Source organism: Arthrobacter sp. MYb213, assembly GCF_002979915.1.
Lineage (GTDB): Bacteria > Actinomycetota > Actinomycetes > Actinomycetales > Micrococcaceae > Glutamicibacter.
This window is the reverse complement of sequence record NZ_PCQA01000003.1, coordinates 1-115343: the sequence shown is the minus strand read 5'-3', so window position 1 is coordinate 115343 and position 115343 is coordinate 1. Positions and strand designations below refer to the sequence as shown.

The following is a 115343-nucleotide window of genomic DNA, read 5'->3' as shown; positions in this document are numbered from 1 at the left end:
AGTGGATTGGAGTCAAAACCTACATGGCAAGATCCAGGTTTTCACCAAAATAGATTTCAACTCGCTGCAGCTGTCAGGTGCCATCATTTCAAGGTCACCCTCTAACTGCTCTTCGTGTTCAGGCCATGATGCCTTGGGCGCTGACCTGTGACCAACAGCCAAGAAAATCTAGGGAACAGCCTGGATATTTTCCTGGTCGGGGGCCAATGACATTACCGTCGTAGGGCACCACCTGAAAACCGGATTATATTCGCTGGGCTCTACGCGGAGCGTTCTTGGGAACCATATACAACTCCCCTTTCACAGGTACATGGCACACATCGAGATAGCAGTTGCGAGCTACTGCCCATCTTCGAGCTCCACCTAATGCTCGTGGAACACTTGGAACCTCGCAATGCATCGATGGACAGCACAATCGTGCGCGCAGTATTCACGTCTGGGCCTAGACCCCTGCGGACTGGTCCCAATCGCCACGCCGACACAACATGCTCACAACCACTCACAAAAGATCTGTATCGAGAGCGAAAACCAGCGCCTAAATGCAAATACCAAAGTCGTTGAACAGTGACTGAACCGTTGACGGCAAATGGTAGGCTGCAATCCTGTTCCAATCCTTGATGTCTCACTGGCTGCGCTAGGACACTTCGATGAAAGCGACGGAGTACCGATTATTTCTAGGGGTAAGTTTCACCCCTGTGGTAACTTCGACGGCTTCAGCCCTGACACGGTTCCAAGCTATGCTGCTCGCGATTATCAAATCTATCGACTCTTCTACGCGCGTTAATACAGTGCTGCAGTCATAACACCAGCCGAAGACAGACCCAATGCCCGGTTACCCTGTATCTTCGACTGCACGGCTTCTCAGAGCTCACCAGTGACCTTTTGGGCGGGCGTACTGATCTCGGGAGTAAATAGGCCGCAGGAGAATTGTTCAGCGTTCACCTCAGGAACGTCAGAAAATTATGCCGACGCAGTTCTGTAGTATTCCCTTTGGTTCTTAGTACTGTCGTTAGTCTTCAACACGATGACCACTTATCTATTAGCACATGCCAATCCCCCCTGGCGTTGAGTCTCTGAGGTTGAGACTCTGTGAACTCACAATCTTGATTTCCAACATTCAAGTATTGTCGTACCCCAACAGAGTGGTCCCTTGTTCAGTGAATATTCGAAGGTTTCATAGCCACCCAGTATTCTCGTTCAGCGCCACGGGGCAGCTGCCTTTTCAGCCGACGACTCTGAACATGCATTTCACCCTGATGATAATCTGCTCTTCCTTCATGGAAGTTGCGCACGCAGCACGCATAGTATTCCCATCGGTGGCTAACCAAGACGCGTTACGGACGATTATGTCTATGCATATGCCGGCCACCGCAACTGCGCCGTGGTTTCCAGTGCATCTTTTCGGCCGGGCCGATGGCCGAAACTTTAGGTTCTTGTTTGATTTGACCTATACGTCTAGCATTTTGGATCCCAGCCCGGATACCCCCGTACAGCTGTCCACGGTTTGCTTGTTGTCTGTGAACGCTGGACTCTACGCTGTCTCATCATTGAAGACTTGGAGATATTCTCAACTCGCCGAATGGGATTGAAGCGTCCGGCAGAGGGTGAAGACCAATGAGAGCTGCGCGTTCGTGCCGGTGAAACGTCTCGCTTCTTTCGTCACGTGAGTTCTCGGATGCTGGGAGGAGTTCATACTACGCGCCGCTGGACGAGAAGACTGAGTGGCTCTCAGTGTCGGTAACGTCGTTTCTGGCCGGTGGCTCTGAGCCACAATATTGACGGTTCCCAAAGTGTCAAAAATTCATACAGAGCTTTCCAGACGTTATTACACGCGGAATGGTAAGTATGAATGGACAGGGTTTTGTTATTCCCGTCTGTATGAAGGCCAAACAGGTTCCAATCTCGTCGTTCAAGATTTTTGATTTTGAAGGGCTCTCACCAACGATTAGTAGTTCCTTACGTAAACCTCCTCCTCAGTCAACATCAACTACGGATCCAGCTGCCAAGTACCGAGACGTCCAAACACCTCCACAGGCTAGGCAAGACATTGAGTAGTACGTATTTAAGTATTTCCGAGCTTTTCTGCTGCTAATTCCATGTTCCGTGTAGAACTGATCTGATCCATAATTGAACAGATTTCCCGCCACCCACAAAAGGACTGAGACTACGTCGAAGATATGTTTCACGTGAAACAGAGACAAACACAGTCGGTATGGGGCCACGAGAATGACAGGGACTCTACTAGTAGCGCTAAGCAGCTCCCGTTCACGAAGGAAGATTTATTATGTGAATGACACTCCTCCCCCAGTGAACCTTCATCCTGCACTTTTCTCCATTGATTCCCGCAGAGGGTTGACCAGTAGCGAACAAGTAGAAAATACAAAGGAGCAAATCCACAGTGGTTCTTTGCTGAACATATGATCAGTGGGGATCGTCCCCCTTCTCTTTGGAATCATCACCCAACTACTTGATCACAAGAACAGAGATGGAGCTGACACTGCACCAGGCTAGTAGTGATTAGTCGGCGGATTAATAGCCAGCTGGTACGGCATAGAGCGTCACCCAATAGTCTCAGTTTTATCCTTCGGGTCTTCCGGGCATGATGTTCGGTAGCCCTGGGCAGGGACCCTGCCGGGGTAGCGCTTCAAGCGAGAGGATGCCTGCTCCGAATGTTCACGCGTTTAGTCCTCTGATGGTTCCAGAGCAGAACTGGTTCACAGCGATATGAAGCATACCCGTCAGTTATATCGTCACTGCCACGAACGGGTAAGCTGGTCCGATTGTTCGGGTTATTGCATTACGATGTTCAAGGACTCTGATCATTTGCCTCTTTGAGAGCGACCAATATTTCAATTTTGAGCCATTCGCTGAGTACAGCGATATCCAGTCTCAGAACCGCTTGATACTCACCGGTGGAGCCACCTTACAATCTGTTACGGTCGTTCCACGGCACAAGAGCCTGCCCAGATCACAGTTGTTCGTTCTTCGCGTCGAATTCATTCGGAAGGCTGTACAGAACATCGCACTGAAAAGATGGCATCGGCCCAAAGCTCATACAGACTCTAGTCCGTCGACCCGACGTCGCAGGAACCACAGGACATTTGGCAACAACCTCAGTATCGGCCATACTCATTTAATAGGCCATCATTATTCTGGTCAATATCCTCAGGGTGCCTGTTCACGCAATCACGAACGGATTCGCGTGATGAGATTTTGTCAGAAACCAAGACGCCAACGATGTCCCTGCAACACACGTCACTGAATATTCGAAGGTTTCAGAGCCACCCAATATTCTCGTTCAGAACCAGGGGTCACCTTTCCTTGTAGTCAGCGGTCTTGAACATACATTTCATCTTGATGATAATCCGCTCTTCCTTTTCGGAAGTCGCGCACGCAGCTCGAATATTATTACCATCGGTGTCCATTCAGCGTGCGTTGTGGACGAATAGGTCCATGCATATGACGGCAACCGCAGGTGCCTCATGTTGTCCCGTGCGTCTTTTCGGCTGGACTGCTGGCCGAAGCTTCAGGTTCGTGTTGGCATAGACCTATTCGTCTAGCTCTCTGGTTCCAAGCTCAGATACCTTCGTACAACGCTCCACGGTTTGTTTGCTGCTGCCTGGGAACGCTGATCTCTACATCGTCTCTTCATTGAATACCCTGAGATATTCTCACCGCGCTGAATAGAGTTAAAGCTTCCTACAGAAAGATTGGAAGTCCAATGAGAGCTACGCATTCGTGCCGGTGAGTATGTCTCGGTTCTTTCGTCATGTGAGTTCTGGCGTGGTGTTAGGAGTTCATACAGAGTGGCGCTGAACGAGAATATTGTGTGGCTCTCGAAGTCAATAATTCCGTTTTTGGCGGGTGGCTCTGAACCACAATATTAATGGCTGCCGCACAGTCCCATTAGTAGATGGTCGCCGGACACCAAATAGACAATCGTCCAAGGCAAGGATGCAATCTGGCGCGGCCTAGATGGAATGCCAGGGCAGTTAGGATATCCCGTGCCAAGCATCTTTTCCCATGACGCTGTTATTTCAAGGGGTTCGACACGGTTGTTCAGGGATCTGATGCCTTCTGAGTGCTGTCGTTGAATCGCGAAAGTATGGGATGAGAGGCGGTAGGTCATCCTCGGAACGCAGTACGATCTACCGGACTAGCCTGCTGGCGCCCGGACACGTTAGCAATGTCGATACCGTTGCAATACTTTCGGCCTGAATGTGCGGTGAGGCCGGCAGATGCGCCATACGACTGAATTTTTGTGCATGAGCCTTTATTGCGGAAACATCGCCGTGGAAAGTTCTTGCTTCCAAACTACGACCATCATGTCCGTCATAATGATCCCCTGAACGAGAATTGTGGCGGCTCTGGTATGCCATAGCAACTGGCTCTGAAGCGTTTGAGGATTTCGTCAACGACAAGAAACAGTGCAGTTAAGAGAAGTCGCAGTTTCTGGTGCACCCATTCATATCATTGCAACTAGCATCTTCTTATATCCATTTACTCTGTAGGGGGCATACGTTTATTCAGACTAGAACAGAAAGAAAAACATCGGCACACGACAGACTCCACGAGAGAACCTCAGTGAAAAGTCTTGAAACGGTAAATCTGTCAGTAAGAGCTACCCGAAGCCGGTCTCAGCGGATAGCCCGATCAAGGTACATTCCACCCACGACTCATGCATTATGGATTAGAGCAGCCGTATCGCGCTACAGCGGGCCTACAGGCTGTCAGAGAAGCCAGAGAAGGTGTGAAGGTCTCCCCCTCGCTTAGAAAGGCCTCAATGTCCCCCTGGGGGCATTTCTATGAGCTTTCCTGTTCGTTATCAGACTCTAGGAAGCCCTCGAGCAATTGGTGCCGTCTCGAACTTGCTCCAGTCGTCTTTGCTGGTGTCTAGCTCCGTATTAAATAATGATGGTCATGTTTCACGTGAAACATGACCATCATTATTAGCTGAACCCTAAGACTTTTTAAGGTCCGGATCTAGAACTTCCATGATTCTATTGAGGTCCTCAACCGAGGCAAATTCGATGCTGACTTTACCTTTTCGTGAGCCCAACTGGATCTTTACACTAGTGTCCAGTCGATCCGCGAGAGAAGTAGCTAGGAAATCCAGCCGTTCATTCCGCTGAGTTTCACGTGGTTTGGCATTCTTCTTGACCGGCTTGTCCCCACTGAGCGCTACAGCCTCTTCCGTAGCGCGAACCGACAGGCCCTCATTAACGATGCGTTGAGCTAGCTGTTCTATGGCTTCCCCATTGGACAGGCCTAGCAAAGCTCTCGCGTGACCCGCGGAGAGCACTCCCGCCGCAACTCGCCGCTGAACCAAAGCTGGTAGCTTCATGAGCCGAATGGTGTTCGAAATCTGAGACCGCGAACGACCGATACGGTCAGATAAAACCTCTTGTGTGCAGTTAAACTCTTCGAGTAACTGCTGGTATGCAGCCGCTTCTTCTAGCGGGTTAAGTTCCGAACGATGTAGATTCTCCAGCAGTGCGTCACGTAAAAGATCGTTATCTTGAGTGTCGCGAATAATGGCTGGAATCGTAGACAAGCCGGCGGCTTGAGTAGCGCGCCAACGACGCTCACCCATAACCAGTTCGTATGGAGCCTCATTTTCTTCTCTCGAAGGCCGAACAACGATCGGCTGAAGCAATCCAATTTCACGGATCGAGTGGATGAGTTCATCCAGCTGTTCCTGATCGAAGTTAGTTCTAGGCTGCTTACGATTCGGATGAATATCGTTAACATTGAGCTCTGCAAAACTTGCGCCAGGAACTTCAACTAAACCTGAAGAAGATTCCTCAATATTAGGAGTAGTCGCCTTCGTCGCGACAGCTGGTTCGGTTTCTCTTGGAGCCACAGACGAAGTTAAACCTGGCATCGCCGCACGAGTCTTTTTACCGTTTTTTGCAGGGGTAACTTTAGTCGCAGAAGACGAAGATTTTCGTCCTGGTTCAAAGAACATATCCACAGGACGTGCAGATTTAGTCTTACTTATCTGCGGTTCGGGAGAGGATGTTTCACGTGAAACATCCTCGACAGTCTCAGGTACAGCGCCTGTCGGCGAACTGGAAATCAGTGCACCTAGTCCCCTGCCTAAGCCACGCTTTTTCTCAGCCATTTGCCGGCACTCCTTCTCATCCAAATACTCAGCCACGACTAGTCTACTGTTTACTCGACAAACAAGGGGGATGTTGCTTGCCTTGATTGCAAGAAGTTCCGAAGACTATAAATGGAAAATTTCCTTGTTAAACAACAATAAGCGGGTTATTTCCCGCTTAAGTTGGCTCAGAGGCTTCCGGTTAGGCTCGAACGGCTCTTTCCGCAATCTCTATGGCTGCTTCCATGTAAGACAGAGCACCCGTAGAGCTTGGATCGTAAGTAATAACCGTTTGTTGGTAACTAGGTGCTTCAGAGATACGCACGGAGCGTGGAATCACGGCCCCTAAAACTTGCTCAGGAAAATGTTCTCGGACTTCGTTAGCAACTTGAGCCGCAAGGTTCGTTCGTCCGTCATACATAGTCAGCAGTATCGTAGATACAGTCAACTTTGAATTCAAGTGTTTCTGAATCATCTCGATGTTCTTCAACAACTGGCTAAGACCTTCCAACGCGTAGTATTCGCACTGGATCGGAATCAGAACCTCTCTGGCAGCAACAAACGCATTAACCGTCAACAGGCCAAGGCTCGGTGGACAGTCAATGAAAACATAATCCAACCGAGGGAGGCCCTCACGCTGCCGGGTTCGCGCGTAGTCGTCCAATGCTCGCTGCAACCGCTGTTCACGGGCAACCAGAGAAACCAACTCAATCTCAGCGCCGGCCAGGTGAATCGTTGCAGGTGCAACTTGCAATAAAGGTAGTTCGGGGCATGTCGCAATGACGTCAGCCAACGGAAGATCGTTGATTAGAACATCGTAGATGCTATCCACTTCCGAATGATGCTCGATGCCGAGCGCAGTTGACGCATTACCCTGTGGATCAATATCGATCACAAGAACGTTCAAACCACTCTTTGCCAACGCAGCTGCCAAGTTGACCGTAGTCGTCGTTTTACCGACGCCACCCTTCTGATTCGAAATCGTCAAGTAACGAGTCTTCGGAGGAGTGGGGACCTTACGCTCAGAAATTGCTTCGCGTCGGCGGTGCTCGCTAGCCAATTGACTAGCAAGGGGCGAAGAAGAGTCATTGAAGTCAAAAATGTTACTCGACGAACCTTTAGCCTTGGACAAAGGTGAAACTCCTCCTCGTAATTTGATGCGTGCAATTTTCACGAATACTTTGCTCGTGTTTCACGTGAAACATTCGAAAACAAACGTCTTAGCGTGTGTTCAATTTAGATGTCAACAGACTTCAGAATTTTGCATTATGCCGCATCGAAAGCTACCTAAAGACTAACGCCTAAGCCTTAGCCAACCTTGATTCGAACCACCGTGGTGACTTCTTCAAGAATGTCTTCACCCACAGTCAAGACCTCGGTTTTGGTGCCACCAAGCTTACGAATAACTTTTTGGGCCTTGTCGATTTCTTCTGCAGCCGAACGGCCCTTGATCGCGATCAAGTCACCCTTGCCATGCAGTAGCGGAATGGTCAAGCCTGCCAAGTTGCTCAGGGCAGATACAGCACGAGCAGTAACGTATCGAGCGTTGATCGTCTCGACCATCTGCTCCGCGCGCCCACGCATCACGGTAACGTTATCTAGCCCAAGATCATCAATGACCTCTGTCAGCCAGATGCAGCGACGCTCTAGTGGCTCAATCAGCGTTAGCTTCAAGTCTGGACGTGCGATGGCAAGGCAAAGCCCTGGAAGGCCGGCTCCGCTGCCTACGTCGGCCACTTCAGCGTCCTGCTCCATAAGCGATTCGATGACCGCGCAGTTCAATACGTGGCGTGACCAAAGGCGTGGAACTTCACGTGGGCCAAGTAAGCCACGTTCAATTCCGGAGGTCGCTAGGTGCGTTACATAACGCTTGGCAAGATCCAGTCGGTCGCCGAAAATCTTCTCGGCGGCTACGGTCTCCGCAGCTGTCAGGCTGAGGTCCTCAGTCATTGCATTGGTCCTTAGAACGTTCGAAACCGCGAATAGCGATGTACTTAGTTAGCTAGCGTCGAGACGACGATGTGGCGACGAGCGGACTCGCCCTCGGATTCCGAGTGCAACCCAGCATCGGCAATCACGTCATGAACAAGCTTGCGCTCGTATGCGCTCATCGGTTCAAGATGTACTGCTTCTCCACTTTTACGAGCTTGCTCGATGGCCTGTACGGCAATCTCCTGCAGTTCCTCAGCACGGTTAGCGCGGTAGCCAGCGATGTCCAAGACAAGCCGTGAGCGCTCACCTGTAGCGGTCAGCACGGCCAGGCGGGTAAGTTCCTGAAGTGCGTCAAGGACTTCACCGTCCTTGCCTACCAGGCTGTTCAGGTCAGTGGCTGCTTCTTCGGCAACGATTGAAATGTAGGTACGTCCACCACGAATTTCAATGTCAATGTCACCGTCAAGATCGGCAATATCGAGCAGCTCTTCGAGGTAATCCGCGGCAACATCGCCTTCGTCAATTACCTCGTCTGCTTGCTTATGCTGATCCTCGAGCTCTGTTGCTTCAGGATTTTCAGTTGCAGTCATGACTACCTCTTCTTGCGGTTCTTGCGCTTAGGCTGCTCGCGCTGGCCTTTAGGCTCTTCAATGGCTGGGGTCTCGGACTCGTCGACCTTCTTCTGCCCCACAGGAGGCAGCCCCTTCTCCGCACGGCGAGCGTTTAGTTCACGTTCTGCCTGGGAGCCCGGGGTTGGGTTGTTACGAATAACCCAGAACTGCTGTCCCAGGGTCCACAAGTTCGATGCGGTCCAGTAGATCAGAACACCGATTGGGAAGTTGATGCCACCGATACCGAAGACCAAAGGCAGGATGTAGAGCATCATCTTCTGCTGCTGCATGAATGGGCCCTGAAGAGCTTCTGCGCTCATGTTCTTCGTCATCAGCTGACGCTGGGTGAAGAACTGCGAGGCGGTCATTGCAAGGATCATGATGACAGCAACAACGATTACGGCCCAGTTGATAGCGCCGGAGTTAATGGTGCCCAAGAACGTCTCGGACAGTGGTGCTCCGAGAATTGAGGACTGGTCGAAGCTGCGGATGTGGTCAGCGGACAAGGCGCCGATTGAACGGCCGTCATCGCTGGCACGGGATGCTTCGTTGAGCACGCGGAACAGTGCAAAGAAGAACGGCATCTGCACGAGTAGTGGCAAGCACGAGGAAAGTGGGTTGGTCTTGTGCTTTTTGAACAGCGCCTGCTGCTCTTGCACCATGGCCTGACGCGACATTTGGTCGGTCTTGCCCTTGTACTTTGCCTGGAGCTTACGAAGGTCAGGCTGTAGCGCCTGCATCGCTCGCTGACTCTTGATCTGCTTGACGAAGACCGGGATCAACAAGGTACGAATAAGCAGCACAAGGAAGATGATGGACAAGGTCCAGGTCACACCCGAGCCTTCATCCATACCAAGAATTGTGAACAGTTCGTGGAAGGCCCACAGGACCCACGACACGGCATACGTGAACGGAGTCAATATCGTGTCTAGAAAGTTCATTAGCGGTCAAGCTCCTTGTGGCCGCTATCCGCGGCGTCTTCATCGTCGGGAATCACAGGATGATTCAGAACTATGATCCTCGGCAGTTTACCTTCAGGCCAAATCCTTGGTCCTTCAGGCACTTGGTCTACACCGCCGTGGGAAAATGGATTGCACCTCAGAACCCGCCAAGCGGTCAAGACGATGCCTTTGATAGCGCCGTGTTGAGTCACCGCTTCGAGCCCATAGGCAGAACAGCTAGGAAAGTATCGGCATACATCGCCGTAAATTGGCGAGATGATTTTGCGGTAGGTCTTAAGAAATCCAATTAGCAGGTTGCGTGGAATATCAATGATGAACCACAGCACCCCAGTACGCGGAGTTAAGTCCTTACGCATCAGCGAACTTCTGCTTTACGTTGTACGGATGCAAAGGCGGCAGTAACCTGGGTCCGTAGTTCGTCCCAAGTGAGCTCTGCAGCTCCGGGTAAAGCACGAACAACGATGTCCAGGTTCCCATCCACGCGCCTGAGCTCGTGGGCAACTTCGCGCATACGGCGTTTAGTCAGATTTCGTTTAACTGCAATTCCCACTGCCTTGGAAACAATAAATCCAAACCGGTCCCCCGCGGCCCCTTCGGGACGAGGACGTGCATATAGCACGACGTTCCGGCGTCCGCTTCGGGCGCCGGAACGTACAGTGACTGTAAGGTCTTGCGCTAAGCGCAATCGCTGATTCTTTGGCAACATTTTTGTTCTAGCCAGATCTAGTAGATTCCGCCAGAACTACGCAGCCAAAAGCTGTTTCGCAAATTTATGCGGAAAGCTCGGTACGGCTCTTGCCGCGACGTGCGGACAAGATTGCGCGACCTGCACGGGTACGCATACGAAGACGGAAACCGTGCTTCTTGGCACGACGACGGTTATTAGGCTGAAAAGTCCGCTTGCTCACGGTGACACTCCAAGAAATTTAAGTGATGCGCCGGACCCGCTACTAGCTAGCTGGATAACAACAGGCTGACGCTCGTTCTTTAAAAAATGTGTAATTTTGCGGGCTCTTCTAAAAACTGAGCAGGTCACAAAACGCACACATAGGACTAAATAACGATAGGAAAAATTCCGCCATAGGTCAAATTGGCGCGATTTTCAAGGACCCCTGTGCATATCAGAGCCCTACCTGTGAATAATCTACCCCAAAGTTGTGGATTACTTCATCGTTTAACGAAAGACAACTCACAATCTGGGATGAAAATCCATGTCACAACGCCCATAAAAACGGTATATTTCAAGGGGAAAGGCGTTTTCCACAGGCAAACAGCTAACTTTTTCCACCTGACTGTGCATAACCATGTGGATAGTGGTTAGAATCAGTGGAGATAACATCGCCAAAACGGCGAAAATGGGGCCCGAAACAGGGCTTTGTGTGATCAACATTGCATTAAATGATGGAAGTGGGGCGCCCTTAGTGAGCAGCGACGAGACCAATAGTATTGGGAGCTCCTGGCGTCAGGTCATTCGTAAGATCGAAGATGATGATCGAGTCAAGGCCCGTCATCGTCCATTTGTGTCCCTTGCTAAACCCCAGGGACTCATTGGTAGTACCCTGCTTGTTGCCGTACCTAACGACCTCACCCGCGATATTTTGCAAACTCAGCTACGCGAACCTCTCGATCAGGCGTTGCGTGAGGTCTTCCAAGACGATATCCGCTGCGCCGTCAGCGTCGATCTGTCCTTGGCTGAGGATGTCGAACAGCCAGCCGAACAAAAGGTCTCTCCAGCTCCGGTCCCAGCTCCAGTTCCAGAAACCCCTGGACCGCGACCGCAGCCTGCACCACAACCGACGCCACCATCAAACTCCCAAGAGTTTGGCCGGCTCAATCCAAAATACATTTTTGACACTTTTGTCATTGGGTCATCGAACCGATTCGCTCACGCGGCCGCGGTTGCCGTCGCTGAAGCGCCGGCCAAAGCCTACAACCCGCTATTTATCTATGGCGATTCCGGGCTAGGTAAAACTCACCTGCTTCACGCCATTGGACACTACGCGCGTCATCTCTACAAGGGGATCCGAGTGCGTTATGTGAACTCCGAAGAGTTCACCAATGACTTCATCAACTCAATCCGCGATGACGAAGGTGCCAGCTTCAAGCAGACCTACCGTAATGTCGATATTTTGCTCATCGACGATATTCAATTCTTGGCCAATAAAGATGCAACGCAGGAAGAGTTCTTCCATACCTTCAATGCATTGCACAATCACAACAAGCAGGTAGTGATTACCTCTGACTTGCCGCCTAAACAGCTGCAAGGATTTGAAGATCGCATGCGTTCGCGCTTTGAGTGGGGTTTGCTCACCGATATTCAGCCCCCTGAATTGGAAACGCGTATTGCGATCCTGCGCAAGAAAGCTGACGCCGAGAATCTTTCAGCTCCAGGCGATGTCATGGAATATATCGCCTCTAGAATCTCGACGAATATCCGTGAACTTGAGGGTGCACTCATCCGAGTGACCGCTTTTGCCTCATTGAATAACCAACACGTTGATCTGGCCCTGGCAGAAACCGTGCTCAAGGATCTGATCAGTGCTGACGGTGCTCAGGAAATCACGCCTTCAACCATCATCAAGCAAACTGCTGAGTACTTTGGGCTGTCTATTGACGAGCTCAACAGTAAATCTCGCACTCGAACCCTGGTGACGGCACGTCAGATCGCGATGTATCTGCTGCGTGAGCTGACGGATATGTCATTGCCGAAGATCGGCGCAGAACTTGGCGGGCGAGACCACACCACGGTTATCCATGCGGATCGAAAGATCCGTGAGTTGATGGCCGAGCGTCGCGCAATCTTCAACCAAGTGACAGAACTGACAAACCGGATTAAACAGAGTCAGCGCGAGCATTAAACCGGTAAATCACAGCTGTGGATAAGGCTGTGGATTACATGAAGACAACCTGAGCATAACTAGCACCTCGCGTGTGGACTCAGAAAAGCGTGACACTGAGTATCAACAGGACCATGGAACTCAGTGTCACTGCCAGTCACAGTTTGTTCACATGCACAATTGGTTCAAACTATGGGCTCGAGGGGCTTATCCACAGTATCCACAGGGGTTATTAACACTACTTCCTTTAAACACTTATTCATCCAAATAACGAGACCTCTCCCCCAACGCTGGTTTTGAACTGCTTTTTGTTCATCAGCTCGTGGTTACACACACTTGGAAAGTTCCATGAGGGCTATCTGAAGAAGACGTGGCAAGATTAAGTGGAGATATCGTGTAGCTACCTGCTCTATGCTTAAGAACTTGGCGGGAAACAACCTTCTTGGCCTCACTTAAGACTTATGGGTTCCGAAAGGCGGATTTTTCGTGAAGTTCAGCGTTGAAAAGGATGTATTGGCAGATGCCGTTTCTTGGACCGCAAGGTCTCTAGCGCAGCGTCCACCATCTCCAGTACTTGCTGGCATTTTGATCACTACCCATGAAGGCATCGTTCGCCTTGAGGGATTTGATTACGAAATTTCATCCCACATCGAGATTCCTGCTGATATTGGAGAACAAGGCAAGGTCTTAATTTCTGGCAAGCTGCTTGCGGAAATTACACGTTCATTGCCAAATTCAACGGTGACCCTCGAAACTGATGGAACAAAGATCACCGTCTCCTGCGGTCGTTCACGATTCCACTTAGCGACCATGCCAGTTGAGGAATACCCTTCCTTGCCAGCACTTCCAGAAGTTGCAGGCACCATCAACGGCCAGGCCTTCTCTGAAGCCGTATCCCAGGTCATTGTTGCGGCATCGAAGGATGACACTCTGCCAGTGTTGACTGGTATCAAGGTTGAAATTGAAAATGACCTGATCACTTTCCTTGCCACGGACCGCTACCGTTTGGCGATGCGTGAACTGAATTGGACTCCAAACCAGCCAGAAATTTCTACGTCCTTCTTGGTCAAGGCCAAAACCTTAAACGAAGTAGCTAAAACACTTTCCAGTTCTGGCGACCTGAAGCTTGCAATCAGCCCTACCGGGGAAATGATCGGTTTCGAAAGCGCTAACCGTCGGACAACCTCGTTGCTTATCAATGGCGATTACCCAAAGATTCGTTCGTTGTTCCCGGATAACACTCCAATTCACGCAACTGTCCGCTCTAGCGATCTAATCGAAGCGGTACGTCGCGTTTCTGTTGTTGCTGAACGAAACACGCCAGTACGTATGGCATTCACCGATGGACAACTGACCCTTGACGCAGGCACCGGTGAGGACGCTCAGGCCGAAGAATCAATTGTTGCTTCATTGCGCGGAGAAGACATTACGGTTGCATTCAACCCAACGTTCCTCAGTGAAGGATTGAGCTCGTTCAATACTGATTTTGTTCGTTTTTCCTTCACCAGCGCTCCAAAGCCAGCAATGGTCACTGGTCAGAAGAAAATTGATGAAGACGACCAGGACCAATACCGGTACCTCGTTATGCCAGTTCGACTTCCAAACTCGAACTAGCAACAAGTTAGCGGTGGAATACTAAATATTCCACCGCTTCGTAGCTTTCAGGATTCTCGGTGTATATCTCGCAGCTTTCCCTCACGAGCTTTCGCTCGTACGTGCAGGCCGACGTACAACTAGCCCCGGGCATCAACGTACTGGTTGGACCCAACGGCGTCGGTAAAACGAACATCGTTGAAGCCATCGGATATCTAGCGAACCTCTCCTCGCACCGAGTCAGCAACGATGCTCCGCTGCTTCACTTCGGTTCCGAACGTGCGCTGATCCGCGGCACGTTACACCGTGGAGCTCAATCCACCTCCCTCGAGGTGGAAATTACCAGCGGAAAAATCAATAGAGCGCGGATTAACCGGGCTAATCCGGTACGCGCACGAGAAATTCTTGGACTCGTGCGAACGGTACTCTTCGCTCCCGAAGATCTGTCCTTGATCAAGGGCGATCCATCTAATCGACGTCGTTTCCTCGATGAAATGCTGATCTCCTTAAGACCTATCGAAGCCGGCACCAAAAACGACTACGAGCGAATCGTGAAGCAACGAAATGCGTTGTTGAAATCGATCAGAGGCAAATCAAAACTTAATCCTTCACAAGAGAACACCTTGCAGGCATGGGACATGCAACTGGCCACCTGCGGGGCCCGCCTCATTCGTGGCCGATTGATGGTACTTGCCCTACTGCGGCCCTATATGGAAGCGGCCTACGCAGATCTTGCTGATGGTAAGAAGCATGCCGATGCGGTTTATCGCTCATCGCTTGAAGGTGAGATTGACGAAAATTCTTTGCCGGTGAAAAATCTGGAGGGGTTGAACCAAGACGAAATTCGCGATTTGCTGCTCAGCGCCATCGAGGCAAACCGGGCACGCGAACTAGATCGCGGAATTTCACTATTTGGTCCACATCGCGATGATTTGACCCTGACATTAGGGGCAACTCCTGCAAAAGGCTACGCCTCGCATGGAGAAACCTGGTCCTTTGCGCTCGCATTACGCCTGGCTGCTTACCGCGTCTTTGGTGATGACGATCCGCGAACTGGGTCCGGACCGATTTTGATCCTCGATGATGTTTTTGCAGAACTTGACGCTACTCGGCGGGACCGATTGGCGCATATTGTTGCCGGCGCAGAACAAGTATTGGTGACCGCGGCGGTGGCTGCCGATGTGCCCGAGGCCTTAAAAGGACATTTTTTCATGGTGAGCCCTGGTCAGGTCAGCGATGTCTGAGGAAGAACTCGACTCGGCCAAGGCGTTGCTCAATCGCATGCGCAAACTTGCCGAAGAGCGTGGTGAAACCAGAATTGACGCTGCCCGCATGGACCGCGTCAAAAAGCGTCAAGCAACGCGTCGCGGATTCGCTGCGCCGCAGGGTAAACCCGTTGAAGGATCCGCACGCGACCCACATGCTATCGGTGAAATCGTATCGAGAATGTCCAAATCTCGTGGCTGGAATACTCAAGTTGCGGTCGGATCCGTATTGGGCCGCTGGACAGAATTGGTCGGCGAAGACGTGGCCGCACATTGCAAGCCCGAATCTTTTGAAGACACCGTCGTGGTTGTACGCTGCGATTCAACTTCCTGGGCTACACAATTACGCCTACTCAGCCATCAAATTTTGAAGAAAATTGATGCAGAGTTAGGTTCGGGAATCGTCACGGTTATCAAGGTGTTGGGCCCTAATGCACCCTCCTGGCGCCACGGCCTGCGTTCGGTTGCCGGACGAGGCCCTCGAGATACCTACGGATAAAATTGCTGGCACGGCATATGGCGCTGTAACGGAGCCGCTGGCTGGATCCCCCCTTACTGCTCCGCCAGTAACCGCTCTAAGTGATGATTCTGTGCCTACTACAGCCGATTTGATGCTCAGGATCCCTATATATTTCGCTAAACGCGGTAGAATTAGAGGCAGTGAGTGCGCGTCGCGTAGGTATCCCCCACGTACGTTGCACCAGACCATGGTTTTTTTGTTGGCCCGCACGCAGGGGCGGCAGGGAATCGCGCACCAAATTCGAGGAGTTCGTAGCACAAGTGTCTACCGAAAATGCTTCACCGCAGGAGCCGGCCGAAAGCCAAGTACCCGCGGAATCGATGACTTCAAAAGTCGAACACACCTATGGCGCCCAGGACATTACCGTCCTCGAAGGACTCGAAGCGGTACGCAAACGCCCGGGCATGTATATCGGTTCAACCGGACCGCGCGGCCTGCACCACCTGGTCTATGAAGTAGTTGATAACTCCGTTGATGAGGCTCTCGCAGGCTACTGCGACACTATCGACATCACCTTGCAGAATGACGGCGCTGTCCGAGTTCAGGACAACGGCCGTGGCATCCCCACAGATATGCACCCGACAGAGGGCAAGCCAGCGGTAGAGGTCGTCATGACGATCCTGCACGCCGGCGGTAAGTTCGGCGGCGGCGGTTATGCGGTCTCCGGCGGTCTGCACGGCGTAGGTATTTCGGTAGTTAACGCGCTATCTAGCCGCGTGGACACCATCGTTCGCCAAAAGGGCTACGCCTGGCGGATCTCCTTCGGCAATGGCGGCATGACTACCTCCCCATTAGCCCGTGGCGAAGAAACCGAAGAAACCGGCACCACCCAGACGTTCTACCCGGACGCCGGAATCTTTGAAACCACAGTATTTGATTTCGAAACCCTGCGTGCGCGTTTCCAGCAGATGGCCTTCCTGAACAAGGGCCTGCGCATCCGTTTGACCGACGAGCGTGTGGTTGAAGAGGTTGAGGCTGAGGTCGAAGACGAGCGCGAAAATCAGGTTGTTAAACCACGCGTGGTCGACTACCTGTACAAGGACGGACTGCTCGATTACGTCAAGCACCTGAACTCCGCGAAAAAAGTGGAATTGGTACATGACGAGGTCATTGCCTTCGAGGCCGAGGACACCACTCGCGGTATCAGCGTTGAAGTTGCTATGCAGTGGACCAATGCATACTCGGAGTCTGTGCACACCTACGCAAACACCATCAACACCCACGAGGGTGGTACCCACGAAGAGGGGTTCCGCGCCGCATTGACCGGCTTGCTTAACCGCTACGCCCGCGATAACAAGATCCTGCGCGAAAAGGATGACAACCTCTCCGGTGATGACGTCCGTGAGGGGCTGACCGCAGTTCTTTCGGTCAAGCTCTCCGAACCACAGTTTGAAGGGCAGACTAAAACCAAGCTGGGTAACTCGATGGCCCGTGGTTTCGTGCACGGTGTGGTCAACGAGGAACTTGGCGACTGGTTCGAGCGCAACCCGAACGTCGCTAAAGACATTATTCGCAAGGCGATGCTTGCCTCGCAGGCCCGTTTGGCGGCCCGCAAGGCGCGTGACAACGCACGCCGTAAGTCGCCGATGGAATCCTTCGGCATGCCGGGTAAGCTTTCGGATTGCTCCTCGAAGAACCCTGCCGAGTGTGAGGTTTTCATCGTCGAGGGTGACTCCGCAGGCGGCTCGGCCAAGCGCGGACGCGACCCACACACGCAGGCGATCCTGCCGCTACGCGGAAAGATCCTGAACGTGGAACGTGCGCGTTTGGACCGTGCGCTGGGCAATGCCGAAGTACAGGCGATGATCACCGCCTTCGGCACCGGCATCGGTGAAGAATTCGACATGGCTAAGCTGCGCTATCACAAGATCGTGTTGATGGCCGACGCCGACGTGGACGGCCAGCACATCACCACGCTATTGCTCACGCTGATCTTCCGCTTCATGCGTCCACTGATCGAGCAGGGCTATGTGTACCTTGCAAGCCCGCCGCTGTACCGCATCAAGTGGACCAACGCCGCCCACGAGTACGTCTTCACAGACCGTGAACGCGACGAAGCGCTGGTCAAGGGCGCCGCGTCGAACAAGCGTATTCCTAAGGAAAACGGCATTCAGCGTTACAAGGGTCTGGGCGAGATGGACTACTCGGAACTGTGGGACACCACCATGGATCCGGCTCACCGCATCCTGCGCCAGGTGGCCATGGATGACGCGGCCGCCGCCGATGAGGTCTTCTCCGTGCTGATGGGCGAGGACGTTGAGTCACGCCGAACCTTCATTCAGCAAAACGCCAAGGACGTGCGCTTCCTGGATATCTAACGCGCAACTGCAGCGAAACGATAACCAGCAACGAATTTTAGACTTGTAAGGGATGAAATGAGCGACGAGCAAACCCCGGGGAACGAACCGTTGGACGGGGAGATCGTGCCCGCACTTGAGGGACACGACAAGATCGACCAGATCGATCTACAGACCGAAATGCAGCGGTCCTACCTTGACTACGCCATGGCGGTCATCGTGGGCCGTGCACTACCTGACGTGCGCGATGGACTGAAGCCAGTGCACCGCCGCGTGCTGTACGCGATGTACGACGGTGGCTACCGTCCGGAGCGCTCCTACAATAAGTGTGCCCGCGTCGTCGGCGAAGTGATGGGTCAGTACCACCCACACGGCGACACCGCGATTTATGATGCACTGGTCCGCCTGATTCAGGACTGGGTCATGCGTTATCCGCTGGCGCTAGGCCAGGGTAACTTCGGTTCCCCAGGTAATGATGGCGCTGCCGCCCAGCGTTACACGGAAACCAAGATGGCCCCGTTGGCCATGGAAATGGTCCGTGACATCAACGAGGATACCGTTGATTTTAAGGACAACTACGACGGCAAAAACCAAGAACCAACGGTGTTGCCGGCGCGTTTCCCGAACCTGTTGGTCAATGGTTCCTCGGGTATCGCGGTGGGTATGGCTACCAACATTCCGCCACATAACCTGCGCGAAGTCGCCGAGGGTGTGCAGTGGTACCTAGAGAACCCAGAAGTTACCCGCGAGGAACTACTTGCCGCGTTAATGCAGCGCGTCAAGGGCCCAGATTTCCCTTCCGGTGCCATGATTCTTGGCACCAAGGGCATCTCCGATGCCTACCGCACCGGCCGTGGCTCAATCACCATGCGCGCGGTAGTGAATGTGGAAGAAATTCAGGGCCGCTCCTGCCTGGTAGTCACCGAGCTGCCATATATGGCTAACCCGGATAACCTCGCGGTGAAGATCGCCGAGCTGGTCCGCGATGGCAAGGTCGCCGGTATCGCCGACATGCGCGATGAGACCTCGGGCCGTACCGGCCAGCGCCTGGTGATCGTGCTTAAGCGCGACGCCGTGGCCAAGGTGGTACTGAACAACCTCTACAAGCACACCGAACTGCAGTCCAACTTCTCCGCGAATATGCTCGCGATCGTTGATGGAGTGCCGCGCACCCTGCCACTGGATGGTTTCATCCGGCACTGGGTGACCCACCAGATCGAAGTGATTGTTCGCCGCACCAAGTTCCGTCTGAAGAAGGCCGAAGCCGAGGCTCACATCTTGCGCGGCCTGCTCAAGGCCTTGGATGCTTTGGACGAGGTCATCGCGTTGATCCGCCGTTCTTCGACCACCGAAGCGGCCCGCGACGGGTTGATGGAACTGCTCGATATTGACGAGGATCAGGCACGCGCCATCCTCGATATGCAGCTACGTCGACTTGCCGCCCTGGAACGCCAGAAGATTCAGGATCGTCACGCGGAATTGGCGGTGATGATTGCCGAGTTTAAGGAGATCATCGCCGACCCGCAGCGCCAGCGCACCATCGTCTCGGAAGAACTCGCCGAGATCGTGGAAAAGCATGGAGATGACCGTCGCACCAATATCCTCATGGGCTTTGATGGCGACATGAACGTCGAAGATCTCATTCCCGAAGAGGAAATGGTCGTCACCATCACCCGTGGCGGCTACGTCAAGCGCACCCGTATTGATAACTACCGTTCGCAGCAGCGCGGCGGTAAGGGTATCAAGGGAGCCAACTTGCGCGGAGACGATGTGGTGGAACACTTCTTCGTCACCTCCACACACAACTACCTGCTGTTCTTCACCAACCACGGCCGCGTCTACCGCACCAAGTGCTACGAATTGGCCGAGGCCGGACGCGATGCCAAGGGACAACACGTAGCCAACGTGATGGCTTTCCAGCCAGATGAGCACATCGCTCAGGTGCTAGATCTGCGCACCTACCAGGACGCGCAGTACCTAATGCTTGCTACTCGCAATGGTTTGGTCAAGAAAACGCGCTTGGAAGACTATGACACCAACCGCACCGCCGGAGTGATCGCGATCAACCTGCGCGAAGACGACGAGCTGGTCTCCGCGCAGCTGGTCAGTGAATCCGATGATGTGATGCTGGTCTCGCGCAAGGGGCAATCGGTACGCTTCACCGCGACCGACACCGCCTTGCGTCCGATGGGTCGCGCTACCAGTGGCGTGACCGGCATGAAGTTCCGCGAGGGTGACGAACTGTTGGCCGCCGAGGCGGTACGTCCCGAAGCGTTCGTTTTCACCGTGACAAATGAGGGTTACGCGAAGCGCACTACGGTTGATGAATACCGTGTGCAATCCCGTGGTGGCTTGGGCATTAAGGTTGCCAAGCTCAACGAGGAACGTGGCGAACTGGTGGGTGCGCTAATCGTTGATGAAACCGACGAGGTACTCGTGGTGATGGCCTCGGGCAAGGTTGTTCGTTCTGCCGTCTCGCAGGTTCCTTCCAAGGGCCGTGACACCATGGGTGTCATCTTCGCAAAGCCGGATAAGAAGGACCATATTATTGCGGTGGCCAAGAACTCGGAGACCGAGCTCGAAGAGAATTCGGAGGAAGATGGCGTAACGTTGGACGCAGAAAACATGACAGATGAGTCATCTGCTGCGCCGGAAATCGCTTCGGACGTCCAAAACGATGACACCAATAACGGAGGTAACGCATGAGCACGCCCTCGACGCCTCGCCCAAGTGGCAGCGCCCCGAAGAGCGCAGCGCCGCGACCTACCCAGGTAAAGCGCCCAGCGCCAACCTCGAATGGTAACCGCCCAACTGGTGCCCGACCGGCGCCAACCGGACAGCCACGTCCTACCGGCGGGCCTGCCCGGCCTAGTGCAGGTGCACCGCGTCCCACCGGACAGCGGCCGCCACAGTCACAGGATCGCCTGGTTCGCCCGGCACCTAAGGCTAAGGTCCGTAAAGCTCGACTGTTAGCGTCGAAGGTAGAGCCGTTCTCAGTCTTGAAGCTTGCCTTCTTGCTGTCGGTCGCCTTTGGTGTCATTACCGTGGTGGCTTCGGTAGCTATCTGGGCCCTGTTGGACCTGACTGGCACCTTTGACTCCTTCAACCAGCTGATGCGTGACGCGATTGGTGCCGAAGGCACTTTTGACCTGCGTGATGTGCTCTCGCTGGGCCAGGTTGCCTCGTACGCGACAATCATTGCGGTAGTCAACGTCGTGGTAATTTCGGTACTCTCGATGCTCGGAGCGGTGTTGTATAACATTGCCGCTTCGCTCGTCGGTGGCGTCGGAGTGACCCTCACAGACGACTAAGAACGTGCTAGTCGAGCCCGGGATTCATGCTGTGATGCATGACACCCGGGCTCGATTTGTATCTTCTTGCAAACCCCGGTAAAGTTTTATTTCGTTCCGAAGGGAACAAAAAAGGTAAGGGCGTATAGCTCAGGCGGTTAGAGCGCTTCGCTGATAACGAAGAGGTCCCTGGTTCAAGTCCAGGTACGCCCACTGAATCCTTACCAATGAGAAAGAGGGTAGAATGAAAAAGCTCCTGATTCTCGGGACTGTTGTGGCTGCTGCAGTAGTCATGATCAAGAAGGTAAAGGGTTCAACGGAAATCAAGGAAACCTGGCAACAGGTTACCGATAAAGTTTCCTAACGCTTTTCGGGGCCTTAGCTCAGTTGGTAGAGCGCCTGCTTTGCAAGCAGGATGTCAGGAGTTCGAATCTCCTAGGCTCCACAGAATAGATTGGCGGAAAGCAGCAGCTTTCCGCCTATTCTTTTCCAAAGGGTGAGCGTTGCTCATTATCGGAAGTGAAAGTCTTCCACAATTGAATACGGGGCCTTAGCTCAGTTGGTAGAGCGCCTGCTTTGCAAGCAGGATGTCAGGAGTTCGAATCTCCTAGGCTCCACATTTGAAGCAGTTCTAAGAGCGGTGATCGACTCAATGAGTCAGATCGCCGCTCTTTTTTATTTACGCTGTTGCGCCCATAATCCGCAAAATCGCATCTGTCACGCCGTCAATAAATTGTTGTACTTCCGAAAGCTCGGATCAGGCTAACCAATCCCCAGTGCGCCAACTCGATCCGGCCTGCGACTTGGAGCACCCGAAGATAGCGTCAATCGCCGCGGCAACTGCGCGGTATGCGGTGCGGCGTTCACGGTCCAAAGGCTGACAGGCTCCGACCGACTCCGCCTCGAGCACACGTGCTTCGCGCTGATCAGACAGAATCGGCTCCAGAGCTGCCATGACCATCCTTTGCACACTCTGTCTGACGAATGTCAACGGATCAATGTCGAAGCCCTGCAGCGCCTGGAGTGGCTCAGATTTGTCGGCATAGAGTTCATAGAATGACCTCGTTGAGACGTGCGCCTGACGGCGCACTTCCTGCACCGTCGCAGCGCTGTAGCCCGTCGTTGCATAAGCCTGAAGCGCAGCATTCAATAGTTGACGCCGACGCTGTTTATCGCGTTCGCTTTGGTCGCTACCGCGCCACAGTGGAACCTCGTCAGTTAAGTTCTCCATTCGGCAATCGTTTCAATGCAATACTCTTCGCATGGCTTACTTCGTGAAACCCGTGCACCGCAGCGCCGCGGTCATGGCACCCATCGCGTGCGATGAATCTTTGCCCAAAACGTGCGTGATTGGAGCCGGCTCTTCCGGCCTTGCGGCCGCCAAAGCCCTTTACCTTGCAGGTATTCCCTTCGACTGCTTTGAAAAGGGTAGTGAGATCGGTGGCAACTGGCTCTTGGATAATCCCAACGGTCAGTCTGCTTGCTATCAAAGCCTGGAGATCAATACCTCCTGTCCACGTATGGCATTCTCCGATTTTCCGATGCCAGCGGACTATCCCGCCTACGCCCGGCATGATCAGGTCCACGCCTACTTCGAGCAGTATGCGGCGCATTTTGGTTTCCGGCATACGATCACTTTCCGCACGAACGTAGTTGCGGTAACTAGGACTGAGGATGGACGCTGGAAGGTCGACATTGAGGGGCCCGAAGGCGCCCAGAGTCGTATCTACGAAGCGATACTCGTGGCAAATGGCCACCATTGGGACCCGCACTGGCCAGAACCCTCCTACCCCGGAACATTTACCGGCGAGGAGATCCATGCCCATGACTACCGCAGCGGCGATCAGCTCGAGGGCCGTGACCTACTTGTTGTCGGCGCAGGTAACTCGGCGATGGATATCGCCGTTGCAGGGGCAGACCGGGCCAAGAGTGCCACACTGTCGATTCGCCGTGGTCAGTGGGTGATGCGTAAATTCTTGTTTGGCAAGGCAACTGATCAGATTGCGTTTCCGGGATGGATGCCTTGGTGGGCAACGAGATTACGTCTGCGTTTTGGGGCGCTGGCTTCAGGTGGACTGAAAAAGTATGGGCTGCCGAAACCGGCGCATGCCCCAGGCCAATCCCACCCCGTGCAATCCGAACAAATCCGCACGCAGATTGCCGCCGGGAAGATTACGGTGCGCCCCGGCATCCGCCGCTTCGATGCGGATCACGTTGAGTTCACCGATGGCACGCGCACACGAGCGGATCTGATCGTTTGGGCCACCGGCTATAAGGTCACTTTCCCATTCCTTGATTCCACGCTGATTAACCCCGAAGAAAATGAGCTTGCGCTGTGGAAACGTACGGTGCATCCGGACCTGCCAGGACTTTACTTCATTGGGCTGTTACAGCCGGTGGGCGCGGTCATGCCGCTAGCCGAGGCGCAGTCCGCGTGGATTGCCGATCTGCTCAGTGGCGGATATATCCCGCCCACTGAGGCACAGATCCGTAAACAGATGATGACCGATCATGAGCGCAACAAATCCCGATTCTATGAGTCACCGCGGCACACCATGGAAGTCGACTTTGATCACTTCTTGTGGGATTTAGCCCGCGAGCGTAAGGCAGGCGCGAAGCGTGCGGAAGATAGGAGCGAACACCATGAGTTCGTTTCAACTAAATAACCGCATTGTCGCAATCACCGGGGGCGCAAACGGCATCGGCCGGGCGACCGCGAAACTTCTCGCCGAGGCAGGAGCGCGGATTGCCATCGGAGACTATGACGTCGAAGCCGCGCGCGCAACGGCCAAGGAGCTCGGTGGAGCCGGTTTCTTTCTAGACGTCACCGATGCGCAATCCTTCACCGCATTCCTAGCCGATGTGCAAGGACAGTACGGACCAATCGACATCCTGATCAACAGTGCCGGAGTCATGTGGGTCGGAGAGTTTGAGCAAGAGCCAGAGTCGGCGTCCAGGCGTCAACTCGAGGTGAACCTATTGGGAGTCATCCACGGCATCAAGCTGGCCACCCCAGGCATGCGTGCGCGCGGATCCGGTCACCTCGTTACCATCGCTTCGGCGGCCTCACTGCTGCCGACCCCCGGAGAGGCGACCTATGCGGCGAGCAAACACGGCGTGCTCGGCTACCTGAAGGCCGTACGTGCAGAGCTACGCGGCAGCGGTATCCATGTTTCGGTGATCATGCCTACCGTCGTTGATACGGCACTGGCCGCTGGCACAAGTACCGGATCAGCAGCGATGCTTCAATCTAGCGATATCGCACGAGCTGTCGCTCAAGTCATTGCCCGCCCACGATTTGAGGTCACTGTACCCGGGTACGTCGGTATCCTCCATCGCCTCTTAAGCCTGTTGCCACAGAGAATGCGAGACCTAATCTTAGGAAAGATGGTCCCTGATCAGGTTGCCTCGGTGGACCGCAAGGCTCGCTCGGACTACGAAGAGATTTTCCGACCGGGCCAACCGCCAGTCTGATGGCCACTGCGGACGCGTTCAGAACGCACCGTCCAGTAGCTCTGCAGTAGTTCCTCGCCGATCCGAAACCATGATCGGTCTTGAACCTGAGCATGTGCCGCGGAGGCAAAGGCTAGACGCTTGGCGTCATCGTAGATCAGGTCACTGACTCGATCACGAAGCTCGTTGAGGTCGCCCGGGGCATACAGCCAGCCTGTGCGCGAGGAATCCACCAGATCTAGCGGTCCTCCCCTGCCAACTGCAACGACCGGCACAGCGCAAGCCATGGCTTCCTGAATGGTTTGGCAGAACGTTTCCGAGGCGCCTGGATGAACAAAAACATCAAACGAGGCAATGACTTCCGCCAACCGGGTTCCGGAAAGGAAGCCGGTGAAGTGTGCGGTGGGCAAAATGCTACGCAATTCGTCTTCCAGCGGGCCCGAACCCACGATCACAAGTCTTGTATTCGGCAGTGAGCTCAAGACTCGTAGGTCAGCGACCTGCTTTTCGGCAGCAAGTCGGCCCACATATCCAATAATGCGTTCACCGGTGGGGGCAATAGCCTCGCGGAACTTTGCGTCACGCCGTTGTGGGGTGAATTGCACGGTGTCCACTCCCCTGCCGCTCAAAACAAGGCGCGTAACGCCCAGAGATTCGAGCTGGCGGCGCGAAAACGTACTTGGCACCAACGTTAGGTCTGCAGTCGTGTGAATGGCTCTCACGTGATCCCAAAGCTTTTCGGTAAGCCACGGCATTTTATAGCGCGCGGCATAGGTCGGAACCTCGGTTTGATACATGGCAACGGACGGTATGTTCAGTTCTTGAGCCGCACGTAGGGCACGCCAGCCTAATAAGAATGGGCTAGCCAGGTGCACCACGTCGGGTGCCTCTCTGGCCAAGATTCTTTTGAGACGGCCAACCCCTCCGGCAGCCAAGCGAACCTCCGGGTAATTAACCATTGCCACAGAGGGAACGGTAATGATCAGAAATCCCTTATATGAGCGGGGTACGCTGTGGCCCTTGAGCTCACCAGCCAGCGAGGCTGCGGGAGTGATGACCACGGCGCTATGGCCGGTCAGCTCAAGATGATCAAGGGTCCTTAGGACCGAATTTGTAACCCCATTTACGTGGGGTAGGAACGATTCAGCAACGATGGCAACCTTCACAACTTCATGATGCGTGCCGCGGGTAACGCCGAGCTTAACAAGGCATACTGCGTTCATTAACTTCTCACAACGGAATCGACAAGTCCGTCGAAGAATGAACCGAACCTGGGATCAGATGTTTTGTTCTCGAAGGATTCTCGGGAAGGCAATGTTAATTCCTTAGGAGGCATAGAATTAATACATATACTTCTTTTAAACTGAATTTGACCAGTATGTATGCCAGTAAACGAATGTATATCTATAACTTGAGCTTACGCGCTCAGAGGCCCAGTTCAGGCAAGTCACGTAGAGCTTGTAAACTTAGCCGGTGACGTTCTTGTTAGCCGCGTTGGGAATACTCGGCATTTCAGCTTCTGGACCAATTATTGCGGCGTTTCCCGGCGTCCCGGTGATGTCCATGGCGTTTTGGCGCAATGGCGCAGCGGCCTTGCTCCTCGCAGGCCCGGCGATTAAGGAAAACCCGCGGCAGTACTTACGCTTCACTCGGCGAGAATGGTTTTACATTCTGGTTGCCGGTGGGGCGCTCGCCTTGCACTTCGTCTGTTTCATGTTTGCGGTCCGAATGACCAGTGTTGCGGCGGCTACCGCCTTGGTTTGTATCCAAGGCGTGTGGATTGCATTGTTTCAAGCGCTGCGCGGGGTGAGATATCGGCCCCCCGTGATAATCGGAATGAGCACCGCTATCGTTGGCGTTGTACTCATTACGGGTTTTGATTTGGGCCAAGGACTTACGGCGTTTATGGGTGACTTGTTAGCCCTTGCCGGAGGGGTACTCGCCGCGATTTATACGTTCGCAGGATCTGCGGCCCGGCGCACCATGAGCACCTCTCGATATACCTCGATCTGCTATGCCGTTACCGCGGTACTGTTGCTAATTATTTGCCTAGCTACAGGACAGCCCCTGTGGGGATTTGATGCCTGGGGTTGGGTTGGAATTATTCTGCTGACCGTCTGCGCGCAACTATTCGGGCACACTGCGATGAACCATCTACTCAGTGTGCTGGGGCCATTGACCGTTTCGACCTTGATCCTGCTTGAAATTCCCGGTGCTGCGTTGCTCGCCGCATTGCTCTTAGAGCAGGTGGTCCCGGTGGGCACATATATAGGTTTGGGAATCATCTTGCTTGGACTCGTATTTGTCGTCCGAGGCCAAGCGGCACCAAAACTTAGGGCTTAGCTTTCCTCGACCAAGGTTCGTACCTCAGCAATATCAGCTTCGCGAGATTCGACAGGCTGCTGTGGTTCGGAAATTTTTGGTTCATTTTCCCAAGGGTCTTCCACCGGACGGGAAGCTTTCCACATGGCCACGATGAGAGCCACAATTCCTACGAACACGCCGAATGCTAAAAATTTTCCTGCTGCACTTTTCTTGCTCATGATTTCTCCCTTGTGAATCAATTTTTGTTACCAGATACCTCCAGACTAGGCAGTTAGCCGATGTGAGACCAGTGTCCGCGAGTCTGACACCGGTGATGACGTAATTGTTTCACTCAGCGCGTAGTTCAGCTTTGGCGGCCTTGGCCCTACTCATGGGAGAATGAAGCCATGACCGCAAACGCAACGCATAAAGCCACGATTCACACTACTTTGGGCGACATCGTCGTCGATCTTTTCGGCAACCACGCCCCGAAGACCGTAAAGAACTTCGTTGGCTTGTCGACCGGTGAGCAGGAATGGGTACACCCAGAGTCCGGTGACAAGAAGACCAACACCCCGCTGTACAGCGGCACCATCTTCCACCGCATCATTTCTGACTTCATGATTCAGGGTGGCGACCCACTGGGTCAGGGCTTTGGCGGCCCAGGCTACCAGTTCGACGATGAGATCCACCCAGAACTGAACTTCAACGATCCTTACAAGCTTGCCATGGCAAATGCCGGCATCCGCATGGGTCGTGGAACCAACGGTTCGCAGTTCTTCATCACCACCGTCGCAACCTCATGGTTGCAGGGCAAGCACACCATCTTCGGTGACGTAACCGATGCAGAATCCCGCAAGGTTGTTGACGCCTTGAACGCCGTTGCAACCGATGGCCGTGACAAGCCATTGGAAGATGTTGTTATCACCTCGGTAGATATCGAGACGCTGTAACTTTCAGTAGTAATAACTGCGGCTCCGGTGATTCCCTTGGGGAGTCGCCGGAGCCGCAGTTTTTTAAACCACCACGATGAGATCAAGGTAGAAACAGATGTCTTACGGTCAAGTGACTCCCGCGGGGCAGTCGGCTCCAAGCTGCTATAGACACCCAGGAACGGTCTCATATGTGTCCTGCAATCGATGTGGCCGTCCGGTATGCCCGCAATGTCAGGTGCCGGCTCCCGTGGGAGTGCAGTGCGTCGAATGCGTCCATGAAGCGAATAAGAAAATCCCTGCTCAGCGGACCGAATTTGGTGCGCGGGCGCGCCAAGGTGTCCCGATAATTACTTATTCACTGATTGCGGTGAACGTTCTCGCCTACATTCTTCAATGGGTGGTCCCGGTGGCCACTCAGAATATGGTGTTGGTCCCTGCCCTGGCTGCTTGGGAACCATGGCGTTTGATCACCAGTGCGTTCGCGCACTCCACGGGCTCTATCTTTCATCTAGCGATGAATATGTACGGCATTTATCTCTGTGGAGTGTTCCTCGAGCCGCGATTGGGTCGTGCACGCTTTAGCTGGCTTTATCTTCTGAGCACCTTGGGTGGATCCTTGGGTATTCTCCTGCTGAGTCCCCCACTGAGCGCTACTCTGGGTGCCTCGGGCGCTCTCGCAGGGCTCTTCTTATCCCTCTTCGTAGTTTTCCGCACCAACAAGCAAGTCCTACGTCAGATGGCCATTGTTCTAGTACTCAATGTGGTGCTCGGATTTGTGGTTTCGGGTATTTCTTGGCAGGGACACCTCGGCGGTGCTGTCGCTGGCGCACTGGCGGCCGCTTGCATTGTGTTGGTGCCACGTAATCCACAACGTACGAAGATTCAATTCTCTTTGTTGGGTGTCTTGACGATAGTTGTGGCAGTAGCGATATATCTTGCGGCTGTGGCCGTGAAGTGGCCGCTAAGTTAATTCGAACTCTTCTGCGTCTAGTTATCCACAAGTATTATCCACACTGTTAATAACTTACAACCATGTAACTCTCTTCTGGGTAGCGACAGGACACCCCTCGGATGCCCTTGATTTCGTGGATATGCCACTTCCGGCATCGAATACTCACAGCTTTACCCACAATTGTGGATAACTTTTAAACAGGCCCTGTAGATAGCTCTATTCCGAGGCTCTGCGTCGATCCATTTAGTTGTTCGAATTTTTAAACGAATCTCCGATATCTGTCGACTGAGTCACCATAAAGAAGATGTCCACACGCGTAATCCACAGTGTTAATAACTTACAACCATGTCATTCAACAACATGCAATCGACACTGACTTGGGTTAATGAATAGTTTGTACAGTCCCCACTCACCTTATCCCCACCTGTGGATAAAGTTGTGAACAAGTAAATAAGAACGTTCTCCACAAGGTGTGTGGATAACCTGTTAATACTGTGGATATCTCACACTCTTTACAAAAAGAGCGGTCGTATCAGCAACACCGCAAAAATGGCCATAAACATGCAAATGATCGCATCCAGAATGCGCCAGGACGTGGCGCTTGCGAAAATGCGGGATAAGAATCTGGAAGCATAACCAAGTGCCGTGAACCAACAGATGCTGGCCGCAATTGCACCGAGTGCGAAATACCATTTACCGTCGTGCTGTGCGACTGCTACGGAACCGAGCAGAATAACCGTATCTACGTAAACATGCGGATTAAGCCAAGTCAGAGATAAAGCGGTCAGCGCAACCGTCCATTTGACGGTCGGTGCTGGAGAATTTGAAGTGCTTAGAATGCCAGGGGAGACCGCACGCTTTAGCGCAAGGATGGCGTAGCTGAGCAGGAAAATAAAGCCACCAATCCGTGCATAAGTGAGGATCCACGGAGCATGCTCAACGAGGGTGCCGATACCCATAACCCCGGCCAGAATTAGTACTACGTCTGATGCCGCGCAAATTACGACGGTGAGCAACACATGTTCTCGTCTAATCCCTTGACGTAGCAGGAACGCGTTCTGGGATCCAATGGCGATGATGAGCGAAAGTCCTGTGGAGAATCCAAGGAATATTGGTGCGGGGATCATAGGGTAACGGTAAAAGAAGGCACTAACCGGTGTCTAACTTAATATACTTACGCTACATTAGTCTTGCTAATGTGAACTTAGATCTTGAACACCTCGAAACCCTGCTAGCGGTCATCGATGCGGGCAGCTTTGACGATGCTTCCATTGATCTAGGGGTCAGCCCCTCGGCTATTAGCCAACGGATTAAATCCTTGGAAAGCAGGTTGGGAGCAATCTTGCTGGTACGAAGCCGGCCGGTTAAGCCCACTGAGCAAGGAGCGCGGGTGTTGCGCTACGCGCGACAGATTTCTCTATTGGGCACCGAATTCAGCGAAGAGCTCATGCGTCACGAAGGCCGCGAAGGCAAGATATCACTCACTATCGGAGTTAACGCCGACTCTTTGGCTACCTGGTTCGCTCCGGTCTTCACCGCTCTGGCAAAGTGGCCACAGCTAAGTTGCGAGATTTTACGTACGGATGAAAATCTCACGGTCGGACTGCTTCGTTCAGGCAGGGTCAGCGCGGTGGTGACAAATAGCCAAGAAGCTGCGCAGGGGTGCACCATTCGACGTTTGGGGAGTATGCGTTACTACGCCGTAGCTGCCCCGGGCGTGGTGAGTGGGGCAAGTAAGGACGAGCTCTCCTCGGCACCAATAGTACTTTTTGATAGAGAAGATCCGTTACAGCATCAAATGCTCGAGCGAATTGATCCCACGAAGCCGCGCCCAGTGGGAACCATCTCTTATGTTCCAGACTCGCTGCTCTTTGTACAGGCGATTCGCGCGGGTATGGGGTGGGGTATGGTTCCCGAACAACAATTAGCTAGCGCACCCGAGCTCATGGTTCTCAACGAGCAATGGTTTATTGATGTGCCATTATTCTGGCAACTCTGGTCCGGTGACTCTCCAGCACTTGATCGTCTGGGGAATATTCTGTACACGGCGGCGCAAGAAAGCGGTATTGGTTTGCTACCCTAAGGGGGAGTCGGCGGTAGGCCGATTCCCGGACGAGGGAGCCGTACCCGGAACGATAGCTAAGACGGCCAGTAAGGTATCTGGCGTGTATTGGCTAATTCTCGTAATTTCCGGTCTTTTTGAAGCAGTTTGGGCTACCGCACTAGGCATGAGTTCTGGGTTATCGAAGCTCGTTCCCAGCATCATATTTTTCGCCGCACTTATTGTTTCTATGGGTGGGCTGGCGTACGCAATGAAAGAAATCCCCACCGGAACCGCATATGCGGTCTGGGTGGGGATTGGTGCTTCTGTCACGGTGATCTACGCAATTGCGACAGGTCAAGAAGCATTTTCTGTACTGAAAATGGTATTCATTGTGGGCCTGATTGGTTGCGTTATCGGCCTCAAAGCAGTCAGTGAATAACTACTATTTCCAGCCAGTTGTCATGAAGAAACCAACCATGGCAATACCAAAGCCAATGACAATGTTCCATCCGCCAATATTTGGGATCGGGAACAGGGTCTGCGAAATGTAATAAACGATAATCCAGACCAGACCCAGTAGCATCAATCCAAACATCACTGGTTTGTACCAGCTTGGCATTGGCTTATCCGCGGCATGTGTGCCCGGTGCGACCTGCTGGGTCTGTGGTTTGTTCTTGCGTCGTGGCTTAGACTCCGGCACTAGAATTCTCCCTCGGCTTCATCCGCATGTTGTAGTAAAAGGGGGAGACTCTCAGGTCTTCCCGGTAGTGTTAGGACAAGTAATGAACGAAATTTCGCATCATTTTCCTGCGTAGATTCCATACTAGCGGTAATGTGCTTAGTCCTTGATTTAGGGTTCATGGAAAATTCGAAAGTTGAGTCCGTAGTGAATGCCAAACCGTCCAAAGGAGCACCACCTAAGTGAACCGTGTAGCGTCTGCACCCGGGCGAAGGATGGCCCGTGAAAAGCAAACATTTGGCAACCGGATTACCGGTTTCCTTGGTGAATTGCTGATTACCCTTGGCATTGTCCTCATGCTTTACGTTGTCTGGGAACTTTGGTGGACGAACATAGATTCCGCGAACGCACAGAAAGAAGTGACGCAGAATCTAGTTCAAGATCTGGGCGACGTGGTGATTCCCCACGAAGAAGTGGAAGAAGACATCGATTACGGTCCGGCACCGGTCAGTGAGGCCGGGCCAGGTGAAACTTTCGGGATCATGTACTTCCCAACATTCGGTAAAAAGGGCACGCATCACCCGGTGAGCTACGGCGTGCAGAGCTCGGTAATCGACAATCTCGGGATTGGCTATTATCCGAACACCCAGTTGCCCGGCGAAAAAGGAAACTTTGCAGTTGCAGCGCATCGGCAGACCCACGGTCAAGTTTTTTGGGACATCGACAAATTAGACGATGGCGATCATATCTACCTGCAAACCAAGGAAGGGTATTACACCTACACCTGGTTTGATACCGAAATTGTCGCACCATCTAATGGCGACGTGTTGCTTCCAACACCACACAAATGGGGTGTGGAACCCAAAAAATCGATTCTCACGATGACAAGTTGCCACCCGCCGTTTAGCACTCGAGAGCGCATCATTGCCTACTCTGAACTCACCGATTGGCAGCCGTTAGATGCTGGGCCGCCTAAGGAAATTCGGAAACTCGTTGTCGACGCCACAAGCTAGGGAGTAATAATGTACGCATGGATTTTTCGGAATCTGCCAGGACCAATCTGGTTACGCATTATTGAGGCATTAATATTGCTGGCCGCTGTCGTGCTATTACTAATGATGTACGTCTTCCCGTGGCTGTCGCAGTTCAGCCCATTTACCGACTCAACGATTGGCCAGAGTAACCCGTGAGCACCACCAAGATCCTCGTAATCGACAACTACGATAGCTTCGTTTACACCCTCGTTGGTTACCTCCAAGAGCTCGGTGCCCAGACTACGGTTCACCGTAACGATCAGATAAGTCTCGAGCAGGCCCAAGAGCTTGCAGCAGAATATGACGGTGTTCTTATTTCTCCGGGGCCAGGTGATCCCGCCGGGGCTGGCGTGAGCGTCGACTTGATCAAGTGGTGCGCAGGGCACGACAAACCGATGCTCGGTGTGTGTCTAGGCCACCAGGCGCTTGCTGAAGCATTCGGGGGAGTCGTGACGCATGCTGAAGAGTTGATGCACGGCAAAACTTCGTTAGTCAGTCACGAAGAACATCCGGTATTCAAGAACGTGGCGAATCCGTTTACCGCCACTCGATACCACTCACTGGCTGCGGTTCGCGATAGTATCCCGCAGGAACTGGAAATTATCGCGGAAACCGCTGGGGGAGTCATCATGGGATTGGCTCACCGCACCGCTCCATTGTGGGGTTTGCAGTATCACCCAGAATCGGTACTCACCGAACAGGGTTATCAGATGCTCGGAAACTGGCTGGAATTTATTGGACTGCAGGGGGCAGCCGAAAAGGCCGGCACCCTGAGCCCACTATTTAATGGCGAGTAGTTAGTCGCCGCGATTACCACGGCCGTTGCCGTTCCCATTGCCGTTGGTTGACTGTGGAGGCATCGACTTTTCGGTCCCCGGGGTTTTACTTTCCGTCGGTGGGGTTGACTCATCCGTTTCGTCAGAGCTCTGTGAGGTCTCTGGGGCCGTTGGGCTCTGGCTTGGGGCGGGTTCTGGCTGATCGACTGACACAGATACGGTCACAAAGGATCCCTGAGCAACCTCGGCGCCAGCGACTGGATCTTGCAGGAACAACGTCCCTGGTTCAGACTCGTCGGGAACTTCGACAAACTTCGCCAACAAGCCTACGTCGTCAGCGGTGAGAGCCTTTTCGGCTTCATCACGGGTCATTCCATTGATATCAGGCACCTTGACCATCCCGGTGGAAAGAATAAGATCCACGGTTGACCCGGCCTTAACCTTTGAACCAAGCTCGGGGCTAGTGCCGATCACCCAATCGGTAGGAATACTCGCGTGATTCTCCCTGCTGACGTCACCAACTTCTAGACCCGCCGCCCGAATTGCCTCGCGGGCAGCGACCTCGGACTGATTTTCAAGAGATTCTGGAATAACGCGATCTTCGGTCCCCTCGGAGATAAATAGCTTGACCGTTGAATCCTTGGACAGCTGAGTCCCGTTATTCGGATCGGTACGTGTCGCCTTGTTTTCATCAACGTCAGCGCTAAACTCCCGCTCAACATCCACCTTGAAGGTTGCATCGTTGAGTAGTCGAGTGGCATCTACTTCAGAGAGATTCTTGACCTCGGGAACCGCGACGGGTGCCCGCTGTTCGGCCTCGGCCTGCAATGACCTAATCACTAAGAAGCTGGCGATACCCACCGCGACCAAAGCGATAATCGTCAAAAGCCAAATCAGGCCACGGTTCGAGCGGTGTTCCCGAGGACGTTCGTCGCGCTCATCGGCACGGGAAGAGAACACCGGATGCTCGTTTGTGCGCGGATGCCGATATGCTGCGGTTTCCTCCTGATGCTCATAGAAGGGCACCGTAGCAGCCACCATCGTGGCCGCCTCATCTCGGTAAGGAATACCGTTCTGAGCATCCTCCAACGCCGTTGCAAAGGCGCCAGCAGACTGGAATCGCTGGTCTCGTTCCTTAGCTAAGGATTTGAGCACCACAGCGTCATAGATTTCAGGAAGTGAATTGTTAACCTCGCTGGGAGGAACCGGGCTCTCTCCAACATGCTGGTACGCCACAGATACCGGAGAATCACCGGTAAACGGGGGCTGATGAGTAACCAGCTCATAAAAAAGGCAACCGGCCGAATAGATGTCGGAACGGTAATCTACCAGTTCTCCTCGTGCCTGCTCAGGAGAAAAATACTGTGCGGTGCCGACAACCGCCGCCGTTTGGGTCATGGTTGAGGAGGTGTCCATGGCTCGGGCGATTCCGAAATCCATGAGTTTTACGTGACCCTGGTCGGTCAACATTATGTTCGCCGGTTTGATGTCGCGGTGTACGACATTTTTCATATGAGAATGATCCAGCGCATCACACACGCCACGGATCAGTTCTACCGCGTATTGCTCATCGACATGCTCATCTTTGAGCACCTGCCTCAGCGTGCGTCCAGAGACATATTCCATGACGATATACGGTGAGGTGCTCCTGCTATATTCGGTGGCAGGAAGCTCGCCGGTGTCATAAACGGCAACGATATTTGGGTGGCTGAGCCCGGCGACAGACTTGGCCTCGCGGCGGAACCGGTTGGTCACCATCGGATTATCTGCGGTGTCGTGGCGCAGGACTTTAACCGCTACCTGACGGGCAAGAGTATGGTCCGTCGCTAAATAAACGTCTGCCATCCCGCCTCGGCCGATCAGCGACCGTATTTCATAACGGTCGGCAATCAGCCGAGGTAAACCGGGCGGCAATGCATCAAAATTACTCATGGTGCTTCGCTTGCGCCAGTTTCTTTAGGTGTTGCCGATTCGGTAGGGGTAGCGGTTGGTGTTGGTGTTGGAGTCGGAGTTTCGCTCGGTGTTTCTTTTGGCTCCGGGCCAAGCGAGATAATCAACGAGATTCGCGAACCAGGAGTGACCTTGGCGCCTTCTGCGGGGGTTTGTTTCAGCACGGTATTTGCTACCGAAGAATCGTGTTCTTCTCCACCCTTGGATACTGCAAGACCAGAGTCCTGCAACAGCTTTTGCGCGGCTTCGTAGCTCATGCCGGTAACCGCAGGAACATCAACGGTTTCTGGGGCCTTCGCGTAGCTCACCTTGACCGTAGAACCGGGTTCAACACTTCCGGTCGGTGAAACCGATAGCACCTCGCCAGGATTAGCTTCCGAGCTTTCCGTTGCAGAATCGCTGACCTCTAGGCCCAGGGACTTCAGTTGTGCGATGACGGTATCAATATCCTTGCCCACTAAGTTTGAAGGCACGGTGACGGACTTGACCGTTTTTGTTGGGGCAGTGGTCTCTTCGCTTGGTGTGCTGGTTTCGTCGCTTGGTTCGGTAGTTTCAGCACTAGGTTCGGAACTTTCCACCGATGCACTGGTGCTGACCGGAGGGCTAGTTGGTTCGGTGTTCGAGGAACCCAATTTTGGAATGAGCCAAGCACCCAAGGCAATCAATGCTGCCAAGACGATGACTACCACCAGTGGAATGATCCACGGGTTTCGTTTCTCGTCCTCATAGCCGTCTTGATTGTCCGCCTGATGCTCGTCAAAGCCTTCGTCATCGTAGCTCGCGGCCGAAGCACCTACAGCCGCGGCCCCCACAGCGGCTGGCGCCGAGACCGTAGGCATGGCGTTAGTCATCGGCGGAGCAGCGTTTACCGAGGTGACGGCTCGGGTAGCGTCCTCATCGAGGTTAAGCGCCTGAGTAGCGTCATCGTGCACACCGGTGATGAGCATTCCGGGCACGGCGATGGTGGCGGTATTCGTGTCACCCTTGCGTAGCGCCTCTGCGGCGTCTGCCAAAGCATTCGCGTTGGCCGGACGATCTGCCGGGTTCTTGGCGAGCATCGAAATGATCAGCTGACGAACGGGTGCGGGCAGCGAATCGGGAAGCGGTGGGGGAGCATCGTTGACCTGAGCCAACGCGATTGCGATTTGAGATTCACCGGTGAATGGCCGGCGTCCGGCAAGGCATTCGTAACCGATGACACCCAGTGCATAGATGTCCGAACTGCCGGTGGCGATCTGCCCGGTGGCCTGTTCCGGTGCGAGGTACTGGGCGGTGCCCATCACCTGACCGGTTGCGGTCAACGGAACCTGATCGGCCAAACGAGCAATGCCAAAGTCGGTAATCTTCACGACACCGGTAGGCATCACGAGAATATTGCCTGGCTTCACGTCGCGGTGTACGAGGCCATGTTCATGCGCTGCGGCCAATGCTCGAGCGGTCTGTGCAATCAACGACAGCGTGCGATCCACGTCGAGCTTTCGCTCGCGTTCGATAATGGTCGACAGCGGTGGGCCAGGAACGAGTTCCATGACCAGATACGCGGAGCCCTGCTCCTCGCCATAGTCGAAAACGCCCGCGATACCCGAGTGATTGAGCAACGCCGTATGGCGCGCCTCAACGCGGAAACGAGTCAGGAAGCTCTCATTATCCGTGTATTCCTCTTTGAGGATCTTGATCGCAACTAAGCGTCCAAGAACCTGGTCTCGGGCCTTCCAGACCTCGCCCATGCCACCGATCGCGATGCGGTCAGTCAGCTTGTATCGACCGCCCAAGGTGGTGCCGGTTACTGGCCTCACTTGTTGAACACCGCCTCTGTCATCTTCTTCATCAGTGACCCGGCCGTGTTGTGGCCAGTATCGTAATCTACTTGTTCAATGTTCACGGTGATCGCGACCTGGGGATCATCACCCGGCGCGAAGCCAGTGATCCAGGAGTTCACCAACTTCGTGTCACCAATTTGTGCAGTACCGGTCTTAACACGAAGATCAACACCTGGCACCGCGGCATTCATTGCCGTGCCCGACTGCACGGGGCCCTTCATCAATTCGGCCACCGTGTCAGCGACTTCCTTGGTAGTAGCCGTAGAGAAAGCCTTGGGCTTTGGATCTTCAATTACTCGCAGATCCGGCGCGATGACCTTATCAATCATATTTGGTTGCATGATTACCCCGTCGTTAGCGATAGCCATGGCGACCATATTCATTTGCAAAGAAGTCGTTTTTGTATCGAACTGTCCGATGGTGGACATGGCAAGCTGTGAGGCCGTCATTCCAGTCGGGAAAACACTGGCAGTTACGGACTGCGGAATGTTTAGCTGTTGTCCAAAGCCGAAGCGTTCGGTGACATCCTCATATGGTTTTTCCCCGAGCTTTTCGCTGATATTCACGAATGGCGTATTGCAGCTCTGGGTAAAGATGAACTCGAGCTTTGCCCGCGGCTGACGGGCACAAATGCCGGCTTCAAAGTTTCCGAGTTCGGTATTCGTCCCCGGCAAGACGATGCGGGTCGGGTTATCGAGTACCGTATTCAAATCGTATTCACCGGATTCCAGCGCCGCCACGGTACTCAAGATCTTAAATGAGGAGCCTGGTGCAACGAGGTTTCCGATCGCCGGATTAATGTAAGGGCTCAAACCCTTCACGTTAGTCAGCTTCTTCATGTTTTCGGCTGCTTTAACCGTTGAATGGACTGCAAGATCATTGGGGTCAAAGCTCGGCTTGGAAGCCATAGCTAAAATGTCACCGGTTTTTGGATCCGTCACCACGATGGTGGCTCGTAATCCATCCGGGATCATTTCGTAGGCCTTCTTCTGCAGCTCGCCATCAATGGTGAGCTCGACCGAAGCGCCTTCGGCCTTCTTCCCGGTGAACATCGCGGTCAGTCGATCAAAGACTAGATCTGAACTGCTTCCGGTCAGCCAAGAATTCAGATCTGATTCCAGATGCGTGCTGCCATTAGCCAATGAGTAATAGCCGGTGAGGTGGGCGTATTCCTCGGGATTGTTGTACTTGCGCTGGTACGTGAATTGACCGTCATCGGTGGGTACCGATTCCGCAATAGGTTTACCGTCTACCAAGATCGCCCCGCGCGGTAGGTCAAATTCGCGGTAAAGCTGACGCTTATTTAGCGAGTTATCGGCAAGCTTTTCGGCACTGAAGAACTGGATATAGCTCAAGCCTGCAAGGCAGACAACGAACATCATGGTTAAGGCGACCCAGACGCGCTTAATGGCTTGATTCATACGTTCTTCACCGCCTTTGTAGTCATAGCTCCCGGAGTTGCAACCTCGTCGGTTGGTCCCACGCCGCCGAGCATTGGACGACGTGAGTTATGCGAAATCATTAGGAGTAAGGCGACGATAATCCAGTTCGCGAGCAAGGATGAACCACCGGCGGCCATGAAAGGAGTAGCCAAACCGGTCAATGGAATCAGCCGCGATACGCCACCAATAATGACGACGCACTGTAGTCCGAGGGTGAAAGACAACCCAGCAGCCAAGAGCTTGCCGAAAGTATCTCGTGAACCCAAGGCCGCGCGGAGTCCTCGACTGATCAGCAACATATAGAGCAGCACGATCGCCGAAAGCCCTATCAGGCCGATCTCTTCGCCAAAGGAGGCGATGATCATGTCCGAGTTTGCAAGCGGAACACGGTAGGGAGAACCTTCACCCAGACCGGTACCGAAGAGCCCACCGTCGGCCATGCCAAACAGTCCTTCGACGATCTGCATACTGCCGCCACGAGCCTGGTAGATTTCCGGGGAGAAAGCATTGAGCCAAACGTCGATGCGGCGAGTTACGTGACTCATCGTCGTCGCGGCAAAGACGCCACCGGCGGCAACCATCAGCAGACCGATGAGCACCCAGGAGATTCGGGCGGTAGCCACATAGATCATCACGATAAACAGGCCGAAGAACAGAATCGAAGAACCAAGATCTCGCTGCACCACGAGCACACCAATGGACAGCACCCAGGCCACCACCATTGGTGCCATATCGCGCAGTCGCGGCAATTGCAGTGGACCAAGTTTGCGGCCAGCCATCAAGATCAGATCGCGGTTGGATGAAAGATAACCTGCGAAGAAGATCGACAAGGTGATTTTCGCTAGCTCACCTGGCTGCATCGAGAACGGGCCTAGGCGGACCCAAATGCGGGCGCCGTTGATGGTCACACCAAACCCTGGAATCATTGGCAAAAGCAGCAAGATTATTGATGCCAGCAATGCTATGTAGGTGAATCGGCGCAACATGCGATGATCGCGAATTGCCCACAGAACCACCGCAGCAATGATGACAGCGATCGCGGTCCACAGGAGTTGGCGCATGGATTGATCCGTGGTTTTTGCCAAGTCAATCCGGTGAATCATCGCTAAGCCAAGAGAGTTCAAGGCTACCGTAATCGGAAGTATTACCGGATCGGCATATTTAGCGAAGATGCGTAACATAATGTGCATCAGGAGGGCTAGCCCAGCCAGAATTCCGGTTTGCACGAAGAAGTCGGTGTTGTCGTTTGCGTCCGAGCTGCTTCCAACGAGGAAGAAGGCTGCGGCACCAACACTCAGCGCCAGTAGTAGTAGCACCAGCTCCAAATTGCGTCGTGGAACCGGCGCGGTGTGCAGTTCGCTCATCGCATGATCTCCTGACAATAGGCTGGCGGAAGTGGGGAAGGCTGATTGCTGCCGTTAGTACCCGGCGCTTGTACCGGACAATTTTGTTTTGCCGTGACAAGTAGTTCTTGAATCATCATGGCCGCATGTTCCTGGCTATCTGCCAAAATCGCGGATTCCACGCGCTGGCGTGAATATTCCGGCAGGGCTTCAAGCGGAATACTGCTGACAGTGTCGACCTCAGACAAGGAAATTGGTCCGAGCTCTTGTGGCACACCACGATAGATGGCGACCTTGTCTCCAACGGCACCCACGTAGAACTGAGTTTGTGTCCAGAGGTAACCCCAGACGCCCAGTCCGATGATCAGTAGGGTGGCCATGGTCAACAGCAGTGGCATAAACCAGCGATGTTGCACGGGACGAGATTCCAATGGGTCTAGAACTTCACCGGCAGCAGGAGAACGGTGCGTGAGTAACGCGGCGGCTCGACGTTCACCGGTGTGCTGGGTGACCACAGGAATCTGACCGGTCTGCGTGGCCAGCTGAGCGGCACCGACCAAAAGGTGCGGCCGCTGAGAAATCTCGTGGCGCAGCACAGACGCGCTTGCCTCAACATCGCCTTCGGCGGCAATGGTGAGCTGACCGGTATCTGGCGCGGGTTCGAAGCTGGCCGGGCCCGCATCTTCGCTGTCATCTACTTCGATGATGTCAAAGAGCACGACGGTGACGTTATCCGGCGCTCCATTTCGCAGAGTAGTTGCTACGAGGTCGTTGACCGCCGCATTCATATCCGCGGTGCCACGCACGATTTGCTCGATGATGGGCACTGCCACCGCATCGGTCAGACCGTCTGAGCATAGGAGCCAGCGTTCCCCGGGTTGTGCTTCGAGCTGTAAAACATCTACTTCGGGGGAGGCATCAGAATCGCCGAGCACACGCAGTAGTACGTTTTTATGCGGGTGAGTTTCTGCCTCGTGCGGCTGGATTCGACCCTCTTCAACGAGTCGTTGCACAAAGGTGTGGTCGCGGCTGATCTGTTCAAATTCATTATTCTTCAGGCGGTAGGCGCGCGAGTCGCCAATATGCGCCAGATGCAATGTCTCGCCGGAGAGAAGCACCGAGGTGACGGTGGTGCCCATGCCTGAAAGTTTCGGATTCGCACCGACTAGTTCGTTGAGCACCAAATTTGCTGCCTGAATTTCATCGGTCAGGGCATTTTGTGGATCTACCGTGTAGCGGCGGTCCAGATGCACTAGATCTAGCACCGTGGATGCAGATGCTACATCGCCACCGACATGACCGCCCATGCCATCGGCAAGAACCGCGAGGTATTCGCCGGCATAGGCGGAGTCGTCGTTCTTTTTGCGTATGCGTCCGACATCGGACATCGCCGCAAATTTAAACTTTAAAGCCATTGGCTAGGCCTTCAATTCCAGAACAGTCTTCCCGATGCGGATTCGCTGTCCCGGTTCAACTGGCTGTGCACGAGTGAGCTGACTGTCGCCAACAAAGGTGCCGTTGGTGGAGCCTAGATCCTCGATAAACCACCGTGACCCCTGAGGGAAAAGGCGTGCGTGGCGGCCCGAAGCATAATCATCTTCGAGAACCACGGTGGCGTCTTGCGCGCGGCCGAACATAATGGGTTCTCCCTGCAAAGGGATGCTGCGTCCGGCTAGCGGGCCCTCAACAATGTGTAAGGTGCTAGCTGCCTTGCGTGTGCTGACCTCAGGTTCGGCAAGTTCTGGATTCTTCTTCAAAGCCCTGGCGCTGGGTGCGCCGGTACGAGCCCGAGCACCAATTGCTAGGTCGCGACGCATAGCGCCAACGATGCTCAAAACGAGTAACCAAATCAGGACGAGGAAGCCAAGGCGGAACAGGCTGAGAACGAGATCATTCATGCACGGCCTCCGTTGCTAGGCGTAATTAGGCGAAAAACTATCTTGGTCTGTCCAATAGTAATGATTGAACCGTCCAATATACGCGTCTGTGCGGAAATCTTCTTACCGTCGACATAGGTGCCGTTGGTTGAGCCGAGGTCGGTGACCACATAAGAGCCCGGAGACTTCTGCTCTACTCGAATATGCTGACGGGAAACTCCCGTGTCGTCTACCGGAATATCGGTGCTGGCCGAACGACCAAGCACGATCGAGTGGTGATTAAGCGCGAAGCGCTGTCCATTAACTTCAACTACCGCTTGTTTGGCAAGTGGCGCGGCTGCCGGGGCTGCTGGCTTCGCGGTAGGTCGAGGTTGTGCGGTGGTCTGCGGTGTTGGGGTTGCGGCAACCGGCGTTGGTTCTGCCTTCGGCGCCTGAGGCTTAACAGGGGCAGAAGCGACCGGGTTTGCGCTTGAATCCTTGACGGATCCTGCAACCTCCACTTCGCCGGCCTTAAGTTCTTGAGAATTCACGAAATGAATCATGATCTTTCCCTGAACCGAGTATCCCTGGGTGACTGCGTGTTCCGCGGTGACCTTAGCCATCTCGTTGACCACGGGGGATCCCCATGCCTTGGCGGTGTCAAAATCTTTAGTACTCAACGACACGACGAAGTCGTTCGGAGCAAGGCTGCGACCTTCGCTGATCGCGAGAATTCCGCGATCCATTTCATTGCGGAGCGCGGTAGTTAGTTCGACAGGCTTAATGTCTGCGGTGCTGTTACCACGAAAGAAGCTGGTGACGACCTTCTCTAAGCCTCGTTCGACATTATCGAGAAAGCTCATTACGTGTGCTCCTTTCCTGTAGTCCGTGGCGTTTTTAGGCCCGGTATTTCAGTTCAATGTCCTTGCGACACAGAACGTCATTCTCGATCTTACTGTTTTCAGCTGTGCAATTCCCGGAAATATCCTTGAAGAAAAGACAGGCAACTGATTCAACGTACCAACTGGTCAAAAGGTTTCATGTGGTGCTGAGCACATGGGGTTGATTCGATTAGGCGATCAATAAAAACAACGTGTAAGCTATTTCTTGTTGCCGCGAGAGCGGGAATCATGCGCGAGTGGCGGAATTGGTAGACGCGCTGGCTTCAGGTGCCAGTGCTCGCAAGGGCGTGGGGGTTCAAGTCCCCCCTCGCGCACATGAGAAATGTCTCGGAACATCGTTTGATCGATGTTCCGAGACATTTGTTTTTAACTATTCACTGCGTCGCAGCGGGTCATGCCCGGAGTTGAGAAAAGTTATCTAGATTCCGCTTGACGCCGCGTGCGGCGGATCGTCCGGCTCTGTTTGCGCCAATGGTGCTTGCCGAAGGTCCGTAGCCAACCAGCTGCACGCGAGGATCCTGAACTGATCCGGTACCCTTTCCCGCGCGGTCTAGCTGGATTCCACCGTGGGCACTGCGTAGTTTCAGCGGGGCAAGGTGAGCTATGGCGGGCCTGAATCCCGTGGCCCAGAGGATCGCGTCAACTCGTTCAAAACGGCCGTCGGCCCAGCGTACGCCGTCGGCTTCCACGGAAGCGAACATTGGGTGACGTTCATAAGCGCCCAGAGATTTGGCTTCCTGTTCTTGGGCGCGTAGCGCGAGCCCGGTCACGCTCACCACACTTTGTGGTGCCAATCCCTGAGCGACGCGTTGTTCCACCAGCGCAACCGCGGCAATTCGAGCTTCATCGGAATCGAATGTATCTACTCGCCAATTTGGCTCGGTACGTGTGACCCATAGCGTGTCGGTAAGTGGACGTAGCGCACCAAGAAACTGCACGGCCGACGCGCCGCCGCCCACGACTAAGACTCGTTTACCTCGAAAGTATTCGGGGCCGGGATATGCCACCGTGTGGAACTGCTCTCCGATAAATGTTTCCACCCCGGGGTAATGCGGAAGGAATGGGCGTGTCCAGGTTCCTGTCGCGTTAATCAGGGTGTGAGTGCGCCAGATATTCTCTTTAGCGTGAACCAGTAATGTACCCGCGTCATCGGTAATGCTAGTTGCGTTCACCGGCCGAATAATTGGTAGTTCATGTTCTTTTTCGTAGTCTGCAAAGGACTCAGGTACCGCCACATTTGCCCGGCGCAAGTCGCGCTTCGGTGCCATAGCGTCCGGCAGCTCGGCGACACCGTGAACGTCTTGCATGGTCAACGCGTCCCACCGGTGTTGCCAAGCTCCACCGGGAGCTTTGTTTGCATCGAGCACAACGTGTCGCAGACCTAAGCGTTTCAGATGATAGGAAGCGGACAATCCGGCCTGTCCGGCACCGATGACAATGCTGTCCAAAATTTCCACGATTAGCTTGTTTCCTTTACCGACTCTCGGATTCCATCCCAACTCACGCTTGCTTCGTCGATCTTTTGCGCCAGTTGTGCCTGCGGAAGGTTAGCGCCGAAGGCGGGGTTTCCTGGCTGTAGGCGTGCGCCGTTTGCTAGCGATCCAATGAGTAATGGGTCGAAACCAAGGGCGTCGATTAAGGAGGCCACCTCTGGAAGTTGATGTTCACCGGCGACGGCAATCGCCTTGCGATCGCTGCTCCCAGAGGGCTTCGACTCTTCTTCAAGGTCGTGATAACCCATGTGATTAAGCGCCTTGACCACGCGGGAGTGTGGCAGGAATTCCTGCACAATTTCGCTGGTGGAGGTCAGTGGGTCACTCAGGTCTTCGCGGATCCCATCGGTTTCCCACCAGTAGTTCATGGTGTCAATAACTAGTTTGTCAGCCAGCTGCGCCACGGGCAGCGTGTGGTACTTACCTAGGGGAAGCGCGAGGATGACAATGTCTGCGTTACTCGCGGCTTCGGCCGAGGACATCGGCTGCGCACCGGGGGTCAGTATTTCGACGGTCAATGCGATCTTCGCTGGGTCCCCGGAGCCTGCGATAAGTACACGATATCCGGCAGCTAACGCGAGTCGGGCCAGGGCTGTGCCAACCTTTCCTGCACCGAGAATTCCAATTGTGGTGTGTGAGTTGTTCATCGTGTGACCAACTGATTCGCCGGTTGGTCGGCGAGCATTTCGCGTACCAGCGGAATCACCTTGGTGCCGTAGAGTTCCACGGCGCGCAAGCGATCGCTGGCGGGCACCGCTCCACCGCTGTAAATCAGGTCAAAGCGTCCGATGTCCAGGGTGCCAATAGTCTTGGCGATCTTGCGCGCCACCGTTTCGGGCGAGCCAATGTAGAGCGAGCCATGGGCAGCTTCGGCCTCGAATTCTTCGCGACGCATCGGCGACCAACCACGTTCGGCGCCGATCTGATCACGCATCTTCTTATAGTCTTCGAAGATGATCTCCTTGGCCTGCTCGTCGGTGTCTGCAATAAATCCAGGAGAATGCAGACCTACCGGGTGTGAGCTCTGGCCTAGCTGCGCGTTCGCCCGGTGGTAGAGATCGATGTAGGGAGCGAAGCGGTCAGGGGCGCCGCCGATAACTGCGAGCATCATTCGGAAACCGTAGTTTGCGGTTCGAACGACAGATTGTGGGGAGCCGCCGACACCTACCCATGTTTTCAGACGGCCCGACTCGGTCTTCGGGAAGACGTCTGCCTCGTTGAGCGAGGCGCGCGTAGTGCCCTGCCAGGTCACTGGCTTCTCGTCGAGTAGCTTGTGGAAAAGGTCAATCTTCTCGTCGAAGAGTAGGTCGTAATCGGCCATGTCATAGCCGAAGAGCGGGAAAGACTCGGTGAATGAGCCGCGACCTAGAATCACTTCGGCTCGCTCACTGGACAGCGCATCAACTGTGGCGAAGCGCTGGAAAACGCGTACCGGATCGTCTGAGGATAGGACGGTCACGCCGGAGGCAAGGCGAATATTTTTGGTTGCCGTCGCAATCCCTGCAAGAACTGTTTCCGGGGTGGAAATTGCGAACTCTGGTCGGTGGTGTTCACCGACGGCAATGACATCTATGCCTACCTGGTCTGCGAGGACGGCTTCCTCCACCGTGGCGCGAATTGCCTGAGCGTAGGATACGAGCTGACCGTCCCTGTCACGCGGCACGTCGCCGAAGGTGTCGATACCAAATTCGATGTTTTCGATGCCATCCATGTTCGAAGCCCTTACCAGTTTGCATGTTTAGTTGACACGTCAAGCATATGCCGTTGTTGTTGACGTGTCAATAAGTAAGGGTTCTTAGATGGTCCAGCGGTGCCACTCACTGAAAAAGTGTAAATTAGGTGCCGTTATGAACCGGAGCCAATAAGGCGTCCACGCGGGACATAGAATCAAAGACGAAAGGAAGTGGGAAGACATGTCAAAGGATCTGAAGATCGTGGAGCTCACCGGTTCGGTTGACCAGATCGGCGACAGACTGATCCTGCGCTTGGACGAGGAATCTAGCAAGTCCCTGCCTAGCCGCGGACAGGTTGCTGTCCAATTGTTTGACTCTACAGAGACGGTCGTCGTAGAACCCGATGGTCGGCGCGGGCATTGGATTCCTGGCGAAATACTTGATCTTCACGCCGGGCAAGAAGTGAGCCTTAATGCCACCATCGCCGAGTCGTGGCCAGAAGTAAAAGTTCCCCAAGACCTTGCCGAGGCATTGGCTGATGCCGAAGATCTACATGAAACTTGGCTCGGGCTAACTCCCATGGCCAGGTGGGAGTGGGCGCGCTGGGTGAAATCTACGCAAAGCCCGGTCACCCGAGAGCGTCGAGTGCAGGTGAGCATTTCCAAGCTTCGTGATGGAAAGCGCCGGCCTTGTTGTTTTGACCTGTCCTCATGCACTGATCCCGAGGTTGCCAAAAGCGGCAAGCTGATCCAGTAGCTACTGGGTTCCGCCGCTTGACGCGCGCACTATGAGTTGGCTGGAAAGTTGAAGTTTTGACTCCTTCAGAGGTGTGCCGTCGATCAATTGGCGCAGCGCCTGGGCGGCCTGCACCCCGACACTATGTGCGTCGAGACGAACACTGGTCAAGGATGGGTGCGAGGCGGTAGAAAACGGCAAGTCGTCAAATCCGGTAACCGCTAAATCCTGCGGAATCTGAACACCTGTGGTGCTGGCAGCTTGCAGCACACCATAGGCGTGAGTGTCGGTGGCGCAGGCCAATGCGGTGATTCCGGATTCTTTCCACTCTTCCCAGTGGGCGGCGAACGTTGCCGCAGCATCTCCCATTTCAATGGTTGAAGAGCTAACAGCCACTGCGGGAACCTGCATTCCGAGCTGTGCGGCGGCGCTTAAGAAGGCTTCACGTCTCATGCGTAGGGTGGCGGTACCGGTGGTTGCATCCAGATAGCCAACCCTGCGATGCCCTTGTGCGGCGAGGTGCGCTGCCACGTCATGAGCACCCTGGAGTACATCAAAGTTCACCGACGGGATATTTTCTGGTGCGTCTGGTGCGTCCAGCGCAATCAACGGCAACGGGCTGGAAAGTTCGGATAAGAACAACGGCGTGGGCGCATGGACCAGTAGGCCGGCGGGGCGTAATCCGAGCAATCGTCTGATTTCGGTAGCGCTGGGGGATAAGCCGGCGTCGGTGACCGAAAGTAGTAGCTGGTAATCCTCGCCAAGAACTCCGCGCACACCGGCAATGAGCTTTGCAAAGAATGGGTTTGAAATATCCGGGGCAACCAAGATGACCAGTGAACTAACCCCGCGGGCCAGTGAACTGCCGATGCTATCTACGTAGTATCCGAGCTCGCGAATTGCTTCGCGAACACGTTCCTCGTTGCGCTTGGAGACTCGGCCGGCGGACTTGCCATTGGCCACGAGGGAAACTGTCGCCGTGGAAACTCCCGCGTGGGCTGCGACCATAGCCGCGGTGACCTTGCGCGTTGGGCGTGGTTCGTTCGGCGAATCAGCATTGTTCATGGCTCCATCCTAGTGTGCGAGCGGGTGTGCGCAAGCCGTTTAGTTAAGCGCTTGACTGCTTGGGTTTGAGCGGGAAGAATTAGGCTCAACAACCATCAAACTCCCGATATTTTGTTATCGGACGGGACCAGGGGCGTACATGAGCACACCACGCAAGATCATCCTTGACTGCGATCCGGGGCACGACGACGCGGTCGCTATCTTATTGGCGCACGGAAACCCGCAGATCGAATTGCTCGCGGTAACTACCGTGGTAGGTAATCAAACCCTGGAGAAAGTCACCGATAACGCGCTAGTGGTGGGCACTATTGCCGGAATCACCGGCGTACCTTTCGCTGCTGGGTGCCCCCGCCCGCTGGTCCGCGAGATTGAAAACGCCCCGGAGGTCCACGGCGAATCCGGCATGGACGGTCCGGCGCAACCGGCCTCACGCATAGTGCTCGATGAGCGTCACGCGGTAGATCTGATTATCGAATTGATCATGTCTCATGAGCCGGGCGAGATCACCTTGGTTCCCACCGGGGCGCTGACAAATATCGCGTTGGCGGTCCGCCGCGAACCGCGCATCGTCGAGCGCGTACGCGAAGTGGTGCTGATGGGCGGCGGATACCATACGGGTAACTGGAGTGCGGTAGCCGAATTTAACATCAAAATCGACCCGGAAGCCGCCCATATCGTCTTTAACGAAAAGTGGCCTGTGGTCATGGTCGGACTGGACCTCACCCATCAGGCCCTTGCCACCAAGGAAGTGGTGCAGCGTATTGAAAAGGTCGGCACGGGGCCGGCAAAATTCGTTCGCGAATTGATGGACTTCTTTGCGCAGGCCTATCTGGATCATCAGGGCTTTGACGCTCCTCCGGTACATGACCCTTGCGCCGTTGCCTATGTCATTGACCCAACCGTGGTGCGCACGCTGCGTGCCCCGGTCAGCGTTGAACTGCGTGGGGAGCTGACCCTAGGTATGACCGTCGCGGACTTACGCGCCCCGGCTGCCGAAGATTGCCACACCTCGGTGGCAGTTGATCTGGACCACGAACGCTTCTGGGATCTGGTGGTTGATTCACTTGAACGCATCGGTGAGGTCGATCTAACAGCGTAGTCTAGGCAAAATGCGTTAAATTGTGATGGTAGTCAATGCCAAAGCACCTATGGCATGCATAGACTGGAGATAAATACAGCTCAGGAGGCGAAGTGGCAGTCAAAACCCCGCACCAGAACGTAACTTTTGAATCGTCCGGAACGCAGGCGCACGGATACCTTGCGCTTCCTGAATCCGGTAAAGGCCCCGGCGTGATCGTCATCCAGGAATGGTGGGGACTGACCGACCATATCCGAGATATCGCCGACCGCCTCGCCGCCCAGGGTTTTGTTGCCTTGGCGCCTGACCTTTATGGCGGATCGATCGCGCATGACGGTGAAGAAGCCGGCCAGATGATGTCGCAGCTACCCGAAGAGCGAGGTGCCGAACTTCTCTCCGGAGCGGTCGACTACCTATTGGCTAGCGAGTCTGTCACCAGCACCAAGGTTGGAACTATTGGTTTCTGCATGGGTGGCGGTTTTGTCCTGCAGCTGGCAGCCCAGCAGGGTGAAAAAATTAGTGCCGCGGTTCCGTTTTACGGTGTCGGTCAGGGTGTACCCAATGATTTCAGTGGCGTGCGTGCCGCGGTTCAAGGTCACTACGCAAACTTTGACGACTCATACCCGGTCGCGGATGCCAAGGCTCAAGAAGAACAGATTCGCTTAGAATCCGGAGCCGAAGTTCAGTACTTTTACTACGACGGCAAGCACGCTTTCCACAACGATGAAAATCCTGCGGGAAACTACGATGCACAGCTTGCCGCCCTCGCCTGGCAGCGCGCCGTGGACTTTTTGCGACAAAAAGCCAACTAAGCGCATAAAGTGGTAGGCATCACAGTTGATGTCTGCCTCGAAATACTTACGAAGCAATCCCTATTCAAGGAGAAATAATGTCAGAAATCATCCTCGTTGGTGTTGACGGTTCCGAAACCGCACAGCGTGCGGCCCGCCGTGCAGCCGAACTCGCAGTGAAGATCGACGCCGAATTGGTCGTGCTCACCGCACACGCTTCGGATAACACCGAAGTAGTTTCCATCGGTAGCGACACCTGGATCTTGGACGACGCAGAGCAGGCCCGCAAGCTGGCTCAGCGTGTGGCCAACGATGTGCGCAACGCCGTACCAGGCGTGAAGGTCAGCGCAGCTGCCGGTCACGGTAAGCCAGGGGACGTATTGATCTCCGACGCTACCGAGCGCGGTGCCTCGATGATCGTCGTGGGCAACGTAGGCATGAAGGGTCTGGGCCGCGTGCTCGGCTCGGTTGCTTCCTCGGTAGCTCACTCGGCTCCATGCGATGTACTTGTAGTCAAGACCGACAGCAAGTAATTTAATCTTTAGCTGCGGCGGGCACGGAGTAATCCGAGCCCGCCGTACCGCGTTAATCGCATCGATCACGCCTCAAAGAACAGTAGGATTTAACCGTGCACACACTTCGAATTTCCTACGTAGCAGGCGTCACCCCGGGTAAATGGATGGATCGGTTCACCGAACGCTACCCGCAGGTCACGCTGGCGGCGACCCGCTACGACGGTGACGACATCCTTGAACTGCTGGCCAATGATCAGGCGGACGCGGTGTTTGTGCGCTATGAGGGATCCTCACCCAAGAACGACACCCGTCACTTGATTCCGCTTTACGATGAGCTCGAGGTAGTCTGCGCGGCCAAGGACCACGACGTTGAGTACTACGAAGAGACGATCCCCGAAGCGGACGCAGCGAAATTTCCACAACTTAACTTAAGTGAATACCCCGAGGAAGTCGGCGGGGTGCCCACCGCGATGGAGGTTGTCGCCTCCGGGGCGCAAGTCTTGCGAGTTCCGCAGAGCATCGCCCGGCTCTATCAGCGCAAAGACGTGGTGTACCGGGAAATTGAGGGTGGAAACACCACACATATCGGCATCGCGTGGCCAACCGGTCTTGAAGATTCTGAGCTGGTTGATGAATTTATCGGGATTGTGCGCGGACGCGGGGCAAACTCTTCACGCCAGGCTTCGGTGCGTAACACCCAGCAGGTAGCTAAAGAACGCAATGATAAATTGCGGGCTGCGGCGAAAGATAAAGCGAAGGCGCGCGCTAAACAGGAAAAGAAAGCCAAGGCCAAGGCCCGCAGTGGTGGGGCAAAAACTGGCAAACGCCGGTAATTTCCTAGTCAGGTAAGCGTGCGACATGAGAGAGTGATCAACATGGAGCAATTTGATACCCTCACCATGACCACACAGGGCGCAGCCCTCATCCTGACCGTCAACCAGCCAGCCTCAATGAACGCGCTGGCCTTGGAGGTCGTCGCGGACCTCGAGCGCGCGGTGGACTACCTTGAAGCCAGCGAGTTCAAGCACCGCGGCGTGGTGCTCACCGGCGCCGGTGAGAAAGCATTTGTCGCGGGCGCAAATATTGTCCAGATGAACTCCATGGACGCCGAGGCGGCTTTGGCCTACGGACACCGGATGCACGTGCTCACCGAACGTCTAGAATCCCTGCAGATTCCGGTAATCGCCGCGGTGAACGGTTTTGCCCTCGGTGGTGGCTGTGAACTGGCCCTAGCCTGCGACTTCATTTACGCCTCGGAGCGTGCCAGCTTCGGCCAGCCAGAAGTGACCTTGGGCCTGGTGCCAGGCTTTGGCGGTTCGGTCAGGCTTCCGCGCCGAGTAGGTAACGCGATGGCGCGTGAGCTGATCTTCACCGGACGCCGAATCAAGGCCGCCGAGGCACTACGCATTGGTCTGGTTAATCGTGTAGTGGCTCCGGAAGAACTGCTTGCTCAGGCGGTGGCCACCATCAATGAGCTGACGAAGGTTTCCCCCATGGCCGTATCCAACGCAAAGCGCGCGATGGTCACTATGGATGCACTGAACGTCCACGATGGACTAAAGGTTGAAGCGCAGAGCTTTACCGAAGCGTTTAACACCGCTGACTCCGTGGAAGGCCGCGCCGCCTTTGTCGAAAAACGCGCCGCAGATTTTCCCGGAAACTAACCATGCATTACGGGGCGCATCATGATCAGTGGTTACGCTTTTATGCGCCGGAACAGGTCACCGCGCTGGGTGCGGTGATGATCATTCATGGCGGATACTGGCGCGAAAAATACACCGCGCAGCTCGGTGAAGCACTGGCCATGGACCTGGCCGCTCGAGGTATCCCCACCTATAACCTTGAATACCGGCGTGGGCCGGGCAGCGCAGCGCAGATGCTGGCAGATGCCCGGCTCGCGCTGGCGCTGATCAAAGAAGAAGGCCCGATCACGCTCATTGGTCATTCCGCCGGCGGGCATCTAGCCTCATTGCTTGCAGCGCACGAGGACCGCGTCACGCAGGTCATTTCGCAGGCCGGACTATTAGATTTGCAGCTGGCTAAAACCTTGCGGTTGAGCAATGATGCGGTAGATGAGATGCTTGGCGACGCCGATTTGTCCTCGGTGAACCCCGTGGAATTATGGCCGATGCCAGCACGTGTCGTAATCTTTCATGGACGGGCCGATACAGATGTTCCGGTGAAAATTGCACGGCGTGCGGCAGACCATGCCGCCGCGCTGGGTCAACAGCACACCCTGCGGATTTTTGACGGTGACCATTTCAGCTGGATCGATCCGTCAAGCCACCAGTGGGAGGCATGCGTTAAACAGCTGTACCCGCTGCATTACAAAGGAGCATGATGAACCCGACGGTCATTGGCGAGGCACTAGTCGACGTATTGGCCTCAGGAATCGCCCCGGCGCAAGAATTTGTGGGCGGAAGCCCGCTCAACGTTGCCGTCGCGTTGGCCCGACTCGGTTACCCCGGTACGCTCATCACCCGCTGGGGACATGATGATAAGGGTGCGAGTATCGAGCGTTTCCTCTCGGCAAATAACGTCAAATACCTTGGCGGTGCCGATGATGAACCGACGGTGATTGCCCATGGCATTTTGGATCCAGCCGGCGGAGCGACCTTCGCATTTAATGCTTTCTGGCAGATGCCAACGGTGGGCCCGGAACTGGCCCAAGACACCGAACTGGTTCACACCGGCTCCATCGCAACACTGTTCAGCCCGGCCGAACTGCTCCCGTTGCTGGCCGCAGCCCGCTCTCACGCCACCATCAGCTACGATCCGAACCTGCGCCCCTCGCTGGTGACAAACCACGGGCAAACCGTCGCCGAAGTTGAACGATATGTCGGCCAAGCCGACGTGGTGCGTGTTTCCGGAATCGATTTGAAGTGGCTCTACCCGATGCGTTCGGTGCATGAGTCTGCTCGGGCCTGGTTGGCGATGGGCCCAGCCATCGTTGTGGCCACCTCCGGATCACGTGGATCCTGGGGCGTGGTGCGTGCCGGTGAGGCCGAATACAGTGCCCCCTCGGTCGAGGTAACCGACACCGTCGGCGCCGGAGATACGTTTACCGCTGCCCTCTTATGCTGGCTTGCCGAACGCGGGATGATCGGCGCCGCAAACCGTGAAAAACTTGCGCGCCTAGAAGCTGAGCAGTTGGAGCAGGCACTGATTTTTGCCGCTCATGCGGCGTCGGTAACGGTAGGCCGCGCCGGGGCGAACCCGCCGCACCGCGGGGAACTTTCATGATTAAACTGATCGCCTCTGATCTAGATGGCACCATCGTGGACCGCGAGGGGAATATCAGTGAACGTACTCGCCGCGCGTTTTTAGACGCTCGAGATGCCGGTATTCACATCGTTTTTGTGACCGGTAGGCCGTTTCGCTGGCTCACGCCCATTATCGAAGCCTTTGGAGGCATGGGCACGGTGATCTGCTCCAACGGCGCCGTGCTCTACGATCTGGAACAAGACCGCGTCATCTGGTCGCGGACCCTCTCCGCGGCTACCGCTAAACAGGCGGAGCAGATTATCTTGGAACATGAACCGAACGCTGCCTTTGCCGCGGAAACCACGCGTGGATTGCACCTTGGGGCGAACTTTGCCGAACAAAATCGTACCTTGGGAAGCCAATCGGTTCTGGACCTGAACTCGGAAGCCATTGATGAAGAAGGTATCGTCAAGTTTTTGGCACGCTCCAAATCCTTGCCTATCGATGATTTCTACGCTGCCGTGGCCCCCGAATTAGCTCAACTGCTCTCGGTCACCCACTCGGCTTTCGGGGTCTCGTTACTGGAGATGGCGCATGTAGACATCCACAAGGCCACCACCTTAGACGTGTACTGCCGTGAATTGGGGATCAGCGCCGATGAGGTGATGGCCTTCGGGGACATGCCCAACGACTTGGAGATGCTCGAATACGCCGGCCATGGTTATGCGATGGCCTCGGGTCATCCATTGGCCCTAGCCACCGCACAGCACACCGCGGACACCATTGAGGCAGACGGTGTCGCGCAGGTGATTGAGAAGCTATTAAAATGACCTACGCATTCACACATCGCGGCATTCGATTCGGCGATGAAGAGAATACACTCATCGCCTTTCAGCGGGCCTGGGATCTTGGAATCACCCATCTGGAGACGGATGTGCGTACTTCCAAGGATGGGACGGTATATGCCTTTCATGACGAGACGCTGGATCGGGTTACCGATGCTGCTGGAGCATTGCACGAATACACCGATGAGCAGTTGGCCACGGTGCGCGCCGGCGGCCAACCGCTGTGCACACTTCGCGAATTATTGCTCAGCTTTCCCGACGCGTTGCTTAATATTGATGTGAAGGATGAGCGGGCCATCGCTCCACTGGCAAAGCTGATCGAAGAGCTTGGCTGTCACGGGCAGATCGCATTGGCGTCTTTTGAGAGCTCACGAAGCGCCGCGGTGCAGCACCTGATCTCGGCCCCGGTGTTACGATCTCCTGGACGCTGGGAGATGGCGTTGATCTGGTTATGCGCCGCGCTTTTCGGTCGTATTCCCAATGTGCTGGCTCGGGGCTTCTGGGCGGTTCAAGTGCCGCTTAAGCAGGGTGTCATACCGGTAGTGACACCCCGATTTATCAAGGCGGTGCAACGCGCTGGATTGCAGGTCCACGTCTGGGTCATCGACGATGAGCCGACCATGCGCGCGCTGATGAAGAAGAACGTTGACGCGATCATGAGCGACAACGGCGAACTTTTGGCCAAAGTGCTCGGTTAGATAAGCAACAGCCGTTTCACGAGATAGGTCTCTATCATCTGCTCATCGGGTTCGAATCCGAGTCCATGTCTCTGAGGTAGCTGTACTACTCCGTGCTGGTCCATGCCTGATTGGTGTGGTGCATGCAGTGAGTGCAAAGTATGTTCCCAATTCACAAACGGAATTTCCAACTCGGGAAGAGACCTTCCATCCGTATGGCGCTGTGGAGGATCGAGCGCCACCAGTTGCGCGGTCGCTAGCAACGCGGGTCCGTAGTAAAAACAGTGGGGGATTACGGGAATACCGAGTCGCTTGCCAGCTCGACGAACCTCGAGCATCCCGGAGATACCACCAATTTTTCCAACACTGGGTTGTGCAAAGCTTAGCGCTCCGGATCCCATCGCATCGATGAGGCCAGCGACTCCTGAGTGGTTTTCCCCGGCAGAGACGTTCGAGAATTGAGAGTTGAGTTCGCGCAATGCGGCCGTAGCATCCGGCGGAAAGATAGGTTCCTCGACCCAGAGAAGCTGCAGCTCTTCAAGCTGCTCCATTGCTTGTCGGGCCCCGTCCAGACTCCACGCACAGTTCACATCGACCATGAGTGCTGCGTCGCCAGCGCTCTCGCGGGCAGCAGCGATGGCCGCGGGTGTGGATTCGTGGAGTTTGAACGCTTTAAATCCCAGCTGTTGAGCTTGGCTCACATGGTGTGAAACCTCCAGCGGGTCTTCGGCATAATGCACCAGTGAAGCGTAGGCGTTGACATGGTTCCGCGCGCCAGGCTCAAGGTATTCCCGCAACGTCACGCCGGCCTGTTGAGCAGCGATATCCCACAGCGCAATATCTATGGCTGACAACGCGTAGTGGACTGGACCGGTCCGCCCGAAAGCATGGAATGCGTATTCGGCTTCACCTATGGCTTCAGCGATGTCGGTATGTCTCCCGATGAAGAACGGTCCTACTATGTGCTCTAACGATGCCCACGTTGCAGGATTAGATTTGTGCCCGAAAGCTTCACCCCAACCCGTGAGCCCTTGCTTGGTGCGGACTTTCACCATGAGTGACTCCATATGCGTAAAACCCCGTGAAGATGCGTTGAAAGCATCGACCGATTCCACAATGGAATAACTGCGTTCTTGCCGTCCGGCATCGAACGGCATGGAAACTAGGATCAGTTCGATAGATTGGATGAAGTCCGATTTTTCGTTGCTGACTTGCGGCAAAGTAATATTTCTCCGTTTCGGCAAGTGGAACGCCAGCCATGATGGAGCTGGTTCCAGATGTATTTGGAAGATTCGTTGGACGTTGAGCTAGTAACGACACTCAATGTGGTTGACCTCACGTTGCTGTTTAGTTTACCGTTGTGGAACAGGTATTGGAAAGCGCATTCCGACAATATGTCATTTAGCTTCGCGAGAAGCATCAAACCGAGGAGTCAGTCATGTTGGTCCACACTCGCCTTGGGTCTCTAAGGGCTCATTTGAACGAGGGCGTTGGTCAATGAGTGCCATTGCTGAATTATCAAGACTGAGTAAAACCAAAGGGCAAAAGTCGCCTACCAGGGATAATAAGGCAGGGCACATCTTTTTGTTGCCATGGACCATCGGATTATTCCTGATCACCTTGGGTCCAATGGCAATGTCCCTGTATCTTTCCTTTACGGACTATAACCTTTTGCAAGCGCCGGAATTTACCGGTATGGAAAACATCGAGCGCATGCTCAGCGATGATCGGCTCCATAATTCGCTGCGCGTGACGTTCACCTACGTGCTAGTGGGTGTTCCCCTCCAACTTGGTGTCGCGCTAGGCGTTGCAATGTTGCTAGACCGTGGAATGCGTGGACTATCGTTCTATCGTTCGATCTTCTATCTGCCTTCAATGCTCGGTTCATCGGTTGCCATTGCTGTGCTCTGGAAGCAGATCTTTGGAACTACCGGCCTGGTCAACCAACTTCTCGGGTTGGTGGGCATCGAAGGGATGGGGTGGATTTCGGATCCAGATACCTCATTGGGCAGCCTGATCCTGCTCAACGTGTGGACCTTCGGTTCTCCGATGGTAATTTTTCTCGCCGGGCTTCGGCAGATCCCCGCAATGTATTATGAGGCAGCCTCGATCGATGGAGCGAACAAATGGCGTCAGTTCCTGAGTATCACCATTCCGATGCTCAGCCCGATCATATTCTTCAACTTGGTACTTCAGGTCATTGGAGCCTTCCAAAACTTCACTCAGGCGTTCATCGTTTCCAACGGTTCGGGAGGCCCGGCGGACTCAACGATGTTCTTCACCTTGTATCTGTACCAACAGGGTTTCAAGCAATTCGATATGGGTTACGCCTCGGCGATGGCTTGGCTGCTGGTCATAATCGTCGGTGGTTTCACGGCGCTGAACTTCTTCGTTTCTAAGTATTGGGTGTTCTACGATGACTAATCAGACTTCAATTTCGCACAATGATCTCGACGGGACTCAAGTATCGGGACTGGACGAGGCTGCCATGCTCGGAGGTCAGCCGCCGGTAGGCGGAACTGATTCAAATGGTAAGAAGGTTAAAGGCTATCGACCTAGTGGACGCGCACGTGCGCGTTCGTTAATCAAGCACACCATCCTGATCCTGGCTGCGCTGGTTATGATCTACCCGCTGTTATGGATGATAGCCAGCTCCTTCAGGCCGAACGACCTGATCTTCCGCGAAGCTGGTCTGGTGATCGCTAATGTGGAGTGGGAAAACTATCCCAACGGCTGGGACGCGCTTTCGGAACCATTTAGCAAATATCTGATGAACTCGGCCATTATTGTCATTGGCTGCATTTTGGGGAACTTGGTTTCCTGTTCAATGGCGGCCTATGCTTTCGCTCGGCTCGAATTCAAATTTAAGAAGACTATGTTCGTACTCATGCTGATGACGATCATGCTTCCAATCCACGTCATCATAGTTCCGCAGTACATCATGTTCTCCCAAATCGGCTGGGTTAACACCTTCTGGCCAATTATCGTTCCGAAGCTATTGGCGACCGACGCGTTCTTCATTTTCTTGATGATCCAGTTCATCCGTGGCATTCCTAGAGACATGGATGAGGCTGCACGCATCGACGGTGCAGGGCACGCTCGAACCTTTTTCCAGATCATTTTGCCACTGATGGTTCCTGCGCTGGCCACCACCGCGATCTTCACTTTCATTTGGACGTGGAGTGACTTCTTCACCTCACTGATATACCTGACAAATCCAAGTAACTACACGGTTCAGGTGGCATTGAATGCCTTCATCGATTCAACAGGTGAATCAAATTGGGGAGCATTGTTTGCCATGTCGATCGTTACTCTTGTACCGGTATTCCTTGCGTTCCTCTTCGGTCAAAAGTTCTTGATCAAGGGAATCGCTACCACCGGTATCAAATAACGAACTACAGCGCATGGGCTCGGTGACAAGCCGAGCCCATTTTCCTTGCAAATAACGAGTAGGCAGTGAATTTGATGAACAATCATAAACGAATCCGATACGTCTTGATAGGTACTGGCAACCGTTGCGAAATGTACCTCACCGCGATCCTTGGCGATCATGCAGACGTTGCGGAACTGGTGGCCTTGAGCGATACCAACCCGGGACGCACTGAGTATTACCTGGATGTCATTGAACAAACCTTCGGAGAACAGGTTGATGTTTTTGATCCAGAGATTCTCGCCCAGTACATTCGCGAGCAGAAAATAGACCGGGCCATTATCACCAGCCCGGATTACACGCATGCTGACCTGATCTGCACTTGTCTAGAAGCCGGCGCTGACGTCATCGTTGAGAAGCCACTAACTGTTGATTCCGAAAGCACACGGCGGATCGCCCAAGCAGTTGAACGAACAGGGAGAGAAGTGATTGTCACCTTTAATTATCGGTATTCACCTCGAAATACCGCACTTAAAAAGGCGATCGCGGATGGGCTAGTCGGTGAGGTAACTTCCGTGGACTTTAGTTGGATGCTCGACACCGTCCATGGTGCGGATTACTTCCGCCGCTGGCACCGGCTCAAGGAAAATTCTGGTGGCCTACTTGTGCACAAATCAAGCCATCACTTTGACCTAGTTAACTGGTGGCTAGACGATTCGCCTTCGTCGGTCTACGCGGCAGGCGGATTGAAATTCTATGGCGCCAAGAATGCCGAAGATCGAGGAATAATTCCGAGCGACAGAGGGACACACGCAAACAGCGAAAGCGAACCTTTTGATCTTGATTTGCACACGGACGAACGGCTTGAACACCTCTATCTAGATAACGAGCACTTTGATGGATATAGACGCGATCAGGGAGTCTTCCAAGGGGAAATCTCCATTGAAGACAACCTCGCGGTGATAGTGCAGTACGAGGACGGACCGGTGCTCAATTATTCATTAAATGCACACAGCCCATGGGAGGGCTACAGTGTCGCGGTGAACGGTACAAAAGGACGGCTGGAACTCAACGTTGTGGAACGTGCAGCGGTGCTTCCTGCGTCCGGGGCTAGTCCCGTTGACCCGTCAGTCAGCGACGATGCGCAAAACTCGGCTGTGCGATGCAAAGGCGACCGTCTGGTCTTGCAGCGTCATTGGGAATCGGCAGTAGAGCTAGAAATTATCAACGGAAAAGGTTCTCATGGGGGTGGCGACGCACTCTTGCTAACTGAACTTTTACGCGGTGCCGACGAAGACCAGTACAGCCGTCAGGCAGGATTCAGAGATGGCGTACGTGCCATTGCAATCGGTGTTTGCGCTAATGATTCCCTGATTACGGGGACATCTCAGCGTGTATCTGAGGCAGAATTCGGCGTAGATTTCAAACGGGTAGAGAAAGTGAAGCTCTGAACACATGCGTGAAACCATAATCATCACCGGAGGATCCGGCAGGCTCGGCCGTGCAGTTGTAACAGGGTTTGCTGCAGCTGGGCATCAGGTCATTTCCGTCGACAAAGAATTGCCACAGGAGCCGGTTCCTGCGGTGAACTATCAGCGAGTTGATCTCCTAGATGCCGCAGCAACAATCAAATTATTCGTGCATCATAAACCGACCTCAGTGATCTCCCTGGCCGCTTTGGCTGTGCCCTTCATGGCACCAGAGGAAGTGCTGTTAAGAACTAACGCATCGATCGCACACAACGTTGTCGCCGCTGCGGTTGCCGTGGGGTCTACAAAAATAGTCCTCGCTTCCAGTCCTTCAATAATGGGATATGGCGCCCCCAGCGGTTGGATTCCGAGCCGACTGCCTCTGGACGAACAGGAAACTCCGCGTCCTTGGCACGCATACGGACTCTCAAAGTACGTTGCCGAGCAGATTGCAGCAATGTTCGCGGCGCAGCAGGGGCCCGACAGTACGGTTAAATTTGCGTCTTTTAGACCTTGTTTCGTGATTGCTGAAGAGGAATGGGAGGGCTCGCCAACTCAGCAGGGACATACGGTTCGCGAACGCCTGGCAGATCCGTCACTTTCGGCTCCAGCATTGTTCAACTACGTAGATGCCCGAGATGTATGTGACTTCTTATTGATGTTGCTTGAAAAATTTGATCGAGTCGATAATGGCGATGTCTTTTTCGTTGGCGCCGCCGATGCGTTGGCTACCGAACCGCTGGCCGAGCTAATTCCGCAGAGCTATCCCGAACTTCGTGATTTGGCCAGCAAGCTGACGGGGACCTCCCCTGCGTTTAGTAGCGACAAGGCACGCCAAGTACTTGGCTGGGAGCCGCGACGCAGCTGGCGCACTGAACTTAGCCAACAAGACTAATCAACCGATAAGCCAAGGACATGACGCCAGCTTTGCGCCATGTCCTTGGATTTCCGGGTTTAAAGCTCTAAAACTGAAGGTCGAGCAAGCCTACCCACGCGTACTGTCGGCCACAATGGGTCAACGCTGAGCACCTCTAACGTTGGCTTCCCAGAACCCTCCGTGAGTAGCATGGTGTCTTCCACTTTGAAACATTGGCCGTCCCGAAGCGCGCTGGGGTTCCACGCAAATGATTGAAAACATCGGATAGCGTCTGTCACCTCTGGCGTGAGTCTCGGATCTCTACCGTTGTAGCCCGCAACGCCGCCTTGATGGTGGTTGCGCCATTCAGTTGCGCTGAAGCCATGAGCTGGATAAGCCTGAGCGATCACCGGTAACACGGATTTCAGCTTTGTTCCGGGAACCAACGCAGCCAAGATTTCCCGCTCGACTTCAAGGATCGACTGCTCGGCAAGTATTTCTCCGGGGCTGGCAGTGCCAAACCTTACCCACCTAGTCACGTTCGCGATTAACCCGTGGCGGCGGACGCAAAGAACTGCCATTGCGCGTCGTCCCAAGTGGGCCTGAGTGGGTAATGGGTGGCGGTAAGTCGAGCGCTCCTCACCACAAACTAGGGCAACCAAGACCTCGCCGCCAATTTCCACGGCGGCCGCGCTTAATCGTGCAGCGAGTTCCCGTTCGGAATCCATTGGTGTCGCCATGGAGAGTACCTGGGTAAAAATACTCGCGGTGTCTTGGCACAACTTCCTGTATCTCGATATTTCTTCTGGCACTAGCACCGTGCGTAACATCCGAAGTTCCGGCTCTACCTGCGCTTCGTTTAGTATTCGGTGAGCAGCTACTTCAGAGAACCATCTGGCGAAATCATCCAGAGATTCATACCAATCCAGAATGTGTACCCTAAGCAAAGGTGTGTCAAGTAGTTCTTCGTTCTGCACCCTAGCTGCTTCGCTGATAGGTACCGCCACTTCATACCCCTCCCGGTGAACCAAAACACGCACGACCGGTGGGCCAGCTAGCGAGACATGAGTGCGTGCACCGCTTAGGAACCAAGACAGCGAGGCAGAGCTCGAAAGCAGTATGCCGTCGGCGTCGAATGTATCTAGAAGTTGCACCATCTTCTCGTGTTTTAACTGTTGTTCGGTTTCCGGAGGCTGAGCATTCATCCGTTGGCTTCCAGTGCTGGCTGGTTTCGGAGGTGTTCTGCGAAGATCGACGCCTGGGTTTTGCTCAAGGTTCCGTCAACGACTAAGACTCGCATATTTCGAGTGATCGAGCTGTGTGGCCTGAGATAAACGGGGCGGTCCCAGGCAAGCGAGCTGCCAATTCCTGGGTAACCCGCGTATCGCACAAACCAAGGGTCATCGTCGGAGGAACAGAACAAAAGTGTTGCTCGACCGTGCCCGGTGGTTTTTGAATTCAAGGGCACACTGTCTGCGGAAAAGTCCGCGCTGAAAGCAAGCCAGTCGCTTTTCGTTCCGTGGACCTGCTCCTCGCCGTGGTGTGCCTCGGTGTAAATCTCACCGTGGTTGACACTCGGCAAGCGCCAGAAGAAGCCGCCATAACCTCCCCTTTCACGTCCGTTGGAACCGGGTGAACCTAGAGAGACGGTGTGTTCCCGGCTGCTAAGGGTGAAGCTGAAATCTAAAACCCATCCTTCGGTGCCGTCAACTCTGAAACCTTCTGCGCTGACCCTGCGGCGTTCGTCCATGAGGACTTTCTGGTGATGATCAACCCATTCTAAATGTGAGTCTACGGTTTGCCTCGTCTCGTCGAAATGTTCGCTCACGGTGCGAATCAGACCGTGGTCTTTGCGCCAGATGTAACGTAGGGCATCGCGGGTAAAAGTTCGGCCACCCCAGAAATTTGTTCCATTGACGTCTTGCAAGGCAACGCCCACACCGAGATGCCAAGTGTGATCCAGTGGTTGCTGCGCGCAAAGGACTACGCCAGACAAAGTGCACAGTTGGTCCAAGAAGGGGCGTGGAGAGTTAGTCGGTGCTATATCGGACCCAGTGCGGCGTCTAGCGACAATTACTTGTTCGGAATTCTGTGGATTTCTCAGTTTCAAGGTACCGCTGAAATGAGCCGGCGGGGCCCAGGGTGCATCCAGTGACGAGAATCCACTTTGAGCTGAGACTGCCCGATCAATAAATTGTTCAATGTTTGGTATGACTGGATGATATTCGGAGCCTTGGCCTTCGTAGTGGATCTCAGCGACCGGCAATGCGCTAGGCGCAGGAGCGGTGCGCACATGTTCCAAAACCTGCATAAAAGCGCCGGCGGATTCCAGCGGGCATAGCAGCGCGGGTGCGTCTCCTCGCTGAAAATCAACGAGGTTCTCCAGCAAGTTCGTACGGCCAAAAGTGCAAATGTATTCTTCTTTGCCCGACTCGGGATTCGGTTGGACTACAAGTTCATCGCGGGTGTAATACAGGGTCGCTTGACCCTCTGTGCCGTAGATGGTGATCCACGGGTCTCGTTGCTCTGATGCGCACACAGTCAGGGCGGCAGTGACAGGAATTCCAGAAGTAGTTTTCAGCCGCACCACTGAGGTGTCATCGGCTTCGATATTGTGTGCGTGATAGAGCTCGGTTGAAAGTTCTGCAATATCGCTGGTTAGGCGGGCTCCAGCGATATGCAAGGCGCTCATCACTGCGTGGGCTAGTGGATTGGTAATGACGCCGTCTGCGATATGTTTCCCGTTGAGCGTACGGCGTCCGGCCCACGGTGCCCGATCGTAATAACCCTTGGTTCGAACCCACGTTCCGCTGGCGCCTACCGCGCGCAAAGTACCAATGGGAGATTGTTCTGGATCTCCACAAAAGAATTCTTCGATTGCCTCCAGCGCTTTGGAGCCAATCGCCTGAAAACCAACTTGCACCCTGATGCCCGCTGCCCTCGTGGCAGTTAGCAGTCGCTCATACTGTTCAAGCGTCGCGGTTGGAGGCTTCTCTAGGTATAGGTCAGCCCCAGTTGCCAGAGCGCTCATCGCTAGCTCGTAGTGGGTGTTGATGGGTGTGGAGACGATGATGATATCCGGCTTGATCCCAGAAGCGATGAGAGAGTCTAATGAGGCGAAGATCGGTGTGTCTTCGCCACGGATAGCAGGACCAGGATCATCTGGTCCGGCGCCCGCGACAAATCGGATCTTCCCCAGCTTCACTAGACGATGGATATTCAGAAGATGCTGCCTTCCGAATCCGTTGAGTCCTACTAGAGCGATCGCCGGAGTTTTTATGCCGGGAACCTTTGTTGCCACGGATGGGTGCGGGAAAAAGTCGGTCATAGCAGTCCTAGCTTGCAGACATTCGGTGAGATAGCAGAATTAAAGAGCAACGTCTGCGGGGACAATTCCGGCAGCCTCATTCAGATGTGGAAGCACCAGTTCGGTGTAGCGTTCGGCCATCGTGGCGAGGGTCTGCGCAGGTGGTTGACTGTTGATTTGCTCATTAAATATCTCCACCTCCACAGGACCACGATATCCGGCCTTTGATACCCACCGAGATATCGTTTCGAAATCGACGTATCCATCGCCCATCATCCCCCGGGACTTCAATGCGTCATTGGCAAGAGGGAGGTTGAAGTCGCAAATCTGGTAGCTAGCTAGACGGTTCTCAAGCCCGGCGCGTTGGATCTGTTGCTGTAGCTGGGGATCCCAAAAGACGTGGAAGGTGTCTACTACGACCCCTACCGCCGCTGTCGGGTAAGGAGTGGCGAGGTCCAAGGCCTGACCAAGTGTCGAGAGGACTGCGCGGTCGGCAACATACATCGGGTGAAGCGCTTCGAGTACCAAACGTACGCCGTGTTCGAGTGCGTAAGGAACCAGATCGTCTAAAGTCCGGGCCACACGCTCGCGAGCAGAGGCGATATTCTTGTCGCTGCGCTCACCTTCGCCGCCAAGCACGTGTGCAGCGGCTGGTAACCCTCCGACCACCATGATCAACTCATCCGCACCGATGATCCCGGCTTCGCGGATGGCTTCCCGGTTTGCCTCCAGCGCCGCGGCTTGGCCCTGTTTTGAATTTGCTGTCAGGAAGCCTCCTCGGCACAGCGTGCTGGCTTTCAGGCCGCCGTCGGTAATAATTTTGGCCGCTTCAGCAGCGCCTCCAACGTCGGAAATGAGATGGCGCCATGGCCCGATGTGAGTGAGTCCTGCCTCGGCGCTCAGCTGTACCGCTTCACGGAGATTTAGCGTCGGGGTGGTACCGGTATTCAAAGAAAGTGCGAAGCTCATGAGACTCCAGTCAAAGTAGGGATCGAGGCTTTGATGCCGTTAATTTCAAGCAGTTGGCTCATGCGCCGCGCTGCGAGCTCTGGTTTGAGTAGTAGTCCGGCTTTGTCGGCCAAGACGAAAGTGCGTACCAAATGCAGGACCGAGCGGCCAGCTTGCAGACCGCCGACCATTTGGAAGCCCGTTTGGTGTCCATTGAGCCAGGACAGAAAAGCAATGCCCGTCTTGTAGTAGAACGTCGGAGCCGAGAAGATGTGCAGTCCCAGTTCTCGGGTCGAATCCAGAATTTCTCGACCTCGTAATTCTTGCCCTGCATCAAAGGCTTGCAGTGCGGTCGAAGCCGCGGGATATATGGCAGCGAAGATCCCGAGCAGGGCATCTGAGTGTTCAGTTCCGTCGCCGTGAATGAGTTCCGGATAGTTGAAATCGTCTCCAGTATAGAGACGCACTCCGTTCGGAAGGCGAGACCGCAAGTACTTTTCGTGCTCGGCATCGAGCAAAGAAACTTTCACCCCATCGATTTTTGACGCATGTGCTTCCAATAGTTCGATAAAGGTGTTGGTTGATTGCTCAATGCTTTCCCCTCCCCAATATCCAGCGAGGGCGGGATCAAACATTTCACCCAGCCAATGAAGGATAACTGGTTCAGCAGCAGCTTCTAGCAAAGTGGAATACACCTTTACATAGTCCTCTGCGTTCCTTGCGGCCTTAACTAGGGCGCGGGAACACATGAGGATCACCTTCGCCCCGGAATCTTCTACGTGTTGCAACATCTCCAGGTAGGCATCCGTGACAGGCTTCAAATCGCCTGGTTGAATGGTGGCGGGGTCCAACTGGTCTGTTCCTGCACCGCAGGCAAGCAAATCGCGAACGGTACGGCCAGCCAGCGCAGGATATCGTGATTCTCCTACAACTTTGGCAGCTTCGGCCGCTGAGCGCCGTATTAACTCTTGGGTGGCGGAATAGTCTAAGCCCATGCCACGCTGAGCGGTATCCATTGCGTCGGCGACTCCGAACCCGTACGACCACAACTCGTGGCGATATGCAAGAGTAGCCTCCCAATCTAAGGACGCGACCGCTCCCGGGGTGTTGTCGGCTGTCATTTGCGGGACAACATGTGCCGCCGCATAGGCTTTGCGCGAACGGATTGGACCGGTAGGACGTTGGAAGTTACCCGGGCCAGAAAGGGTGTAGCCGAATATCTCGCCATGCTCGTTCGGCAAGTCTATTTTTGGAAGATCCTCAGTGGCGCTCATAGCGTGATTTCCGGGATGTCGATGGTGCGACGTTCGGCAGCGGACTGCAAACCAAGTTCGGCAAGCTGCACGCCACGCGCAGCTGAAAGTAAACCATATCGGTGTTCCCGCCCGGTTTGGACATCGGCGAGGAATTCTTCCCACTGAAGTTTGAATCCGTTGTCTAAGTCACCGTTTGCGGGAACCTCTAGCCACTGGTCGCGGAAGGACTCTGTGACTGGTAAATCGGGGTTCCAAACAGGTTTTGGGGTGTGGGCGCGTTGCTGTGCAACACACTTGTTCAGGCCTGCTACAGCCGAACCATGTGTACCGTCAATCTGGAACTCGACAAGTTCGTCGCGGTAAACACGCACTGCCCAAGAGGAGTTGATCTGCGCAGTTACTTCGTCGCCCTGTGGCGTTTCAAGTTCGAAAATTCCGTATGCGGCGTCGTCGGCCGTAGCATCATAAGCCTCGTTTTTTTCATCCCATCGTGTTGGAATATGCGTCGCGGTCTTGGAAGTTACGGACTTAACCTTGCCGATGATCCCTTCAAGTACATAGTTCCAGTGGCAATACATGTCGGTGGTCATCGAGCCACCATCTGCTAAGCGATAGTTCCATGAAGGACGCTGAGCTTCTTGTATCTCACCTTCGAATACCCAGTACCCGAACTCCCCACGTAGGGAAAGGATTCGCCCGAAGAAGCCTTCATCAACCAAGCGGCGCAACTTAACTAGACCAGGAAGGTAGAGCTTGTCGTGAACTACACCGGCGGTCACACCACTCCTTGAAGCCTGCCGGGCAAGTTCGATCGCTTCGGTCAGTGTTTCTGCAGTTGGTTTCTCCGTGAATACATGTTTGCCAGCAGCAATTGCCTTAGACAATGTGTTGTAGCGAAGTGAAGTCATCGATGCATCAAAAATTATGTCAATGGAAGGATCATTGATCAGCGAGTCTAGGTCAGTCGTGTAGTGCTCGACATTATGCAGGGCTGCTAGCTCTTTGAGCTTGTCTACGTTGCGGCCCACTAGGATTGGCTCGACAGTAACCTTGGTGCCATCGGAGAGGGTGATGCCGCCTTGATCGCGGATAGGCAGGATGGAGCGCACGAGGTGTTGACGGTACCCCATGCGCCCGGTGATGCCGTTCATTGCGATGCGCAGGACTCGTGTTTCGGACATGTAGAGGGCTCCTTGAACTGTGGAAATCTGCTGAGAAAGATCTTGGGAATGCGCTTTCCACGATAGTGTTAGTAAATTGCTGTGTCAACCATCACTGGGGTTGGGGTTATGCTTGTTCGAAATTGCAATGGGTGATAAGGATTTCATGTGGCTATTCGACTGACTGACGTGGCTGATGAAGCTGGAGTTTCATTGGCAACCGCGTCCCGTGTACTTAATGGGTCGGCGCGAAAGCCGGCCGAGGAAATCTCCGAGAAAGTCCGTGCTGCGGCCCAGAAGCTTGGGTATTTTCCCAATGCTCAGGCGCAAGCGCTTGCCCGGGCATCGACGAAGCTCATTGGACTTGTGGTGCATGACATCGCCGACCCCTATTTCTCGTCAATTGCACGAGGCGTGCAGAAAGGGATCCAGGCAAATGGGATTCAGCTTTTGCTTACAAGTACAGGGGGAGAGGCAGATCGTGAGGCTTTAGCGGTACGTGCCTTTATGTCTCACCGCACTGATGCGATCATCCTGTCCGGGTCACGTCGATTCAGTGAAGATCACGAGTTGGCGGAGCTGCTGGAAAGCTATCAAACGAACGGCGGACAGGTCGCCATGATTGGACAGCCATTCCCTGCCACGGGCGGGATTCAGCTCGACAATGAGGGTGCTGCGAGCGAGCTGGCTGGCGAATTGCTCAAGGCTGGGCATCGTCGGTTTGTTGTGTTGGCTGGAAATCCGGACTACATGACGGCAAAGCATAGGGCAGATGGTTTTACTGGGAAGCTTAAGCGTTCCGGCGTCCCGGTGGAAACCGCCCTGTATGGCGCATTCTCAAGGGAGGGAGGCTACTTGGCGATGGGTGATTATCTTGACCAAGCTGAATCTCAGGAGACTGCAAATCAGATTTGCGTATTTTGCGTTTCTGACGTGATGGCTCTTGGTGCAATTCGTGCCATAAGGGAGCGTGGATTACGTATCCCGGAAGATGTAGCGATTGCCGGATTTGATGATATCCCAACGCTGGGTGACGTCACCCCATCGATTTCCACAGCTCGTTTACCTTTGGAGGAAATCGGACGACTTGCCGGTGAAATGGTTGTTGCCCACAGTAATTCGAAGCTGGTTGTGATGACTGGAACTCCGGTATTGCGCGAGAGTACGGAGCGTTAATTCCACAGCGATACCTTTTGTGGATCGTGCGATTCAAAGGTGTCATCAACAATTTCCCTCAAGCTCTTGACTTGTGAAGTGAATCACATCTAGATTACAGGGGAAGCGCTTTCCCGAATAGGGAACGTATTTATGGCTCGCCGCTGACTTAACCTCTGCGAGTTTTCGCCCATCCAAGGAGGAGCCCATGAACAAACAACAACGCTCTGGTGCCGCGCATCGTGTGGCCGGTAATCGTCTCGCTAGATCTCTTGCCATTACGGCAGTCGCCGCACTGGCGTTAACGGGATGTGGCGGAGGAGGAAATGCGGCCGATAGTGCAGATGGAAAGGTGAGTTTACGCTTCGCTTGGTGGGGTTCAGACTCTCGCGCACAGGCAACAAATAAGATTATCGAGGCCTTCGAAGCGAAGAATCCGAATATTGATATTCAAGGTGAGTATTCGGACTGGAGTGGGTACTGGGACAAGCTTGCTACTCAGGTTGCTTCGAACGATGCTCCGGACATCATTCAGATGGATGACAAGTATCTTCGTGAATACGCGGATCGAGGGGCACTGCTCGATCTTGATGGTGTCGATGTTTCGAAATTTGAAGAGGTATCCATTTCCAATGGAACCACTGAAAATGGTTTAGTTGGCATCACGACGGGAATTAACTCGTTCACTCTGACGGCAAATCCTAAGGTGTTGAAGGAAGCTGGGCTCGACGTTCCAGACGATAAAACCTGGACATGGGACGACTATCGGGAAATCACCGAGACGGTCAGTGAGAAGGTGGAGGGAAAATATGGATCCGAGGCGCCCAACGAACCGGCAGGATTGCAGACGTGGTTACGACAGTCTGATAAGCACTTGACTAATGAATCTGGAGAACTAGGGCTAACCGTCGAGGATCTTGCGGGATATTTCCAGCACCACCAGGATCTGCTGGATAATGGATCCTATCCGGTAGCCTCTGTTCTGGCCGAAAATCAAAATGCTGGCCCCGATCGTTCGATGACAGGAACGGGAACGTCTGCGTTTGGGATGTGGTGGAGTAACCAGCTTGGTTCGTTGTCCGCTGCGGCCGGTGTCGACTTAGTGCCGTTACGTCTCCCAAGCGCCTCGGGCAATGCTCAGGACAATGGGCTCTGGTACAAATCATCGATGCTGATGTCCGGATACAGCAAGTCAAAGCATCCTGAAGAAACTAAGAAGTTTATTGACTTCATGGTGAATTCGGAAGAAGCGGGCGAGCTGAACAAGATGGATCGCGGTTTGCCTGCGAATACTGAAATCCGTGAGTTAGTTGTTTCAGACCTTCAGCCGATTGAAGCGGCTTCAGCTGATTTCGTGACCGGTATTGAGGAAGAGCTTGCCGGAACCGAGCCGATTCCACCTATGGGGTTCAGTAAGATTCAAGACATCTTGTACCGTTACGAAATGGAAATCTTCTTCAAGCGCCAGACAACACAAGATGCTGCACAAAATGCATTCAATGAAATGCAGTCGGCAGTTCAGTAGAAGAAGCTGACCTGTATATAAGTCTGGCGAGGAATATTTATTCCTCGCCAGACTTTTTAGCGTACCGACAGTGTATCCAAGACCAGCGGTGCATGTTCTTGCAACTGCTCGTCGCTGGCATCAAGGAGCAACCGCAGCCAGGTTTCATGCTGGGATAGCGGCGCAACCAAACAGGCCGGAGCAATCAGATCGTAAAGCTCATCGGCATTACCGTAGACAGCGAACTCTGCCAGATAGGCACCTAAAACTCGCATGACTCGTTCGTCATCGGTTCGGCAATTCCAGGTTTGCGTCATGGCAGCCAGCGGAGCGGCCAACGAAGAGAAAGGGTGAGCCCAGTGCGCCGCTGCAAAGTTAATGATCCGTGCTTGCTGACCTTGCTCGGCGGGAACCACTGCCTGGGCCAAGTCGAAGGCTCCGTGTTCCAAGCTCAACGGAACCGGTCCACGATGCAAGGCCGCACAGGCATCCGAGAGTGTGGAGACGTGGCGGTGCAGCTCGTCGGCTTGCTGCGGATCCAGATGTAATGGATGTTGGGCATCAAGCGAGACATGCATGCTCAAGGCCTGTTCAAATTGTTCTGGCAAGAACTGTGGATCTACCACCGGCATGCCCACGTCAAAGAAAGCCTCTTCGTTGCCCATCAGTGCAACCTGGAAGGAACCGAGCGAGGCCAACGCCAGCTGCCAATTCTCGACGCTGTCTTTGAGATCTGCCAAGGTATGACCAAAGTCGGGGGCGAGCATATAACCGGCCACACGGTCGATTGCCAAAGGCATCACCACACGATCCGGAAGTAATTCACCGGCGGTAATCGTAATGGCGGCCTCGGCCGTCAAACCAGGCGCGTTTGCGCTAAACACCAGATCTGCCGCGTCAGTTCCTACCAACGCCGAGATCTGATGCAGAGAAGCCGGCCAAAAGTCCGGTCCTGCAACACGCTCGATGCCGTAAGCCGCGCAGGCCTCATCGATCCAGCTGGCGGCATCGTCACGCCATTGCTCGCTATTCCATACATCTATCCACTGAGCCACACTCCTTATCGTAGTATGTCGATGCAAGTGCGTTAGCGCGCTAGGGTGGGGACTACGGCCAGTCATTGCCCTCTTTCGAAGGATCTCGATCGTGAACGCTACACGTCCGACGTACCGCCACCGTGATTTTAAGGCCGTCCTTTTTGACCTGGATGGTGTGCTCACTCCGACCGCGTTATTACACCGCGCCGCTTGGAATGAATTATTCACAGAATTTTTCGCGCAGGAACACCCGGGCGTGCCGCCGTATACCGAGCAAGACTACTTCGAGCTACTCGATGGGCGACCACGTTATGAAGGGGTCAGCGCCGTGTTGGCCTCCAGAAATATCTCTCTGCCCTATGGTGACCCGGAGGATCATCCCGGCACCAATTCGGTCTGTGCTCTGGGTAATCTCAAAAATTCGGTGTTCACCACCGTATTGGAACGAGATGGCATCGCCCCTTACCCGGGTTCCAAGGACTACCTGCAACAGGCACTGAAAGTCGGTCTAGACGTTGCGGTGGTTTCCTCCTCACGTAACGCCAACATGGTGCTGGAAGCCGCCGGGCTTTCGCCATACTTTTCAACAGTCATGGGCGGCCGTGAGGCACAAGCTCGACAGCTAGCCGGTAAACCGGCTCCGGACACCTTCCTAGCCACCGCCAAAGACCTTGGCTGGCGTCCGGAAGAGTGTGTGGTGATCGAAGATGCCAGCAGCGGAGTACAAGCAGCTCGCGCCGGAGGCTTTATGGTCGTCGGCGTGGCCCGAGAGGATAATGCCGAGCAGCTCTTAGCCGCCGGCGCAGACTTCGTCGTTGAAGACCTGAGCGAACTGGTCTCATCCTTGGCGATTCAAGCCTGGACTTATGACCCTTGGTCAATCACCCGTGACAGCGAACGTGACCATACCGGGGCCCAAGACACCGTCTTCGCCTTGGGTAATGGTTTCCTTGGAGCTAGGGCGGCACAGGTCGGACTCGGGGAACAAGTGGCCGGTACCTTCATCAACGGGCTGCATGAGACCTGGCAGATCCGCCACGCCGAAAGCGCTTTTGGGCTGGCCGAGACCGGGCAGACGATGATTAGCGCCCCGGATTTCCGCACGCTGCGCGTGTTCATCAACGATGAGGCGCTCGAGGTGGGGCGTACCGAGATGATCCGCGATGACCTGCGTCTTGATTTCCGTGATGGAACGCTGATATCCCAGACCCTCTGGCGAACCGCGGAGGGCCATCGAGTCGCGGTAACCGAACGAACCATGATCTCCTTCAGCGACCGACACCTAGCGGTAACTGACCTGCATGTGCGCCTGCTCGATGAACCGGCGCATGTGTTGGTGCAGTCTTCGCTGATTGGTTATCGTTCGGAACCCGAGGTGTCGTCGCCAGCCGAAGTTGATTCTGGCAAGGATCCACGCAAATCAGATGAATCTTCGGATAACCCATTGCATCCCGCGGGCCATATCTCTCAGGGTGCTCAGCTCGGCTTGTCCTACCACGTGTCCGGTTCCCAGATGTCTGTTGCGGCGGTCATGGAACACCGGGTAGAAAGTACCGGTGGCGCCAGCGCGCAGGTCCACACCGAACGTACCGCGCAGCCGAACCGTGCGGATGAGGTTTCGAGCGCAAACCTCGATGCGGGACAGGGGCTGCGCGTCTCGAAATTTGCTGTGTATCATTCGTCGCGCCGACATCCAGCCCAAGAAATGCTGCAACGCTCCACTCGCGCACTGGATCATCTGGTGCCTCGTGGAATTGATGAACACTTGCGCATCCAGCGGGCCTTTATGGAGTCTTACTGGCAGCGCAGTGACGTGCTGGTCGATAGTGATGATCCAGGCTTGCAGCGGAAGATCCGTTGGAACCTCTTTCAATTGGCTCAGGCGTCGGCCAGGGCCGACGGTCTAGGGATCAGTGCCAAGGGAGTGAGCGGTAATGGGTACTCCGGTCATTACTTCTGGGACACCGAAATTTATGTGTTGCCATTCTTGACCTACACGAATCAGCAGTGGGCGCGTAACACCTTGCGTGCCCGCATTTCGATGATCCCGGCATCGATCCGTAGGGCGCGCACCATGAACGAGGAGGGACTACTTTTCCCTTGGCGCACTATCAACGGTGAGGAAGCCAGTGCCTACTACCCAGCGGGTACCGCGCAATATCACATCAACGCGGACGTGGTGTATTCGCTGAACCGCTACCTTTTCGCCGCCTGTGACGACGAGTTCCTCGAGGCAGGTGGGGCCGAGATTCTCATTGGTACCGCCCGCATGTGGGCCTCGTTGGGGTTCTGGCGTGGTTCGGGTGACCAGCGTAGTTTCCATATCCATGGGGTGACCGGTCCGGACGAGTACACCGCGGTGGTCAACGACAATACCTACACCAACGTCATGGCGCGCTTTAACCTCCGACGTTCGGCCCAGCTGCTAGGCGAATTGGCTAGTCGACGCCCGGAGTTTTATGCGCAATTGACGCAACGTTTGGAACTGGAAGATTCCGAGATCGATACCTGGCAGCTGGCGGCCGAGCGAATTCATATTCCTTATTCGGATGCGGTAGGAATTCACCCACAGGATGACCATTTCCTGAACCGCGAGGTTTGGGATTTAGCGGCTAGTGGCGCGGATAAACGTCCGTTACTGCTGCATTACCACCCGCTGGTGATTTACCGTTTCCAAGTCATTAAGCAGGCCGATACGGTGCTCGCGCTCTGGTTGCGTTCTAGTGATTTCACCGCAGAACAGAAACTCGCTGACTTCAACTACTATGATCCGTTGACTACCGGGGACTCGACGCTTTCGGCGACCGTGCAGTCAATTCTTGCGGCCGAGGTCGGCTATCGTGAGTTGGCATTTGATTACTTTGAGCATGCGTTAAACGTGGATCTGGAAAACCTTCATGGAAATACCGCCGACGGAGTACATGTGGCTTCCACCGGTGGTGTGTGGGCGGCACTCGTCAACGGGTTTGCGGGGTTACGCGACGATAATCAAAAGCTCGAGTTTGATCCACGATTGCCACAGGTTTGGAAATCAATTGGTTTCCAACTGATCTTTAACGGTTCGGTGATCAAGGTGCAGCTTAAATCCTCGTGGATTGAGTTCACCCTGACCGGTGCGCAGCAACAAAGTGTTTGGGTGCGAGGAGAAGAGATTGTGCTCCAGCCAGGCCAGAGCCAACGCGTGCCACTGGCCGATCAAGGTCCGCAACTTTCCGGGCGCCCCAGCTTAGAACATGTGCTGTCCTTGCAACGTGATGCCGGAGTGGATGTGCCGCATAAGCCGTGGAAATAGAAAAAGCCGGGTGGGCACCGATTGGTGCTCGCCCGACTTTTCCTCCTCGAGGGTTATGCGTGTATTACAGGGTCATCTCTTCGAGCTGACGACCCTTGGTCTCCTTGACCATGAAGATCACGAAGATCAATGAGAGCAACGCGAAGAAAGCGTAAATGCCGTAGGCCAACGCCAGTCCGGCCTCGGCCAGCGAGGGGAAGGTAGTGGACACGATGAAGTTGGCGATCCACTGAGCGGAAGCGGCCACACCGAGCGCCAACGCGCGAATAGAGTTCGGGAAGATCTCGCCAAGCAAGACCCAAACCGCAGGGCCCCAGGTCGCGCCGAAGCCGACCACGAACAGGTTCGCGGAGACCAGTGCGATGATGCCCCAGTTGCCCGGCAGTGATACGGCCCCGTCGATGGTGACCGACTGCGCGAAGGCGATAGCCATCATGCCCAATGACAAGGTCATCAGCGTGGAACCGATCATTAGCAACAGCTTGCGACCCAAAACGTCGATCAGTAGCACCGCAATGATGGTGGCCAGCACGTTGGTCGCCGAGGTAATCAGCGAGATGGTGAACGAGTCAGACTCTGCGAAACCGACGGACTTCCACAGCGTGGTGGAGTAATAGAAGATCACGTTGATGCCGACAAACTGCTGGAAGACCGAGAGCAAGATGCCCACCCAGACCAGAGGATGGAATCCGAAACGGCCCAAGAGGTCTTTGAACACCTGACGGCGTTCGACGTGCACGGTGGTACGAATTTCTTCGATTTTAGCTTCCGTGGCTTGACCTGGATCCATGCCCATATCGCGGGTTAGTACGGTGGCGGCTTCAACGAAGCGGCCACGTTCAACCAGGTAACGTGGGGATTCTGGCAAGCGCAATGCGAGTAGCCCGTAAATGATTGCCGGGATCGCCAAGGACAGGTACATCCAGCGCCAGGCGGACAGGCCGAACCAACCGATAGCGTCTGCCGAGCCCATGACGAAGACCAGCAGCGCGCTGATCAAGAAGGCCACGAAGATACCTAGCACGATGGCCATCTGTTGCATGGAGCCCAAACGTCCGCGGTGCTGTGCCGGAGAAATCTCGGCGATATAGGCCGGAGCGATAACCGAGGCGAAGCCGACGCCGATGCCGCCGACGATGCGCCAGATGATCAGGTCGACCTCGCTGAAGCAGAGGCCACAGCCTAGCGCGGACACCAAAAGCATCGCGGAGGCAATCACCATGGTGCGCACACGGCCGACGCGTTCGGAGACCATTCCGGCGATCCAGGCACCAATAGCCGCACCGAGTAGGGCGCAAGACACGGTGAAACCAATGGTCACCGGATTGAGCCCGAATTCGTGTTCTACGGCGTCTACCGTGCCGTTAACAATTGAAGAGTCATAGCCGAAAACAAAACCGCCAAGGGCAGCGCCGAGGGCTATGAAGATGAGTCGCGCGGAGATCTTTCCGTCAGATGTAGTCGCAGTCACAAGCATTCATGCTATCGCCAATAGGTGGTGTCGCAAAGAACCCTGACTCGTTTTTGCGTTCAATAAAAGCTCTTGAATGCGAGCCGCATCACAAATAGGAAAGAATCCTTACAATTTAGATGGGCGCTTCTCCGAATCTCTACACACCAACCCCGAATTCATGCGAAATTCCCTCAGGTGCGCAAAATTCACTGCGAATTTGAGATTAAAGAAAACCGGCACCGTGAGCTTCGCCACAGTGCCGGTTTGCCAAGTCTTTTCTAGTTACGCGTCAACCTCTGTCAGATCGGTCCCGCGAAGTTTCGCCACGCTGCTCATCAGATGGAAAACGACCAGGGTAGCGATCGTGCCCAAGGCAATGCCGCCCATCTGGAATTGGCCAAAGACCAGGTCTTGGGTCACTGCGATCGCAATGATCAGGCCGGTACCGGCGGTCATCAGGTTGATCGGGTTACCAAAATCAACCTTTGCCTCGATCCACAAGCGGGCACCAACGATACCGATCATGCCGTACAGCACGATTCCCAGTCCGCCGATGACTCCCACCGGAACGGTGTTGATCAACGCGCCAAATTTCGGCAGGAAGGCCAACGCCATGGCCGCAATTGCGGCCACCCAATAAGCCGCGGTGGAATAGACCCGTGAGGCAGCCATGACGCCGATGTTTTCCGCGTAGGTAGTCGTCGCCGAGCCGCCGCCAACGCCTGCCACCACGGTGCCGATGCCATCGGCCATCAAGGCGCGGCCGTTAAACTTCGACAAATCCTTGCCGGTCATCAGACCCACGGTGCGCACGTGACCGATATTCTCCGCAATCAACACGAAGACCGCCGGCAAGAACATCAGTGCCACATTAAAGTCGAAACTCGGAGTGTGGAATGCGGGCAGACCCAGCCACGCTGCCTGACCTACCGGGGTGAAATCTACCTGACCTTGAACCAGTGCAATTAAGTACCCGATCACCAGGCCCACCAAAATGGACAAGCGGCCTAGCAAACCCTTAAACGCTACGGTAGCCAGCACCACCGCGAGCACGGTCAAGAAGGTAGTGGCCGGGAAGTCGCGCATCGGAGCGAGGGTAGCGCTGGCCAGGTTCAGCCCGATCAGTGCGACAATGGTTCCCATTACTACCGGGGGCATAAGTGCATGAATCCAGCGTGTGCCGGTCTTCGCTACGATCACACCGACGATGAACAGGGCTGCGCCGGTCATCACGATGCCGCCCAGCGCCGCTGAGAAGTCGTCCCCCACTTTGGAAGCCATCACCGGGGCAATGAGCGCAAAAGAGGAACCTAAATAGCTAGGCACCTTATTCTTGGTCATCAGCAGGAAGATGATGGTTGCGACACCGGTAAACAGCAAGGTCGTAGTGACCGGGAAACCGGTCAAGGTTGGTACCAGAATGCTGGCACCAAACATCGCCAGAATATGCTGAACACCGATGGAAATGGTCTGCGGCCAATGCAGCCGCTCATCCGGGGCAACAACCTCACCGTCGGTGATGGTTTTCCCGTTGCCGTGAATGCTCCACTTCATGCGTTCCTCCAGTATCCGGGCCCGCGTTTAGGCCGTAGAAAAGTCTACGCCCTGTAGGTGCGCCTGCGCGAAGAATGACAACTCATGTTCGGCCGAACGCCTGAACGCATCCCACATTCGGTTCCGGGTATCGCGGTCCGCGAGCTGCCAGGCCTCAGCTACTAAGTTAATTGCCTGCGCCGTGGCCTCATCAAATTCGACCGAGCTGTAGGTGGAAAGCCAGCTCTCGTAATGATGACCTGGATGGTTCGCGGCACTAAGCCGGCGGCCAATGTCCTGATAGATCCAATAACACGGCAGAATCGCGGCGATCAGTTCCGCGTAGCTGCCCGCGCAGGAACTTAGGTGGTTGACGTAGTTCAACGTGGTGGCACTGGGCTCGGGGGCTAAATTACGCAACTGACTACGGTGCAACTGCAACTCATCTTCCAAGATCCCTTGCGCGCCCTTAGCCCAGAACCGTTGTGCCTCGATGCCCGGGGCTAGCGTGCTCGCCTGTGTCAGAACCTGTGCATAACGCTGCAGATAGAGGGCATCTTGCGCCAGATAGTATTCAAACCGTCCACGCTCCAAGGTGCCCGCCGAGAGCTGGGTAATGAATTCGAGCTCATCGATTCCCGCACGCAATTCCGAGAGGTCTTCCCACCACTGTGCCATGGGATTGTGCGAGGGCTGCGGCAGTAGTGCTGCGAAGTGATTCACCGGGCCGTGTCCACTGCCTACCGTGAGCTCATCGGCCGCAGCAATCGCCGCATGAAGGTAGTTTTTGGCTGCTCCCAGTGCGGTGGCCCAGTCGCCGAGCAGTGCATACTGTGTGGCCAGCGCGCTAGACAGGGTACAACCGGTACCGTGGGTATTTTTGGTGGACAGTCGTTGCCCATCAAAACTGGCGATCAACCCCTCGGGGCCAACCAATGCATCGGGGCACCTGTCGCCGGGAAGATGTCCGCCCTTGGCCACCACCAAGACCGAGTATTTAGCAGCGAGACGTCCAGACTGTGCCACCAACTCTTCCCAGTTGCTGACCTGTTCCTCGCCGAGCAACGCGGCAAGTTCCGTAGTATTCGGGGTGAGCACATCTGCTCGGGTTAACAACGCGTCCAGGGCCGAATCGCTGTCCAACAGTCGGTCCCCACTGGTGGCGATCATCACCGGATCCAACACCACCGGGGCGCTGAGCGTTTCTAACCAGGTAGCCACCGCCGCAACAGTCTGCGAATTTGCCAGCATCCCGATCTTGACCGCATCGATGTGCACGTCCTGGGATACCGAGGTGAGCTGTTTGCTCACGAACTGCGCATCGATGGGCAGCACCGCGTCCACACCGTGAGTGTTTTGTGCGGTGAGTGCGGTAATCACACACATGCCGTATCCGCCATTGGCGCCGATGGTCTTCAGATCTGCCTGGATCCCTGCACCCCCGGACGGGTCGGATCCGGCGATGGAAAGAATGTTTGGACTCAATTGGTTGCCTCCCACATGCTGAGCAATTCGGCGCTCGCCGACTGCGGATCCTCGGCGGCGCAGATGGCGCGCACTACTGCCATACCGGCTGCCGCGCCGGTTTTTAAGGCTGGCACATCGGCTACGGTGAGCGAACCAATGGCTACACAGGGCAGTGTGGTCAGTGCCGCGGCACGGGCAAAACCAGCTAAACCCAATGGGGTCGGGTGGTCTTTTTTGGTGGGAGTAGCGCGAATCGCGCCGACCCCTAAATAATCTAGGTACTGCGCCTGGTCAGTGGCGTGAGCAAGTTGTTCATCGGTGGAGGCGCTCAGCCCGATAATTCCCTCACCAATGATCTGCCGGGCGTAGGAAACCGGAATATCCTTCTGTCCGATGTGAATTCCTGTCACCGCTGCGCCGGCGGCACGGGCTGCCATAAACACGTCGATCCGGTCGTTGACCAGTAGTTCTGCCTTTCCCGCGGTGAGCTGCGCTGCGGCACAGGTCAGTTCGAAAAATTCGCGGGCACTTTCTTCTTTGGCGCGTAGCTGCACCCATTGAACGCCAGCGGCTACCGCTGCCTGAATAACTTCTAGGGTGCTGTGTGGCTGGCAGCTTTGGGTGTTGGCCACGAGGTAAATTCCGAGATCACGCATGGTTTGCCTCCTGAAGGCGCAGATTGAGCAGGTCTTCCGGGTCAAATAGTGAAAGTTCGTCGAGGAAAGCTGCGGCAAAGCTTCCCGGACCGCGGCTGAGCGCTAACGACTTCTCGGCGGCTAAGCCATACATGCCGTGAGCCGCAATGGTCGCTTCAAAAGGATCATCGGTGCTCGCCAGCATGCCGGCACACACCGCGCCCAGTGCGCACCCACCACCGGTTATCCCGGTGAGACCGATGCCATTGCTATGGACCAAGGTGGTGCGATTGGCATCAATAATCGCGTCGGCTGCCCCAGAAATTGCCACCACGCTCCCGTAATTCTGCGCCAGTTCTCGTCCTGCGCTGATCGCTGCGGATACGGTGTCCTGGGCATCTACTCCACGCCCGGTGGACTGATATCCAGCCAGTGCGAGGATCTCTGAAGCATTACCGCGAATCAATGTGGGATGTTGGGCAAGGATCTTTCGGGCGAATTCGGTACGCACCGGCAAGGCGCCCACTGCCACAGGATCCAATACCCACGGTGTTCCAGCTTTGGTCGCACCGTGTACCGCTTCGTCCATTGCGAGTAGTTGTTCGGTGCTCGGCGTCCCCAGATTTACCAACACCGCGGACGCTATAGCGGCGAATGGACCGGCCTCCCCAGGAAGGTTTGTCATCGACGGAGAAGCACCGGAAGCAAGTAGTACATTGGCGGTGAAATTTGTGACCACAGTGTTGGTCAGGCAAAACACCAAGGGCGATTGTTGCCGATATTTTTGGGCAACGGTCACTAGAGTCATGCGACATCCCTCCGCTAGTTTGAACTAGTTCAGGTTCGACGGGTCTCATCTCAGTCGGTGAATCCGACACCCCGTGTCACTTCAGTCGAGCGTACTCAGATTAGTGTACGAAGAACAAATTTAGCTACGCGCCCGGCGTTGCACGAGCGCTTTGACTGTCAGTTCATCGATTCCTTGCTCGTGGGCCAAGCGCCACACTTTATCCACCGCTTCAATCAGCTCATCGTTAATTTCTTCCGTAGCGGGCACGGAGTTAACCACGGTTCCGGCACGTCTGCGGGAGGTCACCAGCCCGGCCGCCTCAAGTTCTTTATAGGCACGTGCCACGGTTCCCGAAGCTACCCCTAAATCGGTAGCCAACGCGCGTACGGTGGGTAATTTACTGCCAGCAGGTAGCTCACCGAGCGAAATGAGGGAAGAAAATTGCGTGCGGATCTGCGCATAGGGCGGCAATGCGGCATTCAAATCCACAAAAATATGTTGGCTCATACCAGTTGGCGTACTTTCGCCGCTGGCCGAGCCAGGACGATGACCGCCGGGCAACAGAAGACGACAACGGCGGCGGCCCACAGGTACGGGGCAGGCGCGTAGCCCCAGCCAGGCATCATGAGGATGGCAGCGGTTCCGGTGCGCAGTGCTCGAAATTCCAGCACCCGGCGGTACCAAATTTCTTGCTCATCATTGACCTGCCAGGGTAGGGACACCCGTCGCGTCCACCAAATATATCCGGCGGTCAGCATGAGGACCGCGAGGACCATCAGCAGTGCAAAAGTCGGACCGACTTTGACCAGCCCCCAGAAATATTTTAATGGGGGATTGATCAGTAGATAACCACTGCCAAGGATCAAGATCCCGGCAACTACATATATATAGCGCGGAAGATTCCGAACATTGCGTGCCTGGTGGTGAATGGATTTGGAGCTTTGGTGCACATATCCCAAGTATCCGGCGTTTAGTACCAGGTATAGGGCGACAAAGCCCACCAGCAGCAGCATCACCTGTGGGGCATCTTCCCCGGGAAGGGTTTCGAAGCTCACTTCGCTCTGCCTGGACCATGGCATCAGGGCCAACACCACCAGGCTGAGTGCGGTGGTGATAAAGCCTAGGGAGAAGAGGTTTTCGCGCATGCGCGAAAAGGCGCTGCTCGGCACGGTGCCTGCATTTTTACCAAAGTTTGTGGGAGGCGCCCACGCGGCTACAAGAATGAAAATCGGTAACATCGTAAAATTCGCGATGTTCTGCCATAACCGATAAGCGTCTGCCTCGGGGTAAAGGTTGAGTAACCAGGACGACTTGTACTGTAGCGCGCCTGCGCCCACGGCCGCGAAGCCAAGGATTGCGGTGCGGAAGAGTCGATTTAGCCAGATGGCACGGATTACCTGATTGTCGTGGGGAGTCAGTGAACCCAAGGGTTTGCGGAACAGAATCAAGGCCGCGGCGATCAGCAGCCCAAGACCTAATGAAGCCAGGTTCAACGCATATAGGGGGATGAGTGTTGTGGCCTCAGCTAACCCTTCCTGAGCACTTTGTATGGTCCCGCCGCCGCCAGTGGAATCGAAGGATTCCACGGCAAATTGTGCGGGATATCCTGTGACATCACGGATGAAAAATAGTGCGGTTGTGGAGCCCAGAAATACCAGGCCTGCGATCAGACTCAGCGCCCGAGGCAATGGGGTGAACACCGAGCGAGGTTCCAATGAGGCGGCGCGCACGGCGGTGACCGACTTCGGCCACGAATAAAGTCCCAGTAGGTAGATCAGTAGTAACCAAAGTCCCGGGTTGATGGAGTCTATAACTTCAGCGACACCAATCTCCGAACCTGTGACGGTATCTTGTAGATCTCCGGCCGAGCCAGAAGTACAGACGAAGAAAGCGATCAGCGCACACCAGAAGGAATGCGAGCGTGCGCGGGTGAGCGCCGGGCGGTCGTCCTGCTGGGCTACCAAACGTAGCCACAGATAGATCAAGGAGGCACCGATTGCGATTCCGAATGTAGCGGAGGAGAGCTGATCCATAATTTCCTTCGTTGGCTGAAAACTAATGTAGCAACTACTTGATACAAACGGAAGATCTTGACGGCTAATGAAGTAGCATCAACCCATGGGTCTCTTCACCTCAAATCCTTTGCCCGATCCCGTCGGCGACTCCGCGCCACCGGTCGATGAACATCCCTCGCGTATTGCCACGGTCTTGGAACATCTGCGTCATTCCGCGGACACCCGCATCACACACCCGCGGCGCTTTCGTGCCGGGCAGCTACGCGCCCTAGAAAAAATGTTGGCCGAACGTACCGGGGAGTTCGTTGAGGCGCTAAATCAGGATCTGGGGAAGGGGGCCACGGAAGCAAAGTTCAGCGAAATTGACGTGGTCCGATCGGAAATCGACCATGCCCAGAAGCACCTGGCCGAGTGGATGGATTCCACTAGCGTGAAGGTGCCGCTCGCACTGCAACCGGCCATCGCAAAGGTTGAGCCACGCCCGTTGGGCGTCGTACTAATTATTGGGCCGTGGAACTATCCATTGCAGTTAATGCTGGCCCCGCTAGTTGCAGCCATCGCCGCTGGTAACGCCGCGCTACTGAAACCCTCCGAGCTTGCCCCGGTGACCTCCGGGGTGCTGGCCAAACTCCTGCCGATGTATCTGGATTCCCGGGTCTATGCGGTAGTCGAGGGTGGCGTGGATACTGCCACGGAGCTACTCGCAGCGCGCTGGGATCACATTTTTTACACCGGCGGAGAAAAAGTTGCCCGCATCGTGGCGCAGGCCGCGGCGAAACATCTGACTCCCACCACGCTGGAGTTAGGTGGTAAGAGCCCAGCCGTGGTTGATAACCATCTCTTGCCGAGCGCCAAGCGTCTGGCCTACGCGAAGTTCATGAATGCAGGCCAAACCTGTGTCGCACCGGACTACGTGTTGTCCTTCGCAGATACCGATGCGCTGATTAGCCGTTTGGGCCAGGCGATCACCAGTTTTTACGGTAAGGATCCGATCAACCATCAGGATTTTGGCCGGATCGTCAGCCGAAACCACTTCGACCGACTCGTGAGCATGCTTGACTCGGGCGATATTGCCCACGGCGGTGACTATGACGAACAAACGCTGCGTATCGCACCGACCATCATGCGCAACGTTGATCTGGACTCACCGTTGATGACAGAGGAAATCTTCGGTCCCATCCTGCCGGTCATCGAGGTGTCTTCCTTCGATGAGGCGCTCGAATTTATCGCCGCGCGCCCTTCCCCGTTGGCTGCCTATCTGATGAGTGAGTCCCCACGACTGCAGTCAATCTTTTCGGATCGGGTGCGTGCGGGCGCCATCGTGCACAACGCGCCACTGGCTCAAATGATTATTCCGTCATTACCCTTCGGTGGGGTTGGTGCCAGTGGAATGGGGTCGTACCATGGCAAGTTTGGCTTCGATCGTCTTTCGCAAATTCGTTCAGAACTCAGCAAAACGACGGTCATTGACACTCTGAGCGCAATATATCCTCCATATACATGGGCTAAGCGAAAGATTATTGATCGCTTACTGTAGCGCGGTTCATAGCTGTTGAGTCGCCTGAGGTGGAATGCTTGTTAAGGCCCAAAAATCTTAAAAGCAGGAGCATTCGCATGACCAAGCCCGTAGCCCCCACCGATGGCTTAAAGCGCGGTCTCAAAGCCCGCCATATGCAGATGATCGCCATTGGCGGGTCTATCGGCACCGGGCTCTTTGTAGCCTCCGGCGGCACCATCGCTCAAGCAGGACCCGGCGGATCACTGCTGGCCTATGCGCTCATTGGCGCGATGGTGCTGCTGCTGATGCAATCACTGGGTGAAATGAGTGCCCGACTGCCGGTATCTGGTTCCTTCCAGACCTACGCCTCGGTCTTCGTCAACCGACACTTTGGCTTCGCTATCGGCTGGAACTACTGGTTTAACTGGGCAATTACCGTGGCCGCAGAATTAGTGGCGGCCGGCATCGTGATGTCCTACTGGTTACCGGATGTTCCCGGATGGATCTGGGCGGGTATCTTCCTGCTCTTGCTGACAGGACTAAACGCGCTGTCCACCAAGGCCTTTGGCGAGAGCGAATATTGGCTCGCGATGATCAAGGTCATCACCGTCATCGTCTTCCTCATTGCCGGCGTGGCCATGGTGCTGGGAATTTTGGGCGACAGCTCGCCGGGCTTCAGTAACTGGACAAACGGAGACGCACCCTTCGTGGGCGGTTGGCTTTCGGTGGTGTCGGTATTTATGATCGCAGGCTTCTCATTCCAGGGCACCGAGCTAGTTGGTGTGGCCGCAGGTGAAGCAGAGAATCCACAGCGCGATATTCCTCGGGCCATCAAGGCGATCTTCTGGCGCATCATGCTCTTCTACGTGGGCGCGATCTTCATTATCGGCACGTTGCTTCCATATGCCGATCCGAGCCTGCTTTCCAGTGGGGAAGCCGATATTGCCAGCTCACCGTTCACCATGGTCTTCGAGCGGGCCGGCATTGCCTTTGCTGCCGCGTTGATGAACGCGGTAATCCTGTCCGCGATTCTCTCGGCGGGCAACTCAGGACTATATGCCTCTGCTCGTATGCTTTACTCGATGGCTCTTGACGGTAAGGCCCCGAAGATCTTTGCTCGCCTAAACCGCCGTGGTGTTCCGGTGCCCGCGATGCTATTGACAGCTTCGGTAGGTCTTTTCGGATTCCTCACCGCAATTATTGGCCAGGGCTCTGCCTACACGTGGCTGCTCAACGTCTCCGGACTCTCCGGCTTTATCGCCTGGGTGGGCATTGCAGTAAGTCATTACAAGTTCCGCAAGGCATACATAGCCAGCGGTCAAGATCTGACAAAGCTGCCCTATAAAGCGCCACTGTTCCCGTTGGGGCCCATCCTCGCGTTTGTCATCTTGATCGTGGTGATCGCCGGACAGAACTACGGGGCGGTCGTTGATGGCCGCGTGCTAGAGGTACTCTCCAGCTACATCGGTCTACCGCTCTTCCTGCTGCTCTGGGCGGGTCACTGGTGGGTGACCCGCAAGCAACCAGAGGTTAAGATCGATCCGTGGACCCTGCGCTAAGCGCAGCGTTGACGATGATCTGCGCCTCGCGCAAAACCTGCGCGAGGTGCTCTGCGGAGCGAGTGGACTCCGCGTAAATCTTGTAGATATCTTCGGTTCCCGAGGGGCGTGCCGCAAACCAGGCGTGCTCGCTAGAGACCTTCAGCCCGCCGATGGCAAAGCCCGAGGCCTCGGTGCGCTTTGTGGTGATCTGGTCCCCGGCGAGTTCGGTTGCCGTGACCGCCTGCGGGTTTAGCTTGCCCAGAACCGACTTCTGCTCACGGTTGGCTGGGGCGTCAAAGCGATCGTAGAAGCTCGCCCCATGTTCGACTACCAGCTCGGCATGACGCTGGCTTGGGCTTTTGCCCGTGACCGCGCGAATCTCACTGGCCAGTAATGCCAACATCAGCCCATCCTTGTCGGTGCTGAATGCCTGACCGGTGAAATCCAAGAAGCTGGCTCCAGCCGATTCCTCTCCACAGAACGCCACCTTGCCTGAGGCCAGCGGTTCAACGAAGTATTTGAAACCCACCGGTACCTCGCGCAATACGCGACCGTGTGCGGCAACCACCTTGTCGATCAGCACCGAGGAGACCAGAGTTTTGCCGATCTGTGCATCCGCTGGCCACTGCGGGCGGTGGGTCAGGAGGTAATCGATCGCTACCGCCAGAAAGTGGTTTGGGTTCATCAGCCCGGCATCTGGGGTGACGATGCCGTGACGGTCGGCATCCGCGTCATTGCCCGTGGAGATGTCGAACTTGTCGCGGTTGGCCACCAGTGAAGCCATGGCATGTGCCGAGGAGCAGTCCATGCGGATCTTGCCATCTTTATCCAAGGTCATGAATCCAAAGCGGGGATCCACCTGTTCGTTGACCACGGTCAAGTTCAACCCGTAACGTCGACCAATCTCAGCCCAGTAATGCACCGAAGCGCCACCTAGTGGATCGGCGCCAATCGAAATACCAGAATCGGCAATCGCTTTAAAGTCGATCACCGTAGCCAAATCGGTGATGTACAGTTCACGAAAATCAAAATCTTGGGCGTCGTCGGTTCCGCGAAGGATTTCCCCGGTAACCATAAGTTCATTGGCGCGCGCAGCGATTGGTGCGGTGATTTCGGATTCTGCCGGACCGCCGTGTGGCGGGTTGTATTTGATGCCACCATCCGCCGGAGGGTTATGCGAAGGCGTGATAATCAGTCCATCGGCCTGCTCTGCGCCGCGCGCATTGTGCACCAAGATAGCGTGGCTGACCGCAGGGGTTGGCGTCAGCCCTGAGTCGGCAAGCACCGCGACACCATTGCCGGATAACACCTCTAAGACGGTCCGGTAGGCCGGCTCCGATAGCGCATGGCTATCCTTGCCCACGTACATCGGTCCGGTGATTCCCGCTCCCTGACGATAATCCACCACGGCCTGGGTGATGGCCGCGATATGAAGTTCGTTGAAGGTTCCCTTCAGCGAGCTGCCACGGTGACCGGAGGTGCCGAAAATGACTGCCTGGTCTGGGTTATCGGCCGCTGGGCGGATCGATGAGTAAGATTCAAGGACAGCGTCTAGGTCGATGAGATCTGCTTCGCGGGCAGGTGTCCCGGCACGTTCGTGGGCCATGTTCTCTCTTATCTTTGTGCTTCTGCGCGGGTTCGTAGAATAATCAAAAGTGATGACTTACTACCCGAGCAATCCGTATCAGCAGCCACGTCAGCCAGTAGGGCTTTCGACGGCGTCGCTTGTGCTGGGCATCTTATCGATGCTCGGCCTATGTCTACTCATCTTAGTTCCCTTGGCCGGCATTATTACCGGCCATATGGGGTATCGGCGCGAACCGACTGTCCGTGGACTGAGCCTGGCAGGCTTGATTACCTCGTGGGTAGGGCTAGCTATCGCGGTCCTGTTCTACGCGTTTATCATCTGGGCCATTTGGTTTTCCGTTGGATATGCTGAAAACTTCGACTACTCCGGGCTCAACGATTTCGCGTAATAAAAAACAGGCTCCACCCGAGAGGTAGAGCCTGCCTTTGGTGCTTTGAAGCCTTAGAGCACGGAGCCCATGAGCTTCTTCAAAGCCGGGGTAGCTGCAATCATTGCCACACCCAGCACGATAGCGGTACCGCCCATCGCGATGAAGTAAGGGATTTCGTTGCCTTCAACGTAGTAACCGGCCAGCACGCCCGACAGCGTGGTGCCCAGCGATACGGACAGGAAGAACAGCGCGATCATCTGCGTACCGAAAGCCGCCGGAGCCAGCTTGGTGGCCACCGCCTGACCGATCGGGGACAGCAGCAACTCGGCGATGGTGCACAGCAACAAGATGCCAACGAGCGCCAACAGCGGTGTCATTTCCAGCGATTCGAGCGGAATGAAGCATAAGAATGCCGCACCCACGACAACCAACGCCAAGCCGAACTTCACCGAAGTGCGCGGCTGGCGGTTGCCCAACTTGGTCCACAGTCCTGCGAAGACGCTGGCCAACAAGATAATGAAGACCGGGTTGATCGACTGGACCCAGCTGGCAGGCATCTCCCAGCCGCCGAGGTGACGATCCAAACGGGTATCGGAGTAGGCCGCGATGAAGGTGAACTGCTGCTGGAACAATGCCCAGAAAGCTGCCGAGCCGATGTAGAACGGGATGAACGCCCAGACATGCTTACGCTCGGTGGCGTCAATTTTCTTGCTGCGCAAAATCAACACGAAGTAGACCACCGAAGCGGCGATGACTACGTAGGCGATGGTGCTAGCAAGATTTGCCGGGGTGACGATCTTCAGCGCGAAGACCAACACAATCAAAACCACGATGGCTGCGAAGATCCCGATGTAGCGTTTGTGTTCGCCGGCTGGCAGTGGGTTGGCCACGTGCCCCGCGGTCTCCGGAAGGTTTTTGCGACCCTTGGAGTAGATCAACAGGCCAATTGCCATACCTACGGCGGCGGCGCCGAAGCCCACGTGGAAGCCGAACTGCTTGTGCAATAGGCCGGTCAGTAGCGGGCCGAGTAGACCGCCAACATTCACGCCCATGTAGAACAGTGAGAAGCCCGCGTCGATACGTGAGTCTTCCTTGGAGTACAGCGAACCGACCAAGGCTACTGCGTTGGCCTTCAGGCCACCGGAGCCGATGGCCACCAGGATCAGGCCAATGGTGAGTCCAACGTAGCCCGGCAATAGTGCCAGTGCGACGTGTCCGGCCATGATGCCGATCGCGGAGAAGAACAGCACTCGCTCGGAACCGAAGAGTCGGTCCGAGAGCCAAGCACCCAAAATGGTGGACAGGTATACGGCGCCGCCGTACGCGCCGACCAGTGACAGCGCTAGGCCCTGATCCATCCCGAGGCCACCGGCGGTGACCTCGTAGTACATGTAATAGGCCAGTAGGGCCTGCATGCCGTAGAAGGAGAAACGCTCCCACATCTCGACACTAAAGAGGTTTGCAAGCGCGCGCGGGTGACCGAAGAAGGTTTTATCCGTACCCGTGGTGCTCGAAGTAACAGTAGACATACGTTACATTTTTCGCGCTTTTAGGAGCAAGTGCCTACTTTAGCGATCTATTTCACATGTTTCATATACCGCTGGTATCGGCTAAATTCCCGGTTCACTTGCCCAATTGTTTGGCCAGCGCCAAAAGCAACCCCTCGTCGGCACGTGGTGAAATCAGTTGCACGCTCATCGGCATTCCGGAGCTGGAATTGCTGATTGGAACGGTGATCGCGGCTACCGAAGAAACATTCACCATGGAGGTATATGGGGTGTACTGACACTGTCGCATGTAATCGGTATCCGCATCCGCGGTAGTAAAGTAGCCGACCTCCGGTGGCGTCGAGGCCATGGCCGGAGTGAGGATCACGTCATGAGCGGACCATTGTCGCACAAAGTCTGCCGAAATTTGTTTGAGTCTAGCGGCCGCCTGCAGGCTGACCTCCATGCTGCGCGCCGCGGAGCGTCGCCGGAAATCCCTTGCCAAGTCACCGAGCAGTCCCTCGTCGTCGAGTTGGATATTGCGCAGTCCATTGCTCCACACTCGCGCAAAGGCCTCGGGGTAGTCACTGGCATAGCGCAGATCCGCTGGCTCCACCCGGTGTCGGTCAGACAATAACTGCTTGGCTCGATCAAATGCCTGCAGCGCAGCGGGCTGTAAGGAGATCGCATAAGCGCTTTCGAAGGGAGAGTGCGTGCTGTAACCGATGCGCAACCCCTTGAGCCGCTCCGGGTAGCTGCCACGCAGCAGTGGTAGATAGTGGTCGGAGCCGCGCATCGCGTCGAGCAACATCGCCGCGTCCAAGGAATCATGGGCCAGCGGGCCGGAAACCGTCAATTTTGGCGCACCAAAGCCATCGAGGTAACCATCAATCACATCACTGGGAATTCGCCCCAGGGAGGGTTTGAGCCCCACCAGGCCACAACTCGCCGCAGGGATGCGCACCGAACCGCCACCATCGGATCCCGGGCCTACGGGAATCATCCCCGCGGCGATCGCCGCCGCTTGACCGCCCGAGGAACCGCCTGAGGTTAACCGTGGGTCAAGGGGGTTGCGCGACGGTGGGGCAACGAGGTTCTCTGAATAACTGCTCAATCCAAATTCCGGAACCTGCGTCTTGCCGGTAATCACCACACCTTCGGACCGTAAGCGTGCCACCAGCGGATGATCTGCCCGCGCCACCTGATGCTTTAATGCCGCGGTTCCATAGGTGGTGGGCATGCCGGTGACCTCATTGAGGTCTTTGAAGGCCGTGGGAAGACCATGTAAACGTCCGATTTGCCCGCGCACCTGCCGCTCGTCGGCCGCGGCCGCGGCATCCATCGCATCGGGGGAGACATACACAAAGGCGCCCAGCGCGCTCAGCTCGTCGATGCGACGCAGATAGTGTTCGGTGACCTCGCGGCTAGAACGTTCTCCACTGGCCAGCTCATCACGCAATTTCAGGGCTGATCTTGTCTTCATGTCGGCTTTCGAGGCGGGGAATGGATAGTCTTATAAGCAAACACCCAACCAGAGAGGAAAGCCAACCATGAGCGACTTTGAGACTGTGCAGGTCACCGACGTACCTAAGGACGCATTGATCTTGGACGTCCGTGAGGACTTCGAATGGGAAGCAGGCCGCGCGACCGGCGCCAAGCACATTGTGCTCGGTGAATTGCCTACCCGTGTCGAGGAACTGGACCCCGACGTTGATACCTACGTTATCTGCCGCACCGGTGGCCGCTCGGCACAGGCTGCCGCGTGGTTGACCGGCCTGGGCTATACCGCGTTTAATATCGCCGGTGGTTCCGATGCCTGGCTGGAAGCCAAACTTCCGATGGATGCCGACAACGGTGCGGAACCTACCGTTCGATGAAATATGCCTATCTAGGCCCTGCGGGCACCTTCACCGAGGCGGCCTTGCTACAGATACCCGGAGCCGGGGAATGCGAGCGGATTGCTGCCAGCAGCGTTAATAGCGCACTGGATATGGTCCGCTTAGGGCAGGCAGACGCCGCGATGGTCCCGATCGAAAACTCGGTAGAGGGCGGAGTTTCGGCCACATTGGATGCCATTGCTGCCGGGGAATCGTTACAGATTGTCGCCGAAGTGCTGGTCCCGATTAGCTTCGTGTTGGCGGTGCGCGAGGAAATTACCTCGCTCGAACAGATCCGGGAGATTTCCACTCACGGACACGCTTGGGCACAGTGCCGGCATTGGGCGGAAACAAACATTCCCGCCGCCAGTTTCACCCCGGCCTCATCCACTGCTTCCGGTGCGCTGGGTCTATTGGACCCAGAAACTCACCACGATGCCGCGATTTGCTCACCCTTGGTGGCGCAGGAGAAAAACCTCAAGGTGTTGGCGCGCGAGGTGGAAGATCACGCCGGGGCGGTAACCCGCTTTATCCTTGTCACGCGGCCTGGAGCCATTCCGGCGCCAAGCGGTGTGGATAAGTCAACGCTGATCTTGCCGTTGTCCGAGGATCGGCCCGGAGCGTTGATGGAGTTCCTGGAGCAGTTTACCGCTCGTGCGGTGAACCTTTCGCGGATCGAGTCACGTCCTACCGGCGCGGGGCTCGGGCACTACTTCTTCTCCGTAGACGTTGAAGGTCATATTGCTGAAGAACGTGTCTCCGCGGCGCTCGCCGGATTGCACAGATTGTGTCCAGAATTGCGCTTCTTGGGATCTTACCCGGCGGCGCAGGGCACCCGCCCGTTCATCGATACGCACAATTCAGATAGTGCGTTTGCCGAATCCCGGGCGTGGGTGCAGTCGCTCAAATCGCGGCTCTAAGGGGTACGAATACGCAGCGACGAAGGGCTGACGGTAACTTTCAGCTCGTTGACCTGACCTGTTGGGTCGCCGTCGATCTGTGTATTCATAGGTTCCGCGCAACGCAATGAGACCTCGGTGGTCTGGTAGAAACCCATCACCGGGATCTTGTTGCGCGAGCGGAAGGCGGTCTTCAACAAGATCCAACCCCAGCCGGCTGCCGAACGCGGGGAGAGTACTACGGCATCGAGAATTCCGTCGTCGATCTTGGCGTCCGGGACAAAGTCCACGCCCTGCAGCTTGCCGCAGTTGGCGAAAAGCACGGAGCGAACCTTACGGGTCTGCCAGGCTTCATCTTCGGAAAGCTTAAATTCGACCCTTTTGCGTTGTCCCGGAAGCTGGCGCAAGCCGGCTTCCGAATATGCCAGCCAGCCCACCTTGGACTTCAACTCTTCGTCGGTATCGTCAAAGAGGTCTGCGTCGGTACCGACACCGGCGATCACCAGGAATGCATGATCTGCCTTAGTGCCATCGAGCAGGTTCAGCTTCATATGTCCCACATCGATGCGTCGCACCATGCCCCGCACGGCGATTAGCGCGGCGGTGTGCAAGTCATCAAGCGGGACCTCAATATTACGCGCCAACAGGTTGCCGGTACCTAGTGGAAGCAGTCCTAGGGTGCAATCGGTGCCTTCAAGTACCTCTCCGACGGCGCGAATCGTGCCGTCGCCACCGGCCGCAATAATTGTGTCGCATCCGGCATCGATCGCCTTTTGAGCAGCTTCTTGACCCGCGTTTTCGGGGGTGGTTTCAAAAACCAGTGGCTCTTCCAGCCCCGCTTCTGCGCAGACATGCTTGACCGCCTCAAAGGCCTCGTCAGCACCTGACTTGGACGGATTAATGACTAGTCCGACCTTCTTAGACTCGGATTGCTCCTTGATCGAAGGCTCTTTGCTGATCGGTTTGCTCGTGTGCGAAAGCTTACGCACGGAGTACCCGGTAACGCCCGCAAGTACTGCCGCGGCGCCGGCTACAGAAATTAAGATCACGCGGTTTGTCTGCATAGTGCTCTCATCGTACTCAAGATTGCTACGCTTAAGATGTGATCGACCTGAAAATGCTCACCGATAATCCGGAAATGTACCGCGCCTCGCAACGCGCGCGCGGTGCCGACGAAGCGCTAATCGACCAGCTTATTGAGGCTGATTCGGCGCGTCGCGAGACCATAAGCACCTACGAGCGCCTGCGCGCGGAGCAGAATGCCTTCTCCAAGAAGGTTGGCGCCGCTAAGGGTGAGGAACGCACAGCACTGCTGGCGGAGGTCAAGGAGCTGGCGACTTCCGTGAAGGCCGCCCAAGCTGCCTCCGACGAAGCGGCTGCTAAGTGCACCTCATTGCAGCGCTCCATCCCGAACCTGATCGCCGATGGCATCCCGTCCGGCGGTGAAGACGACTTCGCCCTGGTGAAGACCGTCGGCACCCCGCGCGACTTTGCCGCCGAGGGTTTTGAACCGCTGGACCATCTGCAGATCGCCGAGAAACTCGACGCGATCGACATGGAACGCGGCGCAAAGGTCTCCGGTTCACGCTTTTACTTCCTCAAGGGCATCGGCGCCCGCCTGGAAATTGCGATGATGAACATGGCTCTGGATCTTGCGATCGAGCGTGGCTTCATTCCGATGATCACCCCGACATTGGTCCGCCCAGAAACTATGCAGGGCACCGGCTTCGACGTCGAACACGACGACGAGATCTACAAGCTGGAGCGCGACGACCTTTACCTGGTCGGCACCTCCGAGGTGGCGTTGGCCGGTTACCACGCCAATGAGATCATGGACCTTACCGATGGTCCGATCCGCTATGCCGGTTGGTCCTCCTGCTACCGCCGTGAGGCTGGTTCCGCGGGTAAGGACACCCGGGGCATTATTCGCGTGCACCAGTTCAACAAGCTCGAAATGTTCATTTACACCACGGTCGAAGAGGCCGCCGGAGAACACGAGCGCTTGCTGGCTATGGAAGAAGAAATGCTTGGACGCATGGAACTTCCTTACCGGGTCATCGATACCGCAGCAGGTGACCTCGGCATGAGTGCCGCACGCAAGTTCGACTGCGAGGCTTGGGTACCAACGCAGGGAACTTTCCGCGAATTGACCTCGACCTCGAACTGCACGACTTTCCAGTCACGCCGACTGAATATTCGTGAACGCGAAATCGTCGACGGCAAGCCGGGCAAGACGCGCGCGGTTGCTACCTTAAACGGAACGCTCGCCACGACCCGCTGGATCGTTGCGATTCTGGAAAACCACCAGAACCCGGACGGCACGGTCAACGTGCCTAAGGCACTGCAGCCTTATCTTGGTGGACTCGAAATCATGAAGTAAAGCGAACGTCGACCGGCCCCACAAGGCCGGTCGATTTTCATTTAACCAGCCGTTCACCTGCCATTGTGCTGTGGCTCATCGTAAAATTTACGTAGCAGTGGTTCACTGGAACTATGACAATTTTGACTAAGACCGGCAACGACGACCGGCTAGATGACGACAAGTTGATGATTTGCCTCGATGTTGACGGGACGATCGTCAATCATCAGGGACTGATGAGTGCACGCGTGCGTGAGGTTGCCCGCGAGGTAGTGAAGGCCGGGCATGAGGTAGTGATTTCTACCGGCCGGTCGCTTGGTGCGGCTGTGCCGCTGATGACCGAACTGGGTATCGACCACGGTTACGTGGTGGCAAGTAACGGTGGCGTGCTAGCCCGAGTGCGCGGCAATGATGTTGAGGTTTTGCACCGTGAAGTTTTTGATCCATCGTTGGCCCTGGCTGCCTTGATGCGCCAGCTTCCTAATGCTAAATATGCCGTGGAAAATGAACTCGGCGAGTTCCTCTCCAGTGATGTGTTTACCGATGCGAGCTTTGGTGCCACCTCCAAGGTGGTCGAATTTGACGAATTACTGCGCAGCAAGGCGGTGCGTGTAGTGGTCTTCTCCACAGATGCCACCGCCGAGGACTTTGGTCAGGCAGTACATGGGCTGGGGCTTTCGGGCGTAACCTACTCGGTGGGTTGGACCGCATGGTTGGATATTGCAGCCGAAGGTATTACCAAGGCCAGCGGACTGGAGCGTCTGCGCACCGAATTAGAGTTCGAATCGTCGCAGACTCTTGCCGTGGGTGATGGACGAAACGATATCGAGATGTTGCAGTGGGCTGGGCGCGGTGTCGCCATGGGCCAAGCTCCAGAAGAAGTCAAGATCGTTGCTGATGAAGTGACTGCTTCAGTGGATGAAGACGGCCTAGCGATCGTCCTAGAAGGACTCTTGCAGGATTAGTCAGGGCCCGGGGCTGCTTGAATCTTGCTGGGTATGTAGCCTGCGCTTCACCCGACGTATCCATTGTGAATCACAGATCAACTGTGGAAATGGATTATGTGCGTATCCCGTTGCCGGTGGTGCGGTGGAGCGATAGGTCATCGAGGAGCCGGGGTTCACACGCATAGTGTGAGGCCCCTTGAGCGCCACAATTTCAATCCACCCCGGACTCTCCTTGGCCTTATTGCATGATGAACACCGACCATCTGCATTGTCTACATCTGTGGGGCCACCCAAATGATGCTGCAATACGTGGTCAATTTCCGTGATCTTGCCATCGCAAAATGGGGTGCGGCAATGCCTGTCACGAATTTTTACGAAGCGGCGAAGTTTTTCCGGGAAGATACGAGCCTTGGAATCCATGGCGATTAATTCTTTATCCCCGGGTGCCGTATAGAGGCGAATAAGGTCGGGTAGCGTCTCTAACCGATCCAAATGGTCGTCGGCTTTGCCAGCTTCCATTTGAGCGAAACTCAGCTCGTTTGCGATAGCGCTTCCGGCAATGAGCTCCCGCGCGTACTGCGGCGGAACGTAGCCATAACCTTCCATATAAGCAGGTTCCCGGTCGCCGAGGAAGAGCGTCTTGTCGGTCATGATTAGGCCGACATGCAACTGAATCGGTAGTTTTTCCGGACGACCTGCGAGTAGGTAAGTGCACAGAAGGTCCGCTTTGATCTGTTCCCTAGTGCGGGGATCTCCAAGTTGCTTCAAGCGGTAAGACTCCTGCTGCAGGTGCATCTGTAACGCTGTGCCGGAGACAACTGGCAGTCTGCCGTTGATGAGAACGCAGTCCTTTCCCCTTTTGAGGTGAACGTAGCGCTTGGAATCTTGCTGTTTCATTTTTAGACATTGCTCATCGGAGGCGAAGTCTAAGGTGAAACGTTTTACAGTTTCGCCAATCTGCTTTGGCCCCTGAGACTCAAACATTTCCGGATTGTCCCGGAAAGCAGCATCAAATTCGGCGCGACGTTCGGCTTTGACCTCTTGCAGTGGCGTGAGGATCGCCAATATTTGCTGCTCGGTGAATTTGCCTTGCGCAAAGTGCTGCCGGAGGTAGGGGGTGTCTTCTGCCAAGACTCGACAGTTGACCAAGTAGTTTCGAAATCCGTTGGGTGCCTGTTGCCGGGCTAAAGCCACGGCGCTTGCTGCCCCGCGGGTGAGGTCGTTGCAAGAGGTTCCAAGGTACTCATTCTCGCGCACGATTTCTTTTTCGGCCTGATAGCTTTCCGCTGCTTGTTTGCTACGAAGTCGAGCGATTTCTTTTTCGTAGTTCGCAATTTTCTGGAAATGTTTAGCGGCCGCACGTTGCGCGTTGCTTTGAGTTGGCTCGCGCCGCGGTGAAGTCACCAGGTCATTTGCGACCGGGTAAAACTCTGCTTGGGGCGGGCGATTCCTTGGCGCCATTGCTTCGGACATACCTCTATTATACGCTTCTTGTTCGAAAATGTCTTCGAATATTTTTGCTTTAAAGCTGGTCGGCTAGCTCCAGCAATCGTGCGATTCCGCCGCGGGCGTCGATCTCATCGTGATATCCGGAGCGCACGATGGCGGCCGAGACAGCTTGCGGAGTGACATCGAGAACCTGCGCAATGGCCTTCTGCTGGCCGCGCACCCCGGGGGTCAGTAGATCCACCACGGCCCATTCGGCGGCGCTACGCGTGCGCACGGACTGGCCGAGCAGGCGTAATAAGCCTTCGAGCTCAAGGTCGAGGTCTGGGTCTCCGCAGGACACGGAGATAGGTACGCGTTCGCCGCGGTGCGTGGCCGCTTCTAAGGCACCCAACGCGCGACGCTGAGCCTTGCCCTCGACCAGGTCTGCCTGCGCCGGCACAGGCTCGTAGAGCGTGCCTACGCCGAGCCCGATGTGGCAGAAGTTCAGCCTGGCGCAGCGCATGATCGCATCGATGGCGCCGTGGGCATCGTGCGGGACTCCGAGCAGTAACTGACCGCTCAGTGCCATAAACGGCGCGTGGGTGTGCACCTGATCTAGCTGGTCCCACAAAAGTTCGGTGGCCGCCTGCACGTCGGTGACGGAGCGCGGCTTAGGGCTGAGCGCGAGGACAAACATGGTTTAAGTATTGCCCGAGGTGCGCGGTTTGTCCTGTAACCGGCGAACATGACGTGTTTTCTTTCGCCGACGGGGTAGCGGGCATATATTGAGAACTGTCTGCCGAAAGGGAACTGTATGGAAACCGCACGCGAGGTTCTGGCCGAACTCGACACCGAACTTGAGTCGATTCATGAAACTTATCGGGATCTGCACCGGCATCCCGAACTCAGTCTGCAAGAGACCCGCACCGGTGCGCTGGTGGCCGGCAAGCTCGAAGAATTTGGCTATCAGGTGCAACGTATCGGCGGCACCGGGGTAGTTGGCGTGCTGGGCAATGGTCCCGGGCGCACAGTACTTGCTCGTGCGGATATGGACGGGCTGCCGGTTTCTGAGGCCACCGGGCTGGACTACGCCTCACAAAATGACGGGGTGATGCATGCCTGCGGGCATGACGTACATGTGACTGCGTTGCTCGGTGCGGCAAAGCTGATGGCCGAGCACCGCGCTAAGTGGTCCGGAACGTATATTGTGCTCTTTCAGCCGGCCGAGGAAACCGCGCAGGGTTCGGCGGCGATGATTGCCGACGGCCTGGTCCACAAGATCCCCGCACCCGACGTAGCCTTTGCGCAGCATGTGATGCAGTTACCGGCCGGTGAGCTACAAACGGTCACTGGCCCGGTGCTTTCGGCCGGAGACTCGATCCGCATTACCGTGCATGGCGCCGGCTCTCATGGGTCGACGCCGCAATTGTCGGTGGATCCGGTGGTGCTGGCCGCCTCGATTGTGATGCGCTTGCAGGCGGTGGTCTCCCGCGAGGTGGCTCCGGGAGAATTTGCGGTGCTCACCATCGGTTCGCTCCAGGTGGGCACGAAGTCCAATATCATCGCCGACCGGGCCACGCTGCTGCTGAACTTGCGCACCTATGACAACGCCGTACGTGACACGCTGATCAACGCGGTTCAACGGATCGTGCGTGGTGAATGCGCGGCCGCCGGATCGCCGAAGGAGCCCGAGTTTGAATTTTACGACCAGTTCCCGCTGACCACCAACGATCGGCCGGTGACCGCACAGGTGAGTCAGGCATTTGAAAAGTACTTCGGGCAGGTGGGCACCGCCAGCAGACAAAGCGCCTCGGAGGATTTCAGTAGAATCCCGGATGCCTTTGGGATCCCGTACACCTTCTGGCTGTTAGGCGGAGGGACTATGGTGGGAAACCACTCGCCGCTGTTCGCCCCGGTACTCGAACCGACCCTGACCCGCGGTGTGCAGGCCATGGTGCTCGCCGCGCTGAGCGAGCTGTCAGTTGACTCGCTCTAGCTTGCCCGGGGCCAACTTGATGATGGTGAAGCGGAAGAAGAACTGCGTGGAGGGGCCGATCAACAGCGCGTAGGCCACGGTGCCCAGGCCTACCGGGCCGCCCAGCAGCCAGCCGATGCCCAACACCAGCAGTTCGATACTGGTGCGCACCAGCCGGATGCTTAACCCGGTGCGCAGATGCAGCCCGGTCATCAGCCCGTCGCGCGGGCCGGCCCCAAAGTGGCTACCGATGTACATGGCGCCGCCCAGCCCATTGATCAAGATCGCGGCGATGAGGCACAAAATTTGCCAGCCCAGCCCGGAAAACTCGGGCAGGATCAGCAGGAAAACGTCCAGCGCCACACCGATGACAAAAACGTTGGCGATGGTGCCGACCCCGGGCCACTGCTTCATTGGAATCCAGGTCAGCAACATGATCACCCCGACGATGATCACGATGCTGCCCAAGGAGAGTGGCACGTGGTGGCTGATGCCCAGGTGGAACACATTCCACGGGTCAACACCGAGATTTGCCCGAACCATCAACGCCATCGCCAACGCGAAGAGCAGTAGCCCGACGAACAAACTAGCTAAACGCAGCGGGACTCGGCCGGCGGCAAACTGCTGGCGCGGGGAAAGGTTTGTCAGGCTCATAGGTTAACCGTAACTAGCTACGGGGCGCGTAGTGAAAACAAATGTCCTGAAGATACTGAGTTAGCGAAGCCGCCAGCTGCGCCACGGTCAGCTCGCTGTCCACCGGGGCGCCGGCGTCGGTCTCCGCGCCAACTAGTGCGCGCTGCTGGTTCGGGCGTACCGCAGGCACGTGAATGAACTGGGCAGGTAGCGCTAAACCATAGGCGTGGTAGGCGATCTTGTTGCAGACAAAACGACCGGCATCCTCGCTGAACGAAAGCTCACTGGGGACCGTGAGCGTGGCAGTGCGCCGGGCAGGGCCCGCTGGCTCGATGCGCTCGCCGTCCGGTTGGGCGCCGTCGTTATCGGCGATGCGCGCGCTCATCTGGTTCACCGCAAAGCGTTCCAGGTTGATCTGCCGGCGACCCCCGGCCTCGCCCAAAAGCACCAGCACATCGGGCACGTGCATCGCAATCAGTTCATCGAGTACCTGAGCGCTGCGCTTAAAAGAGACCGGCAGCGCACCGGTGTGGATCCGGTGCCCACCCACCGTCTGTGGCAGAAGCTTCAGCGTTTGCTCGCTGGCATTGCTGGTATCGGCGCCGAAGGGCTCAAACCCGGTAACAAGAATGCGCATTAACCCATTATGTCCCAAGGCGCTGGTAGTGATGGGTACATGAATATCGTCTTGTTGCTGCTCAATATCTTCCTCGTGCTTTGCACCATGGTGCTACTGGTGCGTCGTACCGGAAACGTGGATCAAGACTCGATCGCCGCCAGAGTGCGCGCCACCCACGGCGAGTTACGGCAGGATCTGGGGGCGCAGCGTGGAGAACTGCGTGAATCATTGGGCGAGGTTCGCCGCGATAATGAGGCTCGGTTGGAGACGATCCGCGCCACCGTGGATGACAAGATTAGTTCGCTGAGCCAGTCCAATCGGCTGATGCACAGTCAACTACAAGCTGCATTGCGCGAAGAGTTGGAACTGCTGCGCGTCGGCAACGAGGCAAAGCTCGAAAAAATGCGTGAAACCGTCGACGAGAAACTGCAGGGCACGCTAGAGAAACGGCTCGGTGAAAGCTTCGAACTAGTGAGCAAACGGCTCGAAATGGTGCAACAGGGCCTGGGTGAAATGCAGAACCTCGCAGCCGATGTTGGCGGGCTTAAACGGGTGCTGACCAATGTGAAAAGCCGTGGCACCTGGGGCGAGGTGCAGCTCTCACGTCAGCTCGAAGATATTCTCACCGCGGAGCAGTATGCGCAGAACGTGGTGATCAAACCCGAAACCAGGGACAGCGTCGAATTTGCGGTGAAGATGCCGGGCCATGATGAAACTCCGGTGTATTTGCCGATCGACTCGAAGCTGCCGCAGGAAGACTATGAGCGGCTCTTGGATGCCCAGGAATCGGGTGACAAGGAAGCCATCGAGAAGGCCAGCAAGGCGCTGGATCGGGCAATTGTCGAGCAGGCTAAATTGATCTCATCCAAATACATCGCCCCACCGTACAGCACCGATTTTGCGATCATGTATCTGCCCACCGAGGGGCTCTTTGCCGAGGTCGTGCGTCGCCCGGGACTGGCCAGTAAACTGCAAACCGAACACCGAGTGCTGGTCACCGGGCCCACCACGCTGATGAGCCTGCTCAACTCGCTACAAATGGGGTTCAGAACCCTGGCAATCGAAGCGCGCAGCAGCGAAGTATGGCAGGTACTTTCCGCGGCGAAAGCCGAATTCCGCAAATATGGTGATGTGTGGGACAAGCTTGGCAAACAGCTATCGGCGGCGCAAAATACCGTGCAAAGCGCTGGAACACGCACCCGTGCGGTGGAGCGAACGCTGCGCGAAGTCGAAAACCTGCCCGATGAGCCAGTATTGGAAACCGCCCTCGGTCTTTAGCGACGTAACTTAAATCCCACGTGCGAGGCGCTGAACCCCTGTCGCTCATAAAAACGGTGTGCGTCGGCCCGTGAGCTATCCGAGGTGAGTTGGATCAGGTCGGCGTTGCAGGCGGGTGCGGCCTGGTCAATGACCCAGCGCAACAGTGCCGTGCCAAGCCCGCTAGAGCGCTGCTCCGCGCGCACACGCACCGCCTCGACATTAAGCCGGGTGGAGCCGCCCCGAGAAATTCCGGGAATCCGAGTCAGCTGCAACATGGCGATGATTTGGTCACCTTGCACACCAACAATGAGCTCATTTCCGTGATCCGCGATGATCTGTGCCAGTGCGCGTGCATAACCGGCATCGTGCGAAAAAGGTGCCTCGCGGCTAGCGCTGAGTGGGTCATCGCTGAGTAGTTCCAGCAGCTGCGCTAAGTCGCCCGGTTCGGCGCGGCGCAGTTGAACCAGCGCGGTCAGCGGTGTGGGCAGTACAAGTGCGTCGAGCATCTGCGACCTTTCGAGAGGGGTTAACAAAGGGTGGGCACCGTCATGGTGCCCACCCTTTGATCGTACTTAAGCCTTGAAGCGCTCGATGGAGCGTGCCAGCTCGGCCTCGGCAGCCTCTCGGCCTTCCCAGCCCTCGGCCTTAACCCACTTGCCCGGTTCCAGGTCCTTGTAACGGGAGAAGAAGTGCTCGATCTCCTTGATCAAGTACTCATCCATGTCTTCAAGTTCCTTGATGTGATCAAAGCGCTTGTCGGTTGGGACGCAGAGTAGCTTCGCATCTCCACCGCCATCATCGGTCATGTTGAATACGCCGATAGGGCGCGATTCAACGATGACGCCAGGGATCAAATCGACGCCTGGGATGAAGACCATGGCGTCCAAAGGATCGCCATCTTCGCCTAGCGTATCGTCGAAGTAACCGTAGTGGGTTGGGTACTGCATGGCAGTAAAGAGCACACGGTCCAGGCGCAAGCGGTGGGTCTCGTGGTCGATCTCGTACTTGACGCGTGATCCCGTTGGGATCTCGATGGTCACGTCGTGGCGCATAAAAAGCACACTCCTAAACTAGTCTTAGGGATATCCGCTAATAAGCGTAGCGCCCCTAAGGGATTAAGTAGCTAAACTTTCGAGAGGAACCTGCTCACATGAACATTGCCTTCCGACGCGTCATGACGCTTGGAGCGGCGCTGTTAGCAGTGGTGGGCATGGCCACGGCGATGTTCCTCTCGCCTCGGACCTTCACCGGTGAGTCAGCCGCACATTACGTGAGCGCGCAGGGAAAAGCACCGGAGACACAGCCGGTCACCGTGAAGGATTTGAACCCCGAAGCGCCGGTTCCCGATCAGGCAAAACTTACCGCGCAACTGGACGCGATCCTGACTACCAAGCCCGATAAGACCTCATTTAACGCACAGGTGGTCGACGTTGCTAGCGGCCAGATGCTCTACGACAAAAACTCGCAGACCCCCGGAACTCCGGCCTCAAGCTTGAAAGTTGCCACCGCGGTGGCGGCCTTGGATACCTTCGGAGGGGATCACCGGTTAGCGACCAGTGTCTGGTTGGACGGGGATACCTTGGTGCTGCGTGGCGGTGGTGACGTGCTGCTCGGTGATGGTCAATCGAATCCGGCACATCCCAAAGGGTATGCGGGGCTAGCAACCTTGGCGGAGCAGACCGCTAAGGAGCTCAAGGCGCGTGGGGTCAGTGAAGTAAAACTTTGGTTAGACGATTCACTATTCGGCGACGCGCAGGTTAATCCGGCGTGGGACAAGTCCTTGTTCACCTCGAACAATATTGGCGACGTCTACCCGATAGCGCACTATGCCGGACGTGCCACCGAGAGCACCCGCTCGGCCTATCAATCAGATGCTGCGCAGCAGGTGCGCAAGGTGTTTAGCGCAGCGCTGAGCCAAGAGGTTCGGGTCAGTGAAGGCGGCCGCGGGGCTTACGGCGGCGGGGAGCAAATCACGCAAGTACTCTCCGCACCGCTACGCGATCAGATTAAGCACATGTTGCTGGTCTCGGATAATTACCTCACCGAAACCATGGGTCGACTCGTTGCGGTGAAAAAAGAGCTCGACCCGAAGCAGGCCGGTCTGGCGGTGCAACAGGTCGCCGAGTCATATGGCGCAACTGGCATATCTTTGGTGGATGCCAGCGGATTAGCGGCTAGCAACAAGATTTCACCAGCCGCGTTGACCACCTTATTGCGTGCAGCGGCCACCAGCGGCAAACCTGAACTGCGCGAACTGGTGTATTCCCTACCGGTAGCCGGCTACAACGGAACACTGATGAATCGGCTGACTTCGGAACAAACGCTGGGTCTGGTGCGTGCCAAAACCGGGTCACTGTCTGGGGTGGCCACACTGACCGGAATGACACTCACCGAGGACGGTCGACTGATCGCCTTCAGTATTTTTGCCACGCAACCTGACGGAGCGTTGGCGCCCCATAAACAAACTATCGACCAGGCAGTCACCGCCCTGCGCGGATGCGGTTGCCGGTAGGAGAGATTCATGAGCCAGTTCATCGATTGGGACCTCGCGGTCGGCACGGCCAAAACCTTGATGCCCGCCGGACCGGCACTCAGCGGAAAACAGGCGGCGCGAATCGTCGAGGAGCTGCGTATCGCCGCCGGGCAGGGGTTGCACGAGGCGGAGAAAATCTCGAAACTGACCAGCACCGCACCCTCACAAACCCTGGTGGTGGACCGTGGCGGCTGGGCTAAGGCGGTCAGTCAGAACTTCGCGGCGATGCTTCCCGAGCTACCAAACACTCCCAGCGCGTTACCGCTGATCGCCGGCGCCGAGCTCGGCGCGGTACTCTCCATTCTGGGCACCCGAGTGCTTGGCCAGTTTGATCCTTTCGCTGGCCCCAGATTGCTACTCAACGCCCCAACGATCACCCAAATCCGTGGCGAACTGAACCTAAATGCACGCGATTTTTACCTATGGATCGCCACCCACGAACAGACTCACCGGTTGCAGTTTGAACACGCCCCGTGGATTCCCGTGGTGATGAAGCAGATTCTCGCCGAGGTTTTTGAGCCCTTGGGTGAGAAAACAAACTCAATGAATGACATCGGTGCACGGGTGAAATCCATGCGTAGTGAGGTCGGGGAACTAACCAGCATCATGTCGGTGCTTGAAGGCCATGCCATGGTCGTGATGAACGATGTTTCAAGCATCGCAAGCATCAAGACCATCCAAAATCGCTTTACCGCCCGAGGCAAAAATCGTTCACCATGGGCCACCTGGATTGGCAAACTGCTGGGCATGGACGCCAAGGCGCGCCAGTATGAGCGCGGCGCGAAGTTCGTGCGCCACCTAGTTGATGAGATCGGGTACGCGGAATTTAACACTATTTTCGGTGCCCGCGAGCTGTTCCCGAGTTCCGAAGAACTCGATAACCCCGCGCTCTGGCTGGCCCGTACTCGATGAGTCGACCCATCGATCTGGCCCGCAACCAGATCAACCGGCTCGCGGAGCCGCACACCTTGCTGGGCATCTCTGGCGGGGCCGACTCGATGGCCCTGGCGATTGCCGCTAGTCAGCTACTGCGCGATACCCGCTTTGGGGTGGTGATCGTGGATCACGGCCTGCAACCAGGTAGTGACCGGGTAGCGCAGCGTGCCGCGAGCCAATGCACCGAACTGGGTTTCGAACAGGTACAGATCAAAACCGTGAGTACCAGCGGTGACGAGGCCTCGGCGCGAACCGCGCGTTATGCCGCCTTCGAACAAGCCCTGAGCGAATCCGGGGCGCAACGCTTATTGCTGGCACACACCAAGGATGATCAAGCCGAACAGGTGCTCTTAGGAATTCTGCGCGGATCTGGTACTCGAACGCTGGCCGGTATTCCGCCCATCCGCGGCCGCTACGCGCGGCCGCTACTGGAACTAACACGAGCCGACACCGAATCGATCTGCCGGCGGGCCGCGGTCGATTATTGGGAAGATCCAAGTAATACGGACACCGCTTATCGACGGAATCACATCCGCCACACAGTGCTCCCATTTCTGCGTGAGCAACTTGGTGGGCAGCTGACCGAATCGCTGGCCCGCACTGCGCGGCTGGCGGCCGCGGATGCCGAGGCGCTGGAGGCGTGGTCGCATCAAGCCTGGGAACAGTCACGCGGAACTCAGGGTTTAAACCTGCGAGTTCTTCACAGTTTTCCGCCGGCAGTTGGCTCGCGGGTACTGCGCCTGGCGGCTATCGAGGCCGGGGCACGGAACCTGAGCAGCGAACGAACTTCGGCTCTCTGCGCGTTGGCCGGGGTGGGAACGAATAAGTCACGTTCCGCCGGTCCGGTGCAGTTAGACGGGAAAATTAGCGCGTTTCGGCGCTCGTCGGTGATAGTTTTCACCACCACCGGATGAACAACACTAAACTAAATGTGGCACTCTAGTTGAGTACCCCACCTTTCAAGAATCAGGAGAACCCTCGTGGATTCGAACACTGTCAAGGCCGATCTGGCGCATGTCCTTTATACCAAGGAAGAAATCCAGGCTCGTATTGAGGAGCTGGCAGCGCAGATCGATACGGATTACGAGGGACGCGACATCCTCGTGGTCGGCGTGCTTAAGGGTGCGGTGATGGTCATGGCTGACCTCGTCCGCGCGCTGAAGTCCCACCTGTCCATGGACTGGATGGCGGTCTCCTCCTACGGTTCGGGCACCCAGTCCTCCGGCGTAGTTCGGATCCTGAAGGATCTGGACACCGACCTGATGGGTAAGCACGTGCTGATCGTTGAAGACATCATCGACTCGGGCCTGACCCTGTCGTGGTTGAAGGCGAACCTGGAATCCCGTGGCCCAGCCTCGGTAGAAATTTGCACCCTGCTGCGCAAGCCGGAAGCCGCAAAGGTAGAAATCGACGTGAAGTACGTCGGCATGAACATCCCGAACGAATTTGTGGTTGGTTACGGTCTGGATTACGCGGAAAAGTACCGCAACCTTGATTGCGTGGGCACCTTGGCTCCGCACATCTACGAGTAGGGAACTTTTAACGCCACTTGGGCGTTGAACTGTATCGAAGGTGGCGTTGCCCGGACGCCGGCAGAACGCGTGAGGGGGATGCGGAAGGTACGGGACCTTTCGGATCGATGAAAACTAAGAAGATTTTTAACAGCTGGATCATTTGGGTCCTGGTCGGTGTCACCGCAATGGTGTTGTTCTTGCCGATGGTATTTGGCAACGGTTCGGCAAGCGTGGATACCTCCGTAGGGCTGAACCAACTAACCAGCGGTAACGCCACCGAAGCGAAGATCTTCGACGGAGATCAACGAGTAGACCTGACCCTGCGCGACGCGCTCAACGTCGACGGGGTGGACAAGGGAAAGAAGGTTTCCTTCTACTACTCCATTCCCCGTGCCGATCAAGTGGTCGACGCGATGAACGAAGCCAAGCTGAGCAAGTTCACCGATCAGCCGGTGGAAAACAACTGGCTGCTGTCGATGCTCGGCATCATCATCCCCTTTATCCTGATCGCAGGCATCTTCTGGTTCATTCTGGCGCGTAGCCAGGGTGGCGGCTCGAAGGTGATGCAGTTCGGCAAGTCCAAGGCGAAGCTCATCACCAAGGACATGCCACAGGTGACCTTCGTGGACGTGGCCGGCGCGGACGAGGCGGTGGAAGAACTTCATGAAATTAAAGAGTTCCTCCAAGAGCCTGCGAAGTTCCTGGCCTTGGGCGCGAAGATCCCGAAGGGCGTTTTGCTCTACGGTCCTCCGGGTACCGGTAAAACCTTGCTCGCCAAGGCTGTTGCCGGCGAAGCACAGGTGCCGTTCTACTCAATTTCGGGTTCCGACTTTGTTGAAATGTTCGTCGGCGTTGGCGCCTCACGCGTGCGTGACCTGTTCGAACAGGCTAAAACCAACTCGCCGGCAATTATCTTCGTCGATGAGATCGACGCCGTAGGTCGACACCGTGGTGCCGGCATCGGCGGCGGCAACGACGAACGCGAACAGACGCTGAACCAGCTGCTGGTCGAAATGGACGGCTTTGATGCCTCCACCAACGTCATCCTGATCGCGGCGACCAACCGTCCGGACGTGCTTGACCCGGCGCTGCTGCGACCGGGACGTTTTGACCGTCAGATCCCGGTAGAAGCACCTGACCTCGCCGGCCGTGAGCAGATCCTGAAGGTTCACTCGGCGGGCAAGCCAATGGATGCGACCGTTGACATGCATGCGGTAGCGAAGAAGACCCCGGGTTACACCGGTGCCGACCTGGCCAACGTACTGAACGAAGCGGCGCTGTTGACCGCGCGTTCGAACGCAAACCTGATTGACGACCGTGCGCTGGACGAAGCTATCGACCGTGTGATGGCCGGACCGCAGAAGCGTACCCGCCTGATGGACGAGCACGAGCGTAAGGTCACCGCGTATCACGAGGGTGGCCACGCGCTAGTGGCCGCTGCGATGAACCAGACCGCACCGGTCACCAAGATCACCATCTTGCCGCGTGGTCGCGCGCTGGGTTACACCATGGTGGTTCCGGAATCCGATAAGTATTCGGTGACCCGTAACGAACTGCTGGACCAGATGGCTTACGCCATGGGTGGCCGCGTCGCCGAGGAAATCGTCTTCCACGATCCGTCCACCGGCGCGTCTAACGATATCGAGAAGGCTACCGATACCGCCCGCAAGATGGTCACCGAGTACGGCATGAGCGAGAAGGTCGGCGCGGTGCGTCTGGCTTCCTCGGCGGCCGCACAGGGCATGGGTACCGCCACCCGCGAGTTCTCCGAGGAGATGGCGCACCTGGTGGACGAAGAGGTGCGCGCGCTGATCGAACAGGCGCACGACGACGCGTACTCGGCGCTGACCGCGAACCGTCACGTGCTGGACCGTTTGGCGCTGGCCTTGCTGGAACGCGAAACGCTGAACCAGAAAGAAATCGCGGACTTGTTCGTCGACCTGGTTAAGCGCGAGAAGCGTGAGGTTTGGTTGAGCAATGATGCACGTCCGGTCCACGAAGAAGGACCGATATTAAGTCCAAAGGAGCGCGCGGCGCAGTCAACCGACTAGTATCGAAGTCGTGATTGAAGAGACGAAGATCGACCAGCCGCGTATTGCCGCCGCGGTCCGCGAAATCCTTGAAGCCATTGGCGAAGATCCGGACCGCGACGGTTTGCTCGATACCCCCAAGCGGGTAGCGAAGGCCTACGCAGAATTTTTTGCTGGCTTACATCAGGACGCCGCCGAGCACCTGTCCACCACCTTTGACATCGAACATGATGAGATGGTGTTGGTGAAGGACATTCCGTTCTACTCCACCTGCGAGCACCATCTGGTGCCGTTTTACGGGACCGCGCATATCGGTTACATCCCGGGCAAGGGCGGCAAGGTCACCGGGCTCAGTAAGCTGGCGCGCCTGGTCGAGGTCTTCGCCCGCCGCCCGCAGGTCCAAGAACGTTTGACCACACAAATCGTTGACGCTCTGGTGGAACACCTAGAACCCTCCGGCGCGATCGTGGTGATCGAATGTGAGCATATGTGCATGTCGATGCGCGGGGTGCGCAAGCCCGGAGCGAAGACGGTCACCAGTGCGGTGCGCGGCCAGCTGCGTGAAACCGCGACGCGTGCCGAAGCCATGAGCCTAATCCTCGGAAGGTAAAACCTATGTCACTTGGAGCTATCCCGGGCACCGGCCCGAACACCAGTCCGTTGTCAGTGGTCCGTAAGTCGAAGCGCAAAAGCTTCGCAGAGCTGCCTACCGGGCGTACCTTGGTGATGGGAATCTTGAATGTCACCGAGGATTCTTTCTCCGATGGCGGGCAGTATCTGGCCATCGACAAGGCGCTGGACCACGGCCTGAAGTTGCTGTACGCCGGAGCCGACATTATCGACGTCGGCGGTGAATCTACCCGCCCCGGAGCCAAGGATGTTGATCCGGCTCTGGAGCAGGCGCGGATCATTCCGGTCATCGAGGCGTTGGCCAAAGCCGGTGCGGTGATTTCCGTGGACACCATGCACGTATCTACCGCCCGCGCGGCAATCGCTGCCGGGGCGCACCTGATTAACGATGTTTCCGGGTTGACCTACGAATCGGGTATGCCCGAACTGATCGCTGAAACCGGCGTCCCCTACGTACTCATGCACCGTCGCGGTACCGCCGCGGATATGGTGCGCGAGGCGAACTACACCGACGTGGTCACCGAGGTGGTGGCCGAGCTACGCACGCTACGCGACGAATTTGTGGCCAAGGGCGTCAAGCCAGAACAGCTGATCATCGATCCGGGATTGGGCTTCGCCAAGGATGCGGCGCATAACTGGGCGTTGCTGGCGAATCTGGCGGCGGTCGAAGAACTAGGTCACCGCGTACTGGTGGGCACCAGCCGCAAGCGTTTCCTCGGCGAACTACTGGCCGATGGTGGCACCCCGCGTGAACCACTAGGACGCGATGGAGCCACCGCTGCAACCACCGCGCTGGCAGCCCGCGACGGCGTCTGGGCGGTGCGTGTACACAATGTGGCAGGCAGCCGCGACGCGCTGGAAGTCGTGAAGGCTTATGGATCGAATTAGTATCGACGGAATTTGCGCCACCGGCTATCACGGAGTCTTCGACTTCGAGAAGCGCGAAGGCCAGGAATTCCGCATCGACGTCGTGCTCCACGTGGACATCACCCGAGCCGCGCTCAGCGACAATGTTGCTGACACCGTGGACTACGGTGCGGTGAGCCAGTTGGTTGTCGAGCAGATTAAAGCCGGCCCCTGGGATCTCATTGAAAAGCTCGGCCTGCAGATCGCCGAGGCAATTTTGGGCACCTGGCCGACGGTGGCAACCGTAGATGTGGTGGTGCACAAACCACAGGCGCCGATCCCGGTGCCTTTCTCGGATGTTTCAGTCGCCTTGACCCGGCACCAGCAGTTGCACACCGCGATTATTGCGCTGGGTGCCAACCTTGGCGATAGCCAAGGCACCCTGCGCGCGGCGATCGAAGAACTTGCCGAGCATGTGCAAATTTTGGAAACTTCCCCGGTGGCGATCACCAAACCCGTGGGCGGACCACCGGATCAGCCCGATTACACCAATCAGGTCATCAAGGTGCGCACCACCCTAGGGCCTCACGAACTACTAGATTTAATTCAGCGTATCGAAGCGAATCATCACCGTACCCGCCAGGTGCGCTGGGAAGCACGCACGCTGGATTTGGACCTGATCACCTATGATCAGCTTGAACTAGACGATGAGCGCTTGACCTTACCTCACCCGCGGGCGCATATTCGCGGGTTTGTGCTGGCTCCGTGGAGCTGGATGGACGCCGATGCGGTACTGCACGGACAGCTGGTTTCCCGACTCGCTCAGTCGGCCGCGGACACCAAGGACATCGTCAGGCTATGAACCGGCTTAAGTTGCGCACGCTGATCTGGTGCATGCTGCTTGGTGGCGTGCTGGGCTGGGTAACGTTACGCCTGCTCACCGCCGCGGGCAGATTCTCCCCGGTGCTGGACTACACGGCACTGTTCTCCCTCGGGGCGGTTTGCGCGGTCATACTTTTTCTGGGTATTCGGGTCAAACGCTCCACGCTGGGCCGATCGCATATTGATCCGATAGCCGCCGCCCGTACCCTAGTGCTCGCCCAGGCCGCAGCCTATGCCGGCGCATTAATAACCGGCTGGCACCTAGCCCCGCTGATTACCTTAGTGTTCGTTTCCGGACCGAGCCCCACGCTGACTCGTGCGCTGGTACTGGCCGGCTCCGGGATACTGATGGTGATCATCGGCTACATCGTTCAGCACCTTTGCAAACTACCGCCCGAGGACACCGATGAAAACACCGATGGAATCGTTACCGAATAATTTCACCGCGGTAGACCCCGACTACTTCAAGGTTAAGCTGGTCAACTGGTCGATCCAGAGCAGCTGCTACCTGCTGGTCGCGCTACTGCCGTTGATCCTGCGCCTGTGCGGCCTCCTCGTGCCCTGGTGGCTGGTGATCGTGCCCCCGATACTCGTCATTGGGATTGCGCTGCTGGTTCTGCGGATCCTGCGCCGTCAGGTTCGAGCCCTCGGTTACCAAGAACGAGCCGAGGACCTCATGGTCCGTTCCGGGGTGCTGTGGCGTAAACAGCTGGTCATTCCCTATGGGCGGATGCAGTATGTGGAAGTGACCTCTGGCCCGGTGGAACGCCGTTATGGTCTGTGTAAGCTGACGCTGAATACCGCGGCCGGCGCGGCCACCGCTGTTATTCCGGGGCTGCGAGCAGAAACCGGTGAGCAGCTTCGTGAACGTTTGGTCGCGGCCGGCGAGGCGAACCTGCTGTGAATGAGTGGCAGCGAGTACACCCGGCAAGTCCCTTTGTGCACGGCTGGCTGGCCATCGTCGGGTTGTTGTGGGTGTACTGGCAAAATACCGACGAGTTGTCCTGGGAGGACCGGTTTTCCGGTAGTCGGCTGACCTGGACCGTGGCCATCGGCTCGGCAGCGCTGCTATTGGTGCTCATCTTTTATGCGCTGTCGTGGTATTTCACCCGCTACAAGATCAGCGAAACTCATGTCTACGTGAATTCCGGAATGATCTTCCGCAGCCAAAAACAGGCACGCATCGACAAGGTGCAGGGAATCGATATTGCCCAACCCTTGGTGGCGCGCCTGCTGGGATTAGCCGAGCTGCGCTTTGATGTGGCCGATGGTTCAGCCTCGGTGATGCGCCTGTCATTTTTACGTAAGGCCCACGCGCACCAGTTACGTACCGAAATCCTGGCCTTGGCCCAGGGAGAGGTCGCCGCGCCGAGCGAACACGCGGAACAGGCCGAGGCCATGGAACCGGTTCCGCTGATGGCCAAGGTGCCAGCCGGACGCCTGCTTGCTTCCTTGCTGTTGCGCGTGCCGACAATCATCGGGTTGCTCGGAGCGCTGACCGTGGGGATCGTGAGTATCACCGGCAACGGAGCATTTGTTGCCGGCCTGCTGCCGATTCTGCTCGGCTTTGGCGGTTGGTTCTACAAGGAGCTAAATAACTCCTGGAATTTCAGCGCCAGCGCCACGGATACCGGGTTGCGGATCAGTCATGGGCTGGCCGATACCAAACAACAGTCTTTGCCTGCAGGGCGCGTGCAGTCGATCCAGGTCAGCTCGCCGGCCTTTTGGCGACTACTTGGTTGGTACCGGGTAGAGGTCAATGCGCTGGGCGTGGGTGATGAGGAATTTTCAACCCTCTTGGTGCTTCCGGTCGGCGATTTTAATGCAGTCACCCAGGTGATGGGGATCTTGCTACCGGACCTCGGCGCGGAAAATCAGCGCGAGGTCCTGTTGACTGCCATCACCACCGGCACCGCACACGGTTTTATCAATTCACCGCTGCGAGCCAAAACGCTTTCCCCGGGAGCTTGGAAACATCAGGCTTTTCTTGCAACACCAAATTGTGTCATCACGCGCTTCGGCTGGCTCTCGCGCAGTGCAGCCTTCGTGCCGCACAACAGAATCCAGGGGATGGGTTGGCAACAGGGTCCGTGGGAACGTCGCCACGACCTTGCCGGGGTCAGACTGTATAGCGCCGGTGGCACGATTATTGGGTACCTGCATCAGCTAGACGCGTCGGTAGCCAGCGAATTTTTTGCGGCGCAAGCGCAGCGCCAGGTTGAAAGGTAGCCCCATGGACGCACCACGCTTAGGTATTGGAATCATCTCCGCCGGGAAGGTGGGAGTTGTTCTTGGCACCGCGCTGGCGGCCTCCGGGCACCGCATCACCGGAGTCCACGCGGTCTCCGAAGCCTCTCGAGAGCGTGCCGACGCGCTGCTTCCGGGAGTTCAGATCCTCGATCCGGCCGAAATCTTGCGACGCAGCGAGCTGGTGATCTTTGCGGTTCCAGACGACGTGTTGGGTGAACTCGTTCAGGGGCTAGCCGCAGGCGGGCACTTTGTCACCGGGCAGCTGGTGGCGCACACCGCGGGGCGGTATGGCATTGGGATTCTGGAGCCCGCGATAGCAGCCGGGGCCTTCGGTCTGGCGATCCACCCGGCGATGACCTTCACCGGAATGTCTATGGACCTGCACCGGCTGACCGACTGCGTTTTTGCGGTCACCGCAGATGAAATCATGCTCCCGGTCGCGCAGGCACTGGTGGTGGAGATGCGTGGGGAGCCGGTGGTGATCGCCGAGCAAGATCGTGTTAGTTACCATGCGGCGCTGGCGCATGCGGCAAATCATTTGAACACTATTACCGCGCAATCCGCTGATATGTTGCGCCGCATTGGCGTGGAGGATCCGTCGGCTACCCTGCGTGCTTTGATGAGTGCGAGTCTGGACAATGCCTTACGCTCCGGGGCTTTGGCATTGACCGGCCCTGTGGCCCGCGGCGATGTAGGTACCGTGCAGGCGCATCTTGCCTCAATGGCTAAAGACCAACCAGATACCCAAGACAGCTACCGCAGCCTGTCCCGGGCTACCGCCATGCGGGCCGCGGCTCTTGGCCGAATTTCTCAGGCCACGCTCCAAGAATTGTTGCAGGTTCTAGAATAGAGTCCGTGATGACCCCAATGATTGTTCATACTCGCGAAGAGCTGAAGTCTGCGATTGCGCATGCCAACCCGAAGTCCTTGGGCTTTGTCCCTACGATGGGGGCGTTGCACGAAGGCCACGAGCGGCTTTTTGACAAGGCGCGTGCCGAAAACGAGTTGGTTGTCATCTCGATTTTTGTCAATGAACTGCAGTTTAATGATGCGCAGGATTATGCCAACTATCCGCGAGATCTGGATACCGATCTCGTTATGGCTACGCGTGCCGGGGTTGATATTGTCTTTGCGCCATCGGCCGAGGAAATCTACCATGCTGGCAAACCGCTCATTCAGTTACACAGCGGCATCTTGGGTGAAATGTATGAAGGCGCCTCACGCCCCGGACACTTTGATGGAATGCTCGCCGTCGTTGCAAAGCTTTTGCATCTGGCCGACCCTCGGCAGGGCGAATATCGCGCATACTTCGGGCAGAAGGACGCACAGCAACTAGCGCTGATTCGGCGGATGGTGGCAGACCTGGATTACCAGGTGGAATTATGTTCGGTGCCCATCGTACGTAGCGCCAAGGGTCTGGCTCTCTCCAGCCGCAACGCGTTGCTCAACGCCGAGCAGTTGGAAGCAGCATTAGTTCTGCATCGCGCGATCGAATTAATTGCTTCGCGCGCGGCACGCCATGAACCACTAAATATCGACGATGCTTTGGGTCTGTTCCAAATGGAACCCGCTGTACAGCTCGACTACTTTGTAGTGGTAGATCCCCATACCCTCCAAGAGCTGGCGTTCATCTGCCAGGACACACCCTTTACCGGTGAAGCTCTCATCTTGGTGGCGGCAAAGGTTGGCGGCGTGCGGTTGATCGACAACCAGCCGATCTAATTAGCCGAAGCGCCGTGCAGTCTGTGCCAAGATCTGCCGGAATTGCGTTAGTTCTTCCATGATCTGTGCAGCGCTTTGCTCTCCCTGGACGAACTCGACAGCTTCACCGGCATACACGGGAGCCATGGCAACCTGCGCTTGCGCGCGGGCAGTTAGCATCTGTTCACGCAGGGGATCATCGGCAACGACTTGAAGCCCAGCGATATCCCCGGACCAACGCTGGCTGAAGTCGTTGTCTAACGCCCGACCGCCAAACTCTTCGGCCCAAGGTAGCTGCTGAGCGATATCAAATGCTCGGGTGTAGACGGTGTCATCTAGGCCAGCTGCCAGTACCGCAGCCTTAACGTTCTGATGCCCGCAGGATTCCGTACAGGCCAAAAAGCGTGTCCCTATCCAAGCTGCCTCGGCTCCTGCCGATAGGACAGCGGCAACTCCCCGTGCGGTGCCGATGCCGCCAGCTGCGATGACGGGCTTACGATTCTGCGCGGTTGCTAACTGAAGTAGTGAAAGAGTTCCTGCTTCGTTGCGGCCGTGGCCGCCTCCCTCACCGCCTCGCGCGATGACAATATCGATATCATCGTGCATTGCACGAGCTAAATCCTTGGCGTTTCCAACCTGCATGGCGGTTAGTACCCCAGCCTCATGGGCTAGCGCGGCACTTCTCGTGGGATCTCCGAAACTCAGTACGACCAATGAGGGGTCGTAGTTGAGGAACGTTTCTAACGGGCTCAGGTCGTTTTCTAATGACCAAGCCATGAAACCAACTCCCCAAGGAGAATCAGTTGAGGCAAGGTGCGCTGCCTGAGCCGAGATCCATTCTTCGGTAGGTGAAGCAGGGCAGCCGATCATCCCAACCCCGCCGGCGGCGCTCACTGAGGCGGCCAGCTTACCGCCAGCGGCTCCGGCCATCGATGCGTTAAAGATTGGTTCACGGTATCCGAGGAGTGTTTGAAGGTCGCTCATAAGCCCAGATTAGAACAGGGATCTGAATGTGACCTAGAACGCGGCCCCCCGATTTGTGCGAACCTGAAAACCTATGTATAGTTTTTCTTTGTTGCCGAAACGAAAACAACGTGGAATACATGAAGAATTCACTCGGTAGCAAAGAGCTTTTCACAAGGCGTTTCGACTGGTTATGACCGGTTCACGAAACATGCTAGAGTTGAAAAGTTGCTCCGGAGCGAAGCAGTCACCGAGTTTTGGTGGTTGTGGTGTCGAGAGTGTTTGTTGTTTGAGAACTCAATAGTGTGCCAAGTTTGTTGATACCGAATTATTTTTAATTTGGTGGATATATAA

At 55.8% G+C, this 115343-nt stretch carries 105 protein-coding genes, 4 tRNA genes and 2 riboswitches; of the genes, 60 read left to right on the top strand and 49 right to left on the bottom strand.

The genetic code is table 11. The annotated features are described in order from the left end of the window. Positions 1 to 4960: 4960 nt before the first annotated feature. The 8 genes from CQ011_RS08095 to rpmH form a co-directional block, all read right to left on the bottom strand. Complete coding sequence (locus CQ011_RS08095) at positions 4961 to 6124, bottom strand: ParB/RepB/Spo0J family partition protein (protein ID WP_105676442.1); 1164 nt, start codon at positions 6122 to 6124, stop codon at positions 4961 to 4963. Positions 6125 to 6305: 181 nt separating this feature from the next. Continuing rightward, positions 6306 to 7235, bottom strand: coding sequence for a ParA family protein (locus tag CQ011_RS08090; protein ID WP_105676438.1), 930 nt, complete (start codon positions 7233 to 7235; stop codon positions 6306 to 6308). A gap of 176 nt (positions 7236 to 7411) precedes the next feature. After that, positions 7412 to 8053 carry a 16S rRNA (guanine(527)-N(7))-methyltransferase RsmG gene (rsmG, locus tag CQ011_RS08085; protein ID WP_105676436.1) on the bottom strand — a complete coding sequence of 214 codons (642 nt, stop codon included), beginning with the start codon at positions 8051 to 8053 and terminating at the stop codon, positions 7412 to 7414. Between the two features lie 44 nt (positions 8054 to 8097). Continuing rightward, the gene (locus CQ011_RS08080) at positions 8098 to 8625 is read right to left on the bottom strand and encodes a Jag family protein (RefSeq protein WP_105676434.1); all 528 of its coding nucleotides are present in this window, start codon (positions 8623 to 8625) and stop codon (positions 8098 to 8100) included. A 2-nt stretch (positions 8626 to 8627) separates the two neighbouring features. Beyond that, positions 8628 to 9587 (bottom strand): membrane protein insertase YidC, encoded by a 960-nt coding sequence (gene yidC / locus CQ011_RS08075; protein WP_105676432.1) that lies wholly within the window; start codon positions 9585 to 9587, stop codon positions 8628 to 8630. Next, positions 9587 to 9964, bottom strand: a complete 378-nt coding sequence (gene yidD / locus CQ011_RS08070; RefSeq protein WP_105676430.1) for a membrane protein insertion efficiency factor YidD — start codon at positions 9962 to 9964, stop codon at positions 9587 to 9589. Before yidD ends, yidC begins: the two co-directional genes overlap by 1 nt. Beyond that, entirely contained in the window at positions 9964 to 10314 is a 351-nt protein-coding gene (gene rnpA, locus CQ011_RS08065; RefSeq protein ID WP_105676428.1) for a ribonuclease P protein component, read from the bottom strand. Before rnpA ends, yidD begins: the two co-directional genes overlap by 1 nt. Before the next feature lie 64 nt (positions 10315 to 10378). Continuing rightward, on the bottom strand, positions 10379 to 10516 hold the full coding sequence (gene rpmH, locus CQ011_RS08060; RefSeq protein WP_096257183.1) for a 50S ribosomal protein L34: 138 nt from the start codon (positions 10514 to 10516) through the stop codon (positions 10379 to 10381). Between the two features lie 513 nt (positions 10517 to 11029). Between rpmH and dnaA the strand changes: the two genes are divergently transcribed. The 11 genes from dnaA (at position 11030) to CQ011_RS08010 (ending at position 22027) form a co-directional block, all read left to right on the top strand. Next, entirely contained in the window at positions 11030 to 12466 is a 1437-nt protein-coding gene (gene dnaA / locus CQ011_RS08055) for a chromosomal replication initiator protein DnaA (protein ID WP_105676422.1), read from the top strand. A gap of 465 nt (positions 12467 to 12931) precedes the next feature. Further along, positions 12932 to 14059, top strand: coding sequence for a DNA polymerase III subunit beta (gene dnaN, locus CQ011_RS08050; RefSeq protein ID WP_105676418.1), 1128 nt, complete (start codon positions 12932 to 12934; stop codon positions 14057 to 14059). A gap of 59 nt (positions 14060 to 14118) precedes the next feature. After that, positions 14119 to 15282: a DNA replication/repair protein RecF gene (gene recF, locus CQ011_RS08045; protein WP_105676413.1), complete on the top strand. Its 1164-nt coding sequence runs from the start codon at positions 14119 to 14121 to the stop codon at positions 15280 to 15282. Beyond that, complete coding sequence (locus tag CQ011_RS08040) at positions 15275 to 15802, top strand: DciA family protein (RefSeq protein WP_105676409.1); 528 nt, start codon at positions 15275 to 15277, stop codon at positions 15800 to 15802. Before recF ends, CQ011_RS08040 begins: the two co-directional genes overlap by 8 nt. Before the next feature lie 341 nt (positions 15803 to 16143). Beyond that, the gene (gene gyrB / locus CQ011_RS08035; protein WP_105677603.1) at positions 16144 to 18141 is read left to right on the top strand and encodes a DNA topoisomerase (ATP-hydrolyzing) subunit B; all 1998 of its coding nucleotides are present in this window, start codon (positions 16144 to 16146) and stop codon (positions 18139 to 18141) included. A 57-nt stretch (positions 18142 to 18198) separates the two neighbouring features. After that, a complete protein-coding gene (gene gyrA, locus CQ011_RS08030) occupies positions 18199 to 20826 on the top strand; it encodes a DNA gyrase subunit A (RefSeq protein ID WP_105676405.1) in 2628 nt (875 codons plus the stop codon). Continuing rightward, complete coding sequence (locus CQ011_RS08025) at positions 20823 to 21431, top strand: DUF3566 domain-containing protein (RefSeq protein ID WP_105676401.1); 609 nt, start codon at positions 20823 to 20825, stop codon at positions 21429 to 21431. Before gyrA ends, CQ011_RS08025 begins: the two co-directional genes overlap by 4 nt. A 118-nt stretch (positions 21432 to 21549) precedes the next feature. Next, positions 21550 to 21623, top strand: a tRNA-Ile gene (locus tag CQ011_RS08020). A 31-nt stretch (positions 21624 to 21654) separates the two neighbouring features. Then, on the top strand, positions 21655 to 21774 hold the full coding sequence (locus tag CQ011_RS17970) for a DLW-39 family protein (RefSeq protein ID WP_219844195.1): 120 nt from the start codon (positions 21655 to 21657) through the stop codon (positions 21772 to 21774). An 8-nt stretch (positions 21775 to 21782) separates the two neighbouring features. Beyond that, positions 21783 to 21855, top strand: a tRNA-Ala gene (locus CQ011_RS08015). A gap of 99 nt (positions 21856 to 21954) precedes the next feature. Next, positions 21955 to 22027 (top strand) — tRNA-Ala (locus CQ011_RS08010). Between the two features lie 140 nt (positions 22028 to 22167). Here CQ011_RS08010 and CQ011_RS08005 read toward each other — a convergent pair. Beyond that, entirely contained in the window at positions 22168 to 22641 is a 474-nt protein-coding gene (locus CQ011_RS08005) for a TetR/AcrR family transcriptional regulator (RefSeq protein WP_105676397.1), read from the bottom strand. A 31-nt stretch (positions 22642 to 22672) separates the two neighbouring features. Between CQ011_RS08005 and CQ011_RS08000 the strand changes: the two genes are divergently transcribed. Both CQ011_RS08000 and CQ011_RS07995 read left to right on the top strand, forming a co-directional pair. Continuing rightward, positions 22673 to 24076: a flavin-containing monooxygenase gene (locus tag CQ011_RS08000; protein WP_105676392.1), complete on the top strand. Its 1404-nt coding sequence runs from the start codon at positions 22673 to 22675 to the stop codon at positions 24074 to 24076. Then, positions 24054 to 24884 carry an SDR family oxidoreductase gene (locus CQ011_RS07995; RefSeq protein ID WP_105676387.1) on the top strand — a complete coding sequence of 277 codons (831 nt, stop codon included), beginning with the start codon at positions 24054 to 24056 and terminating at the stop codon, positions 24882 to 24884. The genes CQ011_RS08000 and CQ011_RS07995 overlap by 23 nt, the downstream gene beginning before the upstream one ends. Here CQ011_RS07995 and CQ011_RS07990 read toward each other — a convergent pair. After that, positions 24845 to 26086 carry a glycosyltransferase family 4 protein gene (locus CQ011_RS07990; RefSeq protein ID WP_286161131.1) on the bottom strand — a complete coding sequence of 414 codons (1242 nt, stop codon included), beginning with the start codon at positions 26084 to 26086 and terminating at the stop codon, positions 24845 to 24847. The two genes, CQ011_RS07995 and CQ011_RS07990, sit on opposite strands and share 40 nt — an antisense overlap. A 250-nt stretch (positions 26087 to 26336) precedes the next feature. On the opposite strand from CQ011_RS07990, the gene CQ011_RS07985 reads away from it, so the two are divergent. Beyond that, positions 26337 to 27206, top strand: a complete 870-nt coding sequence (locus CQ011_RS07985; protein WP_105676381.1) for a DMT family transporter — start codon at positions 26337 to 26339, stop codon at positions 27204 to 27206. Here CQ011_RS07985 and CQ011_RS07980 read toward each other — a convergent pair. Then, complete coding sequence (locus tag CQ011_RS07980) at positions 27203 to 27406, bottom strand: hypothetical protein (RefSeq protein ID WP_096257199.1); 204 nt, start codon at positions 27404 to 27406, stop codon at positions 27203 to 27205. The two genes, CQ011_RS07985 and CQ011_RS07980, sit on opposite strands and share 4 nt — an antisense overlap. 168 nt (positions 27407 to 27574) lie before the next feature. On the opposite strand from CQ011_RS07980, the gene CQ011_RS07975 reads away from it, so the two are divergent. Beyond that, positions 27575 to 28120: a peptidylprolyl isomerase gene (locus CQ011_RS07975; protein WP_096257201.1), complete on the top strand. Its 546-nt coding sequence runs from the start codon at positions 27575 to 27577 to the stop codon at positions 28118 to 28120. A gap of 229 nt (positions 28121 to 28349) precedes the next feature. Next, positions 28350 to 29072, top strand: coding sequence for a rhomboid family intramembrane serine protease (locus CQ011_RS07970; protein WP_286161130.1), 723 nt, complete (start codon positions 28350 to 28352; stop codon positions 29070 to 29072). 494 nt (positions 29073 to 29566) lie between these two features. On the opposite strand, the gene CQ011_RS07965 is transcribed toward CQ011_RS07970, so the two are convergent. Beyond that, on the bottom strand, positions 29567 to 30181 hold the full coding sequence (locus CQ011_RS07965; protein WP_105676376.1) for a LysE/ArgO family amino acid transporter: 615 nt from the start codon (positions 30179 to 30181) through the stop codon (positions 29567 to 29569). A gap of 71 nt (positions 30182 to 30252) precedes the next feature. On the opposite strand from CQ011_RS07965, the gene CQ011_RS07960 reads away from it, so the two are divergent. Together CQ011_RS07960 and CQ011_RS07955 are read left to right on the top strand one after the other, a co-directional pair. Further along, positions 30253 to 31137 (top strand): ArgP/LysG family DNA-binding transcriptional regulator, encoded by an 885-nt coding sequence (locus tag CQ011_RS07960; protein ID WP_181148036.1) that lies wholly within the window; start codon positions 30253 to 30255, stop codon positions 31135 to 31137. A gap of 1 nt (position 31138) precedes the next feature. Beyond that, positions 31139 to 31207, top strand: a riboswitch (guanidine-III (ykkC-III) riboswitch). A 12-nt stretch (positions 31208 to 31219) separates the two neighbouring features. After that, the gene (locus CQ011_RS07955; RefSeq protein ID WP_105676365.1) at positions 31220 to 31537 is read left to right on the top strand and encodes a DMT family transporter; all 318 of its coding nucleotides are present in this window, start codon (positions 31220 to 31222) and stop codon (positions 31535 to 31537) included. A gap of 3 nt (positions 31538 to 31540) precedes the next feature. Here CQ011_RS07955 and CQ011_RS07950 read toward each other — a convergent pair whose 3' ends face one another. Next, complete coding sequence (locus CQ011_RS07950) at positions 31541 to 31798, bottom strand: cell division protein CrgA (RefSeq protein ID WP_096257211.1); 258 nt, start codon at positions 31796 to 31798, stop codon at positions 31541 to 31543. Between the two features lie 221 nt (positions 31799 to 32019). On the opposite strand from CQ011_RS07950, the gene CQ011_RS07945 reads away from it, so the two are divergent. After that, complete coding sequence (locus tag CQ011_RS07945) at positions 32020 to 32790, top strand: class E sortase (RefSeq protein WP_105676363.1); 771 nt, start codon at positions 32020 to 32022, stop codon at positions 32788 to 32790. 173 nt (positions 32791 to 32963) lie between these two features. Further along, a complete protein-coding gene (locus CQ011_RS07940) occupies positions 32964 to 33608 on the top strand; it encodes an anthranilate synthase component II (RefSeq protein ID WP_105676359.1) in 645 nt (214 codons plus the stop codon). Here CQ011_RS07940 and pknB read toward each other — a convergent pair whose 3' ends face one another. Genes pknB through CQ011_RS07905 form a run of 7 tightly spaced genes read right to left on the bottom strand, consistent with a single transcriptional unit; the run spans position 33609 to position 42861 of the window. Beyond that, positions 33609 to 35519, bottom strand: coding sequence for a Stk1 family PASTA domain-containing Ser/Thr kinase (pknB, locus tag CQ011_RS07935; RefSeq protein WP_105676357.1), 1911 nt, complete (start codon positions 35517 to 35519; stop codon positions 33609 to 33611). Next, positions 35516 to 37333, bottom strand: coding sequence for a protein kinase domain-containing protein (locus CQ011_RS07930; RefSeq protein WP_105676354.1), 1818 nt, complete (start codon positions 37331 to 37333; stop codon positions 35516 to 35518). The genes pknB and CQ011_RS07930 overlap by 4 nt, the downstream gene beginning before the upstream one ends. Continuing rightward, positions 37330 to 38778, bottom strand: coding sequence for a penicillin-binding transpeptidase domain-containing protein (locus CQ011_RS07925; protein WP_105676351.1), 1449 nt, complete (start codon positions 38776 to 38778; stop codon positions 37330 to 37332). The genes CQ011_RS07930 and CQ011_RS07925 overlap by 4 nt, the downstream gene beginning before the upstream one ends. Then, entirely contained in the window at positions 38775 to 40163 is a 1389-nt protein-coding gene (locus CQ011_RS07920; RefSeq protein WP_105676349.1) for an FtsW/RodA/SpoVE family cell cycle protein, read from the bottom strand. Before CQ011_RS07920 ends, CQ011_RS07925 begins: the two co-directional genes overlap by 4 nt. Further along, on the bottom strand, positions 40160 to 41557 hold the full coding sequence (locus CQ011_RS07915) for a PP2C family protein-serine/threonine phosphatase (RefSeq protein WP_105676347.1): 1398 nt from the start codon (positions 41555 to 41557) through the stop codon (positions 40160 to 40162). Before CQ011_RS07915 ends, CQ011_RS07920 begins: the two co-directional genes overlap by 4 nt. A gap of 3 nt (positions 41558 to 41560) precedes the next feature. Continuing rightward, positions 41561 to 42040, bottom strand: coding sequence for an FHA domain-containing protein FhaB/FipA (locus CQ011_RS07910; RefSeq protein ID WP_096257225.1), 480 nt, complete (start codon positions 42038 to 42040; stop codon positions 41561 to 41563). Beyond that, positions 42037 to 42861, bottom strand: coding sequence for an FHA domain-containing protein (locus tag CQ011_RS07905; protein WP_105676344.1), 825 nt, complete (start codon positions 42859 to 42861; stop codon positions 42037 to 42039). The genes CQ011_RS07910 and CQ011_RS07905 overlap by 4 nt, the downstream gene beginning before the upstream one ends. A gap of 269 nt (positions 42862 to 43130) precedes the next feature. Between CQ011_RS07905 and CQ011_RS07900 the strand changes: the two genes are divergently transcribed. Then, positions 43131 to 43214: transfer RNA gene (locus CQ011_RS07900), tRNA-Leu, on the top strand. A 78-nt stretch (positions 43215 to 43292) separates the two neighbouring features. Here the strand turns inward: CQ011_RS07900 and CQ011_RS07895 are convergent. Genes CQ011_RS07895 through CQ011_RS07885 form a run of 3 tightly spaced genes read right to left on the bottom strand, consistent with a single transcriptional unit; the run spans position 43293 to position 46104 of the window. After that, the gene (locus tag CQ011_RS07895) at positions 43293 to 44357 is read right to left on the bottom strand and encodes a flavin-containing monooxygenase (RefSeq protein ID WP_105676342.1); all 1065 of its coding nucleotides are present in this window, start codon (positions 44355 to 44357) and stop codon (positions 43293 to 43295) included. Between the two features lie 2 nt (positions 44358 to 44359). Continuing rightward, positions 44360 to 45040, bottom strand: a complete 681-nt coding sequence (locus tag CQ011_RS07890; RefSeq protein ID WP_105676340.1) for an NADPH-dependent F420 reductase — start codon at positions 45038 to 45040, stop codon at positions 44360 to 44362. Continuing rightward, on the bottom strand, positions 45037 to 46104 hold the full coding sequence (locus tag CQ011_RS07885) for an LLM class flavin-dependent oxidoreductase (protein ID WP_219844194.1): 1068 nt from the start codon (positions 46102 to 46104) through the stop codon (positions 45037 to 45039). The genes CQ011_RS07890 and CQ011_RS07885 overlap by 4 nt, the downstream gene beginning before the upstream one ends. Positions 46105 to 46306: 202 nt before the next feature. Here CQ011_RS07885 and CQ011_RS07880 point away from each other — a divergent pair, with 202 nt between their 5' ends. Continuing rightward, complete coding sequence (locus tag CQ011_RS07880) at positions 46307 to 46822, top strand: YdeI/OmpD-associated family protein (protein WP_105676338.1); 516 nt, start codon at positions 46307 to 46309, stop codon at positions 46820 to 46822. On the opposite strand, the gene CQ011_RS07875 is transcribed toward CQ011_RS07880, so the two are convergent. Further along, a complete protein-coding gene (locus tag CQ011_RS07875; RefSeq protein ID WP_286161129.1) occupies positions 46823 to 47866 on the bottom strand; it encodes a LacI family DNA-binding transcriptional regulator in 1044 nt (347 codons plus the stop codon). 139 nt (positions 47867 to 48005) lie between these two features. On the opposite strand from CQ011_RS07875, the gene uriH reads away from it, so the two are divergent. The 9 genes from uriH (at position 48006) to CQ011_RS07830 (ending at position 54997) form a co-directional block, all read left to right on the top strand. Further along, positions 48006 to 48965, top strand: coding sequence for a uridine-preferring nucleoside hydrolase UriH (gene uriH / locus CQ011_RS07870; RefSeq protein WP_105676336.1), 960 nt, complete (start codon positions 48006 to 48008; stop codon positions 48963 to 48965). 92 nt (positions 48966 to 49057) lie between these two features. Beyond that, positions 49058 to 49756, top strand: coding sequence for a dienelactone hydrolase family protein (locus tag CQ011_RS07865; RefSeq protein ID WP_105676334.1), 699 nt, complete (start codon positions 49058 to 49060; stop codon positions 49754 to 49756). Between the two features lie 77 nt (positions 49757 to 49833). Next, the gene (locus tag CQ011_RS07860; protein WP_105676332.1) at positions 49834 to 50268 is read left to right on the top strand and encodes a universal stress protein; all 435 of its coding nucleotides are present in this window, start codon (positions 49834 to 49836) and stop codon (positions 50266 to 50268) included. A 95-nt stretch (positions 50269 to 50363) separates the two neighbouring features. After that, complete coding sequence (locus tag CQ011_RS07855) at positions 50364 to 51083, top strand: LysR family transcriptional regulator substrate-binding protein (RefSeq protein ID WP_105676330.1); 720 nt, start codon at positions 50364 to 50366, stop codon at positions 51081 to 51083. A gap of 42 nt (positions 51084 to 51125) precedes the next feature. Continuing rightward, positions 51126 to 51914 carry an enoyl-CoA hydratase/isomerase family protein gene (locus CQ011_RS07850; RefSeq protein WP_105676327.1) on the top strand — a complete coding sequence of 263 codons (789 nt, stop codon included), beginning with the start codon at positions 51126 to 51128 and terminating at the stop codon, positions 51912 to 51914. A gap of 2 nt (positions 51915 to 51916) precedes the next feature. Next, entirely contained in the window at positions 51917 to 52591 is a 675-nt protein-coding gene (locus CQ011_RS07845; protein ID WP_105676324.1) for an alpha/beta fold hydrolase, read from the top strand. Continuing rightward, positions 52588 to 53493 (top strand): PfkB family carbohydrate kinase, encoded by a 906-nt coding sequence (locus CQ011_RS07840; protein WP_353616168.1) that lies wholly within the window; start codon positions 52588 to 52590, stop codon positions 53491 to 53493. Before CQ011_RS07845 ends, CQ011_RS07840 begins: the two co-directional genes overlap by 4 nt. Beyond that, positions 53490 to 54284, top strand: coding sequence for an HAD family hydrolase (locus tag CQ011_RS07835; protein WP_105676315.1), 795 nt, complete (start codon positions 53490 to 53492; stop codon positions 54282 to 54284). The genes CQ011_RS07840 and CQ011_RS07835 overlap by 4 nt, the downstream gene beginning before the upstream one ends. Then, positions 54281 to 54997: a glycerophosphodiester phosphodiesterase family protein gene (locus CQ011_RS07830; protein WP_105676313.1), complete on the top strand. Its 717-nt coding sequence runs from the start codon at positions 54281 to 54283 to the stop codon at positions 54995 to 54997. The genes CQ011_RS07835 and CQ011_RS07830 overlap by 4 nt, the downstream gene beginning before the upstream one ends. On the opposite strand, the gene CQ011_RS07825 is transcribed toward CQ011_RS07830, so the two are convergent. Beyond that, the gene (locus CQ011_RS07825; RefSeq protein WP_146112585.1) at positions 54994 to 56133 is read right to left on the bottom strand and encodes a mandelate racemase/muconate lactonizing enzyme family protein; all 1140 of its coding nucleotides are present in this window, start codon (positions 56131 to 56133) and stop codon (positions 54994 to 54996) included. The two genes, CQ011_RS07830 and CQ011_RS07825, sit on opposite strands and share 4 nt — an antisense overlap. Positions 56134 to 56473: 340 nt before the next feature. Here CQ011_RS07825 and CQ011_RS07815 point away from each other — a divergent pair, with 340 nt between their 5' ends. The 4 genes from CQ011_RS07815 to CQ011_RS07800 all read left to right on the top strand — a co-directional run bounded on the left by CQ011_RS07815 (position 56474) and on the right by CQ011_RS07800 (position 60710). Next, entirely contained in the window at positions 56474 to 57400 is a 927-nt protein-coding gene (locus CQ011_RS07815) for a carbohydrate ABC transporter permease (protein ID WP_105676306.1), read from the top strand. Continuing rightward, positions 57393 to 58367 carry a carbohydrate ABC transporter permease gene (locus tag CQ011_RS07810; protein ID WP_286161128.1) on the top strand — a complete coding sequence of 325 codons (975 nt, stop codon included), beginning with the start codon at positions 57393 to 57395 and terminating at the stop codon, positions 58365 to 58367. The genes CQ011_RS07815 and CQ011_RS07810 overlap by 8 nt, the downstream gene beginning before the upstream one ends. A gap of 74 nt (positions 58368 to 58441) precedes the next feature. Next, positions 58442 to 59797, top strand: a complete 1356-nt coding sequence (locus CQ011_RS07805; protein WP_105676303.1) for a Gfo/Idh/MocA family protein — start codon at positions 58442 to 58444, stop codon at positions 59795 to 59797. A gap of 4 nt (positions 59798 to 59801) precedes the next feature. Further along, positions 59802 to 60710 carry an NAD-dependent epimerase/dehydratase family protein gene (locus CQ011_RS07800; protein ID WP_105676301.1) on the top strand — a complete coding sequence of 303 codons (909 nt, stop codon included), beginning with the start codon at positions 59802 to 59804 and terminating at the stop codon, positions 60708 to 60710. A 59-nt stretch (positions 60711 to 60769) separates the two neighbouring features. Here CQ011_RS07800 and CQ011_RS07795 read toward each other — a convergent pair whose 3' ends face one another. Genes CQ011_RS07795 through CQ011_RS07775 form a run of 5 tightly spaced genes read right to left on the bottom strand, consistent with a single transcriptional unit; the run spans position 60770 to position 67363 of the window. After that, the gene (locus CQ011_RS07795) at positions 60770 to 61876 is read right to left on the bottom strand and encodes a M24 family metallopeptidase (protein WP_105676296.1); all 1107 of its coding nucleotides are present in this window, start codon (positions 61874 to 61876) and stop codon (positions 60770 to 60772) included. Then, the gene (locus CQ011_RS07790; RefSeq protein ID WP_105676290.1) at positions 61873 to 63999 is read right to left on the bottom strand and encodes a DUF6807 family protein; all 2127 of its coding nucleotides are present in this window, start codon (positions 63997 to 63999) and stop codon (positions 61873 to 61875) included. Before CQ011_RS07790 ends, CQ011_RS07795 begins: the two co-directional genes overlap by 4 nt. A 39-nt stretch (positions 64000 to 64038) precedes the next feature. Beyond that, the gene (locus tag CQ011_RS07785; RefSeq protein WP_105676287.1) at positions 64039 to 64947 is read right to left on the bottom strand and encodes a sugar phosphate isomerase/epimerase family protein; all 909 of its coding nucleotides are present in this window, start codon (positions 64945 to 64947) and stop codon (positions 64039 to 64041) included. After that, complete coding sequence (locus CQ011_RS07780) at positions 64944 to 66200, bottom strand: dihydrodipicolinate synthase family protein (RefSeq protein ID WP_105676282.1); 1257 nt, start codon at positions 66198 to 66200, stop codon at positions 64944 to 64946. Before CQ011_RS07780 ends, CQ011_RS07785 begins: the two co-directional genes overlap by 4 nt. Beyond that, positions 66197 to 67363, bottom strand: a complete 1167-nt coding sequence (locus CQ011_RS07775) for a Gfo/Idh/MocA family protein (RefSeq protein WP_105676280.1) — start codon at positions 67361 to 67363, stop codon at positions 66197 to 66199. The genes CQ011_RS07780 and CQ011_RS07775 overlap by 4 nt, the downstream gene beginning before the upstream one ends. Positions 67364 to 67531: 168 nt before the next feature. On the opposite strand from CQ011_RS07775, the gene CQ011_RS07770 reads away from it, so the two are divergent. Then, positions 67532 to 68518 (top strand): LacI family DNA-binding transcriptional regulator, encoded by a 987-nt coding sequence (locus CQ011_RS07770; RefSeq protein WP_219844193.1) that lies wholly within the window; start codon positions 67532 to 67534, stop codon positions 68516 to 68518. A gap of 187 nt (positions 68519 to 68705) precedes the next feature. Continuing rightward, positions 68706 to 70022 (top strand): ABC transporter substrate-binding protein, encoded by a 1317-nt coding sequence (locus CQ011_RS07765; RefSeq protein ID WP_105676277.1) that lies wholly within the window; start codon positions 68706 to 68708, stop codon positions 70020 to 70022. Between the two features lie 56 nt (positions 70023 to 70078). Here CQ011_RS07765 and CQ011_RS07760 read toward each other — a convergent pair whose 3' ends face one another. Beyond that, positions 70079 to 71056, bottom strand: coding sequence for a hypothetical protein (locus CQ011_RS07760; RefSeq protein WP_105676274.1), 978 nt, complete (start codon positions 71054 to 71056; stop codon positions 70079 to 70081). Between the two features lie 91 nt (positions 71057 to 71147). Between CQ011_RS07760 and CQ011_RS07755 the strand changes: the two genes are divergently transcribed. After that, positions 71148 to 74330 carry a beta-phosphoglucomutase family hydrolase gene (locus CQ011_RS07755; RefSeq protein ID WP_105676271.1) on the top strand — a complete coding sequence of 1061 codons (3183 nt, stop codon included), beginning with the start codon at positions 71148 to 71150 and terminating at the stop codon, positions 74328 to 74330. Positions 74331 to 74394: 64 nt separating this feature from the next. On the opposite strand, the gene CQ011_RS07750 is transcribed toward CQ011_RS07755, so the two are convergent. From CQ011_RS07750 to CQ011_RS07720, 7 genes are all read right to left on the bottom strand, one after another. Further along, positions 74395 to 75801, bottom strand: coding sequence for a sugar porter family MFS transporter (locus CQ011_RS07750; RefSeq protein WP_219844192.1), 1407 nt, complete (start codon positions 75799 to 75801; stop codon positions 74395 to 74397). Between the two features lie 264 nt (positions 75802 to 76065). After that, positions 76066 to 77337, bottom strand: a complete 1272-nt coding sequence (locus CQ011_RS07745; protein WP_105676266.1) for a uracil-xanthine permease family protein — start codon at positions 77335 to 77337, stop codon at positions 76066 to 76068. 27 nt (positions 77338 to 77364) lie between these two features. Next, complete coding sequence (gene thiD, locus CQ011_RS07740) at positions 77365 to 78801, bottom strand: bifunctional hydroxymethylpyrimidine kinase/phosphomethylpyrimidine kinase (RefSeq protein WP_286161127.1); 1437 nt, start codon at positions 78799 to 78801, stop codon at positions 77365 to 77367. Then, positions 78798 to 79439 carry a thiamine phosphate synthase gene (gene thiE, locus CQ011_RS07735; RefSeq protein ID WP_105676260.1) on the bottom strand — a complete coding sequence of 214 codons (642 nt, stop codon included), beginning with the start codon at positions 79437 to 79439 and terminating at the stop codon, positions 78798 to 78800. Before thiE ends, thiD begins: the two co-directional genes overlap by 4 nt. Beyond that, positions 79432 to 80226 (bottom strand): hydroxyethylthiazole kinase, encoded by a 795-nt coding sequence (gene thiM, locus CQ011_RS07730; RefSeq protein ID WP_105676258.1) that lies wholly within the window; start codon positions 80224 to 80226, stop codon positions 79432 to 79434. The genes thiE and thiM overlap by 8 nt, the downstream gene beginning before the upstream one ends. After that, positions 80216 to 80310: riboswitch (TPP riboswitch) on the bottom strand. (Overlaps the previous gene by 11 nt.) A gap of 36 nt (positions 80311 to 80346) precedes the next feature. Continuing rightward, positions 80347 to 80715 carry a GntR family transcriptional regulator gene (locus CQ011_RS07725; RefSeq protein ID WP_105676255.1) on the bottom strand — a complete coding sequence of 123 codons (369 nt, stop codon included), beginning with the start codon at positions 80713 to 80715 and terminating at the stop codon, positions 80347 to 80349. Then, a complete protein-coding gene (locus CQ011_RS07720) occupies positions 80712 to 82241 on the bottom strand; it encodes a hypothetical protein (protein ID WP_105676253.1) in 1530 nt (509 codons plus the stop codon). Before CQ011_RS07720 ends, CQ011_RS07725 begins: the two co-directional genes overlap by 4 nt. A gap of 85 nt (positions 82242 to 82326) precedes the next feature. Between CQ011_RS07720 and CQ011_RS07715 the strand changes: the two genes are divergently transcribed. Together CQ011_RS07715 and CQ011_RS07710 are read left to right on the top strand one after the other, a co-directional pair. Continuing rightward, complete coding sequence (locus CQ011_RS07715) at positions 82327 to 83760, top strand: aldehyde dehydrogenase family protein (protein ID WP_105676249.1); 1434 nt, start codon at positions 82327 to 82329, stop codon at positions 83758 to 83760. 77 nt (positions 83761 to 83837) lie between these two features. Beyond that, a complete protein-coding gene (locus tag CQ011_RS07710; RefSeq protein ID WP_105676245.1) occupies positions 83838 to 85280 on the top strand; it encodes an amino acid permease in 1443 nt (480 codons plus the stop codon). Here CQ011_RS07710 and pgm read toward each other — a convergent pair. Further along, positions 85252 to 86868 (bottom strand): phosphoglucomutase (alpha-D-glucose-1,6-bisphosphate-dependent), encoded by a 1617-nt coding sequence (gene pgm / locus CQ011_RS07705; protein WP_105676243.1) that lies wholly within the window; start codon positions 86866 to 86868, stop codon positions 85252 to 85254. The genes CQ011_RS07710 and pgm overlap by 29 nt on opposite strands. Before the next feature lie 52 nt (positions 86869 to 86920). On the opposite strand from pgm, the gene CQ011_RS07700 reads away from it, so the two are divergent. Beyond that, a complete protein-coding gene (locus CQ011_RS07700) occupies positions 86921 to 87238 on the top strand; it encodes a DUF4190 domain-containing protein (protein ID WP_105676240.1) in 318 nt (105 codons plus the stop codon). A gap of 53 nt (positions 87239 to 87291) precedes the next feature. On the opposite strand, the gene CQ011_RS07695 is transcribed toward CQ011_RS07700, so the two are convergent. Continuing rightward, complete coding sequence (locus CQ011_RS07695; protein WP_105676238.1) at positions 87292 to 88749, bottom strand: peptide MFS transporter; 1458 nt, start codon at positions 88747 to 88749, stop codon at positions 87292 to 87294. 94 nt (positions 88750 to 88843) lie between these two features. Beyond that, positions 88844 to 90190 (bottom strand): amidase, encoded by a 1347-nt coding sequence (locus tag CQ011_RS07690; RefSeq protein ID WP_105676236.1) that lies wholly within the window; start codon positions 90188 to 90190, stop codon positions 88844 to 88846. Positions 90191 to 90257: 67 nt separating this feature from the next. Between CQ011_RS07690 and CQ011_RS07685 the strand changes: the two genes are divergently transcribed. Next, complete coding sequence (locus CQ011_RS07685; RefSeq protein ID WP_105676234.1) at positions 90258 to 90584, top strand: rhodanese-like domain-containing protein; 327 nt, start codon at positions 90258 to 90260, stop codon at positions 90582 to 90584. Continuing rightward, entirely contained in the window at positions 90581 to 91504 is a 924-nt protein-coding gene (gene pheA / locus CQ011_RS07680; protein WP_105676232.1) for a prephenate dehydratase, read from the top strand. The genes CQ011_RS07685 and pheA overlap by 4 nt, the downstream gene beginning before the upstream one ends. Here the strand turns inward: pheA and CQ011_RS07675 are convergent. Continuing rightward, positions 91501 to 92532, bottom strand: coding sequence for a diacylglycerol/lipid kinase family protein (locus CQ011_RS07675; RefSeq protein WP_286161126.1), 1032 nt, complete (start codon positions 92530 to 92532; stop codon positions 91501 to 91503). The two genes, pheA and CQ011_RS07675, sit on opposite strands and share 4 nt — an antisense overlap. A gap of 53 nt (positions 92533 to 92585) precedes the next feature. Between CQ011_RS07675 and serS the strand changes: the two genes are divergently transcribed. Continuing rightward, on the top strand, positions 92586 to 93863 hold the full coding sequence (gene serS, locus CQ011_RS07670; RefSeq protein WP_105676227.1) for a serine--tRNA ligase: 1278 nt from the start codon (positions 92586 to 92588) through the stop codon (positions 93861 to 93863). Positions 93864 to 93976: 113 nt separating this feature from the next. Then, positions 93977 to 94807, top strand: coding sequence for an HAD family hydrolase (locus CQ011_RS07665; protein ID WP_105676225.1), 831 nt, complete (start codon positions 93977 to 93979; stop codon positions 94805 to 94807). Here the strand turns inward: CQ011_RS07665 and CQ011_RS07660 are convergent, their stop codons facing one another. Both CQ011_RS07660 and CQ011_RS07655 read right to left on the bottom strand, forming a co-directional pair. Continuing rightward, positions 94808 to 96262, bottom strand: coding sequence for an HNH endonuclease family protein (locus CQ011_RS07660; protein ID WP_105676223.1), 1455 nt, complete (start codon positions 96260 to 96262; stop codon positions 94808 to 94810). 49 nt (positions 96263 to 96311) lie between these two features. Beyond that, a complete protein-coding gene (locus CQ011_RS07655; protein ID WP_105676221.1) occupies positions 96312 to 96914 on the bottom strand; it encodes a hypothetical protein in 603 nt (200 codons plus the stop codon). Between the two features lie 117 nt (positions 96915 to 97031). On the opposite strand from CQ011_RS07655, the gene CQ011_RS07650 reads away from it, so the two are divergent. Beyond that, complete coding sequence (locus CQ011_RS07650) at positions 97032 to 98213, top strand: amidohydrolase (protein ID WP_105676219.1); 1182 nt, start codon at positions 97032 to 97034, stop codon at positions 98211 to 98213. Here CQ011_RS07650 and yczE read toward each other — a convergent pair. Together yczE and CQ011_RS07640 are read right to left on the bottom strand one after the other, a co-directional pair. Next, a complete protein-coding gene (yczE, locus tag CQ011_RS07645; protein WP_105676217.1) occupies positions 98196 to 98846 on the bottom strand; it encodes a membrane protein YczE in 651 nt (216 codons plus the stop codon). The two genes, CQ011_RS07650 and yczE, sit on opposite strands and share 18 nt — an antisense overlap. 13 nt (positions 98847 to 98859) lie before the next feature. After that, a complete protein-coding gene (locus tag CQ011_RS07640; protein ID WP_105676215.1) occupies positions 98860 to 99462 on the bottom strand; it encodes a pyroglutamyl-peptidase I in 603 nt (200 codons plus the stop codon). Positions 99463 to 99471: 9 nt separating this feature from the next. On the opposite strand from CQ011_RS07640, the gene CQ011_RS07635 reads away from it, so the two are divergent. Then, entirely contained in the window at positions 99472 to 100722 is a 1251-nt protein-coding gene (locus CQ011_RS07635) for a DNA recombination protein RmuC (protein ID WP_286161125.1), read from the top strand. Here the strand turns inward: CQ011_RS07635 and CQ011_RS07630 are convergent. Continuing rightward, positions 100719 to 101210: a GNAT family N-acetyltransferase gene (locus tag CQ011_RS07630; protein ID WP_105676213.1), complete on the bottom strand. Its 492-nt coding sequence runs from the start codon at positions 101208 to 101210 to the stop codon at positions 100719 to 100721. The genes CQ011_RS07635 and CQ011_RS07630 overlap by 4 nt on opposite strands. Before the next feature lie 66 nt (positions 101211 to 101276). Beyond that, the gene (locus CQ011_RS07625) at positions 101277 to 101756 is read right to left on the bottom strand and encodes an inorganic diphosphatase (protein WP_105676211.1); all 480 of its coding nucleotides are present in this window, start codon (positions 101754 to 101756) and stop codon (positions 101277 to 101279) included. Between the two features lie 98 nt (positions 101757 to 101854). Here CQ011_RS07625 and CQ011_RS07620 point away from each other — a divergent pair, with 98 nt between their 5' ends. The 13 genes from CQ011_RS07620 (at position 101855) to panC (ending at position 114047) form a co-directional block, all read left to right on the top strand. Further along, on the top strand, positions 101855 to 103216 hold the full coding sequence (locus CQ011_RS07620; protein WP_105676209.1) for a D-alanyl-D-alanine carboxypeptidase/D-alanyl-D-alanine-endopeptidase: 1362 nt from the start codon (positions 101855 to 101857) through the stop codon (positions 103214 to 103216). Positions 103217 to 103225: 9 nt separating this feature from the next. After that, complete coding sequence (locus CQ011_RS07615) at positions 103226 to 104149, top strand: zinc-dependent metalloprotease (RefSeq protein ID WP_105676207.1); 924 nt, start codon at positions 103226 to 103228, stop codon at positions 104147 to 104149. Then, positions 104146 to 105087 (top strand): tRNA lysidine(34) synthetase TilS, encoded by a 942-nt coding sequence (gene tilS, locus CQ011_RS07610; RefSeq protein WP_105676205.1) that lies wholly within the window; start codon positions 104146 to 104148, stop codon positions 105085 to 105087. The genes CQ011_RS07615 and tilS overlap by 4 nt, the downstream gene beginning before the upstream one ends. A gap of 66 nt (positions 105088 to 105153) precedes the next feature. Then, positions 105154 to 105705: a hypoxanthine phosphoribosyltransferase gene (gene hpt, locus CQ011_RS07605; RefSeq protein ID WP_096254304.1), complete on the top strand. Its 552-nt coding sequence runs from the start codon at positions 105154 to 105156 to the stop codon at positions 105703 to 105705. 107 nt (positions 105706 to 105812) lie between these two features. After that, on the top strand, positions 105813 to 107738 hold the full coding sequence (ftsH, locus tag CQ011_RS07600) for an ATP-dependent zinc metalloprotease FtsH (RefSeq protein ID WP_105676203.1): 1926 nt from the start codon (positions 105813 to 105815) through the stop codon (positions 107736 to 107738). Between the two features lie 10 nt (positions 107739 to 107748). After that, entirely contained in the window at positions 107749 to 108327 is a 579-nt protein-coding gene (folE, locus tag CQ011_RS07595; RefSeq protein WP_105676201.1) for a GTP cyclohydrolase I FolE, read from the top strand. A 5-nt stretch (positions 108328 to 108332) separates the two neighbouring features. Further along, positions 108333 to 109235, top strand: coding sequence for a dihydropteroate synthase (folP, locus tag CQ011_RS07590; RefSeq protein WP_105676199.1), 903 nt, complete (start codon positions 108333 to 108335; stop codon positions 109233 to 109235). After that, entirely contained in the window at positions 109222 to 110055 is an 834-nt protein-coding gene (gene folK, locus CQ011_RS07585) for a 2-amino-4-hydroxy-6-hydroxymethyldihydropteridine diphosphokinase (protein ID WP_105676197.1), read from the top strand. Before folP ends, folK begins: the two co-directional genes overlap by 14 nt. Next, complete coding sequence (locus tag CQ011_RS07580) at positions 110052 to 110513, top strand: DUF3180 domain-containing protein (RefSeq protein WP_096254299.1); 462 nt, start codon at positions 110052 to 110054, stop codon at positions 110511 to 110513. Before folK ends, CQ011_RS07580 begins: the two co-directional genes overlap by 4 nt. Next, on the top strand, positions 110482 to 110979 hold the full coding sequence (locus tag CQ011_RS07575) for a PH domain-containing protein (RefSeq protein ID WP_105676195.1): 498 nt from the start codon (positions 110482 to 110484) through the stop codon (positions 110977 to 110979). Before CQ011_RS07580 ends, CQ011_RS07575 begins: the two co-directional genes overlap by 32 nt. After that, positions 110976 to 112304: a PH domain-containing protein gene (locus CQ011_RS07570; protein ID WP_105676193.1), complete on the top strand. Its 1329-nt coding sequence runs from the start codon at positions 110976 to 110978 to the stop codon at positions 112302 to 112304. The genes CQ011_RS07575 and CQ011_RS07570 overlap by 4 nt, the downstream gene beginning before the upstream one ends. Before the next feature lie 4 nt (positions 112305 to 112308). After that, complete coding sequence (locus CQ011_RS07565; RefSeq protein WP_105676191.1) at positions 112309 to 113175, top strand: Rossmann-like and DUF2520 domain-containing protein; 867 nt, start codon at positions 112309 to 112311, stop codon at positions 113173 to 113175. A gap of 8 nt (positions 113176 to 113183) precedes the next feature. Beyond that, positions 113184 to 114047 carry a pantoate--beta-alanine ligase gene (gene panC, locus CQ011_RS07560; RefSeq protein WP_105676189.1) on the top strand — a complete coding sequence of 288 codons (864 nt, stop codon included), beginning with the start codon at positions 113184 to 113186 and terminating at the stop codon, positions 114045 to 114047. Here the strand turns inward: panC and CQ011_RS07555 are convergent, their stop codons facing one another. Beyond that, positions 114048 to 115010, bottom strand: a complete 963-nt coding sequence (locus tag CQ011_RS07555) for an NAD(P)H-dependent flavin oxidoreductase (RefSeq protein ID WP_105676187.1) — start codon at positions 115008 to 115010, stop codon at positions 114048 to 114050. Positions 115011 to 115343 lie beyond the last annotated feature (333 nt).

Coding starts and splice junctions, on each gene's coding strand:
- rnpA (WP_105676428.1), bottom strand. CDS start 10,314: ATGTTGCCAAAGAATCAGCGATTGCGCTTAGCGCAAGACCTTACAGTC.
- CQ011_RS07695 (WP_105676238.1), bottom strand. CDS start 88,749: ATGTCTACTGTTACTTCGAGCACCACGGGTACGGATAAAACCTTCTTC.
- CQ011_RS07860 (WP_105676332.1), top strand. CDS start 49,834: ATGTCAGAAATCATCCTCGTTGGTGTTGACGGTTCCGAAACCGCACAG.
- CQ011_RS07630 (WP_105676213.1), bottom strand. CDS start 101,210: ATGCTCGACGCACTTGTACTGCCCACACCGCTGACCGCGCTGGTTCAA.
- tilS (WP_105676205.1), top strand. CDS start 104,146: ATGAGTCGACCCATCGATCTGGCCCGCAACCAGATCAACCGGCTCGCG.
- CQ011_RS07620 (WP_105676209.1), top strand. CDS start 101,855: ATGAACATTGCCTTCCGACGCGTCATGACGCTTGGAGCGGCGCTGTTA.
- CQ011_RS07575 (WP_105676195.1), top strand. CDS start 110,482: ATGAAAACACCGATGGAATCGTTACCGAATAATTTCACCGCGGTAGAC.
- pgm (WP_105676243.1), bottom strand. CDS start 86,868: ATGGCCCACGAACGTGCCGGGACACCTGCCCGCGAAGCAGATCTCATC.
- thiM (WP_105676258.1), bottom strand. CDS start 80,226: ATGACTCTAGTGACCGTTGCCCAAAAATATCGGCAACAATCGCCCTTG.
- CQ011_RS07925 (WP_105676351.1), bottom strand. CDS start 38,778: ATGAATCAAGCCATTAAGCGCGTCTGGGTCGCCTTAACCATGATGTTC.
- CQ011_RS07720 (WP_105676253.1), bottom strand. CDS start 82,241: ATGGATCAGCTCTCCTCCGCTACATTCGGAATCGCAATCGGTGCCTCC.
- CQ011_RS08025 (WP_105676401.1), top strand. CDS start 20,823: ATGAGCACGCCCTCGACGCCTCGCCCAAGTGGCAGCGCCCCGAAGAGC.
- CQ011_RS07660 (WP_105676223.1), bottom strand. CDS start 96,262: ATGTCCGAAGCAATGGCGCCAAGGAATCGCCCGCCCCAAGCAGAGTTT.
- yidC (WP_105676432.1), bottom strand. CDS start 9,587: ATGAACTTTCTAGACACGATATTGACTCCGTTCACGTATGCCGTGTCG.
- CQ011_RS07565 (WP_105676191.1), top strand. CDS start 112,309: ATGGACGCACCACGCTTAGGTATTGGAATCATCTCCGCCGGGAAGGTG.
- pknB (WP_105676357.1), bottom strand. CDS start 35,519: ATGAGTAATTTTGATGCATTGCCGCCCGGTTTACCTCGGCTGATTGCC.
- panC (WP_105676189.1), top strand. CDS start 113,184: ATGACCCCAATGATTGTTCATACTCGCGAAGAGCTGAAGTCTGCGATT.
- CQ011_RS07890 (WP_105676340.1), bottom strand. CDS start 45,040: ATGAACAACTCACACACCACAATTGGAATTCTCGGTGCAGGAAAGGTT.
- CQ011_RS07775 (WP_105676280.1), bottom strand. CDS start 67,363: ATGTCCGAAACACGAGTCCTGCGCATCGCAATGAACGGCATCACCGGG.
- CQ011_RS07845 (WP_105676324.1), top strand. CDS start 51,917: ATGCATTACGGGGCGCATCATGATCAGTGGTTACGCTTTTATGCGCCG.
- CQ011_RS07800 (WP_105676301.1), top strand. CDS start 59,802: ATGCGTGAAACCATAATCATCACCGGAGGATCCGGCAGGCTCGGCCGT.
- CQ011_RS07990 (WP_286161131.1), bottom strand. CDS start 26,086: ATGAACGCAGTATGCCTTGTTAAGCTCGGCGTTACCCGCGGCACGCAT.
- CQ011_RS08095 (WP_105676442.1), bottom strand. CDS start 6,124: ATGGCTGAGAAAAAGCGTGGCTTAGGCAGGGGACTAGGTGCACTGATT.
- CQ011_RS07830 (WP_105676313.1), top strand. CDS start 54,281: ATGACCTACGCATTCACACATCGCGGCATTCGATTCGGCGATGAAGAG.
- CQ011_RS07910 (WP_096257225.1), bottom strand. CDS start 42,040: ATGAATGATCTCGTTCTCAGCCTGTTCCGCCTTGGCTTCCTCGTCCTG.
- CQ011_RS07650 (WP_105676219.1), top strand. CDS start 97,032: ATGGAAACCGCACGCGAGGTTCTGGCCGAACTCGACACCGAACTTGAG.
- CQ011_RS07580 (WP_096254299.1), top strand. CDS start 110,052: ATGAACCGGCTTAAGTTGCGCACGCTGATCTGGTGCATGCTGCTTGGT.
- CQ011_RS08000 (WP_105676392.1), top strand. CDS start 22,673: ATGGCTTACTTCGTGAAACCCGTGCACCGCAGCGCCGCGGTCATGGCA.
- yczE (WP_105676217.1), bottom strand. CDS start 98,846: ATGAGCCTGACAAACCTTTCCCCGCGCCAGCAGTTTGCCGCCGGCCGA.
- CQ011_RS07835 (WP_105676315.1), top strand. CDS start 53,490: ATGATTAAACTGATCGCCTCTGATCTAGATGGCACCATCGTGGACCGC.
- CQ011_RS07625 (WP_105676211.1), bottom strand. CDS start 101,756: ATGCGCCACGACGTGACCATCGAGATCCCAACGGGATCACGCGTCAAG.
- ftsH (WP_105676203.1), top strand. CDS start 105,813: ATGAAAACTAAGAAGATTTTTAACAGCTGGATCATTTGGGTCCTGGTC.
- CQ011_RS07975 (WP_096257201.1), top strand. CDS start 27,575: ATGACCGCAAACGCAACGCATAAAGCCACGATTCACACTACTTTGGGC.
- CQ011_RS08005 (WP_105676397.1), bottom strand. CDS start 22,641: ATGGAGAACTTAACTGACGAGGTTCCACTGTGGCGCGGTAGCGACCAA.
- CQ011_RS07700 (WP_105676240.1), top strand. CDS start 86,921: ATGACTTACTACCCGAGCAATCCGTATCAGCAGCCACGTCAGCCAGTA.
- CQ011_RS07980 (WP_096257199.1), bottom strand. CDS start 27,406: ATGAGCAAGAAAAGTGCAGCAGGAAAATTTTTAGCATTCGGCGTGTTC.
- thiE (WP_105676260.1), bottom strand. CDS start 79,439: ATGCGTGATCTCGGAATTTACCTCGTGGCCAACACCCAAAGCTGCCAG.
- CQ011_RS07635 (WP_286161125.1), top strand. CDS start 99,472: ATGTCCCAAGGCGCTGGTAGTGATGGGTACATGAATATCGTCTTGTTG.
- CQ011_RS07880 (WP_105676338.1), top strand. CDS start 46,307: ATGTCAAAGGATCTGAAGATCGTGGAGCTCACCGGTTCGGTTGACCAG.
- CQ011_RS07655 (WP_105676221.1), bottom strand. CDS start 96,914: ATGTTTGTCCTCGCGCTCAGCCCTAAGCCGCGCTCCGTCACCGACGTG.
- CQ011_RS17970 (WP_219844195.1), top strand. CDS start 21,655: ATGAAAAAGCTCCTGATTCTCGGGACTGTTGTGGCTGCTGCAGTAGTC.
- CQ011_RS07905 (WP_105676344.1), bottom strand. CDS start 42,861: ATGAGCTTTCTCGATAATGTCGAACGAGGCTTAGAGAAGGTCGTCACC.
- CQ011_RS08040 (WP_105676409.1), top strand. CDS start 15,275: ATGTCTGAGGAAGAACTCGACTCGGCCAAGGCGTTGCTCAATCGCATG.
- CQ011_RS07995 (WP_105676387.1), top strand. CDS start 24,054: ATGAGTTCGTTTCAACTAAATAACCGCATTGTCGCAATCACCGGGGGC.
- CQ011_RS07725 (WP_105676255.1), bottom strand. CDS start 80,715: ATGAGCCAACATATTTTTGTGGATTTGAATGCCGCATTGCCGCCCTAT.
- folK (WP_105676197.1), top strand. CDS start 109,222: ATGGATCGAATTAGTATCGACGGAATTTGCGCCACCGGCTATCACGGA.
- gyrB (WP_105677603.1), top strand. CDS start 16,144: ATGACTTCAAAAGTCGAACACACCTATGGCGCCCAGGACATTACCGTC.
- CQ011_RS07840 (WP_353616168.1), top strand. CDS start 52,588: ATGATGAACCCGACGGTCATTGGCGAGGCACTAGTCGACGTATTGGCC.
- CQ011_RS07885 (WP_219844194.1), bottom strand. CDS start 46,104: ATGGATGGCATCGAAAACATCGAATTTGGTATCGACACCTTCGGCGAC.
- CQ011_RS07795 (WP_105676296.1), bottom strand. CDS start 61,876: ATGAATGCTCAGCCTCCGGAAACCGAACAACAGTTAAAACACGAGAAG.
- CQ011_RS07780 (WP_105676282.1), bottom strand. CDS start 66,200: ATGAGCGCCACTGAGGATCTTCCAAAAATAGACTTGCCGAACGAGCAT.
- CQ011_RS07920 (WP_105676349.1), bottom strand. CDS start 40,163: ATGAGCGAACTGCACACCGCGCCGGTTCCACGACGCAATTTGGAGCTG.
- CQ011_RS07790 (WP_105676290.1), bottom strand. CDS start 63,999: ATGACCGACTTTTTCCCGCACCCATCCGTGGCAACAAAGGTTCCCGGC.
- CQ011_RS07615 (WP_105676207.1), top strand. CDS start 103,226: ATGAGCCAGTTCATCGATTGGGACCTCGCGGTCGGCACGGCCAAAACC.
- CQ011_RS07825 (WP_146112585.1), bottom strand. CDS start 56,133: ATGCCGTTCGATGCCGGACGGCAAGAACGCAGTTATTCCATTGTGGAA.
- CQ011_RS07690 (WP_105676236.1), bottom strand. CDS start 90,190: ATGAAGACAAGATCAGCCCTGAAATTGCGTGATGAGCTGGCCAGTGGA.
- CQ011_RS07810 (WP_286161128.1), top strand. CDS start 57,393: ATGACTAATCAGACTTCAATTTCGCACAATGATCTCGACGGGACTCAA.
- CQ011_RS07850 (WP_105676327.1), top strand. CDS start 51,126: ATGGAGCAATTTGATACCCTCACCATGACCACACAGGGCGCAGCCCTC.
- CQ011_RS07805 (WP_105676303.1), top strand. CDS start 58,442: ATGAACAATCATAAACGAATCCGATACGTCTTGATAGGTACTGGCAAC.
- yidD (WP_105676430.1), bottom strand. CDS start 9,964: ATGCGTAAGGACTTAACTCCGCGTACTGGGGTGCTGTGGTTCATCATT.
- CQ011_RS07745 (WP_105676266.1), bottom strand. CDS start 77,337: ATGAAGTGGAGCATTCACGGCAACGGGAAAACCATCACCGACGGTGAG.
- CQ011_RS07665 (WP_105676225.1), top strand. CDS start 93,977: ATGACAATTTTGACTAAGACCGGCAACGACGACCGGCTAGATGACGAC.
- CQ011_RS08080 (WP_105676434.1), bottom strand. CDS start 8,625: ATGACTGCAACTGAAAATCCTGAAGCAACAGAGCTCGAGGATCAGCAT.
- CQ011_RS07915 (WP_105676347.1), bottom strand. CDS start 41,557: ATGGCTTTAAAGTTTAAATTTGCGGCGATGTCCGATGTCGGACGCATA.
- CQ011_RS07715 (WP_105676249.1), top strand. CDS start 82,327: ATGGGTCTCTTCACCTCAAATCCTTTGCCCGATCCCGTCGGCGACTCC.
- pheA (WP_105676232.1), top strand. CDS start 90,581: ATGAAATATGCCTATCTAGGCCCTGCGGGCACCTTCACCGAGGCGGCC.
- uriH (WP_105676336.1), top strand. CDS start 48,006: ATGAGCACACCACGCAAGATCATCCTTGACTGCGATCCGGGGCACGAC.
- CQ011_RS07765 (WP_105676277.1), top strand. CDS start 68,706: ATGAACAAACAACAACGCTCTGGTGCCGCGCATCGTGTGGCCGGTAAT.
- CQ011_RS07640 (WP_105676215.1), bottom strand. CDS start 99,462: ATGCGCATTCTTGTTACCGGGTTTGAGCCCTTCGGCGCCGATACCAGC.
- CQ011_RS07965 (WP_105676376.1), bottom strand. CDS start 30,181: ATGATCCCCGCACCAATATTCCTTGGATTCTCCACAGGACTTTCGCTC.
- gyrA (WP_105676405.1), top strand. CDS start 18,199: ATGAGCGACGAGCAAACCCCGGGGAACGAACCGTTGGACGGGGAGATC.
- CQ011_RS07815 (WP_105676306.1), top strand. CDS start 56,474: ATGAGTGCCATTGCTGAATTATCAAGACTGAGTAAAACCAAAGGGCAA.
- CQ011_RS07710 (WP_105676245.1), top strand. CDS start 83,838: ATGACCAAGCCCGTAGCCCCCACCGATGGCTTAAAGCGCGGTCTCAAA.
- folP (WP_105676199.1), top strand. CDS start 108,333: ATGTCACTTGGAGCTATCCCGGGCACCGGCCCGAACACCAGTCCGTTG.
- CQ011_RS07875 (WP_286161129.1), bottom strand. CDS start 47,866: ATGAACAATGCTGATTCGCCGAACGAACCACGCCCAACGCGCAAGGTC.
- rsmG (WP_105676436.1), bottom strand. CDS start 8,053: ATGACTGAGGACCTCAGCCTGACAGCTGCGGAGACCGTAGCCGCCGAG.
- CQ011_RS07685 (WP_105676234.1), top strand. CDS start 90,258: ATGAGCGACTTTGAGACTGTGCAGGTCACCGACGTACCTAAGGACGCA.
- CQ011_RS07555 (WP_105676187.1), bottom strand. CDS start 115,010: ATGAGCGACCTTCAAACACTCCTCGGATACCGTGAACCAATCTTTAAC.
- CQ011_RS07785 (WP_105676287.1), bottom strand. CDS start 64,947: ATGAGCTTCGCACTTTCTTTGAATACCGGTACCACCCCGACGCTAAAT.